Source organism: Micromonospora sp. NPDC023814, assembly GCF_040639595.1.
Classification (GTDB): Bacteria; Actinomycetota; Actinomycetes; order Mycobacteriales; family Micromonosporaceae; genus Micromonospora.
This window is the reverse complement of sequence record NZ_JBFAAF010000011.1, coordinates 1-115,343: the sequence shown is the minus strand read 5'-3', so window position 1 is coordinate 115,343 and position 115,343 is coordinate 1. Positions and strand designations below refer to the sequence as shown.

The window sequence follows — 115,343 nt, the reverse complement described above, 5'->3', positions numbered from 1 at the left end:
GACGACCCGCACCAGGAGGGAGGCGTGCAGCAGCGCCAACGGCACGTACAGCAGGCGCTGGTACGGCAGGGGCCGGCGCAGCACGGCCGGCAGGATCACCGGGGCGTGCACGAAGATCATCGACATGGTGAACCCCAGGAAGACGGCGTGCAGGGTGGCGTCGTAGCGGGGGCCGTCAGCGCTGGCGCCTGCCCCGGCCCAGAGCAGGCCGGCCAGTCCCAGCCAGGCGTAGCCGGCGAGCAGGCCCAGCGCCACGTACCGGGGCAGACCCCGGCTCCGGACGGTGCGGCGGGCGACGTCGAAGGCGGCGAGCCAGGCCACCACGGCGAGCAGTCCGGCGCCGAACAGGTGCGGGCCGATGCCGGGCCAGACGGCGGTGGCGGTCACGCCGGCCATCAGTGCCGACAGCGCGCCGAGGAACCACCGACCGGCGCGTGGGGGCAGCGCCACCCGCGCCAGTTCGAAGCGTTCCCCCGCGATCGTGGCCACCACGAACGTGGCCAGCCACGACACGATCTCGGCCACGGTGAGTCCGGCGAGCCAGAGCAGCGTGGCGGCGTACCAGGCCAGCGCGCCGGCAGTCTGGGCGAGCAGCGCGACGCCCGGCTGACGCCGCCAGATCTGCCGGTAGACGCCGAGCAGGAGGACCGAGGCGACCATCAGCAACAGGCGGGCGATGAGGCTCGGCCCGGTGAGCACCAGCAGCAGGGCGCCGCCGCCGGAGCAGGCCGGCGCGAGCAGGGCCCAGCGGTCGCCCAGTGCCACCGCCCGCTCCAGGGCGATCAGGGTCCCGACGAAGCCGAGGACCATCAGCGGCCCGTGCACCTCCGCCGACTGTCCTGGGGGCGCGGGTACCCGGGTGTCGAGCAGCAGCAGGGCCGCGTACAGACCGGTGAGCAGGGCGACCCCGCCAGCGGCGAGGGCTGGCAGCCGCCAGGCGACGGGTATCGGCCGGGGCGTGGTCATGACCGGTCCAAGCCGGACGTCGCCAATGGCAGGAAGAGCCGCACCAGGTTGCGGATCGCCGCTCGGCTCCGGGTGCGGAGGGCCCGATGGCGGGGAGTGTCCATCGTCTCCCCAACCGGCCCTTCTCCACGGGTTTTCACGATGGTTAACGTTACAACGTCAAACGGCATCAAAACCCGGGAGGGCGCCATGTCACAGTCGGAAACGACCGCGGACCGCCAGGCAGCCGAGGCGGTCGTACAACACCACGCCGCACTCGCCACCACCCTCGACACGCTGACCAACCACCTGGTGGAGGCAGCCGACCGCGGCGACGACGCGGAGGCGATGCGCGCTCGCGACGAACTCGTCCGGTGGCTGCACGCCGAGCTGCTGCCGCACGCGCACGCCGAGGAGGCCGCCCTGTATCCCGCCGCGGCGGCACTCGCCGAGGGGAAGCTGCTCGTCGACGGCATGCTCGGTGAGCACAAGGCGATCGTCGGGCTCGTCTCCGAGCTGGCCGGCCTCACCCGCGCGGTGCCCGCGGCAGCGGCCGCTCGCGCCCTCGCCGCGCTGTTCGCGGTGCACCTCGACAAGGAGAACCACCTGGTCGTACCGCTAGTGGTCGGAGCCGCGGACGTCTCGCTCGCGGGGTTGCTCGCCGGCATGCACGACCTGCTGGGCGAGGCGACGCCGGCCGCCGGGGGCGGGTGCGGCGGTGGCTCCTGTGGTTGTGGCGGGGACGCCCCGGCCGGCGCAGGCCTGGCGCCGGTGCTGAGCATCGACCCCCGGCTGGACGTCCGGGACCTGCCGCACGGGCAGCGGCACGCCACCGTGCTCGCCGCCCTGGACCGGCTGGGGGCGGGTGATGCGCTGGTCCTGGTCGCGCCGCACGCGCCCCGGCCGCTGCTCGCCGAGATCGACCAGCGCTACGGCGGCGCGGTGACGACGGAGTGGTTGCAGGACGGCCCGCAGGTGTGGCAGATCCGGCTGAGCCGGACCTTCGCACCCCGCTGACCGGCACGACGACGGATTGCGGGACGCCGGGCGGTGTGACCACCGTCCCGGCACCGGCGGGTCTTTCGGCCTGGCTGGCCATGCCGCACCGGGTGGACGATCGAACCGCGCCTGGAGAAGCTAGGGAGAAGAACATGTGCAACTACTGCGGCTGCCGCGACTTCCCGCTGATCGGCCGGCTGTCGGCCGAGCACGACGAGATCGCCAACGCGGCCGGCGAGCTCCGCCGGGCCATCCTCGCCGAGACCGACGACCGGCTGGCCGCCCTGGACTCGCTGCTCTCCCTGCTGCTGCCGCACACCGCGACCGAGGAGACCGGCCTCTTCGTCGAACTGCGCGAAGAGGGCAGCCTGGCCGAGGCCGTCGACAAGCTCTGCGCCGAACACGACGACATCCACGGCGTGCTCGGTGCGGTGGACCGGACGGCCCCGGACTGGCCCGCCGTGCTCGCCGCCCTGGACCGGCTGCACCGGCACATCGACAACGAGGAGCACGGGCTATTCCCGGCCGCCGTGATCGCCCTGCCCATCCCGGCGTGGGACCGGATCACCGGCATGGCGGAGCCCGATCCGGCGACGCGGTAGTTACGGGCACGCCGCGAGCATCGATTGAAACGCATGCCGGCAGCCCACCCTCGACACTGTCAGCTACGCCGGACGACGTAGCGTGATGGCGGGTTAAGTTTTGCTTATCGTGTTGCCGATCGACGAGGGAAGCTCTGTACCTTGCCCGAATGCGACACATCAAGACCGTAATCGCCGCGCTCGTCGTGGGTCCGCTGGCCTGGGTCCTGCTCGCCGCTGGACAAGGCCGGTCCCTGCGGGTGTTCGGGGATGCGCAGGAAAGTGGTGGTGCCCTCGACCCTGGCGCTCTGCTGAAGCCGTTGCTGGTGCTTGCGGCTGCTGGCCTTCTTCTCGGACTCATCGCCACCGTACGGATTTCCCCGCTCGGCTCGATGCTGACCGGACTGGCGTACTCGGTCAGCTACGTAGGCCTGTTGTTCAGCCCGGCACGGCTGCTGGATCTACTCGGTCACAAGCTGAGCGTGGCGGGTTACCAGATTGACCTGCTCACCCCCGTACGGACCGGGACGACGCTGCTGCTGGGCTCGCTGCTCCTGGTCGGGGTCGCCAGTGTCCAGCGGTGGCGGCGCTGGCCGCAGCCGGACGCCGATGAGCCGGCGGCCGTTGTCCCCGACAAGATCACTCCGTCGACATCGGAACGGGACCGCCCGCTCGGCGCGGATGGACTCCGCCCGCTCGGCGCCGACGGGCTCGGGTCGAACCAGGCTGAGGATCCGACGAAGCCGGGTAAGGCCGACGAACCGGAGCCGGCGATGGTCGGCGGTTCACCCTGGGCCGATTCGCTGCGCAGCGATTCCACGAACGTGCCCTGGCAGTCCGGCTTTCCAGCTGCTCACCGACGACCTCGTCGCTGACTTCGAGGTCACCTGACTTACCGCCAGGATGCCCCCGCCCTTCAGGGCGGGGAGGAATGGCGGACGCGTTGTCAACCACGATCGTCCTTTGTGGTGAGGCTGGTCGTGCGCGGACGGCGTACCGGTGTCGGGCGTACCCGACCCCGGAGCGGGCGGCGGTGCTGAACCGCACGTTCGGCGGCATCCGGGTGGCGTGGAACCGCACTCTCGCCGCCCGTCACGCCCGCTGGCACACCGAGCGGAAATCCATCTCCTGTGCGGAGACGGATCGGCCGTTGACGGTGAACGTATCCCTGCGACTGGCGAGCAGTGCCTGGACGCGGGTGAACATCTCGATGTCGACCAGCGGTTCGTAGGCGAGGGCGCCGAGCAGTAGGTCACCCGACCGCCGGGCTCGAGGTCGTGGTCGACCATCGACGCCAGACCTGTTCGAGTTCGGTGAGCATGGGTGCCGCCGACCGCACCGCCGCCACGTCGTCGCTGGCCAACTGCTCGCGGCCGCTGTTAGGGAGCGCGTGGAACAGGGCGTTCGCCCGGTCGGCGTCTTTCTCGGTCACGAGGCGCACGTACAGCCGTCCGGTCGTGCGTCGCATCGCTCTGCTTCCGTCGCTGTCGTGCTGATCGAAGTGGTTCGGCGCCGTGCCAGGTCACGAGCTGGTTCTCCCCGAGTGCTGCGCGCGACGGTCGATGGCCAGCCGCCCGCATCTGCGGTTCGGCGGCAGGGTTGACGTGGCCAGGCGCGACAGGGATTCTTGTTACTGGTATAGACCGGTCTGGCTTGGTGGTTGGGAGTCGAGGATGCGGCGCAGGGCTGAGGGGCCGTTCGGCGCCGCGACTGTCGTGTTGGCTGTCGGCCGCCCTGGGTGGCACCTGCGTCCGCACGAACGAGTCCGGTTGCACCGGGCCGGCTCAGCCAGTCGCCGGGAGGCCCGTCGCGCGGGCGCGAACCCACGGTTCCGCCAACCGGCCGCCTGTCTGCTGACCCACCGGAGCGGCGGGCCTCGGGCCTCAGCCTTCGCGGCGCTCCGCTCGGTGTGCGTCACGCCGGGATACCTGCCGGTACCAAGCGCCAGCCAAATTGAAGGAGTGGAGGTGTGATGTTTCTGTCGCGCTCGTTTCGTGGCTATCGCCGCGTCGGAATGTTCGCCGGATTGGTCGGGCTCGCCATTGGGCTGGTGAACCCTCCTCCGGCCAGGGGCGAGGGCCAGGCTCCTGATCGGGTGGATGCCGCGCGCATTCTTCCGGTGCCGCAGCAGGTAGCGCCGCGTCCGGGGTCCGTCGTCCTGCCCGGCAATGTCGATGTCGTCGCGGGCGCGGCCGTGGATTCGGCGGCCGAGGAATCGCTCGTGGAACTGCTCGGGGCGCACGGTGTCACAGCCAGGGTCGTCCGAACCGCGGACATGTCGACGTCGCGCCCGTTGATCCTTCTCGGTGGACCGGGCGAGACGTCGGCGAGCACCGCGGTGCTGAGTGCCCTCGGGGTCGAGGGACCAGCGGGGTTGCCCGGCGAGGGGTACGTCCTGGCGGCCGGGCCCGATCGTCTCGGGCGACCGCGGATCGTCCTCGCGGGTGTGGACGGCCCCGGCACCTTCTACGCCGTGCAGTCACTGCGTCAGCTGCTCGTGTCGAACGGCTCCCGGGTAACGGTTGACGGTGTGGCGGTGCGCGACTGGCCGGGTTACCGAATTCGTGGCGGCATGGAGTCGTTCTACGGACCGGTGTGGTCGCAGGAGGACCGGCGCTCGCAGATCGAGTTCCTGGCTCGGCACAAGATGAACCAGTTCTTCTACGGGCCTGCGGACGATCTGCGTACCGGCTCGAACTGGGACTCCCTGTACGACGAGGCGGAACTGGGCCGGTTGAGGGAGATCGTGGACCTGGCGCGGTCGCGTCATGTCGATTTCGTGTACCGGGTCTCGCCGGAGGCGCCCTTGGCACCCGGTCAGGGGATCTGCCACGTGCGCGACTCCGATCGGGCCAAGCTGCTGGCCCGCTTCGCGCAGTTGTGGGAGATCGGGGTCCGCAGTTACGTCATCGCCTGGGACGACGTGTCCGGCAACTTCGCGTGCCAGGAGGACCGGGACGCCTACCAGGGCGACTCGTCGCCGCTCGCCGCCGCCCAGGCCGGGGTCACCAACCTGGTCCAACGCGAGTTCATCGAGAAGCACCCGGGCGCCACCCGTCTGGTGACCGTGCCGACCGAGTACTGGGGCATGACCCGTACGCCGTACAAGAGCCGGTTCGACGAGTTGGTGAGTGCCGACGTCGACCTCTACTGGACCGGGCCGGAAGTGGTCTCGCCGAGCATCACCGGGGACGACCTCCGGGCCGCGCAGGCCGCCTGGCCGCGGCACCGGATCATGCTCTGGGACAACTACCCGGTCAACGACTACAGCCCCAACCGGCTGCTGTTGGGCCCACTGGTGAACCGCGACGCCAGCATGGCGGACGACGTCATCGGCATCTCGTTCAACGAACTGGTCCAGCACCAGGAGGCCTCGCTGATCTCACTCGGCACGCAGGCCGACTACGCCTGGAACCCCGGGGCCTACGACCCGGAGCGTTCATGGACGCGCACACTGCAGACCGTCGGCGGCGACGCCTACCAGGAGCTGCGGCTGTTCGCGGAGAACAACCGGGCCAGCGTCCTCGACAACACCGCACGGCCGCAGTTCGCCGCGCTCATCAACCGGCTCATCGCCGAGTACTCGGCGGGCCGGCCGGTGGGCGACGAACTCGAGCAGCTCGATCGTGAGATGCGCCGCCTGGCGGAACTGCCCGCCGCGCTCCGTGCCCAGCTCGACAACCCCGCGCTGCTCAAGCAGATCGGGCCCTGGCTGGACCGCGTCGGGATGACCGGCCAGGCGGGCCGGGCGGCCGCGGCCATCCTCCGGGCCCAGGACCGGGGGGACGGCGAAGCAGCCTGGCTGGCACGACGGGATCAGGCGCGGGCCCGCGGCATCCTCGACCGGACGTGGCACCAGATCAGTCCCGGTCCGGTCGACGACCTGCTCAGCTTCGCGGCCTCCCAGAGCGACGGCTACATCGGTGACCGCTGGTACGGCGACCTTGGCGCTCCCACGGGCCTACCGGCTGCCACCCAGGGGTCGGCGCTGGGCAACCTGACCGACCGGCGCGACGACACGGCGTACGTCGCCGCCGGCAAGCCGCAGGACGGCGACGCGATCACCGTTCCGATCACCAAGCCGCACCGGCTGTCGGCGGTGACCGTGGTGCAGGACGCGACCGCACCCGCCGACGGCATGATCCAGGCGCAGGTCGACGGCGCCTGGGTGGATCTCGGACCGCTAGCTGACGGGTTCACCAAGGTGCCGGCCGCGGACCTCGCGGCCAGCGCGGTACGGATCCGGTGGATGTCGGGCGGCGCGGCCCCGCACATCTACGAGATCGTCCCGCACTACTCCGACGTGTTCAGCGGCACCGTCTCGGTCGATCCGCCGGGATCGCTCATCGCGCCCGGGAAGACGAAGCGGTTCCAGGTCACCTTCGAGGTCTTCGCGGATCACCGGATCAGTGGCCAGGTGAGCGCCACCGGCCCGGCCGGCTGGACCATCGACCCGGCGAAGCAGGTGTTCCGTGCCCAGCCGGGTGGCCGAACCATCGGCGCGAGCGTACCGGTGGAGGTGACCGTCCCGGCCGGTGCCGAGCCGGGACGCCACCAGGTCACGGTGTCCTTCGCCGAGGACGGCGCCCCACCGGTGAACGTGTCGCTCCCGATCCTGGTCGGGGAGCAGAGCTACCCGAACCTCGTGACCGGGGCGAACCCGGCCGGCTACTGGCGGCTCGGCGACGCGACCGACTCCAGCACCGCCGTGGACGGCTCCGCCAGCCGGCAGAACGGCACCTACCTGGCCGGTGCCCACCCGGGGGCCGAGGGTGCGATCACCGATGACCGGGCGGCAGACCTCTCCGCCGGGTACGTCGAGGCGCCGCGAAGCCCGCGAACCGACCTCCAGGGCGCGTTCACCCTTGAGGCGTGGGTGAAGCTCGACGCGCTCGCCCCGGCGCCGGGGCAGGCGATCATCGAGAGTTACAGCGGGCCGGCGGTCAACGGGTACGCGCTGAGGGTGACAGACGGCGTCCTGCAGGCGTGGTCGCTGGGCGCTGCCGGAAAGGGGTACGGCCTGGTGACCGGCCGCACCCGGCTGACACCGCACACGTGGCACCACGTCGCCGCCGTCTTCGACGGGTCACGACTGACCGTGTACCTCGACGGGGTGGCGGACAACAGCGTCGCGACGTCGGTGTCGCCAGGCAGCGGTACGGCGAGCGTCAAGCTCGGTGGCCGCGGAGACGACGCGAACCAGCGACTCCAGGGCGACCTCGACGAGGCGGCGATCTACGACCGGGCCCTGACCGCGGCCGAACTCGAGGCGCACCACCTCACCGGTCTCGGCTGACCGGCCTCCGCCGATGTGCGTCAGCCCTCCGGCGACGGGGGGCTGACGTGCATCTGGATCGCGTAACGATCCCCGCGGTAGAGCGACCGGCCGAACTCCACGACCTTTCCCATGTTGTCCACCGAGATGCGCTCGATCAGGAACGCCGGGCTGTCCTCCGCGACTTCGAGCCGCTTCGCCTCGGCGTCGGTCAGCCGGGCGATGGTGACCGTCTGCCGCGCCGATTCCAGCCGCACCCCGAAGACGCGGCCCAGCACCTCGTACAGCGAGTCATCGCGCCCCATCACCGCCGGCAGGTTGGGGAACCGCGCCGCGGCGAGGTTGGTCCGCTCCAGCGCCATCGGGATGCCGTCCGCGGTACGGATCCGCTCGATGTAGTGGGTCGGCTCGCCCGGGTCGATGTCGAGGCTGGCGGCGACGGCGCGGGTGGCCGGGCGGGTACGGGCGCGGTACGACTTGGCGCCCGGTGTCATGCCGCGCATCCGCATGTCCTCGCTGAACGAGCGGAAGATCTCCGAGTGGGTCAGCGTGGGGTGCTGCACGAAGGTGCCGCGCCCGGGCACCCGCCGGACCATTCTCTTCGCCTCCAGCGCGTCGATGGAGCCCCGGACGGTCATCCGGGCGACGCCGAACCGTTCGGCGAGGACCCGTTCCGAGGGAAGCAGCGCGCCGTCCCGCGAGCTCAGGACCATAGCGGTGAGCACGTCTCTGATGTGCTCACCCTTGCCGCGGTTGTGCTCCGCCAGCAACGATTCAAGCGCCCCGTCGCTCGGCTCGTGTCGCCTCCTTGGCACGGACCCGATCCCCTTTCCCCGCAGTTGGAGCCATCCTACGGGCAGCTTCCGGCCCACCGTTGACTCGCTGCAACCCGTTGACCTCCGGTCTATACCAGTATTACGCTCGGCCCGTCCGCCAGGTCTGGAGGGTGGCGGCCACGACGATCGGAGACGAGATGCCCAGAAGATTCGGTGTGATAGGGGTGGTCGCGACACTCGCCGTCACCCTCGCCGCCTGCGCGCCGGGCGACAGCGGGGACGGTGGTGGCGACGCCGTCAACCTGAAGGTCTGGGGCTGGCGGCAGGAGGACGTCGCGGCGTACAAGAAGATCTTCCAGATCTACGAGAAGGCCCACCCGGGCGTGACCGTGGAGTACGTCCCCTACAAGAACACCGAGTACGACACGATCCTCAAGACCGGGCTCACCGATGCCAACGGCCCCGACGTCGCGCAGCTGCGCTCCTACGGACTGCTCCAGCCGCTGGTCGGCTCCGGCAGCCTGGTGCCCCTCGACGACCAGGTCGACAAGCTGAGCGGGTTCCCGAAGCCGATCCTCGACGGTGCGAAGGGCGAGAAGGACGGGCGCGTCTACGGCGTTCCGTTCGCGATCCAGACGCTGCACGTCATCTACAACAAGAAGATCTTCGCCGACAACGGCATCGCCGCCCCCACCACCTGGGCGGACATGATCGCGGGCTTCGACAAGCTCAGCAAGGCCGGCGTCACCCCGCTGGCGAACACCGTCACCGACAAGTGGATGCTGCCGATCGAGCAGGAGATCTTCGGAGCCACCACGTACGGTGGCCCCGACTACCTCACCAAGATGCTCAACGGCTCGGCGAAGTTCACCGACGCGCCCTGGGTGAAGTCGCTGGAGACCTGGAAGAGCACCCAGAAGTACTGGCCGGCGCAGGCGTCCGGGGTGAACTACAGCGACGCGCAGGCCCTCTTCACCTCCGGCCGGGCCGCCATGTTCCCCGGCGGCGTGTGGGAGCTCGCCGGGTTCAAGAAGGCCAACCCCCAGCTCGACATGGGCATCTTCAACGTGCCGCCGGCGCCCGGCGCGGCGGTCGACAAGACCCTGGTGCCCGGCTACGTCGACGGGTCGTTCGGCGTCTCGGCGAAGTCCCGCCACCGGGACGCGGCGCTGGACCTCGTGCGGTGGATGGCGACGGAGGAGTTCGGCAAGGCGCTGTCCAACGAGCTTCAGCAGATCTCCCCGGTACCGGGCGTCGAGCCGCAGGACGAACTCCTGGCGCAGGCACTCAAGGGGTACCAGGCGAACCCCAGCCCGTACGTCACCTACGCGTACTTCTCCGGCGGCACACCCACCGCCTGGGACCTCGCCTCCGAGGCGTTCTCCGACTACGTCCTCAGCCGAAGCAACGCCGCCGACACGGCCGCACACATCCAACGAGGGGTCGATCAGTGGTTCCGGCCCAAGAACTGACGGTCCGTCCTGCCCGGCGGTCACGCCGCCGGGCGGGACGGGTCTCGGCAGGGTGGATCACGACCTTCTGCCTGCCGGCGTTCGCGCTCTACGGCCTCTTCCTCGTGGTGCCGCTCGTCACCGCCTTCTACTACGGGCTGTTCCGCTGGGACGGCACCCGACAGGGGGAGTTCGTCGGGATCGGCAACTACCGGGAGATCCTCACCCGCTACCCGCTGAACGACGAGATCCCCGCCGCGCTCGGACACAACGTGCTCTTCTTCGTCGGCACCATGGCGATCCAGAACACCATCGGGCTCGGCCTGGCGGTGCTCCTGCACCGTAACCCCTGGGGCAAGCGGCTGTTCCAGACGCTCTTCTCGCTCCCGTACCTGATCAGCCCGCTGATCGTCGGGTACATCTGGTCGCTGTTGCTGAGCCCCACCTTCGGCCCGATCAACTTCGCGCTCAGCGCGGTCGGCCTGGACTCCTGGGCGCGCCCGTGGCTCGGCGAGCCGGACCTCGCACTGCCGGTACTGATCCTGGTCAACGCCTGGCAGTGGATCGGCGGACCGATGCTCATCTTCGGCGCCGCTCTGGCCGGTATTCCCCAGGAGTTGGAGGAGGCGGCCGCGATGGACGGCGCGTCACCGACCCGGGCGTTCTGGAGCATCCGGTTCCCACTTCTGATGCCGGCGGTCGGAGTGATCACCGTGTTGACGTTCATCGGATGCTTCAACATCTTCGATCTCGTCTACGCGCTGGGCGGTTCCGACGGCGGGCCCGGCGGCGCCATGGACGTGCTGGGTCTGCTCTACTACCGGACCGCCTTCCAGGGCGGCAGCAACGCGATCGGAGAGTCGTCGGCGTTGGCCATGCTGATCTTCGTGCTCATCTTCGGCGTCTCCCTGGCCCTCGAGCGGGCGCTGCGCCGCCGGGAGGTCCACTAGATGTCTACCACCCTTCGTGCCGCCCCCCGCCGGGCATGGAAGGTCGGAGCCGGGACCGTACGTCCGCGCGGCAGCCGCCAGCGTTCGCTGTGGCACGGCGCGGGCAGCCAGCTCCTCCTGTGGACGTACGCCGCGATCGCCTTCGGCCCGCTGCTGCTGGTGCTGATCGGCTCGCTCCGGCCCAACGCGGAGATCCTCCGGGCGCCGGTCGGCCTGCCCAGTTCGTTCGACCTGAGCAACTACACCCGCGCGTGGCAGACCGCGTCGATCTCGACGTACTTCGTCAACTCCCTCACCGTCACCTGCGCTTCCGTGGCGTTGTGCGTCAGCGTGTCGGCGATGGCCGCCTACGCCCTGGCCAGGTGGAGGTTCCGGGGCCGCGCCCTGCTGGCGGCGTTCTTCCTGTCCGGGTTGATGATTCCCGCGAAACTCGGCCTGCTGCCGGTGTTCTACATGTTCCAGTCGATGGGTCTGATCGACAGCCGGATCGGGCTGGTGCTGCTCTACGCGGCGAGCGGAATCCCGTTCTCGGTCTTCGTGATCATGGGCTTCATGCGGGGACTGCCCGGTGAGCTGGAGGAGGCCGCGCGGATCGACGGGGCGAACGAGGGCCGGTTGTTCGTGTCGGTCGTCCTGCCCCTGATGCGGCCGGCGCTCGCGGTGGCAACGGTCTTCCAGTTCGCGCCGACCTGGAACGACTTCTTCTACCCGTTGGTGCTGCTGCGCAGCGGCGACAAGTACACCATCCCGGTCGGACTGACCCGGTTCTTCGGCGAGTTCGCCGCCGACCGCGGCACCCTGTTCGCCGGACTCGTGATCGCCCTGGTACCGCTGGCCGTGGTGTTCGCACTCGCGACCAAGCAGATTGTGGCAGGGCTGACCGCAGGGATGTCGCGATGACCACGACGATCACCATCGACGGCGGCAAGTCGGAACTTCGGCTGCTGCTGCGTACCCCGGCGGGCCGCCAGATCGGCGTCGGCCCGGGCTTCTCCTACCAGCCGGACGAGGACGGCGTCGACCGGATACTGGCCGCCGTTCGTGGCGCCGCGGCGACGATCACCCTCCCCGCACGGGTGGCCGGCGTGGTAGCCGGCCTGACCGGCGTACCGGGGGAGCACGCCGAACGCCGGCGGCTGGCCCTCGCCCTCGAGCGGCAGTTCGGCGGCCGGGCCGTGGTCGTGGAGGACAGCATCCTCGCGCACGCCGGCGCTCTCGGCGGTCCCGGCGTACTGCTGTGCGTCGGGACCGGGACGACCGTGCTCGCGGTGGACACCGACGGCGACCACGCCCGGCTCGACGGATGGGGACCCCACCTCGGTGACCGGGGCAGCGCGTACGCCATCGGACTGGCCGGAATGCGCGCCGCCACCGCGTCGCACGACCAGGTCGGGCCGGCAACGGCACTGGCCGACCGTCTCGTCACCGCGCTCGGCGGTATCGACCTGGCGGCGCTGCAGCGTTACTACCGGGACCCCGCCGTGGTCGCCCGTACCGCGGCCTTCGCCCGCGACGTGCTCGACGCGGCCGCGCAGGCCGACCCGGTGGCGGGACGGATCTGCGCCCAGGCCGCGGCCGATCTCGCCGATGCGGCGCAGGTGGCAGCCGTCCGGCTCGGCCTCAGCGGGGCAGCCCGGCGGGTGTCCTTCAGCGGACGGCTGCTAGCCCTGGGGAACGCGCTCCACCAGGCGCTGGCGGCTGAACTCGAGGCCAGGGGGCTGTCCCTGGTCGCCCCCAGAGCGGAGCCGCTCGATGGCGGTCCGGCGCTGCTGAGCGGTGTCGACCCCTACGCACGCCTGCTGGCGAGCCACGGAATCGGTGGCGACGCATGAGGGTCGGACACGGCATGGTGCGGCTCGAGGTCGTGCCCGGAGAACCCATGGGTGGCTACGCCGACCGCTCCGACGGCGTCCAGAACGTGCTCGACCCGCTGGAGGTCCATGCCGTCACGTTCGCCGACGACGGCCACCGGTTCGCGCTGGTGGTCGCGGATCTGATCTGCGTCAATGCCGATGTCGTCGAGCGGATCCGGAGCGCCATGCGGGACATCGGCGTGCAGTCCTGCTGGGTCGCCGCCACCCACACCCACGCGAGTCCCGAGGCGGGCTGCAGCCCCGGCGGCGAGGCCACGCCACGGCACCTCGCCGACCGGCTCGAAGCCGCGTCGCTGGCGGCCGCACGGTCCGCCATGGAGTCCGAGCGCGCCGCCAGACTCGGCTGCGTCCGCACACTGGTTCCCAAGCTGGCCGGTCGCCGTAACGTCGCCGACGCGGGCCCGCTGGACATTCCCGTCGACACCCTCACGGTCACCGCGGGTGCCGACGTGGTGGGGCTGGTCGTGATCTCTCCGGTCCACCCGACCATTTTTCCCGCCGACAACAACCATGTGAGCGCGGACCTGAACGGCGGCATCCGCCGGGCGCTGTCCGCACCAGGCAGGTGGGTGGTCGTCGCCACCGGTGCCGCCGGCGACATCAGTACCCGGCAAACGCGTCAGGGGCGGGGGCTCGACGAGGTGGATCGGCTCGGGGCCTGGTTGGCCGACCGGGTCCTACCGGTGCCGCCGCACGTCGGCGGGGGCACCCCGACGCCGGTACGGCCGCCGATCTCGCGAACCGTCACACTCGCCCCCAAGCAGCCCGCGGAGCTCGACGTAGCCCTGCGGCAGACGCCGCTGCCGGTGGGCAAGGACGAACGCATCCGCTGGGTCCTGCAACAGGGGAGGCGGATCGCGGAGGAGCAGGCGGCCCGCCGTCGCACCGAACCGTACGTCGTCGACGTGGAGGCGGTGGACCTCGACGGGGTCACGGTCGTGGCCGTTCCCGGCGAGCTGTTCCTGGAGCTGGGCGAAACGATCCGTTCGGCAGCACCCGACCAGGTGGGGGACATCGTGGTCCTCGGCTATGCGAACGGCTACCTCGGCTACCTACCCGCCCGCGACACGCAACCCTGCTACGAAACCTATGTCAGTCCGGTCACCGCGGGCAGCGGCGAGATCGTCGTCGAGGCTGCCGTCGAAGCCGCCGTCGAAGCCGTCGGCGACCGTGAACATCCCAGGAGGATCAGTGCCTGAGCCGGCCTACGCCACCATCGCCCGGAACGCACTCGAACAGGTTCTGGCCACGGAGCTGGACGCCATCGAGGCCGCAGCCGGGCTCGTCGCCGACGCCATCGCCGCCGGTGGCGTCCTACAGGCGTTCGGGACCGGTCACTCGCGGATCGTCACCCTCGAACTCGCCGGGCGTGCCGGTGGGCTCGCCGCCGTCAGCATGCTGGCGGTCAAGGATCTCGTGATGTTCGGCGGCGTCGACCCGGGGCCGATCCTCGACCCGACGTACGAGCGCGAGTCCGGTCTCGCCGAGCAGATCTACCGCCTCGCCGCACCCTCCGAGCACGACGCCTTCCTCATCGTCTCCAACTCCGGCATCAACGCCGCCGTCATCGAGATGGCGACGCTGGCCCGCGACCGCGCGCATCCGATCGTGGCAGTCACCTCGCTCGCCCACACGCGCTCGGCCGGTGCACGTTCCACCCAGGGACCGCATCTCGCTGACCTGGCGGATGTGGTGATCGACAACCACGCGCCGGCGGGAGACGCGGCACTGGAGATCACCCCAGGAGTTCGGACAGGGGCGGTTTCGTCGTTCACCGGAGTCCTCATCGCGCAGCTCCTCACCGAACTGGTCTGCCGCCGGCTGTTGGCCCGCGACATCGACCCGCCCGTCCACGTGTCCGCGAATCTTGCTCAGGGCGACGCGCACAATCGCGGCCTCTATGAGCGGTACCGGGATCAGGTTCGGCCGATCGAACCCTGATCCGCCCCGGACGAAGGCTTCCAGGCGTCGGGGGAGAAGTTTCGTCGGGGAAGTCCTAGTTGTGTCGGCCTGGAGCGCGGTGCCTGCGTTGCCGCTGGTCCGTTTCTTCAGGCCGCTCCCCGAACCCGCCGTGCGCGTCTCCGCGCAACGGGCTCTCCACGGTTGCTGTCGTCCGGCGTTGTCGGGTGCAGAACAGGGGTTGGGGATCGCGCGGCGCCGGTAGCGGGGTCACGGGGATGGCCACTATTGGTCGATGCTCGGTCCCGTCCGCGGTGATGTTCCGGTCGGTGGTGGAGGCGATGGTCGCGGATCCGGATGGGGCGCAGACGACGCATCTTGACTCCGGTCTATACCAGTATTAGCGTCTGCCGCATCTGCCCGGACGCGCGGGTGGCCCTGGGCACCGAGTGCACGCCCCGCCAGCCCGCGTCGCGATTACCGACTCGATGAGGAGCAGGGCTGATGGCTGCTAGACAAAGTACGAACCGACGGGCATGCATGGCTGCACTCCTGGTGGCTTGTCTCGCGGCCGGGGGAGTCGTCCTGTCGCCGGTTACCGCAGCGGCGCCGGCTTCACCCCGGGCTGCGTCCGGGCCGTCAGCTGGAGACGCCATGCCTGACGGGCCAATCGGTCGTCCAGACCAGCCGGCGTTCCCCGAGGGATACGTCCAGCGCGTCCAGGCGGCCCTGCGGCAAGGGGCCGACACATGGGGTGAGCAGCTCATGGCGCTGCCTGACGGCCCGACGATGGCAAACATGCGGGACCTTCTCGTACCGGCCAACCACGGCGACGACTTCTGGCACGACACCCGGTGGAACAACCTTCCATTGACATACCCGATGCCGGACCTCAAGAACTTCAGCGCGCAACGGGACTTCAGCTTCCACTTCACCGACGGCAGCCAGATCAACTCGGACTTCGCCGACGGGCGGACTCGGCAGTGGGTCAAGTTCTACGTCGGCGACGGGACCGAACTCTACGGGTCGGCCGAGACCAGGCTTGACGAGCCGACGCTCGCCGATGGCTACCAGCCGGTGCTGCAGAACCGCTACACCGATCGCCAGGGACGGACCTATGAACGGGAGTCCTATGTCACCCGGTTCTCCGGCTCCGCTCGGCTCATGAGCATGATCCGCTTCATCGTCCGGCCGGGGAACTCCGGCCAGACGTCGGCCACGCTTCGCGTCAATCTGAACGGCATGTACGTCGCCGGGGCCGTGGCTGCCGAGAACAACCTCAAGGTGGGCGACAAGCTCGCGCTCGCCTACAGTGGCCAGGCTGCGTGGAGCGCACCGGATCTGACCTACACCCTCGACCTCAGCAAGGGCCCGGCGGAGGTCCACCTGCTCATGATGAACCAGCCCCAGGCGCTCGGGACGGTCGTCATGGACAGCAGCGGCTACGACGCCAGGCGGGCACAGATGATCGCCTACTGGAAGGGCCAGCTCGACACCGGCAGTGGGGTGCAGATTCCGGAGAAGTACGCCGCCGACGCCATGCGGTCCATGCTGCTGACCAACCTCGTCATGGGCTACAACCTCACGATCGGCAACGGCTACGAGCTGCCCGACGACCCGAAGTTCGCATGGATCCCCGAGGTGGTGGCCACGGTGGGGTCGCTCGGCGACTTCGGCTACGCGCCGCGCACCCGGCAGACGATGGACGAGTTCCTCGTCCGGGGGCAGTACCTTGACGGGTTCACGACCTGGGAGCGGGGCATCAAGCTCCAGGCGGCCGCGAGGTACCACCTCCAGACCGGGGACTCCGGACTCATCACGGCCCACCTGGCCACCTTCAAGGCGTGGCTCAACGACATCGCGGCCCAGCGGAGCAACGACCCCAACGGGCTGCTCGCCAAGACGAGCCTCTATTCCGACAACAGCGCACGGGCTCACGGCATCCACCACCAGGCAGACGTGTGGCGTGGCCTGCGCGACATGGGTGTCGTCCTGCGTCTCATCGGCCACCCCGACGACGCGGCCGCCTTCACCGCACAGGCAGACGGGCTACGCGCCGCGACCCTCGCCGCGATCGATCGGAGCAAGACCCAGTTGCCCGACGGCTCGGTCTTCGTGCCCGTTGCGCTGCTCGAGCCGAACGACTTCGACCCAGCCGGGATGATCACGAACTCACCGCAGGGCAGCTACTGGAACCTCATCATGCCGTACGCCCTGGGCAGCGGCTTGATCGATCTCAACAGCCCTGTCGGGCAGGGGCTGACGACCTTCCTCAACAAGCATGGCGCCACGTTCCTCGGGCTCACGCGGTTCAATCTCAGCGGTGAGCCGGTCGAGGCGTGCCAGACCCGCCCTGCTGGCCCGTGGCCCGCAGCGGACGGTTACCGCTCGAGTGGCGTCGACCAGCAGTACGGCTGGTCCTACCTCAAGTATCTCGACCAGATCGGTGATGCCGACCGGATCGGGCTGACGTTCTACGGCATGCTCGCCCAGGGCTTCACCCGCAACACCTTCATCGGGGGCGAGGGCGAAACCGTCGCGCCGTGCCCGATGGAGTACTACCGCTCCCAGTTCCGGGCACCCCTGTCACCGAACAACGCCACGTACCTCAAGGCGCTGCGGGGGATGCTCGTCAACGAGACCCTCGACGCCGCGGGTGTGCCGACCGAACTCGACCTCGCGCCGGCAACGCCCAAGCCGTGGCTGTCCGACGGCCAGACGGTCGGGGTCACCAAACTGCCGACCTTGTTCGGCCCGGTGACCTACACCATCACCTCGGCCGTTGCCCGGGGCACGATCGAAGCCACCGTGACGCCCCCGCCCACCGCGGCGGGTCGCCCCGGGCTCCAGCGGGTCAAGCTGCATCTACGACTGCCGGCCGGCTACCGGCTGGAGGCCGCGACCGCCAACGGCGCGGCAGTCGCCGTCGAGGGCGACGCCGTGACGGTACCGGGCACAGGGACGACGACCGTTCGAGCTGCGGTGTCGCGCGTTCAGGTGGGCCAACTGTCCCGGGCGCAGGTCGTTGCGACCGATCTGGCGACCATGGTTGCCCCGGGGACGACGACTGATCTCGGGATGCTCGTCGAGATGTCCGGGACCGCGGTCGTCCAGGGCCGGATCTCGGTGGACCTTCCGGACGGATGGACGCCACCGTCCGAGCAGATCCTGTTCACCCGCAACGCCAAGAACGGGCTCGCTTGGCAGCAGGTCCGTACGCGCGTCTCGGTCCCGGAGAATGCGGCGCCGGGTGACTACCGGATCGTCATGACCGCCCGCCCGGATGGCGGGGAGCCGAGGGCGTTCACCACGACCGTGACGGTGGCCAGGCCGGCTCCCGGGACCTACGCCGACCTGGTGCGGGCCGACGGCGCCGTCGGTTACTGGCGGCTCGACGACAGCGGGGCGACAGTGCTCGACAGGTCCGGGCACGGCAACAACGGGGTCGTCCGGGGATCCGTGGTCCAGGGCCAGCCGGGGCCGCTGGCCGATGGGAACAGCCGGTCGATGAGCCTTGAGGGCGGCTACATCGAGGTACCCGACTCGGCAAGCCTGAGCCTGACCGGCCCCTATGCCCTGGAGGCATGGGTCTACGTCCGGGAGGGCGGCGACCAGGGCGTGCTGGAGAAGTACGACTCGCCCGCCCGTGACGGGTACCTCCTGCGCCTGGGTGCGAAGAACCGGCCGGCGGCGATGAACCTCTCGGACTCCCTGTCCACCACCGGTCCGGTCGGTTCCCCCGTGCTGCAGTGGGGCTGGCACCACCTGGTGTCCGTCTTCGACGGCTCGACGCTCAAGGTCTATCTCGACGGCACCGAGCGCGCCTCCGTGCCGATCAGCCGGGTGCCGACCGACGGGGCTGCCTCGCTGAAGATCGGGGCACGAGGGGATGACGCGGCGAACCGCTTCGGCGGATGGATGTCCGAGGTCGCCGTCTACGATCGCGCGCTCACCCCGGACAAGGTGAAGGCCCACTACGTCAAGGGTGTGACGGTCGTGAGACGGTGAAGCCTGTCGATCAGCCGACCTCGGTCGTACTGTCGTAGAGGCGGATCTGGTGGCCGGTAGGGCCGGCACCCACCCTTCGGGTTGGCCGATGGCGTCCCGGATCGGCTCGGTGGTCGCCACCCCCACCGAGAACAAGGTGTTCATGCCGTGCTGCGCAACGATCGGATGTGCGTCAGGAGGCCGTACATGCAGCCGGCCGAGTCCGACCGGAAGGGGATCTCAGTGCCGTACCGGTGCGCGTCCGGGGTCTGCGCGAGGGCGGCGTCGCGGACGGTGATGTGGTCCGCGGTGGTGTTCGACCCGGCCCGACCCCGACGCAATAGCCCGGTCAGCGCCTCTCGGGTGTTGTCCAGGACGCAGAACAACGGGTGGTAGCCGTAAGGCCGGTCCGGGGCGCCCCGCAGCATTGCCGCTGTGGGTTTCCCCGGGTCGGCGTCCGCTGCCTGCTGGTAGTCGTCGGGCACCGCCACGTCGGTTGTGCAGGTCAGCTTCGGCTTGCGCCTGGCAGGGGGCGGCCAGTCGGGTGAGCAGGTCGTTCCATGCCGTGGCGGGCATGCCGGCCACGACAGGGCGAACCAGGTGGGACAGGTCCACGGCTGTCGGGCCCGATGTGCCGACGTGCACGTGAGCGGCCCCGCCACCCGGTGAGACGTCGTGACCGCGGACCCAGGTCAATTCAAAATCATGATTACCGGCCTGGTTGGAGTCATTGACGAAGTTCGCTGGTCTAGTCCAGTATTTCATTGGCCGATGCGTGCCTGCCGCGCGCCACGGCCTCCAGTCACGATCCTCAAGTTCCTAGGAGTACGTCCATGCGAAACGGCTACCCTCGGGGACGCTGGCGCTTTCCACGCACGGTGGCCGGCTGTGCGCTCGCCTCGCTGCTCGGCGTGGTCGGGCTGTTGGGCTCGCCGTCCACGGCCAGCGGCGCCGCAGCCACCCCGCCTCTCAATCCACAGCCACGGGAGCTGTCCGTCACCGGGACCCCGCTCGACCTGCCGGCCGCTCTGACAATCGTCCGTGGCGCTTCCGCGGACCAGCCGGCCGTTGACGCCGTGGTGGCCGCTTTCGCCGCACACAAAACCAGGGTCACCCTCACCGAGACCGATCCCGGCGCCGGAACAACCGTCTACGTCGGGGGAGCGCGGGAGACGCCCGCCAGCGCGGCGGCCCTGAACGCAGTCGGTGTCACCGCCCCGAGTACCCTGCCGGATCAGGGTTATCTACTGGCCACCGGGACGGACTCCGGCGGCAGGCAGCGGGTCGTGCTCTCCGGCGGCGACAAGGTGGGCACCTTCTACGCCGCACAGACCCTGAGACAGCTCCTCACGTCGGATGCCTCTGGCGCAGAGATCGCGCGGGTCACGATCAAGGACTGGCCAGCCTTCTCGTTCCGCGGTGGTATGGACTCGGCCAACCCCCCACCACCAGGGGTGGCCTTGTGGACGAAAGCTGACCGGCTGGAACAGGTGGAGGTCCTCGCCCGCAACAAGATGAACCGCTTCTTCTACGGGCCCGCGGCTGACCCACGCACGGGCGGCAGCGGCAGCGGCAACTGGCGGACCCCGTACACGGACGCCGAACTTGGCGATCTACGAGAAGTCGTCACCAAGGCCAACCGCCTGCACGTCGCGTTCGTATACCGGATCTCACCCGAGATGCCACTCGACCAGGCCAACGGCATCTGCCACTCCTCCGCCAAGGAGCGCAGCACGCTGCTCTCCCGGCTCGACCAGCTGCGCCAGATCGGAGTCAGGCACTTCGTCATCGCCTGGGACGACGTCTTCCCGACGCGGCCGTTCTCCTGCTCCACCGACACCGGCACATACGGAACCGGGGTCACGGCGTGGGCCCGGGCGCAGGCCGACGTTACGAACTTCGTCCAGACACAGTTCATCAGCACCCACGCCGACATGGGCCAGCTGTACACCGTCAGCAGCGAGTACGCCGGGATGGCGGTCAGCAGCTACCGCACCGAGTTCGACACTCGGCTCGACACCGCAGTGGGCGTGTACTGGACCGGACCCGAGGTGCTGTCTCCGCGTATCACCAAGAAGAATCTCGACGACGCGCAGTTGGCGTTCCCCCGGCACCGCCTCGCCATCTGGGACAACTTCCCGGTCAACGACCAGGTCTGGGACCGGCTCCAGATGGGCCCGCTGGTCGGGCGTGAGCCCGCGCTCTCGGCTGCCCCAGGAATCCTGTTCAACGAGATGACCCAGCAGGGCCCCTCTCAGCTGCCCCTGCTCACGGCCGCCGACTTCGCCTGGAATCCGGCACAGTACCAGCCAGAGAACTCCTGGTCCCGCGCCGTCAACACCCTCGGTGGGCCGAAGGCCAGCCAGCTCCGAACCTTCGCGGAGATCAACCGCTCGTCCGTCATCGACCACACCGACTCGGTGGCGTTGGCGGACGCCATCAGAAGCTTCCGCCACGCCCTCCGTACCGGAACCGGGGTGGACGGCACCGCCGCCGCACTCAGACAGAGGCTCGCTGATCTCAAGACGGCCAGCAACGACCTGCAGGCCATGCAAACCAGCCTGACAACCCAGGCGAAGCCGTGGCTACAGCAGACGGTGCGACTCGTGGACGCGGCGACCCGCGCCGTGGATCTCCTGGCCGCCGAGCGCGCCGGACAGACCACCGTCGCGAACAACCTTCGCCAGGAGATCCGTAACCTCCTTCCCGCCATCGCCGCCCACCCCGAGTCGGTGGCACACGGCGTCCTCCACCCCCTGGCGACCTTCGCGCTGCGCCGGGGCATCGACCGGGTGGATCTGAGCGGCGACGGGCGCTCCGATGTCCTGGCCGTGACGGGAAACGGCACGCTGAACGCGTACGAGAACCTGCGCACCACGGTGAACTGGCCGGAGCTGGGTGCCACCCAGACGGTGGGGCAGGGATGGTCGGCCTCTCAGCTGCCCATCATCGGTGATCTTGACGGTGACCGGCTCGCGGACCTGCTCACGGTTACCAGCACCGGAGCCTTGGTGCAGTTCAGGAACACCGGGTCCTTCACGGGTGGCATGTTCGCCGCGGGCGTCCAGGTCGGCGGTGGCTGGCAGGGGACGTTGGCGGTGCACCTGGCCGACCTCGATGACGACGGGCGCGCCGACCTGCTGGGGGTGTTCCCGGACGGCACGCTCAAGGCAATCCGCAACACCGGCATGAACAACGGTGCGGTCACCTGGGGTCCGGCCGTCTCGGCGGGCCAGGGGTGGAGCACCGCCGAGCTTCCCTTCGTCGGTGATCTCACGGGTGATGGACGAGCCGACCTGATGTCCATCAAGTTCGATGGATCGCTGTGGCACTTCTTGAACACCGGCAGCTTCGGCGGAGGTATGTTCGCCGCGGGCCAACGGGTCGGTGAGGGCTGGACCGGTTACCTGGCCATGCACGTCGTCGACCTCGATGGTGACGGACCTGCGGATGTGCTCGGCGTGCTGGCGGACGGGACGCTTGCCGCCTTCCGCAACCAGGGTGTGACGAACGGGCTGGTCGGCTTTGGAGCCCGAGCTTCTGTGGGCCAGGGCTGGAACGCCAACATGCTGCCCTACCCGACCGATCTGAGCGGGGACGGCCGCGCCGACCTGGTCTCGATCAACGGTGCGGGTCGGCTCATCACGAACATCAATGCGGGTCGTTTCACGAGCGGATTGATGTTCCCGACGGCGGCGGCACACGGCCCAGGATGGGGAGGGACCTTTTTCCTTCGCTGACGGGGCCGCCCCAGTTGGCCATCGGCCGACAATGCCGGCGAGTTCCCGTGTGGTGGCGCGGCACCGGCTGGCCGGGGTGGCGGGGTACAGCTCGAGCGAGCTGTACCCCGCAGTCGACAGAAGGAGCAGATAGCCTGAAAAGTGACCCCTACCGGCCGGACACCTCGATGTCTGTCAGGAACTCGTGGTGGACTTTCTCGTGGGTGTCGGGGCTGACGTTACCCAGACGGCTGTGCCGGCGGCGAGGGTTGTAGAAGCCCTCGACATAGGAGACGACGAGTTGTCCGGTCTCAGGGGGCACTTCGCGCGGTCGCTTCGCTTACCGTCACGGCCACGCTGCCGCGCCGCTGCGGCGCGGGTTGAGCCGCGCTGGCACACTCGCCGCATGACAAGACCCACCATCCGGGCCGAAGTCGAGTCGGGTGCCACGTACGACGACCCGGCCGAGGAACTGCTGCTGGATCTCGCTGAGCGGGTCCACTCGACGGGCGAGGAGTTCCTGGTTGTCCATCGCACTGACGCCCCCGGCGGGCAGACCTACATCCAGTGCGCCGAGATCAGGGACGACGACGGGAGGTGGCGTCTGGTCGTCGAGTACCGCGACGGCGGGCCGGACCGCCACTTCCGGGCGTACGCCGGCGAACTGGACGTGCTCCAGTCGGTCATCACCGGTTGGGCGGCCGGCCGGCCCGACTGGCGCGGCGGCCTCGAATGGGAGCGGCTCACGTTCGATCAATGAGACGCCCGCGAACCCGACACAACCGGACCATTCAAGGTCTTTAGCGGTATGGAGCAATGCCCGAAGCCCCATAGAATGGCGTGGTGGGCGAATCGGACCGTGAGCCGGTCCCGTGGACACAGGTACACCTGACTACTCGACGCTCGGCTCTCGGGGAGAGGATCGTCACCACCTCGGCGCTCGGCGGCACGGTCATCGGGATCGGCATCTTCATCGCGAACAGCGATGCGTGGTGGCAGACGCTGCTCCTGGTCGTGACCGGCTTGATCCTGTCGGTGATCGGGCTCAGTGCGTGGTTCTCTGCGGGCCTGGCGGCCGAGGCCACCGAGAAACTGCAGGCCTCCGGGGTCAGAGCACGCGCCGAGATCCTCTCAGCGGAGGAGGAGCACGGCGGCGATGACATCGTGTATCGGCTGGAGCTGCGCATCGTTCCGTCCGGAGCCGAGGCGTTCGAGGTTGCGCACCGATGCACGAAACACGTCTGCAGGCAGGCTGCCAAGCAGACTCCTCCGGTCTACCTGACTGCCCTGGTCGGCCCCGATGATCGCACCTGGGGCGTCGTGCACCCCTGAGCGCACGCGCAGGGCCGGCGGGGTGGCTGCCTGAGTCAGTCGGCCACGCGCCGACCGGCACTCGCGGGGATCCTCGTGGCCGCCGACGCGGGTGTCCACCTGATCGGTCAAGGACGGCATGGGCACGGTGCAACACAACGCGTGGCGGCTGCGGCAACACCGCAATCATCGCTATCCTGTCGCGGCAGCCGACCGGCTGACCTCTATCGCCAACAGCGAAGCCACGTGAGGCAGTGCGTTGGCAGCGGCGGTTGACTCCCGGGAGACCCATGGTGAGCGACATGGAACTGCGGCATCTCCGCCGCTGTATCGAGTTGGCCGTCGAGGCTCTGGAAGAGGGCGACGAGCCGTTCGGCTCGGTGCTGGTCGACGCCGACGGGACCGTCCTCGCCGAGGACCGCAACCGGGTGGCGGGCGGCGACCGGACCCGCCACCCGGAGTTCGAGCTGGCCCGCTGGGCCGCGGCGAACATGTCCCCTGAACAACGAGCGCAGGCGACCGTCTTCACCTCCGGCGAGCACTGCCCCATGTGTGCTGCGGCGCACGGCTGGGTGGGTCTCGGCCGGATCGTGTACGTGGCTTCTTCCGAGCAGTTGGCGGGCTGGCTGACCGAGATGAACGTGCCCCCGCCACCCGTGCGGTCTCTGCCGATCCGGGACATCGCTCCCAACGTCGTGGTGGAAGGGCCCGTGCCTGAGCTCGCCGCGCAGGTGCACGACCTGCACCGCCGCTACTACGGCGCACGCTGAGGCGCGTCTCCACCCGATGCCGCCGCAGCGGTCCGGGCGGCTGCACGCAGGCTCAACGGGCGCTGACTCTCGAGGCCAGCATCACCGGTGCGTCGGACAAGCTCCGTCAGGTGCGGGCCTGGGTGACCGCCGATGGTGGTGCCACCTGGATCGAGGTCGACGTGTCGCCTGGGAGCAAGGGCGGGTACGCCTTCGTCGCACCGCGCACGGCGCTGGTCGCGGGTGGCTTCCTCGGCTTCCGCATCACCGCCGAGGACGCCGGCGGCGCCTCGATCGACCAGTCGCTGCCCCGGGCCATTCCGGTCAAGGGCTGACGACCTGTGGGCCCCTCCCGCCGACCGGTGGGAGGCGCCCACTACGCATGACGCCGTGGCGCACCGAACGCCCCGCGCCCGCCGCCGCGGCTCCGACCGGCGAAACCGCACCCCCGATCCGAGCTTGCAACCGGTCCACTCCGCATGTCATCGGTCGACATCGACATCCGTCACAGGCGGACCAACGAAACCGAACCGAAATCGGTTCTCCTGCTGCCGTCGCGGTACTCAGCGCGGAGTCGCGGTGGCGGAGACGGCGTTGGCGACGGCCACCCGAACCGGGTCGGGGTTCGCCCAGCTCCAGTTCGGGTGGGCACGGTTCGTCAGGAGGACCAGGACCATCCGGCGGTCCGGGCGGACTACCAGGGAGGTGCCGGTGAAGCCGGTGTGCCCGAAGGTGCGGGGGCTGCTGAGCCGGCCCATGAACCAGGGCTGGTCGAGCACGACGCCGAGGCCGTGCGCGGAGGTGCGGTTGGGTCGTTCCGGGTCGACGGCGGGCAGGCCGGTGTTCACGTTGGTGAGCATCTGTCGGGTGATCTCTTCGGACAGGATCCGGGTGCCGTTGTGGATGCCGCCGTTGAGCAGCAACTGCCCGATGACGGCCACCTCGGCGGCGGTGCTGAAGATGCCGGCGTGGCCGGCGATTCCTCCCATGTGGTTGGCGACGTCGTCGTGTACCACGCCGCGGAGCAGCCCTCGGGGGGACCGCGCGTCGGTGGCGACGAGTCGGCTCGCCTGATCTGAGGCGCTGAGCCAGGTCTTGGGGTTGAATCCGGTGTCCTTCAGGCCGAGTGGCCCGGTCAACCCGGTTGTGAGGGCTTGGTCGAGCCGCTGTCCGGTGACCTTTTCGACCAGGAATGCGAGGACCATCAGGCCGACGCTGGAGTAGCGGAAGACCGTGCCGGGGGTTGCGCCGCTGACCAGGGGGGTGGCGAGGACCGCCGCCCGGCGGGCCGCGTCGTCGGGCAGGCCGGCGACTTTGGCTCCGACGGGTAGGCCGCTGGTGTGCGTCAGCAGCATGGCGACGGTGACCCTGGTCTTGCCCGTGCCCGTGAAGCCCGGGAGGTATTCGGCCACGGGCGCGTGGAGATCGAGCCGTCCCTTGTCGACCTGTTGTAGCGCGAGGATCGCGGTGTAGACCTTGGTGATCGAGGCCAGGTCGAAGATCGAGTCGGGCCGCATCGCGACCTGCTTCGACTCGGGCAGCAGCACCGGGCCTGCGCCGTAGCGCAGCGCCTTGCCGACCCGCGCCCGCGCCGTGGTGGTGCCGTTCACCTGGCAGAGCGCGACCGCGCCCGCGTACGCCGGATGCTCGGGGTTGGCGCTGGTCGGGACGAGGTGGCGGTCGAGTTCGCGGAGCAGCCTGCGGTCGGCGGACGTCACGTGGGTGCCGGTGGTGGCTGGCGTAGCGGCCCGCGGAGCCGTGGCCCGTCCCGCTGCGGGCCGTGGCGACGCGGCCGAGGGGCCGGGTCCGGTGGTCGGGCCGGAAGTGGCCGAACGGACCACCTCGCGACAGCCGGCGAGGGTGGCGGCGGCTGCCGCGAGACCGGCGCCGAGCACGGTGCGGCGGTGCAGTGACATGCGCGGCATCATGGCAGTTCTACGCGACCGGATCCATCCTGCCCGGCCGCTCCGTCCCTTCGGGCGGCGTGCCGCGGGCTGGCTGCGGTCAACTGCGACGGAACCAGGGGGCGGCGGTGGTGTCGTTCTTGTAGAAGCTGATCAGCGCTTGGGCGACCTTTTTCCGGCCGGAGGTGCTGGGGTGCACGCCGTCGCTCTGGTAGTCAGCGCAGGACCACTCCAGCCCGTCGCTGCGCCCCGGCACGCCGCCCACCACGTCGTCCGCGCCGAGCCCGTCCGCCCACAGATACGGGCCCCAGGCCAGCCATGGAGCCGGGGCACCGCTGCCGGCGTACGCCAGTCGAGGATCTCCGGCGATCTGGTCCTCGATCAGCCACTTGACGGCAAACGCCTGCTCGTAGGCGCCGGTGCCGCGGGTCGCGGTGGAGTCGTCACCGTAGGTGCGGCTGGACAGGTGGACGATTCGCAGGTTCGGGTACCTGCTCCGGGCGATGGTGACGATGCTGCGTAGGGAGTCCCGTAGCTTCTGCGCCCCGCTGGGGAACGCGCCCAGCCCGTCCCCGGCGAACTGCTGCTTCAGCCAGACTGTCTGCACCTGGGCTGGGGTGACCCCGGCCTGCCTCAGCCGGTCGTTGAGGATCTGCCAAGTGGTGCTGTTCGGGTCAGCCCAGTCGGTCGCAGCACGCCCGCCCTGGGCTCCGTCGACCATCACCAACCGGGGGTTGATGGTGGTGTCACCTGCCGCCGCCTGCATGAACGCCTGGAACTCCTGGGTGGTGTTCGACATGCCGATCGAGGCGAACACGATCCGGCCGTTGGTCGGGTCGGCGGCGCCCGCCGCGTCGCGCGGGACGACCTGGGTGGCCGCCAGGGATCGCCCCGCCGAGTCGTGTGCGGCCGGGCGGGCGTTGACGCCACCCGGGTAGAGCCCGCCCTGCGCACCGAGGTACGTGCCGGTACGCAGGTCCGGCAGCGGCGTGCGACCGGTGTGGGTACGCGTGCAGTCGGATGCCTGTGCAGCGGTGGGTGGACCGGCAACCGCCAGTCCGGCCGCCAGCACCAGGATGCCCAGGGCCGCCGACACCGATCGGCCGCGTGGTCGGTCCTGCCACGAGATGAGTCTCATCCGCTCCTCCACGCTCCACGGCGAACGGCGACGGGACTTCCGGCCTGCACAATATATGGGGATGTGTCGATTGAATAGTGGCGCGGTGGAGCGGACGGCCGAAACCGGCTCAGCCTGTGTTTCTGGTCGGCTGGGTGGAGACGAGCGCCGCGCTGGGGCTGGTGCATCGCCGCGGGTGGGTGAGAATGACGGCATGCCGAGCCGCCTTGCCGTCATCGCCATCGACGCCATCCGACCACAGCTGATCGCCGACTTCTGGTGCTCGGTTCTCGGCAGGCAGGTCGTAGACGAGGATGGTGAGGTGATCACCATCGCAGCCTCCGACCGTTCCTGGCCGATGATCGACGTGGTGGCTGTACCAGAGGGCAAGATGATCAAGAACAGGTTGCATTTCGACCTGCGTGCCGACGGCGTGTCCACCGCGGAGGAGCTTGACCGGTTGCTCGCCCTCGGTGCGCGTCGCGTCGACGTGGGACAGTCCTCCGACGTGAGCTGGGTCGTGCTTGCTGATCCTGAAGGCAACGAGTTCTGCCTGCTGTCACGTCCTGTCCAGGAGCTCTAAGACAGCTTCCGCGGGCTCCGGGCCGAGGCGACCGCTGCGGAGAGCCAAGAATTTCTTGACGGCGATGTCGAGAACACGTGACCGGCTCCGTCCCCGGGGTGAACGTGACCAGAATGGGTCGCACCAGCACCGAGGAGAAGCACGATGGCCAAGTACTTGCTGCTCAAGCACTACCGCGGCGCTCCGGCTGCCGTCAACGACGTGCCCATGGACCAGTGGACGCCGGAGGAGATCTCGGCGCACGTGCAGTACATGCGCGACTTCGCGGCCCGGCTCGAGACCACCGGCGAGTTCGTCGACGGTCAGGCCCTCGCCCCCGAGGGGACGTTCGTCCGGTACGACGGCGAGGGGCGCCCGCCGGTCACCGACGGCCCGTTCGCCGAGACCAAGGACCTCATCGCCGGCTGGATGGTGGTCGACGTCGACAGCTACGAGCGCGCCATCGAGCTGGCCGGGGAGCTGTCGGCCGCGCCCGGGGCGGGCGGGAAGCCGATCCATGAGTGGCTCGAGGTGCGCCCGTTCCTGACCGAGCCGCCCACCATCACGGAGTGACCACTCCGGTGAACGAGGTCCTGCTCCGGAGCCTCACGCCGAGCGTGCTCGGGGTCCTCGTCCGTCGCGGAGCCGACTTCGCGACGGCCGAGGACGCCGTGCAGGACGCGCTGGTCGAGGCGATCCGGGTCTGGCCGGCCGACCCGCCGCGGGATGCGAAGGGCTGGCTGGTCACCGTGGCCTGGCGCCGGTTCCTCGACGCGGCCCGCGCCGACGCGGCCCGCCGCCGGCGTGAGGACCTCGTCGACGAGGAGCCGTTGCCCGGGCCCGTGCCCGCGGTGGACGACACGCTCCAGCTCTACTTCCTGTGCGCCCACCCGTCACTGACACCGTCGTCCGCGGTCGCGCTCACGCTGCGCGCCGTCGGCGGGCTGACCACCCGCCAGATCGCCCAGGCCTACCTGGTGCCTGAGGCGACCATGGCGCAGCGCATCAGCCGGGCCAAGCGCACCGTCTCCGGCGTGCGGTTCGACCAGCCCGGCGACGTGGCCACCGTGCTGCGCGTCCTCTACCTGGTCTTCAACGAGGGCTACTCCGGCGACGTCGACCTCGCCGCCGAGGCCATCCGGCTCACCCGGCAACTCGCGGCCGCGAACGACCATCCCGAGGTGGCGGGGTTGCTCGCCCTCATGCTGCTGCACCACGCCCGGCGCGCCAGCCGGACCGCGCCCGACGGCAGCCTGGTTTCACTGGCCGAGCAGGACCGCGGCCGGTGGGACACCACCTCGATCGCCGAGGGCGTCGAGATCCTCCAGGCGGCCCTCGCCCGGGACCGGCTGGGTGAGTTCCAGGCCCAGGCCGCCATCGCGGCACTCCACGCCGACGCGCCCACCGCCGAGGAGACCGACTGGGTGCAGATCGTCGAGTGGTACGACGAACTCGCGCGCCTGACCGACAGCCCGGTCGTCCGGCTCAACCGCGCGGTGGCCGTCGGCGAGGCCGACGGACCGCGCGCCGGGCTGGCGGCGCTCGCGGCGCTGGACGACTCACTGCCCCGCCACGCGGCGGTGGCGGCGTACCTGCGCGAACGCGACGGCGACCTGGCCACGGCGGCACGGCTGTACGCCGAGGCGGCCCTGAAAGCCCCCAACCTCGCCGAGCGCGACCACCTGACGCGCCAGGCCGCCCGGCTCAACGCCCGCCGGCGCCGCTGACGGGTCGCGCTCGGATCCCTGCCCGCGCCGGTGAGCCGGTGGTAGCGGAGTAGTCGTCCTTCGACCACATCCTCTCCCGGTTCGGCTCGACCAGTCCCTCGTCGGTGAGCCGGTCGAGTGCGCCGTAGCGGGTGCCGAGCCGCAGCGCCGGCCGCCCGCCAGACAGCGCGGCGACATCGCTGTCCCGGGTGCCCGACACACGCGCTCGCCGAGGTACCTGCGGCGCATCGTTCACGCCGGCGTTCCCGGGGGGCGTCCCAGTCCTCGACAGCGTCCCTCACCCGGCCGTAGGAGTTCCTGCGGCGCCGAACCACTTGGCCAGCGCGACCTCGAGCGTCTGCTGATCCTCGCCGACCCACGCGACGTGCCCGTCCGGCCGGAGCAGTACCGCCGGCACGTCCAGCTCTTCGCTGATGTCGGCGACGTGGTCGACCCGGTCGGCCCAGCCGTCCACCGAAAGCCGCCCCGTCTGGTCGAGCAGCAGCCCGCTCCCGGTGCGCATCAGTTCGAACAGCCGCCCACGCTTCAGTTGGAGGTCGCGCAGCCGCCGCCCGAGCAGAGCATGGCCCTCACCGAAGTCGTACCGGATGCTGATCGCCGTGATCTTCTCGATCAGGAACCGGTTGACGTCGTTGAAGTCCATCAGCTGCGCCAACAACCGCCGAACCGCCTGCGGTCCGGGCTCGTTGGTCGTCAGGTGCATCTGTGCACGGGTGTTGGTCAGCACGTCGGCGGCCACCGGATGCCGCTCGGACTCGTAGCTGTCCAGCAGGTCGTCCGGCGCCCAGCCGTTGATGGCCGCCGCCAGCTTCCAACCCAGGTTGAACGAGTCCTGGATCCCGAGATTGAGCCCCTGCCCACCCATCGGCGGGTGGACGTGCGCGGCGTCCCCGGCCAGAAACACCCGTCCGACCCGGTAGCGCTCGGCCTGGCGGGTCGCGTCGCCGAAGCGCGACAGCCAGCGGGGGGAGTGCACGCCGAAGTCGGTACCAGCGTACCTGCGCAGCTGTTGCTTGAACTCCTCGAGCGTCGGCGGCACCGAGCGGTCTTCGACCACGCCCTCCGCCGGCACGACCGCCCGGAACACCCCCGGCTTGCCCGACGGCCCGATCCCGAACCGCTTCTCGGTCTTGCGCACCTCGGTCATCACGTCGGTGATGTCGTCCGGGGACGCCGTCACCTCCATCTCGCCCAGCAGCGTGTCGATTTTCGACGGCTCGCCGGGGAACCCGACCCCGAGCAGTTTCCGAACCGTGCTGCGCCCACCGTCGCAGCCGACGACGAACCGCGCCCGCAACGGCGTCGCAGTTCCATCTCCAAGGCGGACGGCCACGCCGTCGTCGTCCTGCTCCAGCCCGACCACCGCACAGCCGCGCCGGATCTCGGCTCCGACTTCGGCCGCGTGCTCGGCGAGCAGCCGGTCGGTGAGCGTCTGCGGAATGCCGAGCACGTATCCGTGCGCGGTGTCCAGACCGGTGGGAGCGGGCTTTTCGATGCCGGCGAAGAATCCCCGGACGTCGCCGGGACGGATCGGGTACTGCCTGCCGTCTTCGAGGAACCGCTCCAACAGCCCTCGCTGATCCATCACCTCGATACTGCGCACGTGCAGCCCGAGCGACCGCACGAACGGCGGCAGCTCGGCCTCCTTCTCCAGCACGAGCACGTTGACGCCCTGCAGGCGCAATTCGCTCGCCAGCATCATGCCGGTCGGCCCGCCGCCGACGATGATCACATCGAACATGCATTCCCCCATGGTGTGCCGATTCCTGCGCTCGGCCGACGATTGTGCGCCACGACCGGGGTCTTGCCGCAAGCCCGGGGGTGCGGTATATGTTAATAGTGGCAAGGAGTTCTCCTCCTTGCCTTCGTTCTTGTCGGGCCAGTGCGCGCGCAGCCGACCCCACAAGTCACGGGCCCAAACGCGGCCGCCCAGGCTTAGCTGCGCGAGCAGCGGCAGCGTTACCTGGACGGCTGGTGCCAGCTACTCACGAGCTGAGCAGGGTGACCTCCATGATCAGTATCCCGGTCGCCGCTATGGCAGCGAGGGAGTGGACGAGTGCTTCGGTCGGTGTTTCGTCGTTCTTGAACACCTCTTCGAGTGCCGAGATGATCGTAAGAATGGCAGCGAGAGCGACGATGATGAGAACGGTCTCCTACAAGTTCTCGGCCTTGTGGTCGAACCCATTTCCACGACTCGCGGTGCGGCGTAGATCGCCATGAGCCCGAGGACGATTGTGGCCACGGGCTGCGCATCGCCCCATCGACGGGAACGGGTGACTTCGCGGTTCCTCCGTGAGGGCCGGCGGGCCACGGTTACCGGTCAAGCGATGGCTGTCAGCCGAGTGGGACGGGCAGGCCGGCGCGGAACAGTCCTTGTTCGAGCCAGACGGCGGCGCGTACGCCGTCGGCGGCGGCCTGGCTGACGAGGGTGAGTCCGTCGGGTAGGGCGGGCAGGCGGGCGAGGTCGCCGGCGGCGGACACCCCGGGGATGCTGGTCTGGGCGAATTCGTCGACGCGTACGTAGCCGTCGGGCAGCAACTCGGCGCCGACTTGGGCGGCCAGCGGCGCGTGCTGGCGGGTGGGTGCGCGGTGGAACACGGCCTGCCGGTCGAGGGTGGTGCCGTCGGCCAGGTGCAGTTGGAGGGCGTCGAGTTCGCCGGTGACCGCGGTGACGGGCTGTTCGAGTACGGGGATCTTCAGGGCGTCCAGGTTGGCCAGGATCGGTTCGGGTAGCTCGTGGGGGCCGTGGGTGGCTACGACGATGTCGTTGGCGTACCGATCGGCCAGGTAGGCGCGAGCATGACTTGGGCGGGTTCGCGGCCGAGCACGGCGATGCTCTTGCCGCGGGCTTCCCAGCCGTGGCAGAAGGGGCAGTGGAAGACGCCGCGGCCCGAAGCGTTCGGCGGCGCCGGGGGATGGGCCAGGGTTCGTCGATCTGGCCGGTGGCCAGCAGCAGGCGGCGGGCGCGGTGGGTGGTGCCGTCGGTGAGGGTGAGGGCGTCTGGTGTCCCATGTCATTCGACGGAGTCGGGGTGGGGGAGCTCATGCGGCTCGGGTCCGCCGTCGAAGACTGAAACGAAAACCGTTATCGTTCGCAGGTGCTGTCAGTCCCGGTCCGACAAGTGAAGGAGACCTGCTGTGGCCGTACCGAAGCGGAAGACGTCGAGATCGAACACTCGGCACCGGCGGGCGCGGTGGAAGGCCCAGGTGCCGCAGCCGATCCCGTGCCCCTGCCCGCGCAAGGAGATGGTGGTGCCGCACCGGGCGTGCGCGCACTGCGGGCTCTACAAGGGGCGCCAGGTGGTGGGCGAGCCGTGACCGGGCGCCTGCCGGTGACCGTGCTCTCCGGCTTCCTCGGCGCCGGCAAGACCAGCCTGCTCAACCACGTCCTGGCCAATCGGGACGGGCTGCGGGTCGCGGTGATCGTCAACGACATGAGCGAGGTCAACATCGACGCCTCGCTCGTCCGTGGCGGTGGTTCGTTGTCCCGGACCGAGGAGCGGCTGGTGGAGCTGACCAACGGCTGCATCTGCTGCACCCTGCGCGACGACCTGCTCGACGAGGTCGCGCGGCTGGCCCGGCAGGGCCGGTTCGACTACCTGCTGATCGAGTCCAGCGGCATCTCCGAACCGATGCCGGTGGCCGCCACCTTCGCCTTCGGCGTGGAGGGCGGCCAGGTGCTCGACGACCTCGCCCGACTGGACACCACCGTCACCGTGGTGGACGCCGCCGGGCTGCTCGCTCGCCTCGAGGCGGGGGAGACCCTCGAACAGCGCGGGCTGGCCGCGTACGAGGGTGACGACCGGAGCATCGCCGACCTGCTGGTCGACCAGATCGAGTTCGCCGACGTCCTGGTGGTCAACAAGACCGACCTGGTCGACCCGGACGACCTGGCAACGGTGGAGGCGCTGCTGACCCGGCTCAACCCGGCCGCCCGGCAGGTCCGGGCGACGCACGGCCGGGTGCCGCCGGTGGAGATCCTCAACACGGGCCGGTTCGACCTCGACCGCGCGGAGACCGCGCCCGGTTGGGTGGCGGAGCTCAACGGCGAGCACGTGCCGGAGACCGAGGAGTACGGCATCTCCAGCATTGTCTTCCGCGACCATCGGCCGTTCCACCCTGAGCGGCTGTGGGACCTGCTGGCCGGCGGCCTGGACGCCTTCGGTGTGGTGCGCTCCAAGGGATTCCTGTGGCTGGCCAGCCGTCCTGACGTGCAGGCCCTGTGGTCCCAGGCGGGCCCGTCGGGACGGTGTGACCCGGTCGGCGTGCCGGTCGCGGTGTCCGGGGAATGGCCAGACGACCCTGACGAGCGGGCCGAGTTGGAGTCCCGCTGGCATCCCGTCTTCGGCGACCGGCAGCAGGAGCTGGTTCTCATCGGAGTGGGCCTGGACGGCGACGGCCTGCGGGTCGCACTGGCCGCCTGCCTGCTGACCGACAGGGAGATCGCCGCCGGGGAGGACGCCTGGCGGGCCCTGCCCGACCCGTTCCCCGGATGGGACCTCGGCGACGTGCACGACCACGACCATCCGGAACCGGTTCCGGTTTGACGATGCCGACCATCCTGACCCCTGACGACGTCGCGCGGTGGCGGCGCGACTGGGAAGCCATGATGCGCCACTACCAGCCCGGCCGTGACGACCTTGTCGCTGCCGGGCTGGCCGCGGTGGAGACGCGCGGGCCTGCTTTCCGGCGGGTGCTCGACGTCGGCGGCGGCCCGGGCACCACCGCCGAGGCGGTGCTCCGGCGGCGGCCCGACGCGCACGTCACCGTGCTGGACGTCGACCCGGCCCTGCTGGCCCTGACCGATGTCGCCCTACCTCACGTGCGCACCGTTCGTGCGGACATCGGCTCGGCAGGTTGGCTCCCGCTGGCCGGCGGCCCGTACGACCTGGTGCTGGCCCTGATGACCGTGCACTACCTGCCGGCAGACCGGGTGCGCGGCTGGTACGCCGAGGCCCGACAGCTGCTGCGACCGGGCGGTCTGCTGCTCGTCGGCGACGCCATGCCGGACGCACCGGCCGCCGCACCGGTGCAGCCGCAGAGCATCGGGATCGATCCGTGGACCGCCTGGTGGAACACGCTGGCCAGGGAACCGGCCATGGCATCGCTGCTGCAGGACCGGGCGGCAGCCCTGGCTGACCTAACCTGCGCGGAGTTCGTCGCGTCGGTCGACTGGCACCGTAGGGCGGCCCGGCGGGCCGGGTTCGCCGACGGGACGGTGCTCCACCGGTGGGCGGACCACGCCCTGGTGGCGTTCGGCCGGCCCGAGGACGGACCATGAGCACCACTGCGTCCCGCGCGGCGTGCAGGAGCGACTCCAGGCGGGTTTTCTGATCGAAATGCCTCCCAGGGCCGATGACGGGCGGGAGAACTGCCCGGACCAGGGCGAGCCGCCCGCCAGGATCCGGCCGCAGGTCAGTGTCGGGCCACGGCGAGGGGCGTGCTCAGGCTCCGCAGCCGACCTCGCCCGCGAGGCGGTCGCCGGGGGCGACCAGCTCGCGGGCGGGGTATCCGCGCCGCAGCGCTGTTCCGGATGAGCTGTGGCGAAGGCTCGTTGCCCAGGCGACCGGGGCCCGGTCATCTGTGGCGGCGCCGACGAGGCGGGGCGTGTGCCGCCCGGTCGATGCACGCCGTGCTCATCGTGGTTGCTGCCGATCGCGGCGGGCGTACTTGGCGCGGAACTTCTCCACTCGGCCCTCGGTGTCGAGCAGGCGTTGCTTGCCCGTCCAGAAGGGGTGGCTGGCGGAGGAGATTTGCACGTCGATGACGGGGTAGGTGTTGCCGTCGGTCCACTCGATCGTCTGGTGGCTGGTGGCGGTGGAGCGGGTGAGGAAAGCGAAGTCGGCGGCGCGGTCGCGGTAGACGACGGGCTTGTAGTTGGGGTGGATGCCGGATCTCATGCGGGTTCTCCTTCGGTGTCGGTGTCGGTCGGGTCGAGGTCGGCGAGCGGGAAGCAGCCGGTGAACGGGTCGTCGTAGTCGCGCCAGGTGTCCTCGCCGTCGGCGAGTTCGGCGTCGGTGAGCAGGCAGCTGGTGAGGGTGCGGTGTAGGCCGGCAGGGTCGAGGTCGAGGCCGATGAAGACGAGGTGCTGGTTCCGGTCGCCGTAGTAGGGGTCCCAGTCGATGGCGGCGGCGAGCCGGCGGTGGTCGGACGCCTCGTCCCAGTACGGGTCGGGAAGGGCGGCCAGCCAGCGGCCGAGGGAGCCGAGGCTGAGGCCGCCTCCGGCGAAATCCCAGGCGATGACGGCGTCCGGTTGGCTGGCCAGCCACAGGTGCCCTCGGGAGCGGATCACCTCGGCGTTGACCTGCTCGAGGACGTCGTGCAGCCGTCGGGGGTGGAAGGGGCGGCGGGCGCGGAAGACCGCGGACACCACTCCGCAGTCGGAGTGTGGTTCGTGCAGGCCGAGGTGGTGGCCCTCCAATCCACGGGTCAGGACGCCGGGGGTTTCGGTGCGGTGCCGGTGGGTGCCGCGCAGTTGGCGGGTCAGCGCGGCGGCGTCGATCTGGTCGCCGTCGACGCGTATCTGCGTCGCCCATGGCGCCATGCGCTCCAGCAGCACCGACAGCCGGCTGGTCTCGTACGCACCCTCCCGTGACTGCCCCCACAGGACGAGGGTGTCGACGTACTCGATCTGGCGGACGATGACGTCGGCGAGCCCACGGTCGTCGTTGTCGGCGGCGTGGATGCCGAGAGTCTTGAGGTCGTCGGTACTGGCCAGCCCGTCGAGCAGGTGCTCCGCGTCGACGATGGTGACGAACGAGTCGACGTGCAGCAGGTCGGTGATCGGCGCGCCGTCGACCAGGCAGTGCGCGCAGACGGCGGCGACGGCTTCCGGCTCGACCACCTCCGGCAGCATCAGCACCAGATCCCGGTGCGGGTGGGCGCGCGCCAGCCGGGCGAGGGTCGGCAGCACGTCCTCGCGCAGGGTGCAGGAGACACAGCCGTGGGCGAGTGCGATGCGCTCGTCCTCGAGTGTTCCCTCGCTGTCGCGCACGATCCGGTGGACGGTGCCGGCGCCGAGGCCGGCGAGGTCGTGCCGGACCAGCAGCAACGACGGGTCCGCCGCGAGCAGGCTGCGGGCTGCGGCGTACGTGGCGGACGGCCAGAAGCCGCTGAGCACGGTCAACGACGGTCGGGCGTCGGACGCCGGAACTCCGGCGTCGGCCGGTGCGAGCGGGGACGTCGACATCACAGTCCTCTCGACTTAGTTGAAAACGATTGTCATTATAAGCACGTGGTCGACGGCGAGCGGCAGGCGAGGTCTTCTCGCGTGAGAGCGCCGGGGTGGCCCGGCGGCGCCGGTGGCGAGGTGGTCGCGGTGCGGGTGCCGCCGTCCCCGGCGTCCGGTCGGCACCGACGTGGCCAGCCCGCTGCGGCTGCCGAGCCGGCTCGGCCCCGGCGGGTCCACGGCTCCGCCGGCCGTCCTCGGCCATTGCCCTGGAGGCGCCGCGGGTTCGGTCGAGGTCGTTCGGGGCCCCGAGTGGAGGCCATCCGACCGGCCACGGTAAGAATGAAAACGATTATCGTTACGGCGCTTCATTCCTGAAGGAGTAATCCGTGTCCCGTCGCTGTGATGTCACCGGCGCGAAGCCAAGCTTCGGCAACGCCGTGTCCCACTCCCACCGGCGCACCCGCCGCCGATGGAACCCCAACCTGCAGAACCACCGCTACTGGCTGCCCTCGGAGCGACGCTGGGTCCGTCTGACGCTGACCGCCAAGGCGCTGAAGACGGTGGACCGCAAGGGCATCGAGAAGGTCGTCGCGGAGCTGCGCGCCCGGGGGGTGACGGTCTGATGGCTCGGCAGACCGACGTCCGCCCGATCGTCCGGCTGCGCAGCACCGCCGGCACCGGCTACACGTACGTCACCCGCAAGAACCGCCGCAACGACCCCGACCGGCTGGTGCTGCGTAAGTACGACCCGGTCGTCCGCCGGCACGTCGAGTTCCGGGAGGCGCGCTGACATGGCCCGCAAGAGCCTTGCCAACCGACAGGCCCGCCGCGCCGACCTCGTCACTCGCCACGCGCCGCATCGCGCCGAGCTGAAACGGACCATCGCCTCTCCGGACACCGACCCGGCGGTGCGGGACGACGCCGTCCGCCAACTGGCGCAACTGCCCCGCGACTCCAGCCCGGTGCGGCTGCGCAACCGGGACGTCATCGACGGCCGACCGCGAGGTGTGCTGACCCGCTTCGGGTTGTCGCGAGTGCGGTTCCGGGAGCTGGCGCTGCGGGGCGAGCTGCCGGGGATCCGCAAGGCGTCCTGGTGACGACGCCACCCACCGCGCTGGCATCCGAGTCGACGAGGTCGGCGCACCCGACGGGTGCGGGTGCGGGAAGAGGAATGACCAGGCCGTAGGCCGCGGGACACGGACGGATGTCATCGAGGGGAGCACTGCCGCCGGCGTGGTGTCCACGCCGGCGGCCGCCTCGATCGCCCGAAGGGTGGCAGCTGACCGCCGGACCGGTCGGCAACCGGTCCGGCAGCTGGTCGATACCAGACCGTACGGTCAGGGCAGGGTGATGCGTACCTCGATCCGGCCGTCGTGCGGGACCCGCAGTGTGTGCACCCGTCGCCGGGTGTCGCGCAGATAGGTCCGGGACGTGTCGGTCACGGTGGCCGGCCGTATGCTGTCCCAACTGATCGTGATGACGGTGTCGCCGCGACGGATGGTCAGGCCGTCGGTGCTGGCAGCCGCGTTGGCGCCGTAGGCGACCGGGGTGCCGTCGGCGAACGTTACGACGTCCTGCGGTTGCAGCACCAGTGGGATCTGCTCGGTCGCGGTCGACGTGGCCCGTACCGAGCGAATCACGCTGTTCCGGGTGACGGTCAGCTCGGTGGTGATCCGCGAGTCCGGCAGACGGTAGCGCACCCGCACCGGTGCGTCGCCGGGGGAGAGGGATTTCCCGTCCCACTCCCGGTCGCCGACCTGGTATTCGGCGAGCAGGTTGCTCCGGCCGTCCGGGTTGCCGTTGGGCAGCCGCGTCGACCAGCAGCCGGTGTCGCTCTGCTGGGCGTGCACGATGGTGCCGGCCGCCGGGTGCCAGAGGAAACCCGGTCCGCTGCGGACCGTGCTGGTCGGCCGGGTTCCGAAGAACGCTCCGAAATAGAGCCCGGGCCGCTTGACGTAGAGGTAGTCCTGGTCGAAGGCGGTATCCCGGCGCACCTCGGCGAACTCCGGCCGCCGCAGGTAGGGCAGCGCCGCGATGGCCCGCTCCTTCTCGGCGTTGCTCGGCAGCGTCTCCCCGTACGGCGCGTGCGCGATGATCCGGGGCGAGGTGTCCTGCTTGGCCGGTCCAGGGGCGGGACCCGGCTCGGTGGCCCAGGCGGCGCGGGCGGCGGCCCGGTCCTCCCTGGATGTGAAGAACGCGCCGAGTTCCGGCAGGTCGGGGATGAAGATCGAGCCAAGGTTGCTGCGGTCCGGGTCGGGGATCACGTTGTCGTAGTAGGCGACGCTGGTCCGGGCGGACATGGCGTAGTAGGTGAGCCAGCCCGAGCCGTCCGGCTCGCGGAGCAGGTTGTAGCCGAACCACTCGGTGAACCGGCGGGCCATCCCCAACACGGCCCGGTTGCCGGTGAGCAGATAGATCTCCGCCAGCTCCGGCAGCATCACCTCGAAGTTGTAGTTGATGTCCATGCCGGTCGGGTCGTAGAAGAAGCCGGCCGGACTCTGTCCGTGCTCGGCCAGGAAGCCGATCCGCTCGGTGAGCCGGGCGGCCAGCGCGGAGTCCGGGTGGAGCCGCAGCGCCAGGGCCGCGCCGGCCAGGCCGCCGGCGACCTGGTTGGTCCACTGGACCGGGGTACGCCAGATGCCGTTGGCCGGATTCAACAGCCAGCCGATCCCGGCGTGCAGGGCCCGTTCGATCTCTGCCCGCCGCTGCGGCAGCGCGGCCGACTGCCGCAGGTTGGCCAGGGTCTTTGCCAGGTAGCCGAGGCCGAAGCCGGTGGCCGCCAGCGAGTGCTCGTTGGGGTCGTACTCCGGCCAGGACCCGTCGTCGTGCTGGAGCCCGAGGTAGTGCCCGAGCGCCGCGTCGAGCCGCCCGGCCAGCGCGGCGTCTCCGGCGTACGGATTCCACGGCCGCTGGTTGGCGTGGAACCAGCTCAACGTGTAGACGTGCTCCTGCACCCGGGCGTTGTACGGCGCGTTCGGGGAGCGCCACCAGCCGCCGCCCATGAACCCGTGGCGGGCCGTGTCCTCGATGTCGTTGGTCATCGCCGGCAGGATCGCCAGGTAGCCGGCGAACCGCTGTTCCAGCGGGGCGAACAGGGTCCGGTCCGGTGCTCCGGGCGGCAGTGGGGCCAACAGCGGCAGGCCCGACGCGGTGGTCTCCGACGCTACGGCGAGCGCCCGGGGCGCTACGGCGAGCAGCGCTGCTCCGCCCGCTGCGGCGGCCAGCAACGCTCGGCGGCTGAACATGGTCGGGGTCGGATCGTTGGCCATGATGGTCCTCCTGTCGGAACGGGCAGGGGGGTCGGAGCGGAATCGGCGACTCGGACGAGGCACGGGGGACCGACCGGCGGTCGCGGCGAGGGCGGCGTCGGGGCACGGCCAACCCGACACCATCAGTGACGAAGGGTGCGGTAGGTGTCTGGCTGATCCGAGTGCCGAGTGTGGTCCCGGGCGATCCGTCGAGTCAAGAAGCTAATACGAATTAGCCGCGCACTTCTCGGCCGTCGGGTCAGGCGCTCGGGCTCTTGACCCGGCCGCTCGCCGCAGCCAAGGATGACATCCGGCCGTTATCCGTCCGTCCATGGTGGACATCAGTCGTCACTCAACGTGACGGTGGCTGGTTCGGATCGGCCGACGCGACCAGACGAAAATGGGGTACGCCATGCCGCTGACCGACCTGCCGTTGGCCGAGCTCGCCGGATACCGGCCGGTGCGCCGCGAGCCTGCCGACTTCGACGACTTCTGGGCCGACACCCTGGCCGAGGCGGCCCGACGTGAGCTGGATGCCACCTTCGAGCCGGTCGACTCGCCGCTGCGGGTGATCACCGTCCACGACGTCACGTTCAGTGGCTTCGGCGGCGACCGGGTCAAGGCGTGGCTCGCCGTCCCGACCGGTGCCGAGGAGCCGCTGCCGTGCGTGGTGGAGTTTCCCGGTTACGGCGGCGGCCGGGGCCTGCCGCACGAGAACCTGCTCTACGCCGCCTCGGGCTATGCCCACCTGTTCATGGACGTACGCGGCCAGGGCAGCGGGTGGAGCGCCGGAGCGACCCCCGACCACGAGCCGGCCGGCGGCAACCCGCAGCATCCCGGCTTCGTCACCCGGGGCGTGCTCGACCCCCGGACCCTCTACTACCGGCGGGTGGTCACCGACGCGGTGCGCGCCGTGCAGGCGGCCCGGGCGCATCCGCTGGTCGACCCGGACCGGGTGGTGGCCACCGGGATCAGCCAGGGTGGCGGGCTGTCGCTGGCGGTCGCGGCCCTCGACCCCCGGCTGCGCGCGGTCGCGCCCGACGTGCCGTTCCTCTGTGACTTCCGGCGTGGCGCCGAGCGGGCCACCGCCGGCCCCTACCAGGAGATCGTCAACTACCTGAAGGTCCACCGGGGCAACGTGGAGCGGGTCTTCGACACGTTGAGCTACGTCGACGGGGTCAACTTCGCCATCCGCGGGCGCTGCCCGGCACTGTTCAGCGTGGCGTTGATGGACGCCAGCTGCCCGCCGTCGACGGTGTTCGGCGCCTACCACCACTATGCCGGCCCGCGCCGGATCGAGGTGTACCCGTTCAACGGACACGAAGGCGGTGAGTCGGTGCAGGACGAGGTCCGGTTGCGGTTCTTCGCCGAGGTGCTGGCCGCTGGAGGAAACCGGGGCGGCGAGGAGAACGGGGCGGCGGAGTAGCTCGGCGTGAACCCTCGGGTTGCTGATGACATCAGCCAGGGATGTCCCGCTGGCGGGGATCTTGCCCCTGCCCTCCGGGTCGCGCCGGATTACCTCGGTTGCCTGGTCCGGCCGGCCGCGCCGCTGGGACGATCCGTAGGTGGGGGCGGAACCGCGCGAGTGCGTACCGGAGCGGCCGGTGGGGCGGCGCCGGGTGGACTGGCGGCAGTGGGCGCCGCTGACCCTGCTCACCCTGGCCGTGCTGGTCGGCGCCGGGTTATGGCTCGCCGGGCTGCCGGAGGCGGCCCAGCTGGTCTGGGCGGCGGTGACCCTGGTGGCACTGCTGCCGGCCACCTGGTCGACGCTGCGGCAGGTGTGGCGCCGGCAGTTCGGGGTGGACGTGATCGCCGTCCTGGCGCTGTTCGGCACGCTGCTGGTCCGCGAGTACCTGGCCGGCGCGGTGATCGCCGTGATGGTCGCCACCGGGCAGGCACTGGAGGACTACGCGCAGCGCCGGGCCAGCCGTGACCTGCGCGCGCTGCTGGAACGGGCACCCCGGCAGGCGCGGCGACGTACCCCGGACGGCGGGATCGAGGTTGTGCCCCTGGACCAGGTGGCGGTGGGAGATCGGCTCGTCGTCGGCCCCGGCGACGTGGTGCCGGTGGACGGGACAGTCGAGGAGGCCGCGACCCTGGACGAGTCGACGGTCACCGGCGAATCGCAGCTGGTCACCCGCTCCGCCGGTGAGCAGGTCGTCAGCGGTGTGGTCAACGCCGGCGCCGGGTTCGGGCTGCGGGCCGGCAAGAGCGCGGCAGAGAGCACGTACGCGGGCATCGTCCGGCTCGCGGAGGAGGCCACCGCGCACAAGGCCCCGATGGTTCGGCTCGCCGACCGGTACGCCGCCGCGTTCGTGCCGTTCACCCTAGTGCTGGCGGGGCTCGCCTGGCTGCTCAGCGGCCAGTTCCTGCGGGCGGTGGCGGTGCTGGTGGTGGCCACCCCCTGCCCGCTGCTGCTGGCCACCCCCATCGCGATCGTCTCCGGGCTGTCCCGGGTGGCCCGGCGCGGCGTACTGGTCCGCGACGGCGGGTCGCTGGAGCTGTTGGGCCGGGCCCGCACCCTGCTGATGGACAAGACCGGCACGCTCACCACCGGCCGCCCCCGTGCCGCCGAGACGGTGGTCGCGCCCGGCGGCGACCGGGACGAGGTGCTGCGGCTGGCCGCCTCCGTCGAGCAGCTCTCCCCGCACGTGTTTGCCGCCGCCCTGGTCCGGCAGGCCCGCGAGCAGGGGCTGCCGCTGGCCGAGCCGGCCGACGTCACCGAGGAACCGGGGCGCGGGGTTACCGGCCGGGTGGACGGCCGCCTGGTCCGAGTCGGGCAGCTCACCGGCGAACCACCCGAGTGGGCGCGTCGGGTGCACGAGCGCGCCGAAATGGCCGGCCGCTCCACTGTCTGGGTCAGCGAAGACCGCACCCCGCTCGGCGCGATCCTGCTGGAGGACCCGGTACGTCCCGACGCCCGGCGTACCGTGCGGCGGCTCCGGGAGGCCGGCCTCCGCCGGCTGATCATGGTCACCGGCGACCGGTCGGAGACCGCTCGGCAAGTGGCGCAGGCCGTCGGCGTGGACGACGTGATCGCCCAGTGCTCGCCGCAGGAGAAAGTGACCCGGGTCCGGGAGGAGTCCGGCCGGGCGATCACGGTGATGGTCGGCGACGGCGTCAACGACGCCCCGGCCCTGGCTGCGGCGCACGTGGGCGTGGCAATGGGCGCCACCGGGGCGACGGCGTCCGCCGACGTCGCCGACGCGGTGCTCACCGTGGACCGGCTGGACCGGCTCGCCGACGCGGTCGACATCGCCCGGTACGCGCGCCGCATCGCGGTGCAGAGCGCCACCGTCGGGATGGGCCTGGCCGTCGTCGCCATGATCGCCGCTGCGGCCGGCGGGCTGCCCCCGGTCGCCGGCGCCTTCCTCCAGGAGGGCATCGACGTGCTGGTGATCCTCAACGCGTTGCGCGCCCTCGGGGGCGGCCTGCGCCGCCGCGACGTCCCGCCGGAAACCCGGAAACTGCTCGACCGGTACGCCGGCGAGCACGGCGGGGTGCGGGACGTGCTGACCCGGCTGCGCGACACCGCCGACCTGGTGGCGACCCGCCCCGACGCGCTGGAGTGCGTGCCGGCGCTGCGCGACGTGCACCGCCGCCTGGTCGACGAGGTGCTGCCGCACGAGGCGGCCGAGGAACGCCACCTCTACCCGGCGTTGGCGGGCCCGCTCGGCAGCGACGACGCGACCTCGACGATGAGCCGCGCACACGTGGAGATCCACCGGCTCATGAACCGGATCGGCGGCCACCTGGCCCAGCACCCGGACGGCCGGCTGCGCCGCGAGGAGGTGCCCGACCTGCTGGCCGCCCTGTACGGCCTGGACGCCGTGCTCCGGCTCCACCTGGCCCAGGAAGAGGAGGACTACTTCTCCCTCAACCCGACCTATGCACCAGAAGGTTAGGGGTTCGAGTCTTTCGGTAAGTGCAGACGTCGTGGTCGACATGTTCCGCCCCGACCGGTGGGAGGTCCTCGGCGCTTGCTGGTCATGCGCCGCCCCGTCCCGCCGCTGGATCGCCAGGTCGGCGGGACGGGTGCGGCCGGGGTCAGCTGGTGAGGTCGCGCCGGTTGAACGCGGTGACGGCGACCAGCACGAGTACGGCGATTGTGGCGCAGAGGATGCCGAGGTCGGCCCATTGAAAGCCGTTTCGGAGCGGTTCGTTGCCGATGTAGTAGTGGAACGGGGAGGCGTAGCGGATTGCGTCGGCGCCGATCTGGCCGGCGAAGGTGTTCGCCGCGTACCCGAGGACACCGATGCCGGCGCTGCCGCCGAGCGCGGCGGCCCGGCTGCCGGTGACCGCGCCGATGGTGACGGCGATGGTGCCGAAGAGGGTGGCGAGCAGCGCCAGCGCTGTGCATTGGGCGGCGAACTGGTCCACGCGGATGGTGTCGAGCTGGGCGCTGCCGCGGACGGCGAGCATGGCGAGCAGGACGAGGCTGGCGAGGGTAGAGGCGCCGACGGCGAGCGCGCCGCAGCGGTGCAGCAGGAGCCGGGTACGGCTGACGGGGTGGGCGAGGAGCAGGTCGAGGTAGCCGGCCTCCTCGTCACCGGCGATGGCCCGGGAGCCGGTGGCGACACCGTAGCTGACGGCGATCAGGGGGAGAATGATGCCGAACACGCTGGAGCCGAGGTAGCCGGCGGCGCTGGCGATGTCTTCCATGTTGAGGGCGTCGCGCAGCGCGGGGGAGAAGCCCTCGACGGCTTGGCCCATCGCGCCGTTTGCGACCTGGGGGTAGAAGCCGGCGTACACGGTGCCGACCAGGGCGGTGCCGACGGCGAAGCCCGCGAGGCTGCGGCGGGAGTCCCAGAGGGTCTTGGTCAGGACGTTAGGCATGACTGGTCTCCTTGGCGCCGGTCTCGGCGGGGTCGGTCTGTCGGTAGTAGGCGAAGAAGAGTTCTTCGAGGTCGGGTTCGCTGGCGCGCAGGCTCGCGACTTGGTGGCGGGCGAGGACCCGGATCAGCGCGTCGGGGCCGGTGGCCAGGGCGAAGCGGGCGCTCGGGCCGTCGACGGTCAGGTCGGACACCCCGGGCAGTGCGGCGAGGGCCGCCTGGTCGATCGGGCCGGCGAAGGTGATCTCGAAGCGGTGCACGGCGTGGTCGCGGAGCCGGGCGACGGTGTCGAGGGCGACGAGGCGGCCCTCGCGGATGATGCCGACCCTGTCGGCGACCGCTTGGACCTCGGTCATGATGTGCGAGGACATGAAGACGGTCTGTCCGGCGGCTTTGGCCTCGCGGACGAGGTCCAGGAAGGTCTGCTGTACCAGTGGGTCCAGCCCGGAGGTCGGCTCGTCGAGAATCAGCAGGTCGGGTTCGTGCATGAAGGCCTGCACCAGGCCGACCTTCTGTCGGTTGCCCTTGGACAGCGTCCTGATTCGAGTGGACAGGTCCAGATCCAGGCGGGCGGCCAGGTCCGTTATGCGGGTCTTGGGAACCCCGCCACGCAGGTCGGCCAGGAAGGTCAGACACTCCCCGACCCGCTGGCGCGGGTCGACCACGAAGTCGCCGGCCAGGTAGCCGATCCGGTGGTGCAGCCCGACCGCGTGCTCGCGCGGGTCGCGGTCGAACAGCCGTGCCCGGCCGCTGGTGGGCCGGATCAGATCCAGCAGAAGCCGGATGGTGGTCGACTTCCCTGCCCCGTTCGGCCCAAGGTAGCCGAATACCTCGCCCTCGCTCACAGTCAGGTTGAGGTCGACCAACCCGCGGCGAGATCCGTACGTCTTGCTCAGCTTCTCCAGCCGAATCACGTCTCCCATGAGCCCGACAGTACCGAAGTTTCAGAAATCTCTGAAGGATTTGAAGTGTTAATCTCGTCAAGATGAGCGACGAGAGGACCCCGATGTCAGTGTTGAGTGATTCCGCGGAGCGCCTTGCCCTGACTCTCACCCAGGGGGGCATGCAGCGGATGACCGCGCGGGTGCTCGCGGCGCTACTCTTCACCGAACGGGACACACTCACGGCCGGTGAGATCACCGAGTTGCTGACCATCAGCTCCGGCAGCGTCTCGACGGCCTTGAAGTCACTCACCTCGGTCGGGCTGGTCGAGCGGGTTCCCGCCCCTGGCAGTCGTCGGGAGCACTTCCGCTTCCGTGAAGGTGCCTGGGCCATCCTGATGTCGGATCAGAACCAGTTGGTGAAGGTGATGCGCGAGGCTGCCGAGCAGGGCATCGCGGTCACGGGTGAGGACAGCGCGGCGCATCGCCGCCTAGTCGAAATGCGCGACTTCTACGACTATCTCTGGCGGGAGCTGCCCGCCCTGATCGACCGGTGGCGAGCGCAGCACCGGATTCAGTAGCTGTCGCGGCGAACGCGCCGTACGGGCCGTCCTGGGAGCAGATGACCCGCTGTCGCAGCCGATGCTGACCCCGACCCGGCTGGGGATCGCCGAATCGGAGCGGCTCATGCTCGGCACGGTGAAGTGGGTGAACACCCCGCAAACCGGTCAGCGGCGGGTGATCCAGGGCCGCTGCTGGTCGACCGGTGTGGCTGCTGCGGTGACGCGGATCGCGTAGACCGTGCCGGCCCCGGATGGTTGGCGGCCGAGCCAGGTGTGGCCGGTCAGGTGGCACCAGGCGGGTAGGTCGATGGGCGCGGCGGGGTCGGTGGCGATGACGTGCACGACGGTGCCCGGCGGGACGACGTCGATTTCCTTTCGCAGGCGGAGCAGGAGGGTGACGCAGAGAAGGCCGCTGCCGTCGACGGTGCGGACGGCAGGATCGGTGGGCGGGTTCATCGGATCCTCGTGGTGGCGGTGATAGCGGGCAGGATGGTGAGGGACACGAGGCCGCCGACGAGCGCCAGGAGCGGACAGCCGGCGGCGGAGACGACCAGGCCGGAGGCCAGGCCGCCGGTGGCGCCGGCGACAGCGATCGACACGTCCACCATGCCCTGGGTCCTGGCCCGGTTGGCCAGGGGCACCGCGTCGGTGATCATCGCGGTGCCGGCGACGAGGCCGAAGTTCCAGCCCAGTCCGAGTAGGGCGAGGGCGATGGCGAGCAGGCCGACGGAGTCGCCCGGAGCGGCGGCGGCGAGGACCCCGGCAGCCAGGGTGATGCTTCCCCAAGGCGGACGTCGCCTCCGCGCTCGACGGGTTCAACTCCTTCCACCCTCTCGGGCGTACTGGAGACCCCGACGACGTCGCCGCCACGGTGGCATTCCTGCTGTCGGGCCAGACCGGCTGGGTCACCGGCGCGGTCTGGGACGTCGACGGCGGCGTCATGGCCGGGCGCAACTAGCCCCGGCCCCGTGGACCATGCCGCACGCCTGGCGTACCGGTGTCAGGCGGTGTCGGGCTGCCGCAGCGGCACAAGCAACGCCGCGGGCGTCCTGCGGCGGTGCCTTGCCGCCTCGTTCGGCGCACTGCGCGAACCGCAGCCGGCGCCTTCGACCAGCATCAGGCGGGCGGCGCGGCGCGGCGAGTGGTCACCTGCCCAGCTGTCGCAGGTCGAAACCGTAGGTGTCGCCCACGTGCGAGCGGAGGGCCTCGGCGAAGCCCTGGGCGTCGTCGGCGCGTAGGCAGGCGATGAGGTCCTCGTGTTCGGCGATGATGGCTTCGCAGCGGGCCAGGAGGGTCTCGCCGTAGCTCAAGAGCAGGAAGCGCTGACGGTCGGCGAGTCGGTCGTTGAGTTCGAGCATCACCAGATTGCCGCCGACCTCGACGAAGGAGCGATGGAAGGCGATCGTGAGCTCGATGAAGCAGTTCACGTCGCCGTCGGCGAGTGCTTGCTTCTGTTGGTCGATCTCCTGCTCAAGGCGTGCGGCGAGGGCCAGCCGGCGCTCCGGTGTGGCGCGCTGCACCGCCCTGGCCTCGAGCATGAGCCGGGCGTCGGCGAGATCCTCTGCGACCTTTTCGCTCATCCTGCGCACGAGAGCGCCGCGCTTGGGGTACACGGTGATCCAGCCCTCGTCCTGGAGCCGGGCCAGGGCGGCTCGCACAGGGGTGCGACTGACGCCGAGCTCGGCGGCGAGACTGGCTTCGCCGAGCATCGTGTCGGGTTTGTGTGCTCCGTTGAGGATGCCTGCACGGATGGCCGCGTAGGCGCGCTCGGAGGCGCTCTCTGTCGTCGACATGGGAACCATCTTCTCCGGACCGGAGTGGGTGCCGGTAACCGCCGCGGCTACCGCGCTACTCGCCCCCGTGCTGGTCGGGGGACGTGTGCTGTTCGCAGACCGCTGACCGCCGGCGGTGGACGAGCCACGTGGCCGCAAGGACGAGAAGGGCGGCCAGGACGATGGCCAGATCGGAAATGCGCGAGGCGCCATCCAGAGCGCGGGATTCGACGGTGAACTGCTGGGAGGTGTCGAGGATGCCGCTGAGCGAGGCGGTGCCGTCGGTGACGACGAGCAGGACGCCCAGGCCGATGCCCAGGCCCCCGCTCACGATCTGAGTCCAGGTATTGGTCCACCGGCCGATGCGGAGCTGGCGGGGACGCACCAGGCGGCGCACCCACGGCACTCTCGACCAGGCGATCGCCAGCACGAACAGCGGGACGGCCATACCGAAGGCGAACACGGCCAGGACAATCCCACCGTAGAGCGGGTCGCCGCCGAGCGCGGCCAGGGCCAGTACGGAGCCGAGAACAGGGCCCGCGCACACGCCGGCCAACCCGTAGACGGTGCCGAGGAGGAACACCGACGCAGTCGAAGTGGTCTCCCCGGCGGAGGCGCGGCCGAAGGCCGGCAGGGAGACGCCTGCGACCTGCACCAGCCCCAGCACAATCACGACGCCAGCGGCGAGGGTCACCAGAAGAGCGCGGTGCTCGCTGATGACCGCACCCAGACTCCCGGCGAGAACCCCGATGGGCACGAGGGTCGTCAGCAGGCCCAAGTAGAACACCGTGGTGCGGGCAACCAGCCGAGTGGGGTTGACGAAGGCGTAGGCGAAGAAGGCCGGCAGCAGCATCACCGAGCACGGGCTCAGCAAGGTGAGGACGCCTCCGACGAGGGCTCCGGCCAGGCCGATGCTCACCGCGGGCCAGCCTTCGCGAGCTGAGAGTCGAGAAGCTGCCGGAACGCGGCGAGGGGCTGAGCGCCGGACAGTGCCTGGTCGCCGGCGACGAAGAACGGGACGCTGGTGATCCCCAGTTGATGGGCGTCGCTGGTGGCGGCATTCGCCGCGTCGCGCAGATCCTTGCGGTCGAGGTCGCTCTCGAATGCCGCCATGTCGGGGACACCAGCAGATTGGGCGAACGCGATCAGCTTCTTGCGGGACAGGTCAGGATGCTTGTTCTCTGGGGCGGCGCCGTAGACCGCGGCCAGGTACTGCATGAAGCGGCCCTGCTCGGCTGCGGCGCGCAGCGCGACGGCGGCGTCGACCGATTGGTCGCCGAAGAAGGCCACGTCACGGAACTCGTAGCGAACCTTTCCGGTGTCGACGTAGTCCTTGAGCAGCGCTGGCAGGGTCTGCTGGGCGAACAGGGCGCAGTAGGGGCAGCGTAGGTCCGCGAACTCGACCAGGACCACCGGCGCATCGACGTCGCCGACGGCGAGGGGGTCCTTCGGATCGCGTAACGCGATGGGGTCTGCCGCGTCCGTACCGCCGGACGGGGTTCCGGCGGTGCCGTTCGTCGCCGACCGTGCGGCACCCGTCTTACCGCTGCCGGACCCGGCAATGGCCACGACGAGGAGGAACACGGCCGCGACGGCGAGCGCCACGTTGAGCCTGCGGGCGTTGCGCAGCCGCCGCTTCAGAACCTGCATCGACGCCGAGGAGGAGGACGAGGAAGATCGGGTAGCAGACACACATCTAGGATACATGCTGTGCACATGTGGAATACCTAGTGGGTGGGCGGTGCGGACGCGCCAGAAGGCCGCTTCGAGCGGCTCTGGAAAGGGTGGCACGGGCCCCGAACGCGATGAGACGCAGAGCCGGCGCTGGGCGCTGAGGATCCGCGGATCCTCAGCGCCCAGCCCGAGAACTGCTCGGCGGTCCGGGACGGCTACTCGCAGCCCAGGGCCTCCTTGTACCCGACGGGCGGGCTTCCGGCGGCCACCTTGTCGGCGGTCTCCCAGAACACCTCCGGCCAGTCGCCCTCGTCGTTCATCTGGTGTAGCACCTTCCACTTGTGGCTACTGCGCAACGCGTCCGCGGCCCGCTGGAGGGCGGCGTCGTCGCCGGCCTCCTTCGCCCGCAGCCATTCGGCGATCCATCCGCAGCCGATCCGGCTGGTCACCTTGGCACCGAACTGGTAGGCGTCGTTGGTGCCGAGGCCGTTCAGTGCGGCGATGTCGAAGCCTGGAGGGAGCGGCACGTCGGCGAGCACCTTGGCCGCCTGCTCGTTCACCCGCTCCGGTGTGACGATCTCGGCCGGAAGCGCGGCCAGCCAGGTGCGGGCGTCGACGCGGACCACGTCGGCGACAACGCGATCGAACTCGCTCCGCGTCCAGGCGCTCCCGGTACGCAGTTCGACGAAGGAACCGTCGCGGGGACGGAGCATGACGGCGAAGTCGCTCGCGCTGTACCGGAACAGGTCGGCCGGCCAGCCGTCGACCTTCACCGGTTCCGGCTTGCTGACCTGGAGCCGATCCTTGTGGTAGTCGTCGTACTGGGCGGCCGGGTACCAGTTCATCTCCAGTCGCCGTCCGCCGTTGCTGAACGCGATGGTGCCCTCCTTCTCGGCGAACCCGTAGACGGTGGTCGCCTTCCAGCCAGGCTGGTCGATCAGCAGCCGCGGGTTCTCCTCGGCCGCCTTGAGCACCATCGCCGAATACGCGGCCGGGTCCGTCGCTCCGGAGGTGATCGGCGGGGTCGCCGGGTGCCCTTCCGGCTGATCGACTTCCATGATCGAGACGGCCAGGACACCGGCGAGAAGGGTGGCCGCGACGCCTGCGCCGGCGAGCCCGCTCATCATGCCGCGGCGCGCCCGGGGGCGTTTGCCGGGCGGCTCGGCGACGGGTCCGAGGGTCGGCACGGACATGATTTCCTCCAAGAGGTTCTGCGCGGCCCCGTCGAGGTGCCTGATGACACCGGGTCGGTACGGGTCGGCGTCTCGGACCATCCGGCCGAGGTGCTCGTCGGTCATCTGCCCTCCTCCGAGGTGCGTGCTGCCATGACGTCGAGTACATGTCCGGGCGGGCCGAGGTCGTCACCGACGAGATCTCGCAATCGGGCCCGGGCACGTGACAGCCGGGTACGGACCGCAGCCGGGCTGACGTGAAGGACCGCAGCGGCCTCGCGCGGCTCCAGGCCCTCCCAGAAGGTCAGCATCAACACCTCGCGATCCAACTCACCCAGGCGGGCCAGCGCGGCCCGGACCGTGAGCCGTTCGGGCACCTCGCTGCCCGGGTCGACGGCGACGGCGACCCTGAGTCGTTGCCGCAACCGTTCACCGAGCCGATCCCGGCGCACTCCGCCGCGGTGGTGGTTGGCCAGCACCCGTCGGGCCACGCCGTACAGCCACAGCCGAACCTCAGCCTCCGGCGGCATGTCACGGCTGCGCCGCCAGGCGACGAGAAACGTCTCGGCGACCACGTCCGCCGCGTCTTCGGGCTGCTCGACGCGCCGCATGGCGTACGCCAGCAGCGGCTCGAAGTTCGCCGCGTAGACGCGTCGGAAGCGGTCCTCGTGCTCGGTCCCCGAACCCACGTGTACTCCATGTCCGGGCGAGCGCCCATCGTGACAGGCTCGACCCGGAAATCGCGGCGCTCGCCGGGCCGACCTCGATTCGGGTCCCGCCGAGGCGGCACGGGGATGGCGCGTACGAGGCGGTCAGGTGTGCAGCGCCGTGGTCAGCAGGTCGTACGTGGCCTTGTCGAAGGCGACGAGGCGTACCTGCCCGACCTCGGTGGGCGTGGCCTGGATCGTGGTCACGGCGATCGCCGCCGCCCGGTCGGCCGGGAACCCGTAGACGCCGGTGGCGATGGCCGGGAACGCGACGCTGCGGGCGCCGATGCTGTCGGCGACCTCGAGACAGCGCCGGTAGCACGACGCCAGGACGTCGGTCTCCCCGTGGCCGCCGCCCTCCCACACCGGGCCGACCGTGTGGATGACGTGTCGTACCGGTGGGTCCAGGTCGAACGCCGGAGTGGCCACCGCGTCGCCCGGCTCGCACGGCGCCAGCGCGGCGCCCGCCTGGGCGAGCCGTGGCCCGGCCGCGCGGTGGATCGCCCCGTCGACGCCGCCGCCACCGAGCAGCGACTCGTTCGCCGCGGTGACGATCGCGTCGACGTCCTCGTCCGTGATGTCACCCAGTACGACCTCGATCAAGGGCATGCCCCGATCCTGCCACCGTGCATGGCCGGCGACCTCGGTATCGCAGACCGGCTGACGGAGCTGGCGTGCGAGAAGGGTTTCAGCCGACGGGCCCGACGGCTCCACTCAGGTCGCCGGCCTCGGTGCGGTGGCCTTCGGCGCGGCTCGCCGGCAGCACCGTGGGGGCGGGCCCGGTCGAGTCGCGGACCACCAGGAGGTGGCCGGTCGACCGGCGGCGGGGACGGGTCGACCTGGGCTTGAGCGCGAGCGACAGCGCCATCCGCCCCATGTCGGTCATCGGCAGCCGGATGGTGGTGAGGCTGGGGGCGAGGTCGGCGGCGACGGAGACATCGTCGAACCCGACGACCGACATCCGCTCGGGCACGGGGATGCGGTGCGCCCGCAGCGTCGACAGCACGCCGATGGCCATCGCGTCGTTGAGCGCGATGATCGCGGTGGTCCGGGGGTGGTCGCGCACGATCCGTTCGGCGGCGACCCGGCCGCCGTCGCGGGTGAAGTCGGAGTGCACGACGGGAAGGTCGTCGAGGGAGAGCCCGTGCTGCCGCAGGGCGGTCGCCACGCCGGCGAGGCGGTCGGCGACGGTGGTGAGCCCGGCCGTGCCGGCTGCGACGGCGATGTGGCGGTGCCTGAGGTCCAGCAGGTGCTCGGCGAGGGCGCGGCCGCCGGCCTCGTTGTCGGGCAGGACCGCGTCGACGCCGAGGGCGTGCCGGCCGATGACGGCGACCCGGCCGCCCTGGCTCTGGAACTCCGCGAGCTCCGCGCGGGCCTCGGCCTCGATCCGGGCGTCGTCGTAGCCCGATCCGGCGACCAGGATGATGCCGACCCGCTGCGCGATGAGGTGGCGCAGTTGCCGTAGCTCCGCGTCCGGGTCCCGGCCGGAGTGGCAGATCTGCACCAGCAGCCCCTCCTCGGCGGCCACCTGGATGACCCCGCCGGCGATCTCCGAGAAGTAGGGGTCGTCGACCTGGTGCACGACCAGCCCGACCGTCGAGCTCGCGCCGCCGGCGAGGGTGCGGGCGTACGGGTTGGCGACGTAGCCCAGCTCCTGGGCGACCTGCCGGACGCGCCCCGCGACCTCCTCGCTGACCCCGTCCCGTCCGGCGAGGGCGCGGGACGCGGTCGCCAGAGAGACACCCGCGCGCTCCGCCACGTCGATCAGCCGCAGTCTCGGGCCTGGCCTGGGCATCGGCAACTCCCTGGAAACATCGATGTCAGCTGACTATTGCCAGTGACGCAAACCACAGCCTAGTCTACGGAAGCGCTTTCGCAAGCGCTTCCGTCCCGGCAAAGGAGCGTCTCGGGATGACAACCCGTTTGAAGCGAATCCAGTGGATGACAGCACTCGGCGCGACCCTCACCCTCACCCTCGCGCTCGCGGCCTGTGGTGGTGGCGGTGGCGGGGGCTCCTCCGACGCCGACGATCCGATCGTCGTGGGGATCTCCCTTCCCCTGACCGGGGACTTCTCCGAACCGGGCAAGGGTGTCCAGCGTGGCTACGAGGCCTGGGCCAAAATCACCAATGACAAGGGCGGCCTCCTGGGCCGCAAGGTCGAGCTGAAGATCCTCGACGACCAGTCCAACGCGGACCGGGTGGTCGCCGACTACGAGCAGCTGATCGGCAAGGACAACGTGGACCTCGTGGTGGGCCCGTTCTCGACCCGTCTCGTCGTGCCCGCGGCCCGGGTCGCCGAGGAGTACGGCATGCTCTTCGTCGAGCCGGCGGGCGCGGCGAAGGAGGTCTTCGAGCAGGGCTTCAAGAACCTGTTCTACGCCGCCCCGGCGGTGGCGAACGACCACTACAACCACCTGGCCGAGTACATCCTGGCACTGCCGCCCGACCAGCGGCCGAAGACCGCGGCGTACGCGGCCATGGACGACCCGTTCGCGCAGGGCACGGCGTACGGACTGAAGGAGAAGCTCGAAGCGGGCGGCGTCCGCACCGTCGTCGACGAGGTCTACCCGCCGAACACCACCGACTTCGGCAGCATCGCCGCGAAGATCGCGTCGTCCAGGGCCGACCTCGTGGTGGGCGGCTCCCAGTACCAGGACGGCGTGAACCTGATCGTCGCCCTCCAGCAGCTCAGGTACCAGCCGAAGCTGGCGGCCTTCTCCACCGCCCCGACGAACCCCGAGTTCGCCGCGGCGATCGGCAACAAGACCGAGGGGATCCTCTCGCCGACCGGGTACACGCAGGACGCGCCGTACCCGAGCAACAAGGAGTTCGTCGAGAAGTACACCGCGCAGTTCGGCTCGCCGCCGGAGGAGGACGAGGCCAACGCGTACACGACCGGGCAGGTCGTCGCGGCGGCGATCACCGCGGTGGGCTGCGCCGAGCAGGGTGAGTGCCAGAAGAAGCTGGTCGACTGGATCCGCGGCAACACCGTCGAGACGGTGGTCGGCCCGCTGTCCTGGGACGAGACGGGCAAGCCCAAGGGCGCCCACATGATCCAGCAGTGGGTGGGCGGCAAGATCCAGATCGTGCTGCCGGCCGACGCCAAGGAGACCGACCTCGTCTACCCGAAGCCGGCCTGGTAGGACGACATGCCCTCCGGTGCCCTGCTCTTCCAGAGCGTCATCCTGGGTCTGCTGCTGGGAGGGCTCTACGCCCTCCTGGCAGCGGGACTCACCCTCTACTTCGGAATCATGCGGGTCGTGATGATCGCCCACTCGGCGTTCCTCATCCTCGCCGCGTACCTCGCCTGGTGGTCCCACACCCGGCTGGGCGTCGATCCGCTGCTGTCGATGATCGCCACCGTGCCGCTCTTCTTCGCCTGCGGCGTCCTGCTGCAGCGGCTGCTCCTGGCCCGGCTGCGCCCGGCCACGCTGACCATGATGTCGGTGCTGCTGACCTTCGCGATCGCGGTCGCCATCGAGGGTCTGCTCGGCTACGCGTTCGACGGCACCCAGCGGCGGGTCCAGCTCGGCTACGGCTCGGCGAGCTTCGGGATCCTCGGTGCCCGGGTCGCGGTGGTCAAGCTGATCGCGTTCGGCCTCGCCGCCGTCGCCCTGGCCACCCTCTACCTGCTGATGAAGAAGACCACCTTCGGCTGGGCCCTGCGGGCGACCATCCAGCACCGCGACGCGGCGCGCCTGGTGGGCATCGAGACCGAGCGGGTGGCCGGGTACGGCTTCGGCCTCGGCCTCGCCACCGCGGCCGTCGGCGGTACGGCCCTGGCCCTCGACACCACCATCTACCCGTCGCTGCACTGGCACTGGATCGGCCCGCTGATGGCCATCATCGTGGTGGGCGGGCTGGGCAGCGTACCCGGTGCCGCGATGGCCGCGATGGTGCTCGGCATGCTGCAGAGCCTGCTGCAGATCCCGCTCGGCACGACCTGGGCGCAGACCATCTTCTACCTGGCCCTGTTCGCGACGCTGGCGTTCCGGCCACAAGGTTTCTTCGGAGGTCGCCTTGCCCAGCGCTTCTGACCCGACGACGGTGGCCGTCCCGCCGGCCGGGGCGGTGACCGCGCGGCGCAGCCTCGACCGGGTCCTCCAGGTGACGGCGATCGTGCTGCTCGCCGCGGCGGTGCTGGCCTTCCCGTCCCTGGCACCCAACCCGTACGTCCTCTCGGCGGGCGTCGTGGTGCTCAACTACGCGGTGCTCTCGACGTCGTGGAACTTCGTCGGCGGGTTCACCGGGTACATCTCCCTCGGCCACGGCGCCCTCGCCGGGCTCGGCGGCTACGGGACCGCCCTGCTGGTCACGAAGGCCGGCCTGCCGAGCTTCGTGGCCCTCGCGGTGGCGGCCCTGCTGGTGGCCGCCCTCGCCGTACCGATCGGCTTCGCCGCGCTGCGGGTCCGCGGCGCGTCGTTCGTCATCGTCTCGATCGCGCTGGTGCTGATCCTGCTGCTGGTCTTCCAGAGCTGGGCATCGCTCACCGGCGGGTCACGCGGCCTGGTCGTGCCGCGCCCGTTCCCGGACCTGCTCCGTCCGGAGCACCACCGGGTGTTCTACTACCTGTTCACCGGCCTGCTCGCGCTGGCCCTGCTGGCCTGGTGGGTCGTCGACCGCTCCCGGTTCGGCCTCGGGCTGAAGGCCATCCGGGAGGACGAGGACAAGGCGGAGGCGCTGGGCACCCCGACCTTCGCGTACAAGCTGGTGGTGTTCGTGGTCTCGGCGGGGTTCACCGCCCTGGGCGGCGGGCTCTACGCGCTCTGGTTCGGCGACCTCGACCCGGTGTTCCAGTTCTCCATCCTCACCGGCTCGTACCTGGTGCTGATGGCGCTGCTTGGCGGCGTCCGGAACCTGTTCGGCCCGCTGGTCGGCGCGCTGGTGGTCGGCATCGGCCTGGAGTACTTCAAGGTGGAGTTCGGCGACACCCAGCTGCACCTGGTCGCGACGGGCCTGCTGCTCGCGCTGGTCGTGCTCTTCATGCCCGACGGCGTGCTGCCGGCGATCGGTTCCCTGCTCGGCCGGATGCGGCCGGCGCAGAACTCGATCCGCGAGATCACGGCCGCGCAGCTGCGCCAGCAGCGTGCCACGGCCGCCGGCGCACCGGTCGCCCGGGAACCGGTGGACGCCGCCGCCGGCACCGCCGGTACGCGGGCCCAGTCGACGGAGGAGCGGGCATGAGCGAGGTACGAGGGTTGGCCACCGCCGGGCTCACCAAGGCGTTCGGTGGCGTGGTGGCGCTCGACGGCGCGACCGTCGCGTTCCAGCCCGGCAAGGTCAACGCACTGATCGGGCCGAACGGGTCCGGCAAGACGACCTTCTTCAACTGCGTCACCGGGATGATCCGGCCGGACGGCGGACAGGTCACCTACCGCGGGCGGGACATCACCGGCGCGGCCCCGCACCGCATCGTCCACGCCGGCGTCGGCCGTACGTTCCAGCTGTGCCGCGTCTTTCCCCGGATGACGGCGTTGGACAACGTCCTCGCGGCCATGCGCCCGACCGGCCTGACCGGCCTGCTACGTGGCGCCCGCGCCCACGCGGAGGTCGAGCGTGCCCGGGGCTGGCTCACCCGCCTCGGCATCGAGCACCTGGCCGACGTGGAGGCGCGCAACATGTCCTGGGGCCAGCAGAAGCTGCTGGAACTCGCCGGTGTGCTGATGAGCGACCCGGAAACCGTCCTGCTCGACGAGCCGGCCGGCGGCGTCAACCCGGCACTGCTGGACCGGATCGGCACCCTGGTCCGCGAACTCAACGCCGAGGGGCGCACGTTCGTGATCGTCGAGCACAACATGGACCTCGTGATGAGCGTCAGCGACCACATCGTGGTGTTCGACCGCGGCCGCCCGATCGCCGAGGGTCCGCCGTCGCTCATCCGCTCCGACGAACGCGTCCTGGGGGCCTACCTTGGCGTCTGAAATCGAACTCGTCGACATCCAGGCCGGCTACGGGCGCGCCGCGCCGGTGCTGCGCGGCCTGACCGTCTCGGTGCCCGCGGGCCAGATCGTCTGCCTGGTCGGCCCCAACGGCGCCGGGAAGTCCACCGTCCTGAAGGTCGCCAGCGGGCTGCTCAGGCCCCGCTCCGGGAGGATCCTCGTCGGCGGCGTGGACGTGACCGGCCAGGGGCCGCAGCGGATGCTCGCCTCCGGCGTCGCACACGTCCTGCAGGGGCACAGCGTCTTCCGCGAGATGACCGTGGCCGAGAACGTCCTGCTGGGCGGCTACACGTTGAAGGACAAGGCGTTGATCGCCGAACGGACGGCCTTCGTCAAGGAGGTCTTCCCGGTCGTCGCGCAGCGCTGGAACTCGCTGGCCGGACTGCTCTCCGGCGGGCAGCAGAAGCAGGTGGAGTTCGCCCGGTCGCTCATGGTCGATCCCAAGGTCGTGCTCCTCGACGAGCCGTCCATGGGTCTGGACCCGAAGGCGACGACCACCGTGTTCGAACAGGTCGTGCGAATGCGCGACGCCGGTACGGCGGTGCTGCTCGTGGAGCAGAACGCCCGGCGGGCGCTGGAGACGGCCGACCTCGGCTGCGTGCTCGACCTCGGGCGCGTGCACATCTCCGGGCCGGCGCCGCAACTGTTGGCCGACCCGCAGCTCGGCGAGCTGTACCTCGGCGGACGGCCCGCCGAGCCGACGGCACCGCCGAAGCGGTAACAGACCCCGACGTGACAGCGGCACACAGAGTTGGAGCGTGGGCACGTAAGCGCTTCCGGAAGCGGTTGCGTACTCCCGCCGGAGCTGAAACGAGGTGTATCGCGAATGACCAGAACGAGACGGCTCGCCGTCGCCACCGCCGCCGTACTGGCGACCGGTGTGCTGGCGGGCGCCGGGGCACCACCGGCCCAGGCCGACCGGAGCAACCCGCGCGACGTCCATCCCCACCTGCGATCGAGCCTGGTCGCCTTCTACGACTTCGACCACCCGGCGGAGGGTGACGCGGCGCTCGAGCGGGACCTGGGCCGCTCCGGCACCGAGATCGAACTCGTCAACGGCGGCGCCGACATGCGCGTGGCCGAGCACGCCTACCCGGGCAGCGGCAACGCGTTGCAGACCCGGCAGGTGAACCCCGCCCAGGCCGGCAACGACGACTGGAAGGCGGGCACCTGGTCGGCCAGCGGCGTACGCACCCTGCGCCCCTTCGCCGGCACCCAGGGCACCACCGTGATGGGCTGGTTCAAGATGGAGATGGACGCCCCGGCGCCCAACTCCACCACCGCCAACCCGGCCGACCGGTTCAACGCGATCGGGCTGGCCGGCGTGCTGACCGGCGACTCGGACGGCCACGGCGTCCGGGCGCTGCTGGAGCTCATCGACGTCAACGGCGAACTGCGGCTGGTCGCGCTCGGCCGGCGCCTCGACGGGGGCAACTCGCAGACCTTCGCGGCGAGGGAGGACTGGCGAACACTGCTGCCGAAGGGGGAGTGGGTCCACCTCGCGGCCACCTTCGACTTCAACACCGGCGCGCTGGCGCTCTACCGCAACGGCCAGCCGGTGGACGGCTTCTACACCCGCACCGACGACCCGTGGCTCGTGTCCGGCCCCGGCCCGCACGTCACCACCGCCTCGGACCCGCGAGGCATCAAGATCGGCGGGAGCTTCCCGCAGGACACGCTGGAGCGCAACCCGTGCGACTGCCGCATGGACGCCCTGATGTTCCTCGACACCGTCGTCTCGGCGTCCGACGTCGAGAAGCAGTATCGCCACATGGCCCGCTGACCACCCTCCGCACCGCTTCACCGGGAAGGAGACCCGCGTGCGCAGCATCCGCAAGACCCGCAGATCCGCGCTGACGGCCGGGCTGACCGCCGCCACCCTCGTCCTGTCCACCCTGGTGGTCGGCCCCGTCCGGGCCGCCGACCCCGTCTACGACCCGGTCGTCGAGATGCCCAGCCAGTCCCGGCTCGGACTGGTCCTGACCGAGTACGCCAGCTTCCCGCAGTCGTTCCCCATCCCGGCACCGACCGACCAGCGGCTGATGCGTACCGCCCGCATCAACACCATCATGGAGCTGCCCGACGGCTCCGGCCGGCGTGCCGTGCCGGACCTCAACGGCCACCTCTACCTGGTCAGGGACGGCGTGCCGCACGTCTACCTGGACGTCGCCGACACCTTCGCGCCGCAGTTCTTCTCCGGCCGCGGGCTCGGCCAGGGCTTCGGCTACGTCGCGTTCCACCCCGAGTTCGGCACCAACGGCCGCTTCTACACCATCCACACCGAACAGGCGTCGCTGGCCACCAAGGCACCGGACCACGCCCAGGCCAACAGCATCTTCCACGGCGTGATCACCGAGTGGACGGCGACCGACCCGGCCGCCGACACGTTCTCCGGCAGCCGGCGCGAGCTGCTGCGGATCGGCTTCGCCGGCCAGGTCCACGGCATCCAGGAGATCAACTTCAACCCCACGGCGCGGCCCGGCCAGCGCGACTACGGGCTGCTGTATCTGGCCGTCGGCGACGGCGGCACCGGCGTACGCAACACCGAGCCGCAGAACCTGGGCATGGTGCACGGCAAGCTGCTGCGTATCGACCCGCAGGGCACCGACTCGGCCAACGGGCAGTACGGCATCCCGGCGGACAACCCGTTCGTCGGCCGGGCCGACGCCCTGGGTGAGGTCTACGCGGTCGGGTTCCGCGACCCGCACCGGTTCAGCTGGGACCCGGCCACCGGCCGGATGTTCCTCGGCCACATCGGCGAGCACGCCATCGAGGCGATCTACGAGGTGCGCGCCGGTGACAACTTCGGCTGGAGCGAGCGCGAGGGCGCGTTCGTCTTCAACAAGGCGGGGCGCGCCTGCGACAAGCTCCTGCCGCTGCTGCCGGACGACGCCGACTTCGGCTACACGTACCCGGTCGCGGCGTACGACCACAACCCGGCGCCCGGCTGGAACTGCACCTCCGACGTCGGTGTCGCGGTGGCCGGCGGGTTCGTCTACCGCGGCAACGAGCTGCCCGCGCTGAAGGGCAAGTACGTCTTCGGCGATCTGGTCGACGGGCAGGTCCTCTACACCGAGGCGAACGAGATGCGGCAGGGCCACGAGATGGCCACGATCCACCGCCTCGCGCTCTTCACCGCCGCCGGCGAGCCGGTGCGCATGCAGGACCTCTCCGGCCCCGGTGCCCCGGGCAACCCGGAGCGGGTCGACCTGCGTTTCGGCACCGACGCCGCCGGCGGGCTCTACCTCCTCGCCAAGGCCAACGGGAAGATCTGGAAGGTGACCGGAACCCGGGAGTTCGCGGGCGGCGACGTCGGCGGCACCAAGCTGCACAAGCCCTCGGGCCCGGACGGCTGGGCGCCGGTGACCCCGTCGAAGTGGCAGTTCGACCGTGACGAGGTGATCCTCGCCGAGGCGGGCGTGAGCCGGCCCGGCCCGCGCCGCCCGTTCGAGTACGCGGTGGTGACCGACGGGCCGGAGTGGTCGTCCGTGGAGATCCAGGCCGACGTCCGGCTCGACACGCCGGTCGAGGTGAGCAACCGGGACGTGATCATCGTCTTCGGCTGGCGCTCGGACACCGAGTTCTACTACGCCCACCTGTCGACCGACAACACGATCCTGCCGCACAACGGCATCTTCAAGGTCAACAACGCCGACCGGCAGCGCATCGACCACCAGTGGAACGGCCGGTCACGCGGCGCGAACCCGGCGATCGTCGACGCCGACTGGCACAAGGTGCGCGTCGTGCACCTGCCGGCCACCGGCGAGATCGCGGTCTACCTGGACGGGAAGAAGGACCCGCTGATGACCGCGAAGGACACCACGTTCGGCACCGGACGGGTCGGCTTCGGCTCGTTCGACAACATCGGCCGGCTGCGTCACCTGACGGTGACCGGAACCCCGGCCTGAACCGGTCCGGCGGGGACGACGGCAGGGCCGCCATCCCCGCCGGGAACGGGCAGTGTGCGGCACCCGGCCGGCCCGGGTGCCGGAGATGACCCCTGAGGAAGGTTGGACGATGACGGCACGTGTCCCGATCGGCATCGTGATGAACGGCGTGACCGGGCGGATGGGCCACCGGCAGCACCTGGTCCGGTCGCTGCTGGCCATCCGCGAGCAGGGCGGTGTACCGCTGCGCGACGGAAGCCGGCTCTGGCCGGAACCCGTCCTGGTCGGGCGGAACGAGGCCAAACTACGCGACGTCGCGGCCCGGCACGGGTTGACCGACTGGACGACCGACCTGGACGCCGCGTTGGCGCGACCGGACGTCTCGATCTACTTCGACGCGCAGGTCACCAGCGAACGGGAGAAGGCGATCGGGCTCGCCGTCGCGGCGGGCAAGCACATCTACACGGAGAAGCCCGTCGCCACCACCCTGCACGGCGCGGTCGAGCTGGCGCGCGTCGCCGACGCGGCCGGCGTACGGCACGGCGTCGTGCAGGACAAGCTCTTCCTGCCCGGCCTGCGCAAGCTCGACCGGCTCGTGAAGGGCGGGTTCTTCGGCCGGATCCTGTCGGTGCGCGGCGAGTTCGGCTACTGGGTCTTCGAGGGCGACTGGCAGGAGGCCCAGCGGCCGAGCTGGAACTACCGGGCCGCCGACGGTGGCGGCATCGTCGTCGACATGTTCCCGCACTGGCACTACGTCCTGGAGCAGATCTTCGCGCCGGTGCGGGCGGTCACCGCGCACGTCACCACCCACATCCCGCGCCGGTGGGCCGAGGACGGTCAGCCCTACGACGCGACCGCCGACGACGCCGCGTACGCGATCTTCGAGCTGGACGGCGGCATCGTCGCGCAGGTCAACTCCTCCTGGGCCGTCCGGGTGAACCGGGACGAGCTGGTCGAGTTCCAGGTCGACGGCACCGAGGGCAGCGCGGTCGCCGGCCTGCGTCGCTGCCGCGTCCAGCACCGGGCCGCCACCCCGAAGCCGGTCTGGAACCCGGACCTGCCGTCCACCGACGACTTCCGCGCGCAGTGGCAGGAGGTGCCGGACAACGAGGTGTTCGACAACGGATTCAAGGCGCAGTGGGAGATGTTCCTGCGGCACGTCGCCGAGGACGCCCCGTACACCTGGGATCTGTGGGCCGGCGCGCGGGGCGTGCAGCTGGCCGAGCTGGGCCTGCAGTCGGCGCGGGAGGGCCGGCGCGTCGAGGTCACGGAGCTGCGGCCGTGACCCGGACCGTCAACCTGCCCGACGGGCCGCTCACCCTCTCCGGTGCCGGGCGCGAGCACGTCACGCCCGGCGCCCGCTTCACCAGCCGGGTCGCGTACGCCGCCGCGCACGTGGTCGCCGACCCCCGCGCGGAGAACGTGCCGGGCACGCCCGCCGCCGTCGACTGGGACGCGACCCTGGCGTTCCGCCGGCACCTGTGGTCGTACGGGTTCGGCGTCGCCGAGGCGATGGACACCGCCCAGCGTGGCATGGGCATGGACTTCCCGGCGGCGCGCGAGCTGGTGCGGCGCTCGGCGGCGGCCGCCCGGGCCGAGGGCGGCACGATCTGCGCGGGCGTCGCCACCGACCAGCTGCCGGCCGGCCCGGCCACGCTCGACGAGATCCGCAAGGCCTACGCCGAGCAGCTCGCCGACGTGCAGGACGCCGGCGCCCGGCCGGTACTCATGTGCAGCCGCCACCTGGCCGCCGCGGCCCGGTCCGCCGACGACTACCTCGACGTCTACGGCCGGCTGCTCGCCGACGCCGACGGCCCGGTGGTGCTGCACTGGCTCGGCCCGGCGTTCGACCCGGCTCTCGCCGGCTACTGGGGCGACGCCGATCCCGCGCGGGCCGCGGACACCGTGGTCGCGCTGATCGGCGCGCACACCGGCAAGGTCGACGGCGTCAAACTGTCGCTGCTCGACGAGGACTTCGAGGTCGCGCTGCGCCGGCGCCTGCCCGCGGGGGTACGGCTCTACACCGGCGACGACTTCAACTACCCGGCCCTGATCCGGGGGGACGGCGAGGGCCACTCCGACGCCCTGCTCGGCGTCCTCGCCGCGATCGCGCCCCCGGCCGCCGCCGCGCTGCGCGTGCTGGACACCGGTGACCTGGCGACGTACGACCGGATCCTGGCGGCCACGCTGCCGCTCGCCCGGCACCTGTTCGGCGCCCCGACCTTCTACTACAAGACCGGCATCGTGTTCCTGGCCTGGCTCGCCGGTCACCAGGACCACTTCACGATGGTCGGTGGCCTCCAGTCGGGGCGGTCGCCGGTGCACCTGGGCCGGCTGCTGCGGCTGGCCGACGAGGCCGGGCTGCTGCCCGACGCCGAGCTGGCCGCGCACCGCGCGCGGGCGTTCATGACCACGGCGGGGGTGGCGCAGTGAAGCGGTTCGCGCTCAACTCGGCGACGACCAAGCGGTGGCCGCTGCCGGAGCTCGTCGCCGGCTGCGTCGACGCCGGGGTGTCCATGGTGGGGCTGTGGCGGGAGGATCTGGCCGCGTACGGGGTCGAGCCGGCCGCGGCGCTGGTACGGGACGCGGGCCTGACCGTCACGTCGCTGTGCCGCGGCGGGTTCTTCAGCACTCCCGGCTGGCTCGACGAGAACCGGCGTGCCATCGACGAGGCGGCGGCGGTGGGCGCGCCGGTGCTGGTGCTGGTCTCCGGCGGCCTGCCCGACGGCAGCCGGGACATCGACGGTGCCCGGGCGCACGTGCGGGACGCGATCGGCGAGTTGGTGCCGTACGCCCGGGCCGCAGGGGTCCGGCTCGCCGTGGAGCCGCTGCACCCGATGTTCTGCTCCGACCGGTGCGTGGTCGCCAGTCTCGGTCAGGCCCTGGACCTCGTCGCGCCGTATCCGGCGGAAACGGTGGGCGTCGTCGTCGACACGTACCACCTCTGGTGGGACGACCAGGTGTGGGCGCAGATCGCGCGGGCCGGCCGGGAGGGACGCATCGCCTGCTTCCAGATCGCCGACTGGGTGACGCCGCTGCCGGCGGGGGTGCTGCTCGGCCGGGCGCTGCCCGGCGCGGGCTGCGTCGAGCTGCGCCGCTTCCGGGAAGCCGTGGACGCGGCCGGCTACGACGGGCCGGTGGAGGTGGAGGTCTTCGCCGAGGAGGTGTGGGCATGGCCCGGCCGGGAGGTGCTCGACGAGGCCGTCGCCGGCTACCTCACGCACGTTGCCTGAATCGGTGCCTTCGGGCTCTATTCTTGCGCGGTGCCGTACGCCGACCTCAGTTTCGAGCAGTGGAACGACCTGTCTGACGGCGCCGCCCGCCGGATGGCCCAGGACATCGCCGACCGACACGACCTGACCGTGGTGGGCCTGAAAGACACGGCGTACGCGGGGCGGTCGCACCGGATGGCGCTGTTCGACCGTAACGGGATGCGGTTCGCTCTCGTACCCGGCGGCCGGCCCACTCTCGGCTACGACGCGGCCCGATTCCAGCCCGTTCCGGAGCAGGCGGCTAGCTACGCCGACAGCGCCGACGAGTACGGCCTTCCACCGCTGGCCGAGTACGTCGACGCGATGACCTCGCCGGTACGCAGCGCAGAGATGCCGGCGATGCTGATCGCGGTGGAAGCGTTCGACCCCTGCGAGATTCCGCTGGCCCCGGACGACCCTCGGGTACTCGAACTCGTCGCGTCGACCGGGGATCGGCGCGGCCGGGTGAAGGTATTCCGATCCGGTGGTGGGCTGACGGTCGAGTTCGACCAGACCGGGCAGGTGGCGCGGGCCCGAGCGACCCGGGAGGTCTCCCACGACGAGGCTATGGCCGGGCTCGCGAGCATCGGCTTGCGGACGACCACTGCGGATGAGTGGGAGTGGGCGTGTGGAGCCGGTGCGTCAACCCTGTTCCGCTGGGGCGATGACTGCCCCAACGACGGCTACCCGTTCGACTACAAGACCGGCGCGCACCGCGAGGCGAACCTGTGGGGGTTGGCGATCGGGCAGGATCCCTACAAGCACGAGACGACCACCGAGCGAACCATCGTGTGCGGCGGCGATGGCGGCGGCACCACCTGTGGCGGCAGCGGCTTCTTCCTGGGCTGGCTCACCCTCGCGACTGCCTACCGCGACAAGGATTTCGGCCAGTGGCTCGCCTCCGACGAGCGGTACGCCCACGAGATCCTGACCCGGCCCGTCATCAGCCTGAGCTGAGGAGCGTCAACGGTGAATGACCGGACGCGTGAACTTCTCGACGCCGCCGTACGGGAACAGCTTGATGCTCATGGGCGGGTCCTGCCGCCGTGGCGGGCGTACCCGCAGATCGAGCGGTTCAGCATCGGCTGGCGCATGGGTGACGGCGAGTGGCACCTGATGGTGTGGTGGCATTGGTGGGAGGCCGCGCCCATGGGCGAGGCTGAGAGGATCGCCTACTTCCAGGCCGACGAGCCGCCGCGCGAGTGGCTGGACTGGGTCGCGCACCAGCTCTGGCCGGATGTGGACTTCGGCGAAGTGGGCGTACGCCGCCTGGCCGAGCACGGAATCGGCGCAGCGTGGTGACTATCGTCCGCTGCTGTTCCTCGACGTGGACGGGATGCTTCTGCCCTTCGGCGGCGCCGGAGGCACGATCGGCGATGACGACAACCCCTTACTGGCAGGTCTGGACGGGGAACACGGCCGCCGACTTGCTGCGTTGCCTTGCGACCTCGTCTGGGCTACGACCTGGATGGCCGAGGCAGACGAGGTGCTCGCACCACGGCTCGGCCTACCTCAGCTCCCGGTCGTTGACTGGCCAGACGACGAAGACGACGGCGGTCGGCTGCACTGGAAGACGCGCCGCCATCACGTGCGCCTGGTTCGCTGTCGGTTCAGCCGATGGCCTTGGCGTCGCTTTCCAGAACGTCGACCAGCCGCTGCTTGACCTCGTGGCGGTGGGTGATCTGCTGCCGGGGATCGCCTGGTCGGACCCGTATCCCGCAATCGACGAGTACGTAGAGTGCCCGCAGCGTGCGCAGCGTGTTGGAAACGTACGTGGGTGTGGTCGAGGCGGACACGGCACGGAAGTCGGCGGTGATCGGGTCGAGCCAGCTCGTTGACGCCGCGGCGGTCAGCTCCGGGCGGGTCAGAGTCAAAGCGACGGCGCGGGCGAGGCGGTCGTCCTCACGCTCGGCCCAGAGGTGGTCGGTGCGGGCGAGCAGCCGGGCGCCCGCCAGGTCGAGCATGGCGGCGGGATCGACGTCACGGTGGCGGCCGAAGGTGCCGAGCAGGTCGGCACCGTGCGCCACCGCGTGCAGCCAGCCCAGCCGCGGGTGGTAACCCCGCAGGTCCGTCTCTGCCGGATACCAGCGACTGAAGGCGTCGAGCCAGCGCGGACGGAAGTCTCCCCGACTGACGATCATGTCCAGGACCAGGGGCGCGAAGGTACGGGCCTCGGTGTGCGGGTCGGTGAACCGGTCGGCCATCTCGTCGCCGAGCTGCACACGGCGATCACCGGCGATGACGTCGCGTTCGATCCAGGTGCGCAGCACGACGTACGGATGGCCGTCGCGGATGCCCGGGTCCGGATCGCGTAGGCACTGCGCCAGTTCCGCGGTCAGTTCGTTCAGCTCACGCCCTGGTGGAACGCGGCAGTCGTCGTCGAAAATCTTGATCCAGTCGGTCACGGGCGGCAAGCTACCGTGCGCTGATCGAGACCCGCCAGCCGATAACGGTGCCGGCTGATCGACACGGTCGGGATTGCCGCCGCCCAGGCCGCGCAGGCCCAGTCTGGTCAGGCGTTGATAGGCGGGTGGAGGATGTCGACATGACCACGACCGTGTCTCGTCCTGGCATCGGCCTACTGGCTCTCGAACGCGGGCCCGGCGATCTGTCCATATGGAGACTCCAGCAGCCGGTCACGAGCTCGGCCTACCGCCTGCCGATCGCGGTCAACATCCTGCTCAACGGCGTCGAAGACCTCGACCACGTCGATCTGCCAACGATCGCCCACGTGATCGACGACATCGATCACTACCTGGTGACCGGGCTTCGCTTCGTGCGCGCCACGATGCTGACCGATCCGGCCTGGTTCGGCTTGACCGAGGACGAGCTTGATCCCTACCGGGAAGTCCCTGCCGAGGAGCTTCCGCTGGACAACCCCCAGCTCAACTTCTACGCCGACAGCGAATGGATGCTGCACTTCCAGGAGGGACGCTTTGCCGTCTGCGACCCCTACGGCCTGGCTGTGGTATTTGCTCAGCACCGGCCGGTACGGCTGGAAGACCTGAGCGACGCCGAGGAAATCGAATGATTCGCAGAGCACTACATTCGTATCGTGCCGGCATGATCGATGAGCCGATTGATCCGGACGATCGCCCCGAGTGGCTGGTCGAGCAGGGGCGGGTGGACGAGGCGATCACGATTCTCGAAGCCCGGGCCGGCGGCGGGGACTGGCTGGATGTGGAACGCCTGACCGATCTGCTGATGGAGGACGGCCGCGTCGAGGAGGCGGAGGCGCATTGGCGGGCGGCCATCGAGGCCGGTCTGCCTCGGGCGTACGGCGGCCTCGCGAACATGCTGGCGGATGCGGGCCGGACCGACGAGGCAATCGCCGGGTGGCGGGCGGCGGTGGAGGCGGGTGAGCCAGAAGCCCGAGTCCGTCTCGCCGCGTTGCTCGCCAAGGCCGGCCGGATGGACGAGGCCATCGGCGAGTACCAGATGGCGATCGCGGCTGGTGACGCGGCGGCGGGCGTCCGGCTGGCCAAGGTGTATGCCCGGGCGGGCCAGCTGGACGAGGCGGTCCGCGCCTATCGGTCAGCGATCGGCGGGGAGGCTGTCGTATCTCCTCGCCGGCGTTCAGCAGTCCGCGAACCACCACGAGAACTGTCCAGCCGACTGCAAGGGCAGCACCCGGGTGGTGCGACACCTTCCAGGGACGCTGGGACGACGTGCGGCGGGGCCCTGCTGAATAGCGGCGGTTGCCGCGGTCGGAGCAGTTGATGGGGTGGCGTGTCTGCCTGCCTCTTCTGCTCGACCTGGACATCCTCAATTTCCGCCACCCGTGCGGCGCCCGTGGGAGCCATCACCTCTCGTGGGGCGCACCGGCGGCTTCAGTCTGGATTCTCGCATCGCACGCCGACGCTTTCTATCTCCCCGCTGCGAACGAGTTCTCGGATAGCTGTGGTCATGGCCGACACTCCCGGCTCTGGCACGATCAGCTGGTCAACGGCCCAGAAGTAACTGGCGTTCGCGGCTTCACCGGTCTTTTTCCATTTCTCAAGCAGGCGGCGGACCTCATCGACGGTGAAGATCGTCAGCGCCCAACTGGAGCCGTCAGGAAGATCGACGAAGGCATCCACGTTGGCTACCGACTCCTCGGTGTCCGCGCCGAGATCGAGGAGGAACCGTGCCACGAATGTCGGTTCCGTGACGGTCACATACGGATCGACGGTGCCCATGAGCGTCATCATGCCGCACATGCACGAGCGGATCGGGGTCGTGCCGGCGTCCGCCGCGACCGGCGACGAGCGCGACGACTCAGGCCCCTTGCCGCCTCGCGGGTGAGTGAGGATGTGACGGTGCTCCATGAGCGTCACGTCTTCCGCAACCCGCCGCCGTCGACACCGGTCGAGGTGCGCGCCGCGCTCGATCGCGGCGACCTGCCCGCCGCGCTGGATGCCATGGTCGGAGCCGCCCTGTAGGCGGTACCCGATAGCTTGCGGCGCAGCGCTTCCGGCGGTCAGCCGAAGCGAGACTCGCGGCGAGCCACCATCTGCCCCGGCTCGACGGCGAACGAGACGCGCGCAAGTACCGTCGGCATCTCGGTTTGCGGTCGGCTCCGCCGGCTGTGCTGGGTGCCGCGATGGGCTTACTCGGCGGCGCAAGGGTGAGGTTGCGATAAGAGCACGAATTTTGATTCGTCAGTACCGTTTGGCACGATGACCGTCGTGTCGGTTGCGCAGCACAGCTACGTGGGACCGCCGGACGCGCCGGACCGGTATGAGCTGATCGAGCGGCGCGCCGCTGGTGGCGAGGGGGAGGTCTGGCGAGCTCGCGAGCACCACGGAGACGTGGCGTTCTCGTACGCGGTGAAGATCCTCCGGGTGCCGGCGGAGGACCAGACCGACCGCGGCTTGGAGGGCCTTCGGCTACAGGCGGCGCTGGCGACCCAACTCGAACACCCGGCGCTGGTGAAGGTCAAAGAGGTCTTCGTCGGCCCGTCGCCGCATCCGGCCGGAGAGTCCACCACGGACACCGCGCCACGGCTGTACTTCGTGATGAAGTGGATCGAAGGCCGCAGCCTCCAGGAAATGCTGGAGAGCGGCGGGGTACGCGGGTTGGACATCCTCAAGCCGCTTGGGCCGATCGCCGAGGCCATCGACTACCTGCACAGCGGCCAGGACACCGACGGCGTACCGGTCCTGCATCGGGACATCAAACCGGCCAACATCCTGGTCTCCGCCAGCGGGCGGGCCTACCTGGTCGATTTCGGCCTGGTCCGGCTGCGTAGCACCAGCGGCACCGCCCGGGTGTACGGCACGGCGCCGTTCATGGCACCGGAGTCCCTGGCCCGGGGGGAGTACACCCCGGCCACGGACCGCTACGCCCTCGGCGCGACCGTCTACTACGCACTGACCAGCGAGATGCCGGTGCCCGGCGACCTCGACGGCATGACCCGGCGGCTCACCGCGGCACTCGGCCCAGGGCAGGACCGGGTGATCCGCGGGATCCTGTCGATGGTCGCGGTGACCGCCGAGCGCCGGCCGGCCGCCGCTGCGGCCTGGGTCAACGCGCTGCACGCCGCACCGCCGGAGACCGCGATCGGCGGGGCACCGCAGCCGTCCCCGCTGCCCACCCCTGGGCCGTCGAACTACCCGTTGCCGCCCACCTCTGGGCCGTCGGGTTCTCCGTTGCCGCCCACTTCCGGGCCGTCGGGCTCTCCGTTGCCGGTCACCTCCGGGCCGTCGGGTTCTCCGTTGCCGGTCACCTCCGGGCCGTCGGGCTCTCCGTTGCCGCCCACTTCCGGGCCGTCGAACTACCCGTTGCCGCCCACCTCCGGGCCGCCCGGCTTCCCGACGTCGGGTAACCCTGCGTCGCCGGGCTACCCGCTGCCGCCCGGCCCACGGCCGTCGGGGGCTCCGGGGCCGTCGGGCTACCCGTTGCCGCCCGGCCCGCGGCCGGCTCCGGGGCCGTCGGACTACCCGCTGCCGCCTGGCCCGGGGCCGTCCGGCTTTCCCGGGGCGCCCGGCCAGCCTCGGAAGAAGTCCAAAGCTCCGATGATCATCGGAATCGTGGCAACGGTCCTCTTGGCCGCCTGCTGCGTACCGTCGGTGTGGAGCCTCAGCCAAGGCAGCCTGCCCGGCGGCCTCGGTGCGAGTCCGACCCCCAGCGTCGACCGTGCCTCCCCGCCGCCGGCGGTGACCGCACTGGAGCCGGTGTTGCTGTCGGTGGCCGACGTCGTGTCCGCGATGAAGCTCGAAGACCGGGACCTGGTCAATACGAGCTCCTCCAGCGACGCGCTGCACAATGGTCTGTCCAAGCTTGCGCTCTGCTCAGACGGCAACGTTCGCGGTGATGCGATCGGGGCGCACAGCAGCAACAGCTACTGGGTGTCCAGCGGCCAGTACCCGTACCTCGGCTCAGCGGTCGCCGGCTTCTACGGCAACGCGGCCGACCCGTTCCTCGATGCCACCCGCACGGCGGCTGAGCGGTGCGGATGGCGGCCGTTCACGGTGCCGAAGTTGGGTGAGGAGTCGTTCGGGATCACCGTCAGCGGCTCCAACGGCGTCTACGCGATGATCTTCGTTCGCTCGGGCCAGGTGCTCTTCCAGGTCGCGATCCAGAACGACTACGAGGGTGGCCGTCACCAGAGCGACCTGATCAAAATGGCGACGTCGATGGCCAAGCGGCTGCCGAAACCCAAAGCGAACCGATGACCGCTCCCGAGGTAGGTGGCGGCGCGAGCGCCACGTTGCTGGTCGGCGTACCCGGTGAGGACGGGGAGCGACGGGTCACTGCGGCCGGCGGGCCGTTGCGGATCGGCCGTGATCCCCTCTGTCCGATCGTCCTTGACGACTCGCGGGCCTCCCGCGAGCACCTGGAAATCACCTACCGGGCCGGACGGTGGCACCTGCGTGACCTCGCCAGCCGGAACGGCACGTTCCTCGACGGCCGTCAGGTGCACGAACTGGAGATAGGGGTCGCCTGCGCGGTGCGGCTCGGCAACGCCGTCGACGGTCCGGTGCTCACCTTCCGCCCGGAAGGGCTTCCCGCTGCCCCGCCGCCGGTGACCGATTCCGCGCAGCCGGGTCTGTCTACCGAGGTACCGCCGAGCGGGCCCGTATCCGCGGCCGAGCCACCACCTGGTGCACGATTCGCGCTGGGCCGGACCCCCTCGGCCAGCTACCCGACCGCGGACCGGATCCTGATCGGGCGGGCGCCGGAAAACGACATCGTCCTCGACGACCTGCTGGTCTCCCGCTACCACGCCGACCTTGTCCGGGATGGTGCCGGATTCCGCGTGATCGACCTGGGTACGCGCAACGGCACGTACGTCAACGGGCGGCAGGTCGAGCAGGCGGTGCTGAACGCCGGGGACCTCCTCTCGTTCGGGCACCACCAGATGGTGTTCGACGGCACCGCACTGCACGACTACGTCGACGCCGGCCGGGTGTCGCTGCGCGCCGAAGGGCTCGGTGTCACGGTCGGCACGCGGAACCTGCTGTCGGGGGTCTCGTTCGAGCTGGACGAGTGCAGTCTGCTCGCGGTGGTCGGCCCGAGCGGTGCCGGCAAGTCGACGTTGTTGGGGGCGCTGACCGGCAACCGCCCGGCGCAGGCCGGCACGGTGCGCTACCAGGACCGCGACCTCTACGCCGAGTACGCCGACCTGCGGCACCGCATCGGCCTGGTGCCGCAGGACGACATCCTGCACCGCCAGCTGACCGTACGCCGTGCCCTGCGCTACGCGGCCGGGCTGCGCTTCGGCGCCGACGTGACGCCTGCGGAGCGGGACCAGCGCATCGACGAGGTACTCGCCCAGCTCGCCCTCACCGCACACGCCGACCAGCGCATCGACACGCTCTCAGGCGGACAGCGCAAGCGCACCTCGGTGGCTCTGGAGCTGCTCACCGAGCCCTCGCTGCTCTTCCTCGACGAGCCGACCTCCGGGCTCGACCCGGCGCTGGACCGCGACGTGATGCACAGCCTGCGCGAGCTGGCCGATCGCGGCCGAACCGTCGTCGTGGTGACGCACAGCCCGCTGCACCTGAGCGTGTGCGACCGGGTGCTGGTACTCGCCCGGGGCGGCAAGGTCGCCTACTTCGGCCCGCCGGACGAGCTGCTCGACTTCTTCGGGGCGGCCGAGTACGCCGACGTGTTCACCGCGGTCGCCGCCGACCCGGACGTCTGGGCCGCCAAGTTCGCGGCCACCCGCCCGCCGGCCAAGGCCGCACCGCCGGGCGAGCGGGTGGTGGCCACCGCGCCGCCGCCGCGCCAGGGATGGTGGCGGCAGATGGCGATCCTCGCCCGCCGTACGGTCGCCGTCACCCTCGCCGACCGGTTGTACGCGGTGCTCTCCCTCGGCCTGCCGGTGGGCCTCGCCGCCCTGCTGCACGTGGTCCCCGGCTCCGACGGCCTCGGGCTGCCCGCACAGCCGCCCGGGCGCAGCACGGAGGCCGCCCAACTGCTGGTCATCCTGACCATCGGCGCGGTCTTCATCGGGCTGGCCGGGGGCATCCGGGAGTTCGTCGGGGAGGGCGCCATCTACCGCCGGGAACGAGCGGTGGGCATGGCGCCCGGCGCCTACCTCAGCGCGAAGCTGGCCGTGTTCGCCGTACTGAACGCGTTCCAGGCGGCGTTGTTCGTCCTGCTCGGCATGGTGGGTCGGCCGGCGCCACCCGAGGCGCTCGTGCTGGGCGTGCCGCTGGTCGAGCTGATCGCGGTGGTCTGGCTGACCACGCTGGCAGCCACCGTGCTCGGGCTGCTGGTCAGTGTCTACGTGTCCACCAGCGAGCAGACGATGCCGGTGCTGGTCGGGCTCGTGATGGCGCAGCTCGTGCTCTGCGGCGGGCTGTTCGCCGTGGTCGAGCGCGCCGGCATCGAACAGCTCTCCTGGCTTGCCCCGGCCCGCTGGGGCTACGCCGCCGCAGCCGCCTCGGTGGACCTGCGCGCGATAATGCTGAAGCCCGCGCCGGACGCACTCTGGGCGCACACCACCGGCGCGTGGAGTTGGGCGATGGCCGTTCTGGCGGGCCAGACCGTACTGCTGGCCGCAGTGGTGCGGTGGGCGCTGCGCCGCCACGAGCCCGTACTGGGGAGCCGGAGGAACCGCACGTGAGCCGCCGCAAGGATTCTGCCGCCGCGCTCGAAGCCGTCCTGCGCGACGGCTGGAGCAGCGCGTGCCGGCTGTACGAGCACCTGGCGCGCGGTGGCCAGTTGGTCGCGCTGCCGCCCAGCGGACTGCGGCTGAGCCAGAACGAGACGATCTTCGGCGACACGGTGCTGGGTTACGCACGCTTCTACGGCACCGCCGTGCAGTATCGGGAGAGCAGCCACTTCTGGTTCGGCTCGACGGGCTTCGTGCTCGCCGGCATGGCCGGTGACGCCATCAGCAACGCCAGTGCCCGCAGCCGCGCCCAGGCGATGGCGGCGGTCCAGTGGCGGGACCAGGCGCAGGTGCGGATGATCCTCACCAACCAGCGGCTGCTCGGGGACTACCAGGGCAACATGCTGAGCTTCTGGCACAACGGCGTACTGGAACTCACCGCCGACCTGACCCAGTGGTCGTTCATCCTCCGCTACCAGGAGGGCAATCCGCTGATGCTGCATGGCCCGGCGGCGCCGTGGTACGCGGTCGCGATCGCATGGCTGATCTTCGGCCCGCAGGGCATGCATCTTCCGGCACTCGCACCGATAAGCGCAGCCGTCGCGCAGCGTTCCCGCGCCATCACCGGCGAGGTCGTGCCTGACTAGGCTGGTCACCCAGTGGCACCGTGGTTCAACGTTGTCGGAGGTGGAACCCACGCGACCCGGCCCGATGGGTGGCGAGGCGCGCTGCGGCAGGGGAGAGGATCAGGGCGTCTGGGTCATCACCTGTGCCTGGGCGGACGGCCGCATCGGCCACCCGCCCCGCCGTGCTCGTCACGGGCATCGACGTTACCCGGCGAGCATCTCGGCCGGGGCGACCCCGACTGACGGGGCATGCCCGCTGGCAGCGCGGCGTGCCCGAACCAGAGCCCAGACCCGAGTCATCATGACGCTGGCATTGGTGATCGCAGCGACCGCCGTCCAGACGACCAGCGGCAGCGTGTAGTACGCCAACTGCACGAATGTGACGTCCCGGCCGCCGCCCACAACCTGTCCGAGCAGGTCGGGCAGCATCACGAGCAACGCCACCGGCACCAGCCGCGGCACCAGCCGCACGACCGGCTGCCAGAGCGGCCTGATGGCGAACCGGCGTGCCCACTCGCCGCTGCGGCGAAGGTTGCGTACGCCCAACGCCAAGCTGACCAACGTGAAGCCGGCCTGCACAAGGTCGATGATCAGCCGCATGGCCGCAGGCGCCTGCGGGCTGTCGCCGCTCACCAGCTTCGCAATGGCGTCCGCCAGTTGATCGGTGCCCTCGTTGCCCAGGCCGATACCGCTGTTGCCCAGCACCGCGATGCCATAGCCAGACGGCAACAGCAGCTGGCTGGCGGTGAAGGTGAACCACACGCCGTTGTGGCGGACCCAGCCGTTGTCGTCGCGATCCCAGCCCAAGCCGTAGGTCGAGCCCGAACCGGACGGAGTGTGCATGGCGGTGATGCCCGATGCGGAAACCACCCGTGCGCCGCTGGCCGCGACACCGCCGCCGTTCTGCATGATCAGCCACTGGGCCATGTCCGCCGCGGTGGCGATCACCCCGTCGGAGCCCGCCACGAACCGCTTCGGCTCGGCCGCCGGGACGGTCGCCCCGTACGCGTACACGTAACCCTTGCGCACCTGCTCCGGCAGATCGCCCGGGGTCTGATCGATGCTGACGGTGGACCGCATACCCACCGGCTCGAACACCCGATCACGCAGGTAGTCCGCGAACGGCTCCCCAGAGACCACCTCGACCAGCCGCGCCGCGAGGTGATAGTTCGTGTTCGTGTACGCGTACCTGGTGCCGGGATCGGCCGCCAGGGTGGCCGCGCGCGCCCGCTGCTGCGCTGCCGCGAGCGAGTCCGGCTGCCGCAGGCTCTTCTCCCGCAGCGTGCGGTCGGCGATCCCGGACGTCTGGTTCAGCAACTCCCGCACCGTGACTCGTGCCCCGCGGGCGTCGTCGATCTGGAAGTCCGGTAGGTACCGGCGCACCGGCGCGTCCAGCTCCACCTTCCCCGCGTCCACCAGTTGCATTACCGCCAGGGCGGTGAACGACTTGCTGACGGACGCGACCGGCATCGGCGTCGTCGCGGCCACCGCCGCGCCGGACGTGTCGTGACCATGACCGCCGACATGCAGCACCCGATTTCCCCTGGTGATCGCCACGGCGATCCCCGGATACCCGGCCCTGCTCGCGAAGTCCTCCACGACCCGCTCCACCGCTCCGGCATCCACGGCGTCGTCGCCCGCATCGGCGGCCAGCGCGGGACCGGAACCCGCAGAAACTGCCAAGCCCGTGGCCGCCGCCAGAACGATTCCCCGCCACCAGCAGAAACTGTCCGCCCGCACAGCGTGCTCCGATCATCTCGATTGACGTCAGCCACGCTACGAATCCGCACCCTGCCGTCACAGATCCGATCGACAGCAACCACCCACGACTTTCGTCAGGGCCTGGGCCCGCGCCGGACGGCAACCGGGCCGCCGGCGCAGGCGCCCTCACCGCCCTCATTCGTCGTGCAACAGACCGCGCGAACGCGAGGACTGAGTCAGCGAATCCGAACAGCATCTGCGAGGCCGTGGTCGTGGCCCCGTCGAAAAATGGGTGGCGTGATCACAGGAAGGCGGGCAGGCTCGCGCCCGTGACGAGCAGCGACCTGTGGGACGAGGACACCGCGGAGCGGTACGACGACCTTTCGGCCGAGATGTTCGCACCCCAAGTGCTCGACCCCGCCGTGGACTTCCTCGCCCGGCTGGCGGGTCCCGGCCCTGCGCTGGAGTTCGCGATCGGCACGGGTCGGGTGGCGATCCCGCTCGCCGCCCGAGGCATCTCTGTGACCGGGATCGAGCTGTCGCAGCCGATGGTCGACCGGCTGCGGCGCAAGGTGTCCGCGGAGGAGTTGCCGGTCGTCGTCGGTGACATGGCCACGACCACCGTCCCCGGCCAGTTCTCGCTCGTGTACGTCGTGTGGAACAGCATCGGCAACCTGCGCACCCAGGACGAGCAGGTGCAGTGCTTCCGCAACGCTGCCCGGCACCTGTCGCCGGGTGGTCGCTTCGTCATCGAGCTGTGGGTGCCGGGTATCCGGCGGTTCCCGCCGGGGCAGGCGGCGGTGCCGTTCGAGGTGACCGACCGGCACGTCGGCTTCGACACCTACGACATGGTCACGCAGCAGGGGACCTCTCACCACTACCGGCGGCTGGACGACGGGAGCACGCGCTACGGCTGCAGCAACTTCCGCTACATCTGGCCTGCCGAGTGCGACCTCATGGCGCGGCTGGCCGGCTTGACGCTGGAGCGGCGGGTGGCGGACTGGAACGGGGCTCCCTTCACGTCCGACAGCGAGAGCCACGTGTCGGTCTGGTACAAGCCACTCAACGCCGCTGGTGAGGGCTAGTCGAGCCCCGCTGGCGGCTACCGAGAGGCAGGGAACGTGACGAATCCAGTGGTGCGGGCGCGGGCGCGGTCGACGGGTAGGGGCCGAGGCCCGGCGGGGCGAGCGGCTGCCATCGGGCGGCCCGGTAGGCGAGGCCGGCGCCGCGTCGACGTCCCGGGGCAGGTGACCCGCCGGTCCACCGGCACGGCGCCGGTGGACCGGCGGGTGGCCGGGAGCATGCCTCAGGCGCGGGTGATGCGGACCGCGTCGGCGACGACGTAGCCCGTGCCGCTGGTCCACCGGCTCACGCCCACCTTGTCGCCGTCGCCGGCGGCCAGCGTGAACACGCCGAGCGACACCCACCGGCCGCCGTTGAGGCGCTGGTTGACCCGTACCGACTGGTTGCCGCCCGTGGTGGCCACGATGTACGGGGTCGAGTCGTTGTAGCCGGAGGCGGCGGGGTACCAGACCGAGACCTCGTACGCGCCGGTCTCGGGCAGGTTCGCCTTGTACCAGGCCACGTCGCTGGCGGAGACCGGGTCGGCGAACCGGTAGTCGGGACCCATCCGCTGGCTGGAGTAGGTCGAGGTCCCCCAGTTCGCGCTCGCCGTGAACCGACCCGCGGTGGTGTTGTCGACCGTGACGCTGAACTCCTGCGGCGGCGTGGTCCCGGCCGAGACGTCGAGGTAGTCGCGGTCGATGTAGATCCGCACCCCGCCCCAGGTCTCGTAGCTGTCCCCGGTGTACTGGTGGATCCGCTGACGGTTGGCGTAGTGCCCGTCCGGGCAGTAGCTGCCGGCGTCGGTGTCCGCCACGCCGTTCCACCAGGCGAAGAAGAGGTGGTCGACGCGGGTGTACCGGGGGTCGTCGTAGGCGGCGCACAGGTCTCGGACACCGGAGGAGCCGCTGGAGTACATGCCCGAGAGGTAGCCGAGCGCGTGGAGCCGTTCGGTCCAGCCGGACAGGTACGAGAGCACCGCCGCCTTGCACGACTCGCTCGTCGGGTAGTGCTCGATGTCGTTGTAGATCACGCTTCCGGCGGGGATGCCCAGCGCGCTTGCCGCGTTCACCGCGCTGGCCGCCCGGGTGGCGCCCTGCGACCGGGCCGTGGCCGGGTCGTACGACATCTTCGGCGTACGGGTGCCGCACGGGGCCTGGTAGTCCAGCTCGATGGGGATCAGGTGCCAGCCCTTGTTGGTCTGGTTGGTCACCCAGGTCGCCGTCAGGTTGGCCTGGGTGCAGGACCGGCTGGCGCCGCTGATGTAGATGCCGACCGCACGGTACGGCGAGCTGCTGCGCCACGCGTCCATGGTCGACTGGGCCGGGGCGGTGCACGTGTCGAAGCCCTTGCCGGTGTAGGTGCCCGGCTGCGGACCGGCCGCCGCCAGCGGTGCCACCGAGGCCGGCCGGGCGGCCGTGCGCGCGGGGTCCAGGGGCACCGGCGTGGCGCCCCGACCGAGGCTGGCAGAGGCCAGGATGCGGCGGACCGTCGCCTCGGTGTCCGGCGTGTGGGCGGCCGTGACGAGGACGCCGGCGTCGCGCACCGCGACCTGGATGGTGCCGTCGCGCGACAGCGGGGCGCCCACGGTCGCCCGGCCGCTCGTCGTGACGGCGGTGTCCGCCGTGAGGCGCTCGGCGGTGACGGCGTCGATCGGTTCGATGACGAGTCCCGCCGTGCGCCCGACCAGGCCGGAGGGGCACCAGGGCTCGTCGCCGGGGTGGCCCAGGTAGACGGTGGGCCGGTCGAACCGGACGCAGGCGTGGGGGTCCTCGGCCAGGTCGACGACCTGCCAGCCGGCGGGTACCGCCACCCGGTAGCCGCGGTAGCTGACGGTCCGGTCCTCGGTGGGGGCCGCCCAGGTCGGGGTCGCCGCCCCCACCGCGCCGACGATGGCGACCGTGAGGCTCGCCATGATCCTTCTTATCGTCATCGAAGCCTCACTCTGGGGAAGAATTTTGCCAACGGGTGAACCGCGTTGCAAAATTTCTACCAGTCGCGGGCGGGGATAACCAGAGACCAATCTCGATGGTCGACCCTTATCGTGGCGGGGAGAGGACGCGCCACAGCGCCAGCGTCGCCGCGAGCGACGCGCCACCGGCCAGCGCCATCACCGCGCCCGGAAGGAGCACGTCGCTCAGGGCCCCGCCGGCTGCGGCGGCCAGGCCCTGGGCTGCCATCAGGCCGGCGCTCAGGAGCCCGAAGGCCTGACCGCGACGGGCCTCCGGAACGGCGTCGAGGAAGCGCTGGGCCAGACCGAGCTGGTAGGCGAAGCCCGCGGTGGCCACCGCGAAGAGGGCCGCCGCCGGCCACAGGCCCGGCCGGGCCGCGAAGGCCAGCATGGGTACGCCGAGCAGCAGCGCGAGCCAGGGTGTCCACGCCTCCCGGCGGGCGGGGGCGACGAACCGCCCGACCAGCAGGTTCCCGAGGAGCATCCCGCACGCGGCGGCCATCAACAGCACGCCCGCGCTGGCGTCCGGCCCGAGACCGGCGGCGTACGGCACGGCGACACCCTCCGCCCCGACCAGCAGCGAGCCGGGCAGCCACTGCGCCAGCAGCAGCCCGCGGATCCGCCGGTCGGCGAGCAGCGCCCGGTTGACCCGCCAGGTCTCCCGGACCGCCCCGGAACCGTCCCGCCCCGCGCGGGGCGGTCGCGCCGCGAGCCCGGCGCGGACGAGCAGGGCCGAGACGGCACACGTCGCGGCGGCCACCCACAGCGCGCCGTACGGGCCGATCCAGCCGAGCAGGAGCCCGCCGAGGGCGAACCCGGCCACCTGGGTGCCGCCCGCCGTGACGGTGAGCAGGGACCGCCCGAGCACGTACGTGTCGCCCGGCAGCACCTCCGGCAGCAGCGCCGTGCGCGCGGCGCTGCCGACCGGGGCCAGCAGGCCGACGGCCGCGGCCAGGACCAGCATGCCTGCCGGGGAGAGCACGCCGAGGGCGAGGACCATCACCAGGGCGAGCCGGAGCAGGTCGTACCCGACGATCACCGCGCGTGGAGGCCACCGGTCGGCGAGCGCGAGCATGAACAGCCCACCCAGCGCGTGGGGCAGGAACCCGGTCACGTACGCCAGGGCGGCGAGCAGCCCCGAGCCGGTGCGTTCGTAGACGAGCACGGACAGGGCGAGCATCTTCACCGTCTCGCCGATCATGAACACGCCGAAGCTGCCGAGGAGCACCCGGAACTCGGCGACGGCGAAGGCTTCCCGGTAGGCGGCGGGTCGCCCGGCGCCGGCTCTGGTGGAGGTGGCGGTCATCCGGGCATCGTGCGGGCCGTTCCGGTGGCCGGCCTATCCTTTCGCTGTCCGACGAAAGGTGCGATGTGCGGATCGAGGTGACCCCGGCCGACGTCGCGGCGAGCCGCTACGCCATTTCCCCGCTGGGCGAGGCGGTGGCCGCGCTGCGGCTCTGCGCCGGACAGAACCCGGCCTCCGTGCTGGCGCCGTGGGTGGCCCGGGCGCGACCGGGGTACCAGCGGCTGCGGCGGGAGTTGCCGGCGGTGGGCGCGCTGCTGGCGTTGCTGCGCCGCGGCGGCTACAACGCGGACTTCATCCAGCCACCACCGGACGGCACCGGGCGGGACTTCGCCGAGGAGTTGGCCGTGGTACGGGCGACCCCGCTCGCGCAGGCCCGCGACGAACTGGCCCGCAACCTCGCCGGTCCACGCGGCACCCCACCGGCGTACGCGCGCCGGATCTACGACTCGCCCCACGTGGTGGACCTGCTCGCGGACGCGATCGAGGCCGCCTGGGCGACCCTGGTCGAGCCGGACTGGCCCCGCCTTCGCGCCGTCCTCGAACGGGACCTGCTGCACCGGGCCGGCCGGCTCCTCGCGTACGGCTGGGGGGCGGCCGTCGCCGACCTGGACCCCCGGCTGCGGTGGGCGCCCGGCGGGGCCGTCGGGGCGATCGAGGTCGCCGACGGCGACCCGGGCGTCCGCCGACTCGACGGGCGGGGCCTGCTCTTCGTCCCCACGGTCTTCGGCACCATGATCACCTACGTCGACCCGCCGTGGCCGTTCGCCGTCGTCTACCGAGCCTCCGGGGTGGCGGAACTGCTGGGGTCGCCCGACCCGGGCCGGCCGGAGGACGCGCTGGACAGGTTGGTCGGACAGGGGCGGGCGGCGGTGCTGCGGGCGCTGGCCGCGCCCGCCACCACCAGCCAGCTCGCCGCCCAGCTCGGGGCCAGCCTGGGCGGGGTGGGCGGCCACCTGGCGGTGCTGCGCGACGCGGGGCTGGTTGCCCGTGCCCGCACCGGCCGCACGGTGCTCTACCGGCGCACCCCGCTGGGTGAGGCGCTCGCGGGGCGTGGGTGAACAGGGTTCGGCGCACCGGGTGACGCGGCCGGTCAGGCCCGCACCACGGTCACTCCGGCCTGGGCCAGGAACGCCGCCTGCTCGTCGTCCGCGCCGGTGTCGGTGACCAGCGTGTCGATCTCGCCCACGGTGCAGATGCGCGCGAACGCGCGACGGCCCAGCTTCGAGCCGTCCGCCACCACGATCGCGCGGGACGCGGTGGCCAGCATGGTGTGGTTGACGGCGGCCTCGCCGTCGTGGTGCGCGCTCGCCCCGTGCCGGTGGTCGATCGCGTCCACCCCGATCACCGCGACGTCCAACGCCACCCCGTCGAGCATCGTCGCGGCGATGGGACCGACCAGCTCGTACGAGTGGGGCCGGGCCGTCCCTCCCGTGAGGACCACCCGGATGTGCGGGCGGACGATGAGCTCGTTGGCGATGTTGAGCGCGTTGGTGACCACCGTCAGCGCCGGTGCGCGGCCGTCGGCGGCCAGGTCGGCGCGCAGCGCCAGGGCGCGGGCGACCTCGGTCGCGGTGGTGCCGCCGTTGATGCCGACGGTGGAGTGCGGGGCGATCATGGCCGCGGCGGCCTCGCCGATGCGCTGCTTCTCCGGTGCGTGCCGGCCCGCCTTGTAGCGCAGCGGCAGGTCGTAGGCCACGTTGCTCGCGGCGGCGCCGCCCCTGGTCCGGGTGACCAGTTGCTGGGCGGCGAGCTCGTCGAAGTCACGGCGCACCGTCGCGCCGCTGACCCGCAGCGCCGCGGCGGTCGTCTCGATGTCCAGCTGGCCCTGCTCGGCCAGCATCTCGAGCAGCTTGTTCCACCGTTCGTAGCGGTTCATCGTCGCGCACTCCGGTCCCTGGACACACCCGGCGGGTAACCCTATCGGCTCGCCCGCGGTGCCCGGCCCGCCTTGACCGGTGCCGCCCGTCGTCGTAGCGTCCTGCAACAAGTTGCAAATTTGCGGCACACTTATTGCATGAGGTGACAGTCGATGGCGTACATCACCGAGGAGATCACGTCGCAGCCCGCGCTGTGGTCGCGAGCCGAGAGCCTGGCCCGGTCGTCTGCCGTGACCGCGGCGTTGCCCGCACCCGGTGAGCGGGTCGCCGTCGTCGGGTGCGGCACGTCGCTGTTCATGGCGCAGTGCTTCGCCGCGCTGCGGGAGTCCGCCGGCGGCGAGACCGACGCCTTCGCGGCTTCGCAGTTCCCGCACCACCGCCGCTACGACCGGGTCGTCGCCCTGACCCGGTCCGGGACCACCACCGAGGTGCTCCGCCTGCTCGCCGACCTCCCCGCCGGCCAGCGGTCCACCGTCGTCACCGCCGTCCCCGATGAGGCGGCCACGCGGCTGGCCGACCGCTCCGTGGTGCTGGACTTCGCCGACGAGCGGTCGGTCGTGCAGACCCGGTTCGCCACGACGGCGCTCGCGCTGTGGCGCTGCGCCGTCGGCGCCGGACTGGGCACCGCGGTCGACGACGCCCGCGCGGTCCTGGCCGCCCCCGTCGACCCGGCGCTGCTCGACCGCCGGCAGTTCACCTTCCTCGGCACCGGCTGGTCGGTCGGGCTGGCGCACGAGGCGGCCCTGAAGCTGCGCGAGGCCGCACAGGCGTGGGCGGAGTCGTACCCCGCGATGGAGTACCGGCACGGCCCCATCAGCGTCGCCGACGCGCAGTCGGCGGTGTGGATCCTCGGGCCGGCGCCGGACGGCCTGCTGGAGGACGTGGCTGCCACCGGCGCCACGGTGGTCCAGTCCCCGGCGGACCCGATGGCGCAGCTGGTCGCCGCGCAGCGGCTCGCCGTCGCGGTCGCCAACCGCAAGGGCCTCGACCCGGACCGGCCGCGCCACCTCACCCGGTCCGTCGTGCTGCCGGCGACCGCGAGCCGACCGTGATCCTCGCGGTGTGTCCCAACCCGGCGATCGACGTCACCTACACGGTGCCCGATCTCGTTCCCGGCACCTCGCACCGGGTCACCACGACGCGGTGCCGGGCCGGGGGCAAGGGGGTGAACGTGGCGCGCGTGCTGTCCCTGCTCGGCGCCCGGACCCGACTGCTGGGCCTGGCCGGCGGCACGACCGGCGAGACGATCCGGGAGGAGCTGCGCGACGCCGGCATCCCGGCCGACCTCACCACCGTCGGCGGCGAGTCCCGGCGCACGGTCACCGTGGTGTCCCCGAAAGCGGCGACCGTCCTGAACGAACCGGGCCCCGTCGTCACGGCGGCCGAGTGGGGCGCCTTCACCGAACGCTTCGACGCCGCCGTCGCGTCCGCCGCGGTCGTGGTGCTCTCGGGCAGCTGCCCGCCCGGCGTGCCGGTCACCGCGTACCGCGACCTCACCGTCGCGGCCCACTCGGCGGGGGCGGCCGTGCTGGTCGACGCGGCGGGGGCCACGCTGCACCACGCGCTCACCGCACGCCCCGACGTGGTCAAGCCCAACGCGGACGAGATCGCCGACATCGTCGGAGCCGCGCCCCGCACCCGGGCGGAGGCGGTCGCCGCCGCGTACCGGCTGGGCGACCTGGGGGCCGGGGCCTCGGTGGTCTCCCGCGGCGCCCAGGGCTTCGTCGCCGTTGCCGCCGGGACCGCGTACGAGGTGCGCGCGCCGGAGACCGTGCTCGGCAACCCCACCGGCGCGGGCGACGCCCTGGCCGCCGTCCTCGCCCAGGGACTCGCCACCGGGCAGCCGTGGCCGCGGACCCTCGCCCGGGCCGCCGCGGTCTCGGCCGCGGCCGTCGTCTCGCCGTACGCCGGGGACTTCGACGCCCCCACGGCGGACCGGCTGCTCACCCACGTCACCGTCGAGGAGGTCACCGATGCCGCTCGCCGCCACCGCTGAACTGGTCGCCGCCGCCCGCGCCGCCGGCACCGCCGTGCTGGCCTTCAACGTCATCACGCTCGAACACGCCCAGGCGATCGCCGCCGGCGCCGCCGCCGCCGACCGCCCGGCGATCCTCCAGATCAGCCAGAACGCGGTGCGCTACCACGCCGGCGTGCTGCCGGTCGCCGCCGCGGCGGCCGAGGTCGCGCGCCTCTGCCCGGTCCCGCTCGGCCTGCACCTCGACCACGTGGAGGACGTCACGCTGCTGCGCCAGGCGGCGGACGCCGGATTCAGCTCGGTGATGTTCGACGCCGGCGCGCTGCCGTACGACGACAACGTCGCCGCCACCCGCGCCGCGGCGGACTGGGCCCGCGAGCAGGGGCTGTGGCTGGAGGCGGAGCTGGGTTACGTCGGCGGCAAGCCCGGAGCGCCGGCCAGCGCGCACCTCGCCGGCGTCTGCACCGACCCGGAGGAGGCGGCCCGCTACGTGGCGGAGACGGGCGTCGACGCGCTCGCCGTCGCCGTCGGCAGCTCCCACACGATGACCACCCGGACGGCGGCGCTGGACCAGGAGCTGATCGTGGCGCTGCGCGAGGCCGTGCCGGTGCCGCTGGTCCTGCACGGGTCGTCCGGCGTGCCCTTCGGGGAGCTGCGGGCCGGGGTCGGCAACGGCATCGTCAAGGTCAACGTCGGGACCGCCCTCAACGTGGCGTTCACCGGCGCGGTCCGGGCCGCGCTCGCCACGGACAGCTCGGTCGACCCCCGGCGCTACCTGAGCGCCGGCCGGGCGGCCATGACCGCCGCCGTCGCGGAGCTGCTCGCCGTGCTGCCGGAGCCGTCCGGGGCACCCGCCCTCGGCTGAACCGCCGGGCCGGCCGCCCCGGCGGCCGGCCCCCACCGCCGGCGGGATCCGGCGCTCCACCGCCCTGCCCACCTCCGACGCCCCGGCGGCTCCACCGGGCGCCGCCCTTCCCGGCAGCGGGAGACGGCCGACGACGTGCCGCCGCGGCCTCATCGGATCTTCCGACATAGCGGTGCCTCGATCCATTGTGCTATATATGTTTAAAGCCTTGGCCCCTCGTCGCGCCGTCGTCGCCCTCGTCGGCGGGCGCGGCCAGATCCCAGCGGAGCCACCGCTCCGCGCGCACGCGCCGCGTTGACAACGCCGAGACGACCAGCCGGGAGTGAGCCCATGCGCCAGCGTCACATCCTCTTCGCCAACGTCCAGGGTCACGGTCACGTCTACCCGTCGCTCGGCCTCGTCAGCGAGCTGGCCCGGCGGGGACACCGGATCACGTACGTGACGACGCCGCTGTTCGCCGACGAGGTCAAGGCCGCCGGCGCCGAGGTCGTGCTGTACAAGTCCGAGTTCGACACCTTCCACGTGCCCGAGGTCGTCAAGCAGGAGGACGCCGAGACGCAACTGCACCTGGTGTACGTCCGGGAGAACGTGGCCATCCTGCGGGCGGCCGAGGAGGCGCTGGGGGACAACCCGCCCGACCTCGTCGTCTACGACGTGTTCCCGTTCATCGCGGGGCGACTCCTGGCCACCCGGTGGAACCGGCCGGCCGTACGCCTCACCGGCGGCTTCGCCGCGAACGAGCACTACTCGCTGTTCAAGGAGCTGTGGAAGAGCAACGGCCAACGCCACCCGGCCGACGTGGCGGCCGTGCACTCGGTGCTGGTCGACCTGCTCGGGCAGTACGGCGCCGACACCCCGGTCAAGGAGTACTGGGACGAGATCGAGGGCCTCACCATCGTCTTCCTGCCGAAGTTGTTCCAGCCCTTCGCCGAGACCTTCGACGAGCGGTTCGCGTTCGTCGGGCCCACCCTCACCGGCCGTGACGGCCAGCCCGGCTGGCAGCCGCCGCGGCCGGACGCGCCGGTGCTGCTCGTCTCGCTCGGCAACCAGTTCAACGAGCACCCGGAGTTCTTCCGCGCCTGCGCGCAGGCCTTCGCCGACACCCCCTGGCACGTGGTCATGGCGATCGGCGGCTTCCTCGACCCGGCGGTGCTGGGACCCCTGCCGCCCAACGTCGAGGCGCACCAGTGGATCCCGTTCCACTCCGTGCTCGCGCACGCGACGGCGTGCCTGACGCACGGCACCACCGGAGCCGTGCTGGAGGCCTTCGCCGCGGGCGTCCCCCTGGTGCTCGTGCCGCACTTCGCGACCGAGGCCGCCCCGTCCGCGGAGCGCGTCATCGAGTTGGGCCTGGGCTCCGTGCTGCGGCCGGACCAACTCGAGCCGGCCAGCATCCGCGAGGCCGTGGAACGGCTCGCGGCCGACTCCGCCGTCCGGGAGCGCGTCCGCGAGATGCAGCGCGACATCCTCTCCGCCGGTGGGCCGGCCCGGGCGGCGGACGAGGTCGAGGCGTACCTGGAGCGGGTCGCGCCCTGACCTTCCCCATCCCCGCCCGGCGGGCCGGCGTCGTGACCGGGCGGCGTGGCCCGCTGCCGTCTCCGTGCGCGTGGCCGGGCCGTCCCCGGTGTGCGTGGCAGGCGGCCGCCCGGCGGGTGCCGCCTGTCCGGCGGCCCACGAGGGCGCGGACGGTCCACTTGACATATCGATGCCGATTTCGGTCTGCGCCGTCGTGGTCCTTGTTTCCACTTCAAAACTAGGTAGTATTTCGCCATGGGTCTTCGTGACGTCAGCGTGCTGCTGCTGTACCCGCCGAACCAGACCGCCCCCGGCACGGTGTGCAAGCCGAACGGATCGCTCGCGTACCCGAACCTGGGCGGAGCCCTGCGGGAGCACGGCGTGCACGTCCGCGTCTTCGACGCCTGCGTCGGCGAGGGCGCCGACCCGCTCGACGAGATATTCGCCAACCCCACGCCGCTGCCCAGCGGTTTCCTCCGCACCGGCGTCAGCGACGAGCGGATCCTCGAGGTGGTGAAGGACCACGACATCGTCGGCATCACCTCGATCTTCACCGACCAGGAGACGATGGTCCTGCACTGCGCGCGGCTCATCCGGGCGGCCTACCCGGAGAAGCTCCTCGTCACCGGCGGGGTCAACGCGCGGTCGCGGCTGCCGCAGTTCTTCGGGGCGGGCTTCGACGTGGTCTGCCTGTCCGAGGCCGAGCGCACGATCATCGACATCGTCGAGGCCGTACGACGGTCGGCGCACCCGAGCTTCGCCGACATCCACGGCGTCGCCTTCCTCGACGACGGCCGGATCCGGATGAACCCCGCGCGGGCGCAGGACGTCGTGTGGGACCTGGACACCCTGCCCATGCCGGCCTGGGACCTGCTGCCCAACGAGCGGTACTGGACCATCGCCCGGCCGCACTCCGGCCTCTTCGAGCCCGGCGCCGAGCTGCGGTACGCGACCATGATGACGTCGCTCGGCTGCCCGTTCCACTGCGCGTACTGCCACATCGCCGGCGAGCAGGAGGGGAGCCCCAGCGGCCCGATCGGCAAGTTCCGCGTCAAGTCGGACGACCGGGTGCTGGCGGAGATCGAGACGCTGAAGAACCTGGGCGTCGACAACGTGTTCATCGAGGACGACTCGCTCCTGGGCGACAAGCGGCGCGGCCTCCGGCTGCTCAAGAAGATCCAGGGCGCGGGCGTGACGATCTGCGACCTCAACGGCATCAACCTCATCCACCTGCTCAAGCGCTGGAAGCCCGACCACGAGGTCCTGGAGGCGATGGCCGACGCGGGCTTCACGCAGATCAACATGCCCTTCGAGTCGGGCAACCTGCGGATCATCCGCAAGTACGCGAGCAACAAGCTCAACATCGAGAAGGCCGACCTGCCCGGGCTGATCGTCGCCATGAAGGAGTACGGCTTCCAGATCTACGGCAACTACATGATGGGCTACCCGGACGAGACGCTGGAGGAGATCGAGACGACCATCCAGCTCGCCAAGGAACACGTCTCCTACGGGCTGGACGCCGCGAACTTCTTCCTCGTCGTACCGCTGCCCGGCGCGCCGTTGTTCGACATGGCGATCGCGGGCGGCCACATCAGCCCCGACTTCGACCCGGACACGATGAACATCTACCGGGCCAACATGACGGGCACCCTGGTGCCGGCGGAGGTCCTGGAGGAGCTGCGCCACCGCGCCTGGGACGAGGTCAACTCTCCGACCTGGAAGAACGCCAAGAAGGCGTGGGCGGCGACCGTCAGCTGACCGGCCGCACCGTCCATTCCTCCTGAGCGCCGGCGGCGAAGTCGCTCAGCGCGATCCGGTTCGGCAGCCCGGTCTTGGTGATCAGACTGGAGACGTGCCGCTCGACCGTACGGGGCGACAGGTGCAGCCGCTCGGCGATCTCGCGGTTGCTCAGCCGGCCGGTCAGCAGCCGCAGCACCTCGAACTCGCGTACCGTCACGCCCGTCGTCCGTAACGCGGGTGGGATCTCCGCCGCGCCGCGCCGCCGCTGCGCCACCCGGGCGCCGGCCTGGCGCAGCAGCGTACGACAGGCACCGGCGACCGGAGCGACGTCCGCCTGGTGGAAGTAGTCCTCCGCGACGCGCAGCCACTCCACCGGGGTACCCCAACCGTCGGCGAGCGCGGACTCGGCGACCAGGCGCAGGGCGAGGTGCCGCCCCATCGCGTAGAGATCGCCGACCTGCACCGCCTCGGCCACCGCCGCCGTGGCCGCCTCGTGCCGGCCGGAGCGGCCGAGCAGGACCGCCTGGGCGAAGAGCGCGAACTGGCGGTCCCAGCGCAGCCGGCTCGCCGGTGTGCCGGTGACCGCCTGGTACGCCTCCCAGTCGATCTCGCCGGCCATCGCCCTGAGCAGCAACTGGAGGCCGAGCCGCCCGCCCAGGTGAAACACGGTGGGGCTGGTCTCCTCGGCCTCGACCGCCCGGGACAACTCGGCCAGGGCCCGCGGGCGGTCCTCCTCCAACAGCGCGCAGAACGTCCCCGCCAGCCCGTGCACCCGCTGTGCGTGCAGGCCGTCGTCGCCGCCCCAGCGCCGGAACTCGACGAGCGCGTGCTCCATCTCCGCCCGCCGGCCCTGATGGGCGCCGAGCACCGCGCGGAGCAGCAGGACGTACTGGGTGGTCTCGATCAGCTTGAGGCGGGTCGTCGCAGTCAACACCTGGTCGATCAGGTCCCGTGCCGACAGGTAGTCGCCTCGCATGATCAGATGCAGCGCGATGCTCGCCTCGGCCTGCTGGCGGGCGGTCACCGCGCCGGTCTGCCGCGCCCGTTCCCGCGCCTCTTCCAGCCGGTCCAGCGTGCCGTACCGCAACGCGTCGTCGTTGCCCAGCCGGATCAGCGCGTGCACCTCCCAGATCGGCAGGTCGTGCTCGGCGGCGATCGACCGCGCCTGCTCCAGGCAGCGGGTGGCCTCGGCCGGGTCGCGGTGGCGGACCAACGCGCCGAGCAGTTGCCATGCCTGGCAGGCCACCACCGGCAGGGGGACCGCCGCACCGACCGTGGCGGCCCGGCGGGCCAGGGTCTCGGCGACCGACAGCTGGTCCTGCCCCGGAGTGTCCAGGGCCAGGTGCGCGGCGACGATGTCGACCGGGGCCGTCTCCTCCGCCGGGGCGTCCGCGCCGAGCAGCTCGCGGGCGATCTCCACCTGGGCCGCCGCGTCGGTGAGCTGGCCTGCCACCACCGCGGTCCACGCCAACCGGGTGTGCAGCTGGGCCCGCCGTCGCGGGTCGAGCCCGGCCACCTGGTCGGGACTGCTGACCAGGTCGAGCGCCCGCTTCACCAGCCCCGCCTCGCCGAGGGCCTGCAACAGTGTCTCCAGCGTGTCAGCCCGGGCCTCGGCCGCCCCGTCGGCCTGCAACTCCCAGGCCTGGTCGAGCAGGGCGACGGCCGAGGTGGGGGCGCCCTGCGCCAGGGCCCGCCGCCCGGCCTCGGCGAACAGCCGGCCGGCCGTCGCCGTGTCACCGGCGTCCAGGTGCAGGGTGGCGGAGATCTGACACCACTCACCGGGCAGGTCCGGGTGGACCTTCGCCACGGCGTCGGCGACGGTGCGGGCCAACTCCACCCGGTCGGCCGGCTCGACCAGCGCGAGCAGCGACTCCTGGGTGACCCGGTGCCGGAAGGCGTACCAGTCGGTCAGTTGGTCGTCCGGCATCACCAACTGCGCCACCAGGTCGCCGTGCAGGTGGTTGAGCAGGTCGCGGTCGCTCAGGCCGGTGGCCGTCTGCACCACGGCCACCGGGAACCGCTGCCCCATCAGGGCGCCGCAGGACAACAGCTGCCGGGCCTGGGGGCCCAGCTTCTCGATCCGGTGGGCCATGCTGCGGGTGAAGGCGGCCGGCAGCGTGGCGGGCGGCTGCGGCGCGAGCTGCCAGCCCTGGGCCCCGGGCAGCAGCAGCCCGTTCTCCACCATGGCGGCGAGGATCTCCTCGATGAGGAACGGGTTGCCGCCGCTGCTGCCCCAGAGCAGCTCGGTCGCGGCCGCCGGCAGTTCCTCGCCCGCCACGCCCAGGCAGGAGCCGGCCATCGCGGGCAGGTCGCCCGAGCCGAGCCGGTCCAGCGCGATCAGGGTGCACCGCCCGCGCCGGGCCGCTGCCCGGGCCACCTCGATCGCCGGCGAGTCGTCGGCCCGGATGGTGCCCAGCAACAGGGTCGGCTGCTGGTCGAGGTTGTCGATGAGGTATTCGACCACCATGAGCGTCTCGGCGTCGGCGTCCTGCAGGTCGTCCAGGACCATCAGGCACCCGCGGTCCCGGCCGGCCAGACCGGTCAACCGGAGCACGGCCTCGGCGAGGATCACCACCGACCCGCCCTCCTGGTCGGCCAGGGGGGTGCCCCAGTCGGGCACGAGCCGCCCGAGCACCGGACCGTACGGGCCGAGCGCGGCGACGTCCACCGGCGTGGAGCGGAGCAGGGAGAGCACCGCCTCGGTGAGCGGCCGCAACGGCACCCCGGCGCCGAGCGTGCTGCCGCGCCCGCGCAGCAGGCTCATCTCGGCGGTGTAGCCCAGCTCGACCGCCGCCGCGGCCAGCCGCGACTTGCCGATGCCGGCCTCCCCGACGAGGAAGACGGCCCCGCCGTTCCCGGCGCGGGCCGCCTCCAGCATGTCCCGTAACGTGCCGAGCTCCGCGTCACGGCCCACGATGATTCGGGAACGGCAGTGCACGACAGGAACGATAGCGAGGCGGTCCGGCGTTAACCAGGCTCGGCCGAAGACCCCACCGACCACGGTGGACTGTCTCGGCCGACCGGACGGACCGCCGCGCTGACCGTACCGTTCCCGTCCCCCGTCCCGTCAGATGCGGAAGGTGGGGCAGCAGGTGGTGAGCGGGGCGGCGTTCAGGTCGACGCCGTCTCCGGCGTCTCCGGTGACCAGGCGCCCCACCAGCAGACCCACCGGGATGGCCAGGCCGGCCAGGGCCGCCGTACGCAGCCCGAAGGCCACCACCGGGCTGGTCCGCGGCGCCCCGACCGGGCGCGCGTCGGCGGTGTCGTCGGTGGCGGGAACGTCGACGGTGAGCTTCTCGGACATGATGTTCTTCTCTCCTCAGATGAAAGGGTTGGTGGACGACGGCCAGCCGGTTCCGGCCGGCCGTGGGGTCGGTTCCAGGAGCAGCACGGACGGCACCCGGTCGGCCAGGCCGAAGCGCAGCAGGCCGTACCCGATGCCGGCGAGCCCGGTCAGCAGGCCGGGGGTGAGCACCCCACCGGGCGTCCCGCAGTAACGGGTGTGCCACTGCAACGTGTCCAGGATCAACGTGGCCCGCCGGCGCAGCGCGGCGGTCGCCGCCGGCCCGGCAGGCCCGGCGGCCAGGACGGTCAGGGCCTCGGCGATTCCCGACTCGCCGTGGCACAGGCTCAGGTCCTGGGCGGGGGGCCGGTCGGCGAGCTGCCGGACGAGGCGGGCCGGGCCCCCCGGGTCCGCGGTGTCGTCCCCGCCGGGCGACCGCTCGCATCCGGCGAGTGCGAGCGCCAGGCCGGCGGTGCCGGCGCACCACCCTGCCGAACTGGTCGGGGCGCCCTCGGCCTGCCGCAGCGCCCGGCGGCCGGCGTCCGCGTGCCGGGCGGATCCGCCGCTGGTGCCGGCGAACCGGCGCAGGGCGTACGCGATCCCGGCCGAGCCGTCGGCGAAGCCCGGCGGGCCGGCGGACCCGCCCACCGCATCGGCCAGCCGCTCGGCGCAGATCTCGGCCAGCGCCGCCGCCCGGTCGAGGCCCAGCTCGGCGTGGATCGAGGACATCGCGGCCAGGCAGCCGGCCCGGCCGGTCGCCCAGTCGTCACCGGCCGGGCCCGCGACGGCCACCTCGGCCAGCTCGACCGCCGTGCCCGCCCATCGGCCGATCTCCGGGTCGTCGAGCAGGTTGGTCAGCCGGGCCAGCCCGTAGGCCAGCCCGCCGAGACCGTGCAGGCCGCCGCAGCCGATCGCCGTGATCAGCTCCGGCCGGCCCGAGAGCAGGTCGAGCAGCCGAGGCGCCGCGGCGACCGCCCGGCGGGCCACCTCGCCGTAGCGGGCCACGCCGCTGATCCGGGCGAGCTGGCCGAGGAAGAGCGCGACCCCGAGGTACCCGTTGGCCAGCCCGGCTCCCATCGGCAGCAGGAGCCACTGCCGGTCGTCGACCAGTTCCAGGCCGAGCCAGTTCACCCGCTCCCGGCCGGGTACACCCCGGGCCACGAGCTGGTCGGCGATCGCGCACGCCGCCGCGACCAGCCGTTCGGGCGGGGCCGCCGTGCCGTGCAACGGCCCCGGCATCGGGGCGCCGTCCCGGTGCCCGGCCACCGGCCGGCGGGTGGCCAGGCTGGCCGCGATGACCCACTCCTGGTCCTGCCGGTCGGCCTCGCCGAGCCCGGCGATCCGGTCCAGCGCCGCCTCGACACCGCTACGGCGCAGCGGCACCGCGGTCGGCTCGCCGTCGGCCATCAGGTGATGGCTGTCGGCCCGGGCATGGAAGTAGGGGACGTCGCCGCGCCACAGCGCGACGATGTCGTGGCGCGCGAACACCGGGTCGCCGGGGGCCTGGGTCCGGTCGTGGAGCAGCCCGAGGAACCGGTCCCGCTCCAGGCCGTCGCGGAGCAGGTCCGGATGGGTGGCCTCGTCGAGCAGCGTCCGGTAGGTCCAGGTGGGGCGGACGACGAGCCGCACCGTCATCGCCGACGACGCCTCGACCAGCCCGCCGAACTCCTCGCGGTGCGCCTCGATCGCGTCGTAGCCGAGCCGGAAGCCCTCCAGCATGGCCGCCTCGTGGTCCTCCGGGTCGACCACCCGGTCACCGAGCCGGGGCTGGTTCAGCGCACCGTCGAAGGCGACCGCGCGGCGGACCAGGCGCATCCGGTCGGTGCCCGGGTCCGCCCAGTCGACCCGGCTGGCCGGACTCGGCCGTCCCGGGTCACCGCCGGAGCCGGAGAGGTCCATGATGCCCTGTTCGCCGACGACGATCAGCGGCAGCAGCGCGGTCCGGTGCACCGAGGCGACGAGCAGGTCGGCCGCCGGGTCGCCGCTGTCGACCGGCGGCCCCCAGAGCGGACGGAACAGGGTCTCGGCGTCGACCAGCACGGGATCCTCCGCACTGGCGATCAGGTTCTCGTAGTGCAGGTCGGTGGTGTTCAGCGCGTGGGCGAGCGCCAGCAGCGCGCCCTGCCGCCGGTAGAACCGGTGCGCGCCGTCCGGGTCGGTGAGCGGGGCCGCGGCCACGAACTCGGTCCAGCCGTGCTCGGCGCGGGCCAGGCAGGCCACCCCGCGGAGACCGACGGCCGGCACCACCCGGTTCAGCCAGTCCACGAAGGCCCGCAGCCGGACGTCCGGGCTCAGGTCGCGGGGCTTGTAGACCAGCCGCCTGCCGTCGGCGAACCGGACGATGGTCGTGGTCCGCCCGCCGCGGTGCGCGTCGCCCTGCTTGTCCTCGACCGCCACCAGCGGACCGGGGTCGGCGCCGTCGAGCAGGGCGTCCACCAGAGGGGCCCGGTCGGCGGCGTACCGGGTCACCAGCTCCAGCATGGCATCGGCGGCCTGGGTGGCGGCCTGCCCGAGCAGCCGCGCCAGGACCGGATGGTCGGCGAACAGCGCGGCCAGCCCGGCCGGGGCGCTCAGCCGGCGGACGAAGTCGGCGAACCGGGCGCGGCCGTCGGCGCCGGTCAGCCGACCGGCGGCCCGCTGGCGGTGCAGCTCCGCGACGAGGGTGCGGGCGGCCAGGCCGCCCAGTTGCCGGTCCAGGGTGGCGCCCAGCGCGGTGGCCAGCGCGGGCAGGTCGACCTGGGTGTCGGTCACCACCCGGCCGGCGTCCCGGCGGAAGCGGGCCGTCGCGTGGTCGACCAGCGGGCGCAACGGCAGGGCGAACGCCGCCCGCCAGTCCGTCGGGACCGGCGCCGACGGGGGGAGCGGCGCGGCGGCGCGTACCGCGGACTCGACCGGCGCCACCCAGGACGGCGGGTCGAGCCGCGCGGCGATCTGCGCGTCCTCCTCGGCCAGGAGCGCGACCAGCCGGTTCTCGTCGACGGCCAGTTCGCCCAGCCGGACGTCCAGCGCGGGACCGTGCTCGGCGCGCCACCGGTCCAGCCGCTGCCGGGCGTGGTCGAGCCGGGCGCCGCCGACCGGGTCGGCGCCGCAGCCCGCGGCCACCCGCTCGTGCAGGGCCAGGCCGCGTGCCCACCAGCCCGGACCGAGCAGGTCCGGCTCGGTCGGGGCGAGGCTGTGCGGGCCGTCGGCCGTCGTGGTGTTCACCGGATAGAGGGTGCCAAGGGTCGGCGGCGAACTCATGCGTGGGATCCACCCAAATTCTCGCCGTCCCCGCTGGTCGCCGGCCGGGACGGGGCAACCCCGGCCGCGGCCTGCGTGACCGGCTCGCCGAGGCCGATCGCCGGTGTCCCCGGCCGGAGACGGGTGCAGCGGTGCCGGGTGTCGGTGGCGCGGCGACACGGCGGGCGGCCGTCGGCGTGCCGGGCGGCGGAATTTGGGTGTACCGCACAGATGCGTCGGCGCGCGATGTTGGTGAGTCTCCGACCTGTCAATCGGCCCGACCCGATCGGAGCGACCGTGGAGTTTCGCGTACTGGGGCCGGTGAGCGCCTGGCGCGACGGCAGCGAGGTCCCGCTGGACGGCGCCAAGCAGCGCACCGTCCTGGCCGCGCTGTTGCTCGCCAGGGGGCGGACGGTGTCCGACGCCCAGCTCTGCCAGCTGCTCTGGGGCGAGCAGCCGCCAGCGACCTTCGCCGCCCAGCTCTACAACTACGTCTCCCGGCTGCGCAGGTACCTCGGCGACGGGGTGGAGATCGTCCGGCAGTGGTCCGGGTACGTCATCCGGATCGGGGGCAGCCGGCTCGACATCGAAGAGTTCGAGCGGCTGGCTGGGCTGGGCCGGGACGCGCTGCGCGGCGGCCGGCACGAGGAGGCCGCGCAGTGGCTGCACGAGGCGCTGGCGTTGTGGCGCGGTACGACGCTCGCCAACGTCACCGACCATCTGGTCGAGGCCGAGGCGCATCGGATGAGCGAGCTGCGGACGGCGGCCCTGGAGCACCGGATCGAGGCCGACCTGATGCTGGGCCGGCAGGCCGAGCTGGTGCTGGAGCTGACCGACCTGGTCGCCGGTCAGCCGCTGCACGAGCGGTTGCGCAGCCAGCTGATGACCGCTCTGTTGCGGTGCGACCGCCAGGCCGACGCGCTGGCCGTCTACCACGAGGGTCGCCGGGTGCTCGCCGACGAGCTGGGGGTCGACCCGGGCCCCGCCCTGGTCGAGGCGTACCGGGCGGTGCTCGCCGGGTCCGCTCCGCCCGCCGCCGAGGTGGCACCGCGGGCCGAGCCGGGCTGGCGGGACGTACGTCCGGCGATGCTGCCACCCGGCGCGCAGGACTTCTGCGGCCGGGGCCAGGAGCTGCGGGAGCTGACCGGGCTGCTGGCCGAGCCGTCGTCGGCCGCGCCTCCGCGGGCCCTGCTGACCGGGATGGCCGGCGTCGGCAAGACGGCGCTGGCGCTGCGGGCCGCGCACCTGTGCCGGGGCGACTTCCCGGACGGGCAGCTCTACGCCGACCTGGGCGGCACCCGGGGCAACGCCACCGACCCGAGCGACGTGCTGGGCTGGTTCCTGCGCAGCCTGGGCAACACCGAGCAGGCGATCCCGAGACGGCTCGACGAACGCGAACGCCTCTACCGCAGCCAGCTGGCCGGCCGCCGGATGCTGGTGGTCCTCGACAACGCCGCCGACTACGCGCAGGTCCGCCCGCTGCTGCCCGGCGACCCGTCGTGCCGGGTGATCCTGACCTGCCGCGGGCGCCTCTCCGAGCTGCCCGGCGTCACCCGCCTCGAGGTGGGCATCCTCGACCCGGCGCAGGCGCTGGACCTGTTCGCCACGATCGTCGGCCCGCAACGGGTGGCCGCCGAACCCGCGGCCGCCCACCGGATCGTGCAGTTGTGCGGGCGGCTCTCGATCGGCATCCGGGTGGCCGCGGCCCGGCTCATCGCCCGGCCGCACTGGTCCCTGCGGTACCTCGCGCAGCGGCTGGCCGACGAACGGTTCCGCCTGGACGAGCTGCGGCTGGGGACGCTGGACGTCCGGGCCCGCATCGAGGGCAGCTACCAGGGGCTCGCGGCTGAGAGCCAGGTCGCGCTGCGCCGGCTGGCGCTGCTGGAGACGGCCGACTTCCCGATCTGGGTCGCCGCCCGGGTGCTCGGCGTGCCGCGCTGGGTCGGGGAGGAGGTGGCCGAGAACCTGGTCGACGCCCGGCTGCTGGAGATCGCCGGCTCGGACGGCGGGCGGCGGCAGCGGCACCGCTTCCACGACCTGGTGCGGGTCTTCGCCCGGGAGAAGGCCGACCCGGTGGACCGCCGGATGATGGCCGGTGGTCCACCGGCGTCCGCGGGGCCGCGCGTCCGCGTGCCCGCCTGAGCCCTCGGCACCGGCTCCGCGCGCCCGGCGGCCGGCACGGCGACGCGCACCGGTCGGCGGTATGGAGAAGATATAGCCGGCACCGGCACGGTCATCAGGTGACCACCCTGATCCCGCCCGAGTGCGCGACCACCGCGCGGATCGACCTGACCCACGCCACCGCCGACGAGATCGTCGCCCGGGTCCGGCCCGACCGGGACGACCCGGTCTTCGCCGGGCACTACCCCGGATTCCCCCTGCTGCCGGGCGTCCACATCGTCGAGTACGTGCACCGCACGGTGCTCGCGGCGACGCCGGCAGCGGTCCTCGCCGAGCTGGTGTCCTGCCGGTTCCTCCACACCGTCGACCTGGACGACGAGCTGGTCGTCGCCGTCCGGTACGACGGCGGGCTGCGCCGTGGCACGGTCACCGTGTCCGGTGTCCCGGCCGCCGAGGTGGTGCTGCGCTACCAGGACGGAGACGACTGATGCTGGACAGCGACGACATCCGGCGGCTCATCCCGCACCGCCCGCCGATGCTCCTGGTCGACCGGGTCAGCGAGCTGGTGCCCCGGCGCCGGCTGGTGGGCAGCCTCACCGTCACCGGCACCCGGCCGCTGCCCGCCGTGCTGCTGCTGGAGTCGTGGGGGCAGGCCGCGCTGCTGCTGATCCGGCACGACCGGCCGATGCCCGACGTGCTGGCCGACGGGGTGCCGGTCGCGGGGGCCTTCGAGGGGATCCGTTTCGGCCGGCCGGTGCTGCCGGGCGAGACGGTCGAGCACCGGGTGGACCTGATCCGGCTGATCGCCGACACGGGCTTCGTCCGGGGCGAGAGCGTGGTCGGGTCCGAGGTGGTCATGCAGGTCGGTCGCCTGGTCGGCGCGGTGCGCCCGGCGGCCTCGCTCCGCCCCGCCGCCCTGGACGGGGCATCCGACGTCAAGGAGTCGACATGAGTGAAATCCGACGACCGGTCGCCCTGGTCAGCGGCGGGTCCCGGGGGATCGGCCGGGCCGTGGTCCGGCAGCTCGCCGCGGACGGGTACGACGTGGCCTTCTGCTACCAGAGCAGCCAGCAGGCAGCCGAGAAGGTGGTCGCGGAGGTCGGCGAGGCCGGCGCCCGGGTGCTGGCCCGCCAGGTGGACGTCGCCGACCCGCAGCAGGTACGCGACTTCGTCTCCGGTGTGGAACGGGAGCTGGGCGAGGTGGACGCGGTGGTGACCGTCGCCGGGATCATCCGCGACCGGCCGGTGGCGATGATGGCCGACGACGACTGGCGGTCGGTGATCGACGTCAACCTCGGCGGCGTCTACCACGTGTGCCGGGCGGCGATCCGGCGGATGATGCGGCGCCGCAGCGGCTCGATCGTCACGGTCTCCTCGGTGGCCGGCATCACCGGCAGCCCCGGCCAGACCAACTACTCGGCGTCCAAGGCCGGCATCATCGGCTTCACCAAGGCGCTGGCCAAGGAGGTCGGGCCGTACGGGATCAGAGTCAACACCGTGGCGCCCGGGTTCATCGAGACCGACATGCTCAGCAACCTGCCCACCGGGCTGACCGAGGGCATCCAGAAGCGGGCCGCGCTCGGCCGGCTCGGCCAGGTGGAGGAGATCGCCCCGGTGGTGACGTTCCTGCTGTCGGAGCGGGCCTCCTACCTGACCGGCCAGGTCGTCACGGTTGACGGTGGTCTGACCTTCTGACCCGCTGCGCGGCGAGCCGGGTCCGCATGGCCTCCAGGCGGACCCGGCGCGCCTGTGCGTGGGCCCGGCGTGCGGTGAGGCGCGGGTAGACCGTGCCGAGCAGCCGGGAGAACAGGTCGACCCGGCGGGCGTCCGCCCCGACGATGATCTTCACCCGGTTGCGCCGGACCCCGCGCAGGATGATCCGGGCGGCCTGCTCGGCCGACGTCGTCGCCTCCCGGGCGAACCGCTCCTGGATCCCGCCGTAGCCCAGTCCCCGGCCGGTCCGCGCGTTGCTGAAGATGTCGGTACGCACCTTGCCCGGGTAGACGCAGCTGACCGCCACCGGCACCTCGCCTACCCGCATCTCCTGGAGCACCGCCTCGGTGAACCCGCGCACGGCGAACTTGGCCGCGTTGTACGCGGTCTGCGCCGGCGCCGCGGTCAGCCCGTACATGCTGGAGACGTTCACCAGGTGGCCGCGGGAGGCGACGAGTAGCGGCAGGAACGCCCGGGTGCCGTGCACCACGCCCCAGAAGTCGACGTCCAGCACCCAGCGCATGTCGTCCCACCTGGCCTCGGTGATCGAGGCCAGCAGGGTCACCCCGGCGTTGTTGACCACCAGGTCGGCGCCGCCGAAGTCGGCGCGGACCGCCTTGGCGTGGGCCTGCACCGCCGCCCGGTCGGCCACGTCCAGTCGGTAGGTGCGTACCTCGGCGCCCCGCTCGGCGCACCTGGCTGCCGTCTTTTCCAGGCCGTCCTCCACGGCGTCGGACAGCGCCAGCCGGGCGCCCTGGGCGGCCAGCTCGACCGCCAGTGCCCGACCGATGCCCGAACCGGCTCCGGTGATGACCGCGACCTTGCCTCGGAAATCCTTCATGCGCGCTCCCTCGCGAGTCGGCGTGCCCGCCTGCGGCGACACACTTCGGCCCGCACGGTCTCGGGCCGGGCTATCTCTTTTCCATACCGGGCGCGATGTAGAGAAGTTATGAGAGCGCCGTCGAACACTCCCTCCGGACGGTGCCACCAGGACGCCGACCGGCATTGTGCGGAGGGAGCGATGGCGCGGATGACTGGCGCGGCAATCACCGGGCTCGGGGCGTACCGGCCGAGCAGGTTGATCACCAACGAGGAGATCGCCGAGGAGACCGGCGTGACGCCGGCGTGGATCGAGGAACGTACCGGCATCCGGTCGCGCTACCGGTCCGGGCCGGAGGAGACCGTGACGATGATGGCCGCCGAGGCCGGCGGGAAGGCGCTGGCCATGGCGAACGTCGACCCGGCCGACGTGGACCTGGTCATCCTCGCCTCGGCGACGAAGAAGGACCGCATCCCGGGTGGGGCGCCAGAGGTGGCCAGCCGCATCGGCATCACCGCCACCGGCGCGTTCGACCTGAACGCCGCCTGCGCCGGCTTCGCCTATTCGATCGGGATCGCGGCGAACGAGATCCGGGTGGGCAGCGCCCGCAACGTGCTGGTCGTCGGGGCCGAGCAGCTCAGCCGGTTCATCGACCGGGAGGACCCGGCCACGTACGTCATCTTCGGCGACGGCGCGGGCGCGGCGGTGGTCTCCGCCGCGGAGGCCGACGGCATCGGCCCCACGGTGTGGGGCAGCGACGGCCGACGGGCGGACATCCTCGGCACGAAGTGGGACGCCAACGGCCGGGAGTTCGCCAAGATGGACGGCCCGCTGGTCTACCGCTGGTCCACCAAGAACGTGCCGCGGGTGGCCCGCAAGGTGTGCGCCCTCTCCGGCATCGAGCTGTCGGACATCGACTGGTTCGTGCCGCACCAGGCGAACCTGCGCATCGTCGACCAGCTCGCCGAGATCCTCCAGATCCCGGACGAGAAGGTCGCCAAGGACATCGTCGACACCGGCAACACCTCGGCCGCGTCGGTGCCGCTCGCGCTGAGCCGGCTGCGCGAGAGCGGCCGGACCACGCCCGGCGACCGCGTGATGCTGCTCGGCTTCGGGGCGGGACTCGCCTACGCCGGCCAGCTCATCCGGATGCCCTGACCACCTCGAACCCGACCACCAACCCGAAAGGACCACGACCATGACGATGACCGTCGACCAGGTGTCCCTCGACGTCGTGCAGCTCACCCGCAAGCTGATGACCGAGGACGTCGACCGCGAGATCAACCCCGACGACGCGTTCGTCGACCTCGGCCTGGACAGCCTCAAGCTCGTCGACCTGCTCGCCGCGGCGGAAGCCCACTTCGACATCGAGGTCCCCGACGAGGAGGTCGGCAGCTTCACCACGGTCCAGGACCTCACCGACTTCGTCCTCGCCGCCAGGTCCTCGGTGTGACCGAGGACGTCCGGGAGCTGTCGGTCGGGCAGCGGGCACTGTGGCTGGTCTACCGGCTGGCCCCGGACAGCCCGGCCAGCAACGTGGTGCACGGCCTGTACGTCGCACCGGCCCTCGACCCCGACCTGGTGCGCCGGGCGATGGCGGCGGTGCAGCCGCGGCACGACCTGCTCCGGTCCCGGTTCGTGCAGACGGACCAGGGACCGGTGCGGGTCGTGGACCCCGACCTCCGCTGCGAGGTCGAGGTGCACGACGTGCCCGACCTGGACGACGATGCCCTGCTGCGCCGCTGCCAGGAGTTCGGCGACCGGCCGCTGCGGCTGGAGCAGGACGGTCCGCTGCGGGCGGCGCTGCTGCTGCGGCGTACCGACTGCGTGCTGGTGGTGGTCATCCACCACATCGCCACCGACTTCCACTCGCAGCGGATCGTCTGGCAGGAGCTCGCCGAGGCGTACGGGGCACTGCAGGCCGGGCGGCCGGTGGAGCTGCCCCCCGTCACGGGCAGCTACGACGACTTCCTGGCCCGGGAGCGGGCGGCGCTGTCCGGCGAGCGCGGCGAACGGCTGCGCGCCTACTGGGACAGCGTCTGCGACGGGGCCACGGCGGCGACCCTGCCGACCGACCGGCCCCGCCCGCCGGTGCGCTCCTTCCGCGGCGGCGCGTTCAGCCGGGCGTTCCCGGACGACCTCGCCGGCCGGCTGCGGGAGACCGCGGCGGCGGCCAGGGTGACGCCGTACAGCGTGGTGCTCGCCGCGTTCGAGGCCACCATGTACCGCTACACCGGGCTCGGGGAGTTCACCGTCGGGTGTCCGGCCTCGCTGCGCCGGGGCCGGGCGCTGCGGGGGGTGGTCGGGTTGCTGGTCAACACGATCGCGCTGCGCGCGTCGTTCCATTCCGGCACCACGTTCGCCGAGGCGATCACCTCCGCGAGCCGGCAGCTGGCCGACGGCGTGGCGCACGCCGGCTACCCGTTCCCGCTGGTCCAGTCGGGCCGGCGCAACCGGGAACCGGCCGTGCGGGTGACCGTCACGCTGCTGGTGCACCAACACGACGACGACTTCACCGTCGAGCGGCACCACTTCGCCGGGCACCGCATCCGGCTGCTGGACATCCCGTACGACGAGGGCCAGTTCGACCTCTCGGTGACCCTCACCCAGTACCAGGACGGCAGCCTCCAGGCGGAGTTCGGGTACGACACCGACCTGTTCGACGAGGCGACCGTGCAGCGGCTGGCCGGGCACTTCCTCCAGATGCTGCGGGTGGCCTGCACGGCACCGGAGACGGTGGTGTCCCGGGCGGCCATGGTCGACGAGGCGGAGCTGGCCGACCTGCTGGCGCTCGGCACCCAGTAACCAGCGCGGTGGGCACCCCGCGCCGGCCCGGTACGACCGGTCGGCGACCCGCCGCGCAGGGCCGGATCCGGCCCGGTGCACCCCCCGTCGCCGGGCCGGATCCCGGTCGGCCCGCCGCCTGCGGCCGATCGGTGCGCCCCGGCCGGGGGAGCGACCGGCGCGCACGGCCCCCGGACAACCGGCAGGCCCGGCCGGGCATGGCGCCGGTATAGCAGCGATATAGCAGTGGCTGAGACCTTCTCGGCGTTGACAGTCCATTGTGGAGGGAGGAACGGTGCGCGAGGGCATCCTCTCGACGATCGGGAACACGCCGCTGGTGCAGCTGGTCCGGTTGTTTCCGGAGTTTCCCTCCCGGGTCTTCGTGAAGCTCGAACGCTTCAACCCCGGCGGCAGCATCAAGGACCGCACCGCGCTCAACATGCTGCGCGACAAGATCAGCTCCGGGGAGCTGGTGCCCGGTCGGTCGGTGGTCGTCGAGTCCAGCTCGGGCAACCTGGCCATCGGCCTGGCCCAGGTCTGCGCGTACTACGGCATCCGGTTCATCTGCGTGGTCGACCCGAAGACCACCCGGCAGAACCTGGCGATCCTGACCGCGTACCGGGCGGAGATCGAGATGGTCGAGCACCCCGACCCGGTGACCGGCGAGTACCTGCCGGTCCGCCGCCGCCGGGTCCGTGAGCTGTGCGAGCGGATCCCGTACGCCTACCGCCCAGACCAGTACGCCAACCCGCTCAACGCCGCCGCCCAGCGGCGGACCATGGCCGAGATCGTGGCCGCGCTCGACGGGCGGGTCGACTACCTGTTCTGCTCCACCGGCACCTGCGGCACGTTGGTCGGCTGCGCCGGCTACCTGCACGACCACGGGCTGTCCACCCGGGTGGTGGCGGTGGACGCGGTGGGCAGCGCCATCTTCGGCGGCGAGCCCGAATCCCGGCTGATCCCTGGGCACGGCGCCTCCATCGTGCCGCCGCTGGCCGCCGACGCGGCACCGGACGAGATCGTGCACGTCTCCGACCTGGACTGCGTGGTCGGCTGCCGGCTGCTGCTCAACCGGGAGGCCATCCTCGCGGGCGGCTCGTCCGGCGCCACCGTCGCCGCGCTGCGCCGGCGCATCGCGCAGATCCCCGCGGGCGCCACGTCCGTGCTGATCCTGCCGGACAACGGCGACCGCTACCTCGACACGATCTATTCGGATCAATGGGTCGTCCGGCACTTCGGCGAGATCACCCACCTGTGGAAGGACGAGTCATGCTGATCATCGGCCAGGCCGTGGTCCGGGACATCCTCGACGGCGACGACGCCCGGGTCGTGGACCTGGTCCGGGACGCCTACCTGCTGCACGACCAGGGCCGCAGCAGCCTGCCGCACTCGGTCTTCCTGCGGTTCCCCGAGCAGCCCCGGGACCGGATCATCGGCCTGCCGGCCTACCTCGGCACCGAACCGCCCGCCGCCGGGATCAAGTGGATCTCCTCCTTCCCCGGCAACCTGGCGCACGGCCTGGAGCGGGCCAGCGCCGCCATCGTGCTGAACTCGATGCGCACCGGGCACCCGGTGGCCCTGGTCGAAGGCTCGGTCATCTCGGCCCGCCGTACCGCGGCCAGCGCGGCGCTCGCAGCCGGCCTGCTCACCGCGCGCCGCCGCCCGGACGGCCTGGCGCTGATCGGCTGCGGCCTGATCAACCAGCAGGTGCTGCGGTTCGTGGCCGGCACCGTCGCCCCGCCCCCGGCGCTGACGCTGTTCGACACCGACCCGCACCGGGCCGCCGCCTTCGCCGAGGCCGCCCGCGCCCTGCTGCCCGGCCTGCCGGTGACGCCGGCCGCGACCGCCGAGGAGGCGATGGCCGCGCACCGGATGGTCTCGATCGCCACCACCGCCACCGAGCCCCACCTCGACCTGGACGCCTGCCGGCCCGGCGCGGTGCTGCTGCACCTGTCCCTGCGCGACCTGCGTCCCGAGGCGGTGCTGACGGTGCGCAACGTGGTCGACGACCCCGACCACGTCTGCCGCGAGCGCACCTCGCTGCACCTGGCCGAGCAGCTCACCGGCGGCCGGGACTTCGTCTCCGCCACCATCGGCCAGCTCGCCGGCGGCCGGGTACGGCTGCCCGACGACGACGTGCCGGTGGTGGTGTCCCCGTTCGGCCTGGGGGTGTTGGACCTCGTCCTGGCCGAGCACGTCCGCGCCACCGCCCACCGGCGAGGCCTGGGCGTACGCGTCGACGACTTCCTACCCGTGGCGGACGCCACCGTGGCGTCCACCTGATCCGCGAAGGAGTGGCAATGACCGACGACCGCAGCTACCGGGTGGTGCTCAACGACGAGGAGCAGTACTCGGTCTGGTGGACCGACCGGGAACTGCCCGCCGGCTGGCGGGCCGAGGGCACCGAGGGCAGCCGAGACGAGTGCCTGGCCCGGATCGGCGAGATCTGGACCGACATGCGGCCGCTGAGCCTGCGCCAGCGCATGGAGTCCCAGGCCACGGCCTGACCCACGGCCCGACCCGACGCCCGCGCCCGGTCCCCCCGGAGGAGGAGCACCATGAGCATCGTTCCGCCCGCGGCGCCAGCAGCCGCAGCCGCCGCCCTGGGGGCCGGCACCCTGTCCGAGCTGATCGCCCGGCAGGCCGCGCTGACACCCGCCGCGACCGCGGTACGCGACGACACCGAGCGGCTGGACTACGCCGGGCTGGACCGGCGGGCCAACCAGCTCGGGCGGTACCTGGCCGGGCTAGGCGTGGGCCCGGAGTCGCTGGTCGCGGTCAACCTGGACCGCGGCGTCGACCTGGTGGTCGCGCTGCTGGGGGTGTGGCGCGCCGGCGCCGCGTACCTGCCGCTGGACCCGACCCACCCGGCCGAGCGGCGGCGGTGGATCCTCGCCGACAGCGGCGCCGACGTGCTGCTCACCCGGGCCGCCCTGCGCGACGAGGCGGCGCCCGGCCGGGTGGTCTGCGTGGACACCGACCGGGCCCGGATCGCCGCCGCCCCCGCCACCGCGCCGGTACCGGCACCCGACCCGGATGCCGTCGCGTACGTCATCTACACCTCCGGGTCCACCGGCCGCCCCAAGGGGGTGCTGATCACCCACGGCGGCATCGGCAACCGGGTGACCTGGACGATCCGGGAACACGGCCTCGGCCCCGCCGACCGGGTGCTGCAGAAGACCTCGGTCAGCTTCGACGCGGCGGGCTGGGAGTTCTTCGCCCCGCTGGCCAGTGGCGGCACCGTGGTGCTGGCCCCGGACGGGGCGCACCGCGACCCGGCCGCCCTCGTCGCCGCCGTCGCCCGGCACCGGATCACCGTCCTGCAGGGCGTGCCGTCGGTGTTCGGGCTGCTGGTCGACCAGCCCGGCTGGGCCGGGTGCACCAGCCTGCGGCTGGTCTTCTCGGCCGGCGAACCGTTGCACGCCGAACTGTGCCGGCGGTTGGCCGTCACCCCCGAGGTGCGGGTGTGGAACACCTACGGCCCCACCGAGTGCGCCATCGACGTGACCGCCCACCCGGTCGACCCGGCGCAGCCGACCGGGCCGGTGCCGATCGGGCGCCCGCTGCCCAACGTCCGCGTCCAGGTGCTCGACGCCGACCGGCGGCCCGTGCCGGTGGGCGTGGTCGGCGAACTCTACGTCGGCGGGGCCAACCTCGGCCGGGGCTACCTCAACCGGCCGGACCTGACCGCCGAGCGGTTCGTGCCGGACGAGTACGGGCCGCCGGGCGCCCGCCTCTACCGCACCGGCGACCAGGTCCGCTGGCGCGGCGACCGGACCCTGGAGTTCGTCGGGCGGGTCGACCACCAGCTGAAGGTCAACGGCCTCCGGATCGAACCGGCCGAGGTGGAGGCGGTGCTCGCCGCCCACCCGGACGTCCGGGCGGCGGTGGTGGTGGGACACACCGACCCGGCCGGCCGGCGGCAGCTCGCCGCGTACGTCGCCGGCCGGCGACCGCTCACCCCGGCGGAGCTGCGGGCCCACTGCGTCGGCCGGCTGCCTGAGGCGCTGGTGCCCGCCGTGTTCCAGCCCGTGGCGGAGTTTCCGCTCACCGCCAGCGGCAAGATCGACCGGTCCGCGCTGCCGGCGATCGACCCCCTCGACCGGCCGGCGGTACGCCCGCCGCGCACCGCCGCCGAACGCACCGTCGCCGCGGTCTGGAGCGACCTGCTCGGCGTCGACGAGGTGGGCCTCGACGACGACTTCTACCAGCTCGGCGGCTCCTCGCTGGTGACGCTGCGGCTGGAGAGCCGGCTCAGCGAGGCCGCCGGCGGCACGGTGGCGCTGCGCGACCTGCTCGCCGCGACCACCGTGGCCACGCAGGCTCGGCTGGTGGAGACGGCCAGGCCCGCCGCCGCGCCCGTGCTCCCGGTGGGACGCGACCGGCCCCTGCCGCTCTCGGCCGCCCAGCACCGGCTCTGGATGCTCGACCAGCTCGACCCGGGCAGCAAGGAGTGGGTCGTCCCCCTCCACGTGCGGCTGCCCGCCACCGTCCACCCCGACCACGTCCGGGCGGCCCTGCGCGCGCTCGAGGCGCGGCACGAGCCGCTGCGCACCCGCTACCTGGTCGTCGACGGCGTGGCCCGGCAGCAGGTCGTGCCGCCGGGGGAGGTCGCCCTCCAGGTGCGCGACGTCAGCCGCGGCGGGCTCCCCGAGCTGGTCGCCGCGCAGCTCGGCCGGGGCTTCGACCTGGGCACCGGACCACTGTGGCGGGCCGGGCTGGCCACCGCCGCCGGCCAGGACCACCTGCTGGTGCTGGCCGTGCACCACATCGCCTCCGACGCCGGCACCGCCCTCGTCCTCGAACGGGACCTGCGCGAACTGTGCCGCGCCGCCGCCGAGGGACGCCCGGCGGACCTGCCGGAGCTGCCTGTGCAGTACGCCGACTACGCGGTCTGGCAACACCGGCAGCTCACCGACGAGGTCGTCGGGCGGGAGCTGGCGTACTGGCGGGAGGCGCTGGCCGGGCTGCCCGAGCTGACGCTGCCGCTGGACCGGCCACGCCCGACCGAGCGGGACGCGCAGGGCGCGATGCTCGGCTTCACCGTACCGGCGGACGTCGCCGGCGCCCTGACCGAGCTGGGCCGGCGCTGCGCGGCCACCCCGTTCGCCACCCTGCTGACCGGCTTCGCCACCCTGCTCGCCCGCTACACCGGGCAGTGGGACGTGCCGGTCGGCACGCCCACCTCCGGGCACCGGCCGCCCGAGGTCGCCCAGACCGCCGGCATCTTCCTCAACCCGGTGGTGCTGCGCTGCCCGCTGGACCCGGCGTCCACCTTCGCGCAGGCGGTCCGGGAGGTACGCGCCCGGGCCGCCGCCGCCCTGGCCCACCAGGACCTGCCCTTCGACCGCGTGGTGGACGAGCTGGTCGGCGAGCGGGACCTCGCCCGCACCCCGCTCTACCAGGCGATGCTGAACTACCAGGAGGGTGGGATCACCGGCCGGGTGGCCGACGACCCGCACGCGGTCGACGCGCTGCGGCAGGCGTCCACCGTGGCCAAGACCGACCTGACCGTGCACCTCTGGCCGCAACCGGACGGCTCGCTCGCCGGAGCCGTGGAGTACGCCACCGCCCTGTTCGACGAGTCCACCGCGCGGCGCCTGGCCGACCACTTCGTCCGGCTGCTGCGCGCCGCCGCCGACCGGCCGGACGCCCGCCTCGACGAGCTCGACCCGTTCTCGGCCGAGGAGCGGCACCGGCTGCTGCACGGGTGGAACGGGCCGACCGTGCCCCGCCCGGCCACCACCGTGGCCGACCTGTTCGAGGCACGCCGCACGGCGAACCCGCAGGCCGTGGCGCTGCGGCACGCCGGGGCGAGCACCAGCTACGCCGACTTGGACGGCCGGGCCAACCAGTTCGCCAACCACCTGCGCCGGACGGGCGTCGCGCCGGGCGCGGCCGTCGCCGTGCTGCTGGACCGGGGGCCGGACCTGGTCGCCGCGATCCTCGGGTGCTGGAAGGCGGGCGCCGCCTGCGTCCCGCTCGACCCCTCGTACCCGGCGGAGCGGATCGGCTACATGCTCGACACGGCCGGCGTCGGTCTCGCCGTCACCGCCTCGCGGTACGCCGACCGGTTCGTGGTGCCCAGCCTCCAGGTGGACACCCACCGGCTGATGGTCAGCGCCGAACCGACCACCGCGCCGCCCCGCGACCTCGACCCGGCGCAGCCGGCGTACGTGCTGTTCACCTCCGGGTCGACCGGCCGGCCCAAGGGCGTGCTGCTCTCCCACGCCGCGGTGACGAACTTCCTGGCCTGCGCCACGGAGACCGAGGCGCTCGGCGACCGGGGCGGCCGCCCGGCCGGGGGCGGGGCGCCGCTGTTCTCCACGATCGCCTTCGACCTGTCGATCTCCAACCTCTGGGGGCCGCTGGTGGCCGGGCAGCCGGTGACGCTGCTCCCGCCGGAGTTCGACCTCACCGGGCTCGGCGCGCTGCTGCTGGCCGCCGGGCCGTACGACCGGTTCATCATGACGCCTCCGCACCTGGAACTGCTCGCCACGCAGGTCGACGCCGCGCAGGCGCAGCGGCTGGCCGGCCAGCTCTGGGTGGCCGGCGGGGTGCTGCGCCGGGCGGTGGCGAACCGGTGGCGGGACCTGCTCGGCCCGGCCGGCCTGATCAACACGTACGGCCCCACCGAGACCACCGTGATCATGTCGGCGTACCCGGTCGTGGAGCCGCAGACCAGCGAGATCGTGCCGATCGGCCGGCCGATGGCGAACACCGTGGTGCGGATCCTGGACGACGCGATGCGGCTGCTGCCGGTCGGCGCGGTCGGCGAGCTGTACATCGGCGGGGCGTGCCTGGCCACCGGCTACGCCGGCCGGCCGGAACTGACCGCCGACCGCTTCGTCCCCGACCCGTTCGGCCCGCCGGGCTCCCGGCTCTACCGCAGCGGCGACCTGGGCCGCTGGCTGCCCGACGGCACGATGGCCTTCGTCGGCCGGGTGGACGACCAGGTCAAGGTCCGCGGCTACCGGATCGAGCCCGGCGAGGTCAGCGCCGTCGTCGCCCAGCACCCGGGCGTACGCGACTGCGTGGTCCTCGCCCACCAGGACCGGCTGGTCGCCTTCTACTGCGGCGAGGCCACCGACCTGCCCGCGCACTGCACCCGGCAACTGCCCGAATTCATGGTGCCCAGCCTGTTCGTGCCGCTGGAGCGGATCCCGCTCAACGCCAACGGCAAGGTCGACCGGGACGCCCTGCGCGGCCGGCTCGACGCGGCGCTCGCCGACGGCACCGCCGACGCCACCGAATTCGTCGCCCCGCAGACCGTGGCCGAGAAGCGGATCGCCGCGATCTGGGCGGAGCTGCTGGACGCGCGGATCGGCGCCACCCACAACTTCTTCCTCCTCGGCGGGCACTCGGTGCTTGCCGCCCGGCTGATCGCCGCCCTCCAGGAGGAGTTCGATCTCGACCTGCCGATCCGCCTGGTGTTCGAGCACCCCACGGTGCACGCCCAGGCGATCGCCATCGAAGACCTGATCCGGGCCGAGGTCGACGCGCTGGACGACGCCGACCTGACCCACGACCTGTCGCGATCCGAGGAGTACCCGGCATGACCAGCACCGCCAACGAGCCGAACCTGCGTGAAGAACTCGTCCAGCGCCGGCTGGCCGGCCGTCGTACGGGTCGCCGGGACCGGATCCCGACCGCCGACCGGTCGGGGGACCTGCCGCTGTCCCACGGCCAGCAGCAGATGTGGTTCCTCAACCGGATGGACCCCACCAGCGGGGAGTTCCTGGTCTCCTCGGCGCTGCGGCTGCGCGGCCGACTCGACGGGGCCGCGCTGGGCCGCGCCCTCGACGCCCTGGTCGCCCGGCACGAGATCCTGCGCACCCGCTACGCCCTCGCCGGCACACAGCCGGTGCAGGTGATCGACCCGCCCGCCCCGCGCGACCTGCCGGTGGTGGACCTGACCGACCGGCCCGCCGCCGACCGCGAGGCCACCGCCGCCGCGCTGCTGGCCGAGACCGCGGCCACCGGCTTCGACCTGGCGCGGGACTGGCCGGTCCGGGCCGTGCTGGTCCGGCTGGACACCGACGAGCACGTCCTCGCCCTGGTGCTGCACCACATCGCCTGCGACGCGCCCTCCCTGGCGGTGCTCACCGGCGAACTGGCCGAGCTGTACGCCGCCTTCCACGCCGGCGCCGAGCCCCGGCTGCCGGAGCCCGCCGTGCAGTTCGCCGACTTCGCCGCCTGGCAACGCGGCCGGCTGCGTGACGAGCGGGTGGCCCGGTCGATCGACTACTGGCGGGACCAGCTCGCCGGGCTGACCCCGGTGGAACTGCCGGCCGACCGGACCCGGCCGAAGAGCCGGGACTGGCGCGGCTCCTCGGTGCCGTTCGCGCTGACCGCCGACCTCTCCGCCGCGCTGCGCGGCCTCGCCCGCGACACCGGCACCACCGTCTTCGTCACTCTGCTCAGCGCCTTCCAGGCGCTGCTGTCGCGCTACACCGGCCGGACCGACCTGGCCGTGGGCACGGTGTCGTCCGCGCGGACCCGCTCGGAGCTGCGCAACCTGGTCGGCTACGGCATCGACAACCTGGTCCTGCGTGGCCGGTGGAGCGGCGACCTGTCGTTCGCCGGCCTGCTGGAGCTGAACCGGGCCACCGTGCTGGACGCCTTCGACCACGCCGACGCCCCGTTCGCGCTCCTGGTCGACGAGCTGGAACCCGAGCGGGACCTCTCCCGCACCCCGCTCTACCAGGTCGCCTTCACCCTCCAGTCCGAGCCGCCGGCGACCCGCTGGCCCGGCGAGCTGGCCGTGGAGCCGGTCGAGCTGCCGCTGCGCTCGTCCAAGGTGGACCTCACCCTGCACGTGCTGGAGGGCGCCGACGGTCGGCTGCGCGGCCGCTTCGAGTACGCCACCGCCCTGTTCGACCGCGCCACCGTCGAGCGGGCCGCCGACCACCTGGTCCGGCTGCTCGACCACGTGGCGACCGACCCGCTGGCCCGTCTCTCCGAACTGGCCATCCTCGGCGACGCCGAGCTGGCGCTGGTGACCCGGGGCCCGGCCACGAACGACCCCGTCACCGGCACCGTACACGGCCGGTTCGAGGCGGCCGCGACGGCCCACCCGGACGCGGCGGCGCTTACCGTCGCCGACACCACCCTCAGCTACGCCGAGCTGAACGCCGCCGCCAACCGGCTCGCCCACTGGCTGCGCGCCCACGGCGCCGGCCCGGAGCGGCTGGTCGGGGTCCACCTGGACCACGGGCCCGACCTGGTGCCGGCCCTGCTCGGCGTGCTCAAGTCAGGCGCGGCGTACCTGCCGCTCGACCCGGCCTCGCCGGCCGACCGGCTCGACTTCATGATCGCCAACGCGGGCGCGGAGATCGTGCTGACCAGCACTGCTCAGCGGGACCGGTTCGCCGGCTTCGACGGGACCGTGGTGCTGCTGGACGACCCCGGCTTCGCCGCCGAGCTGGCCGCCCAGCCCGCCACCGACCCTGCCGTGGCCGCGGACGTGGACAACCTCTGCTACGTCATCTACACCTCGGGCTCCACCGGCCGCCCCAAGGGGGTCGCGGTGGCGCACCGGCAGGTGCTGCGCCTGCTCACCGTCACCGCCGACGACTACCGGTTCGGTCCGCACGACGTGTGGGCGCTGCTGCACTCGTACGCCTTCGACGTCTCGGTCTGGGAGATCTGGGGCTGCCTGCTGCACGGCGGCCGGCTCCTGGTGGTGCCCCGCGCGGTGATCCGCTCGCCGCAGGAGCTGCTCGACCAGCTGGTCGCGCATCGGGTCACGGTGCTCAGCCAGACGCCCTCGGCGTTCCGCGCCCTGGTCCGCCTGGCCGCCGACGGCGACCCCCGGGTGGACCGGCTCGCCCTGCGGGTGGTTACCTTCGGCGGCGAGAAGCTGGAGTTCGCCGAGCTGACGCCCTGGGTGGCCCGCCGCGGCCTGGACGCGCCGCGACTGATCAACATGTACGGGATCACCGAGACCACCGTGCACACCACGTACCACCGGGTCACCGCCGACGAGGTCGGCGGCTCGGCCAACCCGATCGGCGCGCCGCTGTCGGACCTGACGGTCCACCTGCTCGACGCCGACGGCCGGCCGGTGCCGGTCGGCGTGCCCGGCGAGATCCACGTGGGCGGCCCGGGGGTGGCCCGGGGCTACCTCGGCCGCCCCGAGCTGACCGCGCAGCGGTTCGTGCCGGACCCGTGGGGGCCGCCCGGGTCGCGGCTGTACCGCAGCGGCGACCTGGCCCGGCGGCGCGCCGACGGGCGACTGGAGTTCATCGGCCGCATCGACCACCAGGTCAAGATCCGCGGCTACCGGGTCGAGCTGGGCGAGATCGAGGCCGCGCTGACCGCCCTGCCCGGCGTCCGGGACGCGGTGGTGGTGCTGCGGGAGGACAATCCGGGCGACCGGCGGTTGACGGCGTACCTGGTGGCCGGCGACGACCCGATGCTGCTGCGCCCGTCGCAGCTGCGCGCGGCGCTGGGCCGGACGCTGCCCGAGTACATGATCCCATCGGCCTTCGTGCCGCTGGCCCGGATCCCGCTGACCAACAACGGCAAGCTCGACCGGGCCGCGCTGCCCGCCCCGGACCGGTCGGTGGCCGCCGTCGAGCGGCCGTACGTGGCCCCGCGCACCACCGTGGAGCAGCAGCTCGCCGACATCTGGACCGCCACGCTCGGGCTGGACCGGGTCGGCGTGCAGGACGGCTTTTTCGACCTCGGCGGCGACTCCATCCGCGCCGTGGCGCTGGCCGGCGCGCTGCGCGACGCGCACTTCGACGTGGAGGTCCGGGACATCTTCGAGCGGCGTACCGTCGCCGAGTTGGCCGAACTGCTCACCGCCCGGCCCGCCGCCGAGCCGGAGCCGACGGTCACGCCGTTCGCGCTGGTCGGCGACGCCGACCGCGCCGCGCTGCCCGCCGGCGTGGTGGACGCCTACCCGTGCACCCAGGGACAGCTCGGCATGCTCGTCGAGCTGCTGGCCGACACCGAGCAGAACCACTACCACAACGTGACCAGCTACCGGGTGCGTGACGAGGGGGAGTTCTCCCTGGACGCGCTGCGCGCCGCCGCGGCGCTGCTGGTGCGGCGGCACGAGGTGCTGCGGACCTCGTTCGACCTGACCGGCTACTCCGTGCCGATGCAGCTGGTGCACGCCACCGCCGAGCTGGCCGTCACCCACGACCGCAGCCTCGCCACCGACCGGGCCGAGCTGGAACGGGAACTGCACGACTTCATTGCCGTCGAGCGGACCCGACTGTTCGACCTGGACCACCCGTCGCTGCTGCGGCTGCACGCCCGGACCTGCCCGGACGGCAGCTGGTGGCTGACCCTCACCGAGTGCCACCCGATCCTGGACGGGTGGAGCTACCACTCGCTGATCATGGAGCTGGTCCGCGACTACCGGCGGATCCGCGCCGGTGAGCCGGTGCCGCCGCGACCGACTCCCTCGGTGCGCTTCGCCGACGCGGTCGCCGCCGAGCGGCGGTCGGTGACCGGCGACGCGGACCGCGAGTTCTGGCACCGCGCGCTGGCTGGCCGGACCCGGCACGAGCTGCCCACCGGCTGGGGCGACCCGGACGCGCCGGAGGGGGCCAAGCACGAGCGCTGGGTGCCGGTGCAGGACCTCGAACCCGCGCTGCGCGGCCTGGCCCGGCGCCTCGGCGTGCCGTTCAAGTCGGTGATGCTGGCCGCACACCTGAAGGTGATGAGCCAGCTCAGCGCCGCCGGACGGTTCTACACCGGCCTGGTCTGCAACATCCGGCCCGAGGTGGCCGGCGCCGACCGGGTGTACGGCATGCACCTCAACACCGTGCCGGTCGGCTACGACGGATCGGCCGCCACCTGGGCGGAGCTGATCCGGCGGACCTTCGAGGCCGAGCTGGAGCTGTGGCCGCACCGGCGCTACCCGCTGTCGACCCTGCAACGGGAGATCGGCGAGGACGCCCGCATGCTCGACGTGCGGTTCAGCTACCACGACTTCCACCAGATCGACGCTGCCGACATCGACTACGCCGAGTCGATCGACGACAGCCCCACCGAGTTCCCGCTCGGCGTGTTCAGCCGGCTCGGCTTCCTCACCCTCCAGGCCAGCCGCCGGCACGTCGGCCAGGACGCCCTGCGCCGCCTCGGTGGCATGTTCCGGGCGGTGTTGGAGGCGATGGTCGCGGATCCGGACGGGGACGCGCGGGTGGTGTGTCTGTCGGCGGACGAGGTGCCGGTGGTGCTGGCCGACGACGTGGACTCGGTGGAGCCGGTGTCGGGTTCGGTGTTGGGTTGGTTCGAGGAGCAGGTGGTTCGGGTGCCGTCGGCCGAGGCGGTCAACGGTGTGGGGTTCGCGGAGTTGGATGCGCGGGCGGCGGGGTTGGCGGCGTGGTTGGGGTCGTCGGGTGTCGGTCGCGGTGCGGTGGTGGGGGTGTTGCTGGATCGGGGGCCGGATCTGGTCGCGGCGATGCTGGCGGTGTGGAAGGCGGGGGCGGCGTACGTGCCGGTGGACCCGTCCTATCCGGCCGGCCGGGTGGAGGCGATGCTGGCCGACGCGGGTGCGGTCCGGGTGCTGACGTCGGCGCGGTACGCCGACCGGTTCACGGCCGGCGTCGAGGTGCTGGCCGTGGAGCAGGTCCCGCCGGCCGGGGAGCTGCCGCCGTCGGTGCCGCCGACGGTGGATCTGGATGATCTGGCGTATGTGATCTTCACGTCGGGGTCGACGGGTCGGCCGAAGGGTGTGCAGGTCACGCATCGGGGGTTGGCGAATCATGTGCGGTGGGCGGCGTCGGTGTTGGCGGGTCGTGGCGGTGGTGGGTCGTCGGTGTTCTCGTCGGTGGCGTTCGATTTGCAGGTGCCGAACCT

At 71.8% G+C, this 115,343-nt stretch carries 100 protein-coding genes and 2 pseudogenes (1 of these 102 running past the window's edge); 68 read left to right on the top strand and 34 right to left on the bottom strand.

Going from position 1 to position 115,343, the window contains the following annotated elements; translation table 11 throughout:
• A protein-coding gene (locus AB0G14_RS08590; protein ID WP_357695131.1) for a hypothetical protein crosses the window boundary here: on the bottom strand, positions 1-966 show its 5' portion. Its footprint begins 162 nt before the window's first position; the window shows 966 of its 1,128 coding nt (coding positions 1-966); it begins with the start codon at positions 964-966; its stop codon lies beyond the left edge, outside the window.
• Between the two features lie 189 nt (positions 967-1,155).
• On the opposite strand from AB0G14_RS08590, the gene AB0G14_RS08585 reads away from it, so the two are divergent.
• From AB0G14_RS08585 to AB0G14_RS08570, 4 genes are all read left to right on the top strand, one after another.
• Positions 1,156-1,962, top strand: coding sequence for a DUF2249 domain-containing protein (locus tag AB0G14_RS08585; protein WP_357695129.1), 807 nt, complete (start codon positions 1,156-1,158; stop codon positions 1,960-1,962).
• A gap of 134 nt (positions 1,963-2,096) precedes the next feature.
• Positions 2,097-2,546, top strand: a complete 450-nt coding sequence (locus tag AB0G14_RS08580) for a hemerythrin domain-containing protein (protein ID WP_357695127.1) — start codon at positions 2,097-2,099, stop codon at positions 2,544-2,546.
• Positions 2,547-2,695: 149 nt separating this feature from the next.
• Positions 2,696-3,400 (top strand): hypothetical protein, encoded by a 705-nt coding sequence (locus tag AB0G14_RS08575; protein ID WP_357695125.1) that lies wholly within the window; start codon positions 2,696-2,698, stop codon positions 3,398-3,400.
• Positions 3,401-3,456: 56 nt separating this feature from the next.
• Complete coding sequence (locus AB0G14_RS08570; protein WP_357695123.1) at positions 3,457-3,756, top strand: helix-turn-helix domain-containing protein; 300 nt, start codon at positions 3,457-3,459, stop codon at positions 3,754-3,756.
• A 21-nt stretch (positions 3,757-3,777) separates the two neighbouring features.
• Here the strand turns inward: AB0G14_RS08570 and AB0G14_RS08565 are convergent, their stop codons facing one another.
• Positions 3,778-3,993: a hypothetical protein gene (locus AB0G14_RS08565; RefSeq protein WP_357695121.1), complete on the bottom strand. Its 216-nt coding sequence runs from the start codon at positions 3,991-3,993 to the stop codon at positions 3,778-3,780.
• 504 nt (positions 3,994-4,497) lie between these two features.
• Between AB0G14_RS08565 and AB0G14_RS08560 the strand changes: the two genes are divergently transcribed.
• The gene (locus AB0G14_RS08560; protein ID WP_357695188.1) at positions 4,498-7,821 is read left to right on the top strand and encodes a beta-N-acetylglucosaminidase domain-containing protein; all 3,324 of its coding nucleotides are present in this window, start codon (positions 4,498-4,500) and stop codon (positions 7,819-7,821) included.
• 20 nt (positions 7,822-7,841) lie between these two features.
• On the opposite strand, the gene AB0G14_RS08555 is transcribed toward AB0G14_RS08560, so the two are convergent.
• Entirely contained in the window at positions 7,842-8,615 is a 774-nt protein-coding gene (locus AB0G14_RS08555; RefSeq protein ID WP_357695119.1) for a GntR family transcriptional regulator, read from the bottom strand.
• Positions 8,616-8,773: 158 nt separating this feature from the next.
• Here AB0G14_RS08555 and AB0G14_RS08550 point away from each other — a divergent pair, with 158 nt between their 5' ends.
• The 7 genes from AB0G14_RS08550 (at position 8,774) to AB0G14_RS08520 (ending at position 18,758) form a co-directional block, all read left to right on the top strand.
• Positions 8,774-10,048, top strand: a complete 1,275-nt coding sequence (locus AB0G14_RS08550; protein WP_357695117.1) for an extracellular solute-binding protein — start codon at positions 8,774-8,776, stop codon at positions 10,046-10,048.
• On the top strand, positions 10,027-10,977 hold the full coding sequence (locus AB0G14_RS08545) for a sugar ABC transporter permease (protein ID WP_357695115.1): 951 nt from the start codon (positions 10,027-10,029) through the stop codon (positions 10,975-10,977). The genes AB0G14_RS08550 and AB0G14_RS08545 overlap by 22 nt, the downstream gene beginning before the upstream one ends.
• Complete coding sequence (locus tag AB0G14_RS08540) at positions 10,978-11,877, top strand: carbohydrate ABC transporter permease (RefSeq protein WP_357695113.1); 900 nt, start codon at positions 10,978-10,980, stop codon at positions 11,875-11,877. It begins immediately after the preceding gene.
• Positions 11,874-12,809, top strand: a complete 936-nt coding sequence (locus AB0G14_RS08535; protein ID WP_357695111.1) for a BadF/BadG/BcrA/BcrD ATPase family protein — start codon at positions 11,874-11,876, stop codon at positions 12,807-12,809. The genes AB0G14_RS08540 and AB0G14_RS08535 overlap by 4 nt, the downstream gene beginning before the upstream one ends.
• Positions 12,806-14,050 carry a hypothetical protein gene (locus AB0G14_RS08530; RefSeq protein ID WP_357695109.1) on the top strand — a complete coding sequence of 415 codons (1,245 nt, stop codon included), beginning with the start codon at positions 12,806-12,808 and terminating at the stop codon, positions 14,048-14,050. Before AB0G14_RS08535 ends, AB0G14_RS08530 begins: the two co-directional genes overlap by 4 nt.
• On the top strand, positions 14,043-14,792 hold the full coding sequence (locus AB0G14_RS08525) for an SIS domain-containing protein (RefSeq protein ID WP_357695108.1): 750 nt from the start codon (positions 14,043-14,045) through the stop codon (positions 14,790-14,792). The genes AB0G14_RS08530 and AB0G14_RS08525 overlap by 8 nt, the downstream gene beginning before the upstream one ends.
• Before the next feature lie 756 nt (positions 14,793-15,548).
• Complete coding sequence (locus tag AB0G14_RS08520; RefSeq protein ID WP_357695106.1) at positions 15,549-18,758, top strand: LamG-like jellyroll fold domain-containing protein; 3,210 nt, start codon at positions 15,549-15,551, stop codon at positions 18,756-18,758.
• 140 nt (positions 18,759-18,898) lie between these two features.
• Here AB0G14_RS08520 and AB0G14_RS08515 read toward each other — a convergent pair whose 3' ends face one another.
• A complete protein-coding gene (locus AB0G14_RS08515) occupies positions 18,899-19,228 on the bottom strand; it encodes a hypothetical protein (protein WP_357695192.1) in 330 nt (109 codons plus the stop codon).
• Positions 19,229-19,570: 342 nt separating this feature from the next.
• Between AB0G14_RS08515 and AB0G14_RS08510 the strand changes: the two genes are divergently transcribed.
• Positions 19,571-22,477 carry a beta-N-acetylglucosaminidase domain-containing protein gene (locus AB0G14_RS08510; protein WP_357695104.1) on the top strand — a complete coding sequence of 969 codons (2,907 nt, stop codon included), beginning with the start codon at positions 19,571-19,573 and terminating at the stop codon, positions 22,475-22,477.
• Positions 22,478-22,625: 148 nt separating this feature from the next.
• On the opposite strand, the gene AB0G14_RS08505 is transcribed toward AB0G14_RS08510, so the two are convergent.
• Entirely contained in the window at positions 22,626-22,778 is a 153-nt protein-coding gene (locus AB0G14_RS08505) for a hypothetical protein (RefSeq protein ID WP_357695102.1), read from the bottom strand.
• Positions 22,779-22,862: 84 nt separating this feature from the next.
• On the opposite strand from AB0G14_RS08505, the gene AB0G14_RS08500 reads away from it, so the two are divergent.
• The 4 genes from AB0G14_RS08500 (at position 22,863) to AB0G14_RS08485 (ending at position 24,851) form a co-directional block, all read left to right on the top strand.
• Entirely contained in the window at positions 22,863-23,216 is a 354-nt protein-coding gene (locus AB0G14_RS08500; protein ID WP_357695100.1) for a hypothetical protein, read from the top strand.
• Between the two features lie 83 nt (positions 23,217-23,299).
• The gene (locus AB0G14_RS08495) at positions 23,300-23,788 is read left to right on the top strand and encodes a hypothetical protein (RefSeq protein ID WP_357695098.1); all 489 of its coding nucleotides are present in this window, start codon (positions 23,300-23,302) and stop codon (positions 23,786-23,788) included.
• A 281-nt stretch (positions 23,789-24,069) separates the two neighbouring features.
• On the top strand, positions 24,070-24,537 hold the full coding sequence (locus AB0G14_RS08490) for a nucleoside deaminase (protein ID WP_357695096.1): 468 nt from the start codon (positions 24,070-24,072) through the stop codon (positions 24,535-24,537).
• Between the two features lie 122 nt (positions 24,538-24,659).
• Entirely contained in the window at positions 24,660-24,851 is a 192-nt protein-coding gene (locus AB0G14_RS08485; RefSeq protein WP_357695094.1) for a hypothetical protein, read from the top strand.
• A 228-nt stretch (positions 24,852-25,079) separates the two neighbouring features.
• Here AB0G14_RS08485 and AB0G14_RS08480 read toward each other — a convergent pair whose 3' ends face one another.
• Together AB0G14_RS08480 and AB0G14_RS08475 are read right to left on the bottom strand one after the other, a co-directional pair.
• Complete coding sequence (locus AB0G14_RS08480; RefSeq protein ID WP_357695092.1) at positions 25,080-26,432, bottom strand: serine hydrolase domain-containing protein; 1,353 nt, start codon at positions 26,430-26,432, stop codon at positions 25,080-25,082.
• Between the two features lie 88 nt (positions 26,433-26,520).
• Entirely contained in the window at positions 26,521-27,558 is a 1,038-nt protein-coding gene (locus AB0G14_RS08475) for a hypothetical protein (protein WP_357695090.1), read from the bottom strand.
• A 175-nt stretch (positions 27,559-27,733) separates the two neighbouring features.
• Here AB0G14_RS08475 and AB0G14_RS08470 point away from each other — a divergent pair, with 175 nt between their 5' ends.
• From AB0G14_RS08470 to AB0G14_RS08460, 3 genes are all read left to right on the top strand, one after another.
• The gene (locus AB0G14_RS08470) at positions 27,734-28,120 is read left to right on the top strand and encodes a VOC family protein (protein WP_357695088.1); all 387 of its coding nucleotides are present in this window, start codon (positions 27,734-27,736) and stop codon (positions 28,118-28,120) included.
• 144 nt (positions 28,121-28,264) lie between these two features.
• Positions 28,265-28,672 (top strand): YciI family protein, encoded by a 408-nt coding sequence (locus tag AB0G14_RS08465; protein ID WP_357695086.1) that lies wholly within the window; start codon positions 28,265-28,267, stop codon positions 28,670-28,672.
• An 8-nt stretch (positions 28,673-28,680) separates the two neighbouring features.
• A complete protein-coding gene (locus tag AB0G14_RS08460; protein ID WP_357695186.1) occupies positions 28,681-29,826 on the top strand; it encodes a DUF6596 domain-containing protein in 1,146 nt (381 codons plus the stop codon).
• On the opposite strand, the gene AB0G14_RS08455 is transcribed toward AB0G14_RS08460, so the two are convergent.
• The 3 genes from AB0G14_RS08455 to AB0G14_RS08445 all read right to left on the bottom strand — a co-directional run bounded on the left by AB0G14_RS08455 (position 29,804) and on the right by AB0G14_RS08445 (position 32,838).
• Positions 29,804-30,025 carry a hypothetical protein gene (locus AB0G14_RS08455; protein WP_357695084.1) on the bottom strand — a complete coding sequence of 74 codons (222 nt, stop codon included), beginning with the start codon at positions 30,023-30,025 and terminating at the stop codon, positions 29,804-29,806. The genes AB0G14_RS08460 and AB0G14_RS08455 overlap by 23 nt on opposite strands.
• A 78-nt stretch (positions 30,026-30,103) precedes the next feature.
• Positions 30,104-31,567, bottom strand: a complete 1,464-nt coding sequence (gene rox / locus AB0G14_RS08450; protein WP_357695184.1) for a rifampin monooxygenase — start codon at positions 31,565-31,567, stop codon at positions 30,104-30,106.
• A 593-nt stretch (positions 31,568-32,160) separates the two neighbouring features.
• Positions 32,161-32,838, bottom strand: a complete 678-nt coding sequence (locus tag AB0G14_RS08445) for an FAD-dependent oxidoreductase (RefSeq protein WP_357695082.1) — start codon at positions 32,836-32,838, stop codon at positions 32,161-32,163.
• Positions 32,839-32,963: 125 nt separating this feature from the next.
• On the opposite strand from AB0G14_RS08445, the gene rpmF reads away from it, so the two are divergent.
• The 3 genes from rpmF to AB0G14_RS08430 are packed head-to-tail and all read left to right on the top strand — an operon-like array spanning position 32,964 to position 35,106.
• A complete protein-coding gene (gene rpmF / locus AB0G14_RS08440) occupies positions 32,964-33,143 on the top strand; it encodes a 50S ribosomal protein L32 (RefSeq protein ID WP_357695080.1) in 180 nt (59 codons plus the stop codon).
• Positions 33,140-34,372 (top strand): GTP-binding protein, encoded by a 1,233-nt coding sequence (locus AB0G14_RS08435; protein ID WP_357695078.1) that lies wholly within the window; start codon positions 33,140-33,142, stop codon positions 34,370-34,372. Before rpmF ends, AB0G14_RS08435 begins: the two co-directional genes overlap by 4 nt.
• Positions 34,373-34,374: 2 nt before the next feature.
• Positions 34,375-35,106 (top strand): class I SAM-dependent methyltransferase, encoded by a 732-nt coding sequence (locus AB0G14_RS08430; RefSeq protein ID WP_357695076.1) that lies wholly within the window; start codon positions 34,375-34,377, stop codon positions 35,104-35,106.
• Positions 35,107-35,461: 355 nt separating this feature from the next.
• Here AB0G14_RS08430 and AB0G14_RS08425 read toward each other — a convergent pair whose 3' ends face one another.
• Positions 35,462-35,725 (bottom strand): type B 50S ribosomal protein L31, encoded by a 264-nt coding sequence (locus AB0G14_RS08425; RefSeq protein ID WP_357695074.1) that lies wholly within the window; start codon positions 35,723-35,725, stop codon positions 35,462-35,464.
• Positions 35,722-37,014 (bottom strand): GTP-binding protein, encoded by a 1,293-nt coding sequence (locus tag AB0G14_RS08420; protein WP_357695072.1) that lies wholly within the window; start codon positions 37,012-37,014, stop codon positions 35,722-35,724. The genes AB0G14_RS08425 and AB0G14_RS08420 overlap by 4 nt, the downstream gene beginning before the upstream one ends.
• Before the next feature lie 368 nt (positions 37,015-37,382).
• Here AB0G14_RS08420 and rpmB point away from each other — a divergent pair, with 368 nt between their 5' ends.
• The 3 genes from rpmB to rpsN are packed head-to-tail and all read left to right on the top strand — an operon-like array spanning position 37,383 to position 38,093.
• Entirely contained in the window at positions 37,383-37,619 is a 237-nt protein-coding gene (gene rpmB / locus AB0G14_RS08415) for a 50S ribosomal protein L28 (protein WP_357695070.1), read from the top strand.
• Positions 37,619-37,786, top strand: coding sequence for a 50S ribosomal protein L33 (gene rpmG / locus AB0G14_RS08410; RefSeq protein WP_013287204.1), 168 nt, complete (start codon positions 37,619-37,621; stop codon positions 37,784-37,786). Before rpmB ends, rpmG begins: the two co-directional genes overlap by 1 nt.
• A gap of 1 nt (position 37,787) precedes the next feature.
• Entirely contained in the window at positions 37,788-38,093 is a 306-nt protein-coding gene (gene rpsN / locus AB0G14_RS08405; protein ID WP_357695068.1) for a 30S ribosomal protein S14, read from the top strand.
• 240 nt (positions 38,094-38,333) lie between these two features.
• Here the strand turns inward: rpsN and AB0G14_RS08400 are convergent, their stop codons facing one another.
• Positions 38,334-40,265 (bottom strand): hypothetical protein, encoded by a 1,932-nt coding sequence (locus AB0G14_RS08400; protein WP_357695066.1) that lies wholly within the window; start codon positions 40,263-40,265, stop codon positions 38,334-38,336.
• Between the two features lie 391 nt (positions 40,266-40,656).
• Between AB0G14_RS08400 and AB0G14_RS08395 the strand changes: the two genes are divergently transcribed.
• Both AB0G14_RS08395 and AB0G14_RS08390 read left to right on the top strand, forming a co-directional pair.
• Positions 40,657-41,670, top strand: coding sequence for an acetylxylan esterase (locus AB0G14_RS08395; RefSeq protein WP_357695182.1), 1,014 nt, complete (start codon positions 40,657-40,659; stop codon positions 41,668-41,670).
• A 139-nt stretch (positions 41,671-41,809) separates the two neighbouring features.
• Complete coding sequence (locus AB0G14_RS08390) at positions 41,810-44,149, top strand: heavy metal translocating P-type ATPase (RefSeq protein WP_357695064.1); 2,340 nt, start codon at positions 41,810-41,812, stop codon at positions 44,147-44,149.
• A 142-nt stretch (positions 44,150-44,291) separates the two neighbouring features.
• Here the strand turns inward: AB0G14_RS08390 and AB0G14_RS08385 are convergent, their stop codons facing one another.
• Both AB0G14_RS08385 and AB0G14_RS08380 read right to left on the bottom strand, forming a co-directional pair.
• The gene (locus AB0G14_RS08385) at positions 44,292-45,080 is read right to left on the bottom strand and encodes an ABC transporter permease subunit (RefSeq protein ID WP_357695062.1); all 789 of its coding nucleotides are present in this window, start codon (positions 45,078-45,080) and stop codon (positions 44,292-44,294) included.
• Complete coding sequence (locus tag AB0G14_RS08380; protein WP_357695060.1) at positions 45,073-45,999, bottom strand: ABC transporter ATP-binding protein; 927 nt, start codon at positions 45,997-45,999, stop codon at positions 45,073-45,075. Before AB0G14_RS08380 ends, AB0G14_RS08385 begins: the two co-directional genes overlap by 8 nt.
• Before the next feature lie 62 nt (positions 46,000-46,061).
• On the opposite strand from AB0G14_RS08380, the gene AB0G14_RS08375 reads away from it, so the two are divergent.
• Entirely contained in the window at positions 46,062-46,538 is a 477-nt protein-coding gene (locus AB0G14_RS08375) for a MarR family transcriptional regulator (RefSeq protein WP_357695058.1), read from the top strand.
• A gap of 147 nt (positions 46,539-46,685) precedes the next feature.
• Here the strand turns inward: AB0G14_RS08375 and AB0G14_RS08370 are convergent, their stop codons facing one another.
• Both AB0G14_RS08370 and AB0G14_RS08365 read right to left on the bottom strand, forming a co-directional pair.
• A complete protein-coding gene (locus tag AB0G14_RS08370) occupies positions 46,686-46,976 on the bottom strand; it encodes a sulfurtransferase TusA family protein (protein WP_357695056.1) in 291 nt (96 codons plus the stop codon).
• Positions 46,973-47,290: a hypothetical protein gene (locus tag AB0G14_RS08365; RefSeq protein WP_357695180.1), complete on the bottom strand. Its 318-nt coding sequence runs from the start codon at positions 47,288-47,290 to the stop codon at positions 46,973-46,975. Before AB0G14_RS08365 ends, AB0G14_RS08370 begins: the two co-directional genes overlap by 4 nt.
• A gap of 11 nt (positions 47,291-47,301) precedes the next feature.
• Here AB0G14_RS08365 and AB0G14_RS08360 point away from each other — a divergent pair.
• Positions 47,302-47,478: pseudogene (locus AB0G14_RS08360) on the top strand (SDR family oxidoreductase); the annotation flags it as partial.
• A 187-nt stretch (positions 47,479-47,665) separates the two neighbouring features.
• Here AB0G14_RS08360 and AB0G14_RS08355 read toward each other — a convergent pair.
• The 7 genes from AB0G14_RS08355 to AB0G14_RS08325 all read right to left on the bottom strand — a co-directional run bounded on the left by AB0G14_RS08355 (position 47,666) and on the right by AB0G14_RS08325 (position 53,640).
• The gene (locus AB0G14_RS08355; protein ID WP_357695054.1) at positions 47,666-48,313 is read right to left on the bottom strand and encodes a GntR family transcriptional regulator; all 648 of its coding nucleotides are present in this window, start codon (positions 48,311-48,313) and stop codon (positions 47,666-47,668) included.
• 55 nt (positions 48,314-48,368) lie between these two features.
• Complete coding sequence (locus AB0G14_RS08350; protein WP_357695052.1) at positions 48,369-49,211, bottom strand: cytochrome c biogenesis CcdA family protein; 843 nt, start codon at positions 49,209-49,211, stop codon at positions 48,369-48,371.
• Complete coding sequence (locus tag AB0G14_RS08345; protein ID WP_357695050.1) at positions 49,208-49,942, bottom strand: thioredoxin domain-containing protein; 735 nt, start codon at positions 49,940-49,942, stop codon at positions 49,208-49,210. The genes AB0G14_RS08350 and AB0G14_RS08345 overlap by 4 nt, the downstream gene beginning before the upstream one ends.
• 239 nt (positions 49,943-50,181) lie before the next feature.
• A complete protein-coding gene (locus AB0G14_RS08340; protein ID WP_357695048.1) occupies positions 50,182-51,264 on the bottom strand; it encodes a hypothetical protein in 1,083 nt (360 codons plus the stop codon).
• On the bottom strand, positions 51,261-51,827 hold the full coding sequence (locus tag AB0G14_RS08335; protein ID WP_357695046.1) for an RNA polymerase sigma factor: 567 nt from the start codon (positions 51,825-51,827) through the stop codon (positions 51,261-51,263). The genes AB0G14_RS08340 and AB0G14_RS08335 overlap by 4 nt, the downstream gene beginning before the upstream one ends.
• 123 nt (positions 51,828-51,950) lie before the next feature.
• On the bottom strand, positions 51,951-52,454 hold the full coding sequence (locus AB0G14_RS08330) for an O-acetyl-ADP-ribose deacetylase (protein ID WP_357695044.1): 504 nt from the start codon (positions 52,452-52,454) through the stop codon (positions 51,951-51,953).
• Between the two features lie 79 nt (positions 52,455-52,533).
• Positions 52,534-53,640, bottom strand: a complete 1,107-nt coding sequence (locus AB0G14_RS08325) for a LacI family DNA-binding transcriptional regulator (protein ID WP_357695042.1) — start codon at positions 53,638-53,640, stop codon at positions 52,534-52,536.
• A 116-nt stretch (positions 53,641-53,756) separates the two neighbouring features.
• Between AB0G14_RS08325 and AB0G14_RS08320 the strand changes: the two genes are divergently transcribed.
• The 13 genes and pseudogenes from AB0G14_RS08320 to AB0G14_RS08260 form a co-directional block, all read left to right on the top strand.
• Positions 53,757-54,989 (top strand): amino acid ABC transporter substrate-binding protein, encoded by a 1,233-nt coding sequence (locus AB0G14_RS08320; RefSeq protein ID WP_357695040.1) that lies wholly within the window; start codon positions 53,757-53,759, stop codon positions 54,987-54,989.
• 6 nt (positions 54,990-54,995) lie between these two features.
• Positions 54,996-55,883: a branched-chain amino acid ABC transporter permease gene (locus AB0G14_RS08315; RefSeq protein ID WP_357695038.1), complete on the top strand. Its 888-nt coding sequence runs from the start codon at positions 54,996-54,998 to the stop codon at positions 55,881-55,883.
• Entirely contained in the window at positions 55,867-57,030 is a 1,164-nt protein-coding gene (locus AB0G14_RS08310; protein ID WP_357695036.1) for a branched-chain amino acid ABC transporter permease, read from the top strand. The genes AB0G14_RS08315 and AB0G14_RS08310 overlap by 17 nt, the downstream gene beginning before the upstream one ends.
• Positions 57,027-57,767 (top strand): ABC transporter ATP-binding protein, encoded by a 741-nt coding sequence (locus AB0G14_RS08305; RefSeq protein ID WP_357695034.1) that lies wholly within the window; start codon positions 57,027-57,029, stop codon positions 57,765-57,767. The genes AB0G14_RS08310 and AB0G14_RS08305 overlap by 4 nt, the downstream gene beginning before the upstream one ends.
• Positions 57,757-58,506 (top strand): ABC transporter ATP-binding protein, encoded by a 750-nt coding sequence (locus AB0G14_RS08300; protein WP_357695032.1) that lies wholly within the window; start codon positions 57,757-57,759, stop codon positions 58,504-58,506. Before AB0G14_RS08305 ends, AB0G14_RS08300 begins: the two co-directional genes overlap by 11 nt.
• A gap of 105 nt (positions 58,507-58,611) precedes the next feature.
• Complete coding sequence (locus tag AB0G14_RS08295; protein ID WP_357695030.1) at positions 58,612-59,568, top strand: LamG-like jellyroll fold domain-containing protein; 957 nt, start codon at positions 58,612-58,614, stop codon at positions 59,566-59,568.
• Positions 59,569-59,605: 37 nt separating this feature from the next.
• Positions 59,606-61,693 carry a PQQ-dependent sugar dehydrogenase gene (locus AB0G14_RS08290; RefSeq protein ID WP_357695028.1) on the top strand — a complete coding sequence of 696 codons (2,088 nt, stop codon included), beginning with the start codon at positions 59,606-59,608 and terminating at the stop codon, positions 61,691-61,693.
• Between the two features lie 109 nt (positions 61,694-61,802).
• Positions 61,803-62,957, top strand: a complete 1,155-nt coding sequence (locus AB0G14_RS08285; RefSeq protein WP_357695026.1) for a Gfo/Idh/MocA family oxidoreductase — start codon at positions 61,803-61,805, stop codon at positions 62,955-62,957.
• Entirely contained in the window at positions 62,954-64,105 is a 1,152-nt protein-coding gene (locus tag AB0G14_RS08280) for a dihydrodipicolinate synthase family protein (RefSeq protein ID WP_357695024.1), read from the top strand. The genes AB0G14_RS08285 and AB0G14_RS08280 overlap by 4 nt, the downstream gene beginning before the upstream one ends.
• Positions 64,102-64,905 (top strand): sugar phosphate isomerase/epimerase family protein, encoded by an 804-nt coding sequence (locus AB0G14_RS08275; protein WP_357695022.1) that lies wholly within the window; start codon positions 64,102-64,104, stop codon positions 64,903-64,905. Before AB0G14_RS08280 ends, AB0G14_RS08275 begins: the two co-directional genes overlap by 4 nt.
• Positions 64,906-64,935: 30 nt before the next feature.
• Positions 64,936-65,880, top strand: coding sequence for a hypothetical protein (locus AB0G14_RS08270; protein WP_357695020.1), 945 nt, complete (start codon positions 64,936-64,938; stop codon positions 65,878-65,880).
• Positions 65,881-65,892: 12 nt separating this feature from the next.
• Positions 65,893-66,225: a hypothetical protein gene (locus AB0G14_RS08265; protein WP_357695018.1), complete on the top strand. Its 333-nt coding sequence runs from the start codon at positions 65,893-65,895 to the stop codon at positions 66,223-66,225.
• A gap of 34 nt (positions 66,226-66,259) precedes the next feature.
• Positions 66,260-66,499, top strand: a pseudogene (locus tag AB0G14_RS08260) (hypothetical protein); the annotation flags it as partial.
• A gap of 34 nt (positions 66,500-66,533) precedes the next feature.
• Here AB0G14_RS08260 and AB0G14_RS08255 read toward each other — a convergent pair.
• Positions 66,534-67,328, bottom strand: coding sequence for a DUF2785 domain-containing protein (locus AB0G14_RS08255; protein ID WP_357695016.1), 795 nt, complete (start codon positions 67,326-67,328; stop codon positions 66,534-66,536).
• Between the two features lie 140 nt (positions 67,329-67,468).
• Between AB0G14_RS08255 and AB0G14_RS08250 the strand changes: the two genes are divergently transcribed.
• Both AB0G14_RS08250 and AB0G14_RS08245 read left to right on the top strand, forming a co-directional pair.
• Positions 67,469-67,954 (top strand): hypothetical protein, encoded by a 486-nt coding sequence (locus AB0G14_RS08250; protein WP_357695014.1) that lies wholly within the window; start codon positions 67,469-67,471, stop codon positions 67,952-67,954.
• A gap of 32 nt (positions 67,955-67,986) precedes the next feature.
• Complete coding sequence (locus tag AB0G14_RS08245) at positions 67,987-68,643, top strand: tetratricopeptide repeat protein (protein ID WP_357695012.1); 657 nt, start codon at positions 67,987-67,989, stop codon at positions 68,641-68,643.
• 110 nt (positions 68,644-68,753) lie between these two features.
• Here AB0G14_RS08245 and AB0G14_RS08240 read toward each other — a convergent pair whose 3' ends face one another.
• The gene (locus AB0G14_RS08240) at positions 68,754-69,230 is read right to left on the bottom strand and encodes a hypothetical protein (protein WP_357695010.1); all 477 of its coding nucleotides are present in this window, start codon (positions 69,228-69,230) and stop codon (positions 68,754-68,756) included.
• Here AB0G14_RS08240 and AB0G14_RS08235 point away from each other — a divergent pair.
• The 4 genes from AB0G14_RS08235 to AB0G14_RS08220 all read left to right on the top strand — a co-directional run bounded on the left by AB0G14_RS08235 (position 69,222) and on the right by AB0G14_RS08220 (position 74,613).
• Positions 69,222-69,344 carry a hypothetical protein gene (locus AB0G14_RS08235; RefSeq protein WP_357695008.1) on the top strand — a complete coding sequence of 41 codons (123 nt, stop codon included), beginning with the start codon at positions 69,222-69,224 and terminating at the stop codon, positions 69,342-69,344. The two genes, AB0G14_RS08240 and AB0G14_RS08235, sit on opposite strands and share 9 nt — an antisense overlap.
• A gap of 237 nt (positions 69,345-69,581) precedes the next feature.
• Positions 69,582-71,579, top strand: coding sequence for a protein kinase (locus AB0G14_RS08230; RefSeq protein WP_357695006.1), 1,998 nt, complete (start codon positions 69,582-69,584; stop codon positions 71,577-71,579).
• The gene (locus tag AB0G14_RS08225; protein WP_357695004.1) at positions 71,576-73,978 is read left to right on the top strand and encodes an FHA domain-containing protein; all 2,403 of its coding nucleotides are present in this window, start codon (positions 71,576-71,578) and stop codon (positions 73,976-73,978) included. The genes AB0G14_RS08230 and AB0G14_RS08225 overlap by 4 nt, the downstream gene beginning before the upstream one ends.
• The gene (locus tag AB0G14_RS08220; protein WP_357695002.1) at positions 73,975-74,613 is read left to right on the top strand and encodes a hypothetical protein; all 639 of its coding nucleotides are present in this window, start codon (positions 73,975-73,977) and stop codon (positions 74,611-74,613) included. The genes AB0G14_RS08225 and AB0G14_RS08220 overlap by 4 nt, the downstream gene beginning before the upstream one ends.
• A gap of 183 nt (positions 74,614-74,796) precedes the next feature.
• On the opposite strand, the gene AB0G14_RS08215 is transcribed toward AB0G14_RS08220, so the two are convergent.
• A complete protein-coding gene (locus tag AB0G14_RS08215; protein WP_357695000.1) occupies positions 74,797-76,332 on the bottom strand; it encodes a serine hydrolase domain-containing protein in 1,536 nt (511 codons plus the stop codon).
• Between the two features lie 290 nt (positions 76,333-76,622).
• Between AB0G14_RS08215 and AB0G14_RS08210 the strand changes: the two genes are divergently transcribed.
• Positions 76,623-77,378: a class I SAM-dependent methyltransferase gene (locus AB0G14_RS08210; protein ID WP_357694998.1), complete on the top strand. Its 756-nt coding sequence runs from the start codon at positions 76,623-76,625 to the stop codon at positions 77,376-77,378.
• A gap of 221 nt (positions 77,379-77,599) precedes the next feature.
• Here AB0G14_RS08210 and AB0G14_RS08205 read toward each other — a convergent pair whose 3' ends face one another.
• A complete protein-coding gene (locus tag AB0G14_RS08205; protein ID WP_357695178.1) occupies positions 77,600-78,835 on the bottom strand; it encodes a glycoside hydrolase domain-containing protein in 1,236 nt (411 codons plus the stop codon).
• Between the two features lie 559 nt (positions 78,836-79,394).
• Positions 79,395-80,612, bottom strand: coding sequence for an MFS transporter (locus tag AB0G14_RS08200; protein WP_357694996.1), 1,218 nt, complete (start codon positions 80,610-80,612; stop codon positions 79,395-79,397).
• 65 nt (positions 80,613-80,677) lie between these two features.
• On the opposite strand from AB0G14_RS08200, the gene AB0G14_RS08195 reads away from it, so the two are divergent.
• Positions 80,678-81,670, top strand: a complete 993-nt coding sequence (locus AB0G14_RS08195; RefSeq protein ID WP_357694994.1) for a helix-turn-helix domain-containing protein — start codon at positions 80,678-80,680, stop codon at positions 81,668-81,670.
• A 32-nt stretch (positions 81,671-81,702) separates the two neighbouring features.
• On the opposite strand, the gene AB0G14_RS08190 is transcribed toward AB0G14_RS08195, so the two are convergent.
• Positions 81,703-82,488 (bottom strand): DeoR/GlpR family DNA-binding transcription regulator, encoded by a 786-nt coding sequence (locus AB0G14_RS08190; RefSeq protein WP_357694992.1) that lies wholly within the window; start codon positions 82,486-82,488, stop codon positions 81,703-81,705.
• A 153-nt stretch (positions 82,489-82,641) separates the two neighbouring features.
• Here AB0G14_RS08190 and AB0G14_RS08185 point away from each other — a divergent pair, with 153 nt between their 5' ends.
• The 5 genes from AB0G14_RS08185 to AB0G14_RS08165 all read left to right on the top strand — a co-directional run bounded on the left by AB0G14_RS08185 (position 82,642) and on the right by AB0G14_RS08165 (position 88,602).
• A complete protein-coding gene (locus AB0G14_RS08185; protein ID WP_357694990.1) occupies positions 82,642-83,541 on the top strand; it encodes a sugar isomerase in 900 nt (299 codons plus the stop codon).
• On the top strand, positions 83,538-84,485 hold the full coding sequence (locus AB0G14_RS08180; protein ID WP_357694988.1) for a hexose kinase: 948 nt from the start codon (positions 83,538-83,540) through the stop codon (positions 84,483-84,485). The genes AB0G14_RS08185 and AB0G14_RS08180 overlap by 4 nt, the downstream gene beginning before the upstream one ends.
• The gene (locus AB0G14_RS08175; protein ID WP_357694986.1) at positions 84,463-85,329 is read left to right on the top strand and encodes a class II fructose-bisphosphate aldolase; all 867 of its coding nucleotides are present in this window, start codon (positions 84,463-84,465) and stop codon (positions 85,327-85,329) included. The genes AB0G14_RS08180 and AB0G14_RS08175 overlap by 23 nt, the downstream gene beginning before the upstream one ends.
• Positions 85,330-85,659: 330 nt before the next feature.
• Positions 85,660-86,865, top strand: coding sequence for a macrolide family glycosyltransferase (locus AB0G14_RS08170; protein WP_357694984.1), 1,206 nt, complete (start codon positions 85,660-85,662; stop codon positions 86,863-86,865).
• 234 nt (positions 86,866-87,099) lie between these two features.
• Entirely contained in the window at positions 87,100-88,602 is a 1,503-nt protein-coding gene (locus tag AB0G14_RS08165) for a radical SAM protein (RefSeq protein ID WP_357694982.1), read from the top strand.
• Here the strand turns inward: AB0G14_RS08165 and AB0G14_RS08160 are convergent.
• The 3 genes from AB0G14_RS08160 to AB0G14_RS08150 all read right to left on the bottom strand — a co-directional run bounded on the left by AB0G14_RS08160 (position 88,595) and on the right by AB0G14_RS08150 (position 95,071).
• Positions 88,595-91,522, bottom strand: a complete 2,928-nt coding sequence (locus tag AB0G14_RS08160) for an AAA family ATPase (protein WP_357694980.1) — start codon at positions 91,520-91,522, stop codon at positions 88,595-88,597. The genes AB0G14_RS08165 and AB0G14_RS08160 overlap by 8 nt on opposite strands.
• A gap of 129 nt (positions 91,523-91,651) precedes the next feature.
• Positions 91,652-91,888, bottom strand: a complete 237-nt coding sequence (locus tag AB0G14_RS08155; RefSeq protein WP_357694978.1) for a hypothetical protein — start codon at positions 91,886-91,888, stop codon at positions 91,652-91,654.
• A gap of 15 nt (positions 91,889-91,903) precedes the next feature.
• On the bottom strand, positions 91,904-95,071 hold the full coding sequence (locus AB0G14_RS08150) for a type 2 lanthipeptide synthetase LanM family protein (protein WP_357694976.1): 3,168 nt from the start codon (positions 95,069-95,071) through the stop codon (positions 91,904-91,906).
• Positions 95,072-95,383: 312 nt separating this feature from the next.
• On the opposite strand from AB0G14_RS08150, the gene AB0G14_RS08145 reads away from it, so the two are divergent.
• The 4 genes from AB0G14_RS08145 (at position 95,384) to fabG (ending at position 98,902) form a co-directional block, all read left to right on the top strand.
• The gene (locus AB0G14_RS08145) at positions 95,384-97,228 is read left to right on the top strand and encodes a BTAD domain-containing putative transcriptional regulator (RefSeq protein ID WP_357694974.1); all 1,845 of its coding nucleotides are present in this window, start codon (positions 95,384-95,386) and stop codon (positions 97,226-97,228) included.
• Positions 97,229-97,326: 98 nt separating this feature from the next.
• Positions 97,327-97,695 carry a hypothetical protein gene (locus AB0G14_RS08140; protein WP_357694972.1) on the top strand — a complete coding sequence of 123 codons (369 nt, stop codon included), beginning with the start codon at positions 97,327-97,329 and terminating at the stop codon, positions 97,693-97,695.
• Entirely contained in the window at positions 97,695-98,159 is a 465-nt protein-coding gene (locus AB0G14_RS08135; RefSeq protein ID WP_357694970.1) for a beta-hydroxyacyl-ACP dehydratase, read from the top strand. Before AB0G14_RS08140 ends, AB0G14_RS08135 begins: the two co-directional genes overlap by 1 nt.
• Positions 98,156-98,902 carry a 3-oxoacyl-[acyl-carrier-protein] reductase gene (gene fabG, locus AB0G14_RS08130; protein WP_357694968.1) on the top strand — a complete coding sequence of 249 codons (747 nt, stop codon included), beginning with the start codon at positions 98,156-98,158 and terminating at the stop codon, positions 98,900-98,902. The genes AB0G14_RS08135 and fabG overlap by 4 nt, the downstream gene beginning before the upstream one ends.
• Here the strand turns inward: fabG and AB0G14_RS08125 are convergent.
• A complete protein-coding gene (locus tag AB0G14_RS08125; RefSeq protein WP_357694966.1) occupies positions 98,874-99,761 on the bottom strand; it encodes an SDR family NAD(P)-dependent oxidoreductase in 888 nt (295 codons plus the stop codon). The genes fabG and AB0G14_RS08125 overlap by 29 nt on opposite strands.
• Positions 99,762-99,950: 189 nt before the next feature.
• On the opposite strand from AB0G14_RS08125, the gene AB0G14_RS08120 reads away from it, so the two are divergent.
• The 8 genes from AB0G14_RS08120 to AB0G14_RS08085 all read left to right on the top strand — a co-directional run.
• Positions 99,951-100,898 carry a beta-ketoacyl-ACP synthase III gene (locus tag AB0G14_RS08120; protein WP_357694964.1) on the top strand — a complete coding sequence of 316 codons (948 nt, stop codon included), beginning with the start codon at positions 99,951-99,953 and terminating at the stop codon, positions 100,896-100,898.
• Between the two features lie 40 nt (positions 100,899-100,938).
• On the top strand, positions 100,939-101,193 hold the full coding sequence (locus tag AB0G14_RS08115; RefSeq protein WP_357694962.1) for a phosphopantetheine-binding protein: 255 nt from the start codon (positions 100,939-100,941) through the stop codon (positions 101,191-101,193).
• Positions 101,190-102,545, top strand: a complete 1,356-nt coding sequence (locus AB0G14_RS08110) for a condensation domain-containing protein (protein WP_357694960.1) — start codon at positions 101,190-101,192, stop codon at positions 102,543-102,545. Before AB0G14_RS08115 ends, AB0G14_RS08110 begins: the two co-directional genes overlap by 4 nt.
• 286 nt (positions 102,546-102,831) lie before the next feature.
• The gene (sbnA, locus tag AB0G14_RS08105; RefSeq protein WP_357695176.1) at positions 102,832-103,800 is read left to right on the top strand and encodes a 2,3-diaminopropionate biosynthesis protein SbnA; all 969 of its coding nucleotides are present in this window, start codon (positions 102,832-102,834) and stop codon (positions 103,798-103,800) included.
• Positions 103,794-104,807, top strand: coding sequence for a 2,3-diaminopropionate biosynthesis protein SbnB (sbnB, locus tag AB0G14_RS08100; RefSeq protein WP_357694958.1), 1,014 nt, complete (start codon positions 103,794-103,796; stop codon positions 104,805-104,807). The genes sbnA and sbnB overlap by 7 nt, the downstream gene beginning before the upstream one ends.
• 17 nt (positions 104,808-104,824) lie before the next feature.
• Positions 104,825-105,031: an MbtH family NRPS accessory protein gene (locus tag AB0G14_RS08095; protein WP_357694956.1), complete on the top strand. Its 207-nt coding sequence runs from the start codon at positions 104,825-104,827 to the stop codon at positions 105,029-105,031.
• A gap of 51 nt (positions 105,032-105,082) precedes the next feature.
• Entirely contained in the window at positions 105,083-110,083 is a 5,001-nt protein-coding gene (locus tag AB0G14_RS08090) for an amino acid adenylation domain-containing protein (RefSeq protein ID WP_357694954.1), read from the top strand.
• Positions 110,080-115,343: amino acid adenylation domain-containing protein (locus AB0G14_RS08085; RefSeq protein ID WP_357694952.1), on the top strand; the 5,264-nt coding region annotated here is incomplete at its 3' end. The genes AB0G14_RS08090 and AB0G14_RS08085, both read left to right, overlap by 4 nt.

Coding starts and splice junctions, on each gene's coding strand:
- AB0G14_RS08585 (WP_357695129.1), top strand. CDS start 1,156: ATGTCACAGTCGGAAACGACCGCGGACCGCCAGGCAGCCGAGGCGGTC.
- AB0G14_RS08580 (WP_357695127.1), top strand. CDS start 2,097: ATGTGCAACTACTGCGGCTGCCGCGACTTCCCGCTGATCGGCCGGCTG.
- AB0G14_RS08575 (WP_357695125.1), top strand. CDS start 2,696: ATGCGACACATCAAGACCGTAATCGCCGCGCTCGTCGTGGGTCCGCTG.
- AB0G14_RS08570 (WP_357695123.1), top strand. CDS start 3,457: ATGGCGGACGCGTTGTCAACCACGATCGTCCTTTGTGGTGAGGCTGGT.
- AB0G14_RS08565 (WP_357695121.1), bottom strand. CDS start 3,993: ATGCGACGCACGACCGGACGGCTGTACGTGCGCCTCGTGACCGAGAAA.
- AB0G14_RS08560 (WP_357695188.1), top strand. CDS start 4,498: ATGTTTCTGTCGCGCTCGTTTCGTGGCTATCGCCGCGTCGGAATGTTC.
- AB0G14_RS08550 (WP_357695117.1), top strand. CDS start 8,774: ATGCCCAGAAGATTCGGTGTGATAGGGGTGGTCGCGACACTCGCCGTC.
- AB0G14_RS08540 (WP_357695113.1), top strand. CDS start 10,978: ATGTCTACCACCCTTCGTGCCGCCCCCCGCCGGGCATGGAAGGTCGGA.
- AB0G14_RS08535 (WP_357695111.1), top strand. CDS start 11,874: ATGACCACGACGATCACCATCGACGGCGGCAAGTCGGAACTTCGGCTG.
- AB0G14_RS08530 (WP_357695109.1), top strand. CDS start 12,806: ATGAGGGTCGGACACGGCATGGTGCGGCTCGAGGTCGTGCCCGGAGAA.
- AB0G14_RS08520 (WP_357695106.1), top strand. CDS start 15,549: ATGCGGGACCTTCTCGTACCGGCCAACCACGGCGACGACTTCTGGCAC.
- AB0G14_RS08510 (WP_357695104.1), top strand. CDS start 19,571: ATGCGAAACGGCTACCCTCGGGGACGCTGGCGCTTTCCACGCACGGTG.
- AB0G14_RS08500 (WP_357695100.1), top strand. CDS start 22,863: ATGACAAGACCCACCATCCGGGCCGAAGTCGAGTCGGGTGCCACGTAC.
- AB0G14_RS08490 (WP_357695096.1), top strand. CDS start 24,070: ATGGAACTGCGGCATCTCCGCCGCTGTATCGAGTTGGCCGTCGAGGCT.
- AB0G14_RS08480 (WP_357695092.1), bottom strand. CDS start 26,432: ATGTCACTGCACCGCCGCACCGTGCTCGGCGCCGGTCTCGCGGCAGCC.
- AB0G14_RS08475 (WP_357695090.1), bottom strand. CDS start 27,558: ATGAGACTCATCTCGTGGCAGGACCGACCACGCGGCCGATCGGTGTCG.
- AB0G14_RS08465 (WP_357695086.1), top strand. CDS start 28,265: ATGGCCAAGTACTTGCTGCTCAAGCACTACCGCGGCGCTCCGGCTGCC.
- rox (WP_357695184.1), bottom strand. CDS start 31,567: ATGTTCGATGTGATCATCGTCGGCGGCGGGCCGACCGGCATGATGCTG.
- AB0G14_RS08445 (WP_357695082.1), bottom strand. CDS start 32,838: ATGGGACACCAGACGCCCTCACCCTCACCGACGGCACCACCCACCGCG.
- AB0G14_RS08430 (WP_357695076.1), top strand. CDS start 34,375: ATGCCGACCATCCTGACCCCTGACGACGTCGCGCGGTGGCGGCGCGAC.
- AB0G14_RS08425 (WP_357695074.1), bottom strand. CDS start 35,725: ATGAGATCCGGCATCCACCCCAACTACAAGCCCGTCGTCTACCGCGAC.
- AB0G14_RS08420 (WP_357695072.1), bottom strand. CDS start 37,014: ATGTCGACGTCCCCGCTCGCACCGGCCGACGCCGGAGTTCCGGCGTCC.
- rpmG (WP_013287204.1), top strand. CDS start 37,619: ATGGCTCGGCAGACCGACGTCCGCCCGATCGTCCGGCTGCGCAGCACC.
- rpsN (WP_357695068.1), top strand. CDS start 37,788: ATGGCCCGCAAGAGCCTTGCCAACCGACAGGCCCGCCGCGCCGACCTC.
- AB0G14_RS08400 (WP_357695066.1), bottom strand. CDS start 40,265: ATGGCCAACGATCCGACCCCGACCATGTTCAGCCGCCGAGCGTTGCTG.
- AB0G14_RS08395 (WP_357695182.1), top strand. CDS start 40,657: ATGCCGCTGACCGACCTGCCGTTGGCCGAGCTCGCCGGATACCGGCCG.
- AB0G14_RS08385 (WP_357695062.1), bottom strand. CDS start 45,080: ATGCCTAACGTCCTGACCAAGACCCTCTGGGACTCCCGCCGCAGCCTC.
- AB0G14_RS08380 (WP_357695060.1), bottom strand. CDS start 45,999: ATGGGAGACGTGATTCGGCTGGAGAAGCTGAGCAAGACGTACGGATCT.
- AB0G14_RS08375 (WP_357695058.1), top strand. CDS start 46,062: ATGAGCGACGAGAGGACCCCGATGTCAGTGTTGAGTGATTCCGCGGAG.
- AB0G14_RS08370 (WP_357695056.1), bottom strand. CDS start 46,976: ATGAACCCGCCCACCGATCCTGCCGTCCGCACCGTCGACGGCAGCGGC.
- AB0G14_RS08355 (WP_357695054.1), bottom strand. CDS start 48,313: ATGTCGACGACAGAGAGCGCCTCCGAGCGCGCCTACGCGGCCATCCGT.
- AB0G14_RS08345 (WP_357695050.1), bottom strand. CDS start 49,942: ATGCAGGTTCTGAAGCGGCGGCTGCGCAACGCCCGCAGGCTCAACGTG.
- AB0G14_RS08340 (WP_357695048.1), bottom strand. CDS start 51,264: ATGACCGACGAGCACCTCGGCCGGATGGTCCGAGACGCCGACCCGTAC.
- AB0G14_RS08330 (WP_357695044.1), bottom strand. CDS start 52,454: ATGCCCTTGATCGAGGTCGTACTGGGTGACATCACGGACGAGGACGTC.
- AB0G14_RS08325 (WP_357695042.1), bottom strand. CDS start 53,640: ATGCCCAGGCCAGGCCCGAGACTGCGGCTGATCGACGTGGCGGAGCGC.
- AB0G14_RS08320 (WP_357695040.1), top strand. CDS start 53,757: ATGACAACCCGTTTGAAGCGAATCCAGTGGATGACAGCACTCGGCGCG.
- AB0G14_RS08315 (WP_357695038.1), top strand. CDS start 54,996: ATGCCCTCCGGTGCCCTGCTCTTCCAGAGCGTCATCCTGGGTCTGCTG.
- AB0G14_RS08305 (WP_357695034.1), top strand. CDS start 57,027: ATGAGCGAGGTACGAGGGTTGGCCACCGCCGGGCTCACCAAGGCGTTC.
- AB0G14_RS08295 (WP_357695030.1), top strand. CDS start 58,612: ATGACCAGAACGAGACGGCTCGCCGTCGCCACCGCCGCCGTACTGGCG.
- AB0G14_RS08285 (WP_357695026.1), top strand. CDS start 61,803: ATGACGGCACGTGTCCCGATCGGCATCGTGATGAACGGCGTGACCGGG.
- AB0G14_RS08250 (WP_357695014.1), top strand. CDS start 67,469: ATGACCACGACCGTGTCTCGTCCTGGCATCGGCCTACTGGCTCTCGAA.
- AB0G14_RS08245 (WP_357695012.1), top strand. CDS start 67,987: ATGATCGATGAGCCGATTGATCCGGACGATCGCCCCGAGTGGCTGGTC.
- AB0G14_RS08240 (WP_357695010.1), bottom strand. CDS start 69,230: ATGGAGCACCGTCACATCCTCACTCACCCGCGAGGCGGCAAGGGGCCT.
- AB0G14_RS08230 (WP_357695006.1), top strand. CDS start 69,582: ATGACCGTCGTGTCGGTTGCGCAGCACAGCTACGTGGGACCGCCGGAC.
- AB0G14_RS08225 (WP_357695004.1), top strand. CDS start 71,576: ATGACCGCTCCCGAGGTAGGTGGCGGCGCGAGCGCCACGTTGCTGGTC.
- AB0G14_RS08200 (WP_357694996.1), bottom strand. CDS start 80,612: ATGACCGCCACCTCCACCAGAGCCGGCGCCGGGCGACCCGCCGCCTAC.
- AB0G14_RS08190 (WP_357694992.1), bottom strand. CDS start 82,488: ATGAACCGCTACGAACGGTGGAACAAGCTGCTCGAGATGCTGGCCGAG.
- AB0G14_RS08185 (WP_357694990.1), top strand. CDS start 82,642: ATGGCGTACATCACCGAGGAGATCACGTCGCAGCCCGCGCTGTGGTCG.
- AB0G14_RS08175 (WP_357694986.1), top strand. CDS start 84,463: ATGCCGCTCGCCGCCACCGCTGAACTGGTCGCCGCCGCCCGCGCCGCC.
- AB0G14_RS08170 (WP_357694984.1), top strand. CDS start 85,660: ATGCGCCAGCGTCACATCCTCTTCGCCAACGTCCAGGGTCACGGTCAC.
- AB0G14_RS08165 (WP_357694982.1), top strand. CDS start 87,100: ATGGGTCTTCGTGACGTCAGCGTGCTGCTGCTGTACCCGCCGAACCAG.
- AB0G14_RS08155 (WP_357694978.1), bottom strand. CDS start 91,888: ATGTCCGAGAAGCTCACCGTCGACGTTCCCGCCACCGACGACACCGCC.
- AB0G14_RS08135 (WP_357694970.1), top strand. CDS start 97,695: ATGCTGGACAGCGACGACATCCGGCGGCTCATCCCGCACCGCCCGCCG.
- fabG (WP_357694968.1), top strand. CDS start 98,156: ATGAGTGAAATCCGACGACCGGTCGCCCTGGTCAGCGGCGGGTCCCGG.
- AB0G14_RS08125 (WP_357694966.1), bottom strand. CDS start 99,761: ATGAAGGATTTCCGAGGCAAGGTCGCGGTCATCACCGGAGCCGGTTCG.
- AB0G14_RS08120 (WP_357694964.1), top strand. CDS start 99,951: ATGACTGGCGCGGCAATCACCGGGCTCGGGGCGTACCGGCCGAGCAGG.
- AB0G14_RS08115 (WP_357694962.1), top strand. CDS start 100,939: ATGACGATGACCGTCGACCAGGTGTCCCTCGACGTCGTGCAGCTCACC.
- sbnB (WP_357694958.1), top strand. CDS start 103,794: ATGCTGATCATCGGCCAGGCCGTGGTCCGGGACATCCTCGACGGCGAC.
- AB0G14_RS08095 (WP_357694956.1), top strand. CDS start 104,825: ATGACCGACGACCGCAGCTACCGGGTGGTGCTCAACGACGAGGAGCAG.
- AB0G14_RS08090 (WP_357694954.1), top strand. CDS start 105,083: ATGAGCATCGTTCCGCCCGCGGCGCCAGCAGCCGCAGCCGCCGCCCTG.